At 49.5% G+C, this 115,343-nt stretch carries 84 protein-coding genes and 1 tRNA gene (2 of these 85 only partly in view); 37 read left to right on the top strand and 48 right to left on the bottom strand.

Annotated elements, in window-relative coordinates; all coding sequences use genetic code 11:
- Positions 1-2,874, top strand: the 3' portion of a protein-coding gene (locus tag ACQ4MZ_RS13905) for an Ig-like domain-containing protein (protein ID WP_430845675.1). The gene continues 1,278 nt to the left of window position 1, outside the view; 2,874 of the gene's 4,152 nt are visible here — the last part of the coding sequence; its start codon lies off the left edge, out of view; its stop codon occupies positions 2,872-2,874.
- 161 nt (positions 2,875-3,035) lie between these two features.
- Positions 3,036-6,254 (top strand): choice-of-anchor tandem repeat GloVer-containing protein, encoded by a 3,219-nt coding sequence (locus tag ACQ4MZ_RS13900; RefSeq protein WP_430845674.1) that lies wholly within the window; start codon positions 3,036-3,038, stop codon positions 6,252-6,254.
- 295 nt (positions 6,255-6,549) lie between these two features.
- Here ACQ4MZ_RS13900 and ACQ4MZ_RS13895 read toward each other — a convergent pair whose 3' ends face one another.
- The 8 genes from ACQ4MZ_RS13895 to mnmE form a co-directional block, all read right to left on the bottom strand.
- Entirely contained in the window at positions 6,550-8,265 is a 1,716-nt protein-coding gene (locus tag ACQ4MZ_RS13895) for a Calx-beta domain-containing protein (RefSeq protein WP_430845673.1), read from the bottom strand.
- Positions 8,266-8,474: 209 nt separating this feature from the next.
- On the bottom strand, positions 8,475-9,248 hold the full coding sequence (locus ACQ4MZ_RS13890) for a helix-turn-helix domain-containing protein (RefSeq protein ID WP_430845672.1): 774 nt from the start codon (positions 9,246-9,248) through the stop codon (positions 8,475-8,477).
- A 144-nt stretch (positions 9,249-9,392) separates the two neighbouring features.
- Entirely contained in the window at positions 9,393-10,280 is an 888-nt protein-coding gene (locus ACQ4MZ_RS13885; RefSeq protein WP_430845671.1) for an NAD(P)H-binding protein, read from the bottom strand.
- 531 nt (positions 10,281-10,811) lie between these two features.
- Positions 10,812-11,321: a hypothetical protein gene (locus ACQ4MZ_RS13880; protein WP_430845670.1), complete on the bottom strand. Its 510-nt coding sequence runs from the start codon at positions 11,319-11,321 to the stop codon at positions 10,812-10,814.
- A gap of 13 nt (positions 11,322-11,334) precedes the next feature.
- The gene (locus ACQ4MZ_RS13875; protein ID WP_430845669.1) at positions 11,335-14,289 is read right to left on the bottom strand and encodes a TonB-dependent receptor; all 2,955 of its coding nucleotides are present in this window, start codon (positions 14,287-14,289) and stop codon (positions 11,335-11,337) included.
- A gap of 1,271 nt (positions 14,290-15,560) precedes the next feature.
- Positions 15,561-17,201 carry a RagB/SusD family nutrient uptake outer membrane protein gene (locus tag ACQ4MZ_RS13870; RefSeq protein WP_430845668.1) on the bottom strand — a complete coding sequence of 547 codons (1,641 nt, stop codon included), beginning with the start codon at positions 17,199-17,201 and terminating at the stop codon, positions 15,561-15,563.
- 33 nt (positions 17,202-17,234) lie between these two features.
- Entirely contained in the window at positions 17,235-20,402 is a 3,168-nt protein-coding gene (locus ACQ4MZ_RS13865) for a SusC/RagA family TonB-linked outer membrane protein (RefSeq protein ID WP_430845667.1), read from the bottom strand.
- Between the two features lie 822 nt (positions 20,403-21,224).
- On the bottom strand, positions 21,225-22,589 hold the full coding sequence (mnmE, locus tag ACQ4MZ_RS13860) for a tRNA uridine-5-carboxymethylaminomethyl(34) synthesis GTPase MnmE (RefSeq protein ID WP_430845666.1): 1,365 nt from the start codon (positions 22,587-22,589) through the stop codon (positions 21,225-21,227).
- 173 nt (positions 22,590-22,762) lie between these two features.
- Between mnmE and ACQ4MZ_RS13855 the strand changes: the two genes are divergently transcribed.
- The 10 genes from ACQ4MZ_RS13855 (at position 22,763) to ACQ4MZ_RS13810 (ending at position 35,356) form a co-directional block, all read left to right on the top strand.
- On the top strand, positions 22,763-23,344 hold the full coding sequence (locus ACQ4MZ_RS13855; RefSeq protein ID WP_430846408.1) for a 7-carboxy-7-deazaguanine synthase QueE: 582 nt from the start codon (positions 22,763-22,765) through the stop codon (positions 23,342-23,344).
- Positions 23,344-25,254 carry an OmpA family protein gene (locus tag ACQ4MZ_RS13850; protein ID WP_430845665.1) on the top strand — a complete coding sequence of 637 codons (1,911 nt, stop codon included), beginning with the start codon at positions 23,344-23,346 and terminating at the stop codon, positions 25,252-25,254. Before ACQ4MZ_RS13855 ends, ACQ4MZ_RS13850 begins: the two co-directional genes overlap by 1 nt.
- 175 nt (positions 25,255-25,429) lie before the next feature.
- On the top strand, positions 25,430-26,392 hold the full coding sequence (trxB, locus tag ACQ4MZ_RS13845; protein ID WP_430845664.1) for a thioredoxin-disulfide reductase: 963 nt from the start codon (positions 25,430-25,432) through the stop codon (positions 26,390-26,392).
- 77 nt (positions 26,393-26,469) lie between these two features.
- Positions 26,470-27,543 (top strand): peptidoglycan DD-metalloendopeptidase family protein, encoded by a 1,074-nt coding sequence (locus ACQ4MZ_RS13840; protein WP_430845663.1) that lies wholly within the window; start codon positions 26,470-26,472, stop codon positions 27,541-27,543.
- A gap of 12 nt (positions 27,544-27,555) precedes the next feature.
- Entirely contained in the window at positions 27,556-28,284 is a 729-nt protein-coding gene (gene bshB1 / locus ACQ4MZ_RS13835) for a bacillithiol biosynthesis deacetylase BshB1 (protein ID WP_430845662.1), read from the top strand.
- A gap of 96 nt (positions 28,285-28,380) precedes the next feature.
- Positions 28,381-28,950 (top strand): peptide-methionine (R)-S-oxide reductase MsrB, encoded by a 570-nt coding sequence (gene msrB / locus ACQ4MZ_RS13830; RefSeq protein WP_430845661.1) that lies wholly within the window; start codon positions 28,381-28,383, stop codon positions 28,948-28,950.
- Positions 28,951-29,179: 229 nt separating this feature from the next.
- Entirely contained in the window at positions 29,180-30,388 is a 1,209-nt protein-coding gene (locus ACQ4MZ_RS13825; protein ID WP_430845660.1) for a DUF4856 domain-containing protein, read from the top strand.
- 83 nt (positions 30,389-30,471) lie between these two features.
- Positions 30,472-31,596, top strand: a complete 1,125-nt coding sequence (locus tag ACQ4MZ_RS13820; RefSeq protein WP_430845659.1) for an imelysin family protein — start codon at positions 30,472-30,474, stop codon at positions 31,594-31,596.
- Between the two features lie 9 nt (positions 31,597-31,605).
- Positions 31,606-32,955 (top strand): HTTM domain-containing protein, encoded by a 1,350-nt coding sequence (locus tag ACQ4MZ_RS13815; protein WP_430845658.1) that lies wholly within the window; start codon positions 31,606-31,608, stop codon positions 32,953-32,955.
- Complete coding sequence (locus ACQ4MZ_RS13810; RefSeq protein WP_430845657.1) at positions 32,936-35,356, top strand: TonB-dependent receptor domain-containing protein; 2,421 nt, start codon at positions 32,936-32,938, stop codon at positions 35,354-35,356. The genes ACQ4MZ_RS13815 and ACQ4MZ_RS13810 overlap by 20 nt, the downstream gene beginning before the upstream one ends.
- A gap of 2 nt (positions 35,357-35,358) precedes the next feature.
- Here ACQ4MZ_RS13810 and ACQ4MZ_RS13805 read toward each other — a convergent pair whose 3' ends face one another.
- From ACQ4MZ_RS13805 to ACQ4MZ_RS13790, 4 genes are read right to left on the bottom strand one after another with little or no spacing between them, the layout of a single operon-like run.
- Positions 35,359-35,745, bottom strand: coding sequence for a VOC family protein (locus ACQ4MZ_RS13805; RefSeq protein WP_430845656.1), 387 nt, complete (start codon positions 35,743-35,745; stop codon positions 35,359-35,361).
- A 37-nt stretch (positions 35,746-35,782) separates the two neighbouring features.
- Entirely contained in the window at positions 35,783-36,481 is a 699-nt protein-coding gene (locus ACQ4MZ_RS13800; RefSeq protein WP_430845655.1) for a hypothetical protein, read from the bottom strand.
- The gene (locus tag ACQ4MZ_RS13795) at positions 36,478-37,245 is read right to left on the bottom strand and encodes an LVIVD repeat-containing protein (protein ID WP_430845654.1); all 768 of its coding nucleotides are present in this window, start codon (positions 37,243-37,245) and stop codon (positions 36,478-36,480) included. The genes ACQ4MZ_RS13800 and ACQ4MZ_RS13795 overlap by 4 nt, the downstream gene beginning before the upstream one ends.
- Before the next feature lie 24 nt (positions 37,246-37,269).
- The gene (locus ACQ4MZ_RS13790; RefSeq protein ID WP_430845653.1) at positions 37,270-37,809 is read right to left on the bottom strand and encodes a hypothetical protein; all 540 of its coding nucleotides are present in this window, start codon (positions 37,807-37,809) and stop codon (positions 37,270-37,272) included.
- A gap of 162 nt (positions 37,810-37,971) precedes the next feature.
- Between ACQ4MZ_RS13790 and ACQ4MZ_RS13785 the strand changes: the two genes are divergently transcribed.
- Positions 37,972-38,961, top strand: coding sequence for a c-type cytochrome (locus ACQ4MZ_RS13785; protein ID WP_430845652.1), 990 nt, complete (start codon positions 37,972-37,974; stop codon positions 38,959-38,961).
- A 162-nt stretch (positions 38,962-39,123) separates the two neighbouring features.
- Here the strand turns inward: ACQ4MZ_RS13785 and ACQ4MZ_RS13780 are convergent, their stop codons facing one another.
- The 5 genes from ACQ4MZ_RS13780 to ACQ4MZ_RS13760 form a co-directional block, all read right to left on the bottom strand.
- On the bottom strand, positions 39,124-39,810 hold the full coding sequence (locus ACQ4MZ_RS13780) for a pseudouridine synthase (protein ID WP_430845651.1): 687 nt from the start codon (positions 39,808-39,810) through the stop codon (positions 39,124-39,126).
- Between the two features lie 96 nt (positions 39,811-39,906).
- Positions 39,907-40,638: a DUF1361 domain-containing protein gene (locus ACQ4MZ_RS13775; RefSeq protein WP_430845650.1), complete on the bottom strand. Its 732-nt coding sequence runs from the start codon at positions 40,636-40,638 to the stop codon at positions 39,907-39,909.
- Positions 40,639-40,708: 70 nt separating this feature from the next.
- Positions 40,709-42,127, bottom strand: a complete 1,419-nt coding sequence (locus ACQ4MZ_RS13770) for a DEAD/DEAH box helicase (RefSeq protein ID WP_430845649.1) — start codon at positions 42,125-42,127, stop codon at positions 40,709-40,711.
- 200 nt (positions 42,128-42,327) lie between these two features.
- On the bottom strand, positions 42,328-42,693 hold the full coding sequence (locus ACQ4MZ_RS13765) for a DUF779 domain-containing protein (protein ID WP_430845648.1): 366 nt from the start codon (positions 42,691-42,693) through the stop codon (positions 42,328-42,330).
- Positions 42,694-42,700: 7 nt separating this feature from the next.
- Positions 42,701-44,254, bottom strand: a complete 1,554-nt coding sequence (locus ACQ4MZ_RS13760) for an aldehyde dehydrogenase family protein (RefSeq protein ID WP_430845647.1) — start codon at positions 44,252-44,254, stop codon at positions 42,701-42,703.
- A 268-nt stretch (positions 44,255-44,522) separates the two neighbouring features.
- On the opposite strand from ACQ4MZ_RS13760, the gene ACQ4MZ_RS13755 reads away from it, so the two are divergent.
- Positions 44,523-45,449, top strand: coding sequence for an AraC family transcriptional regulator N-terminal domain-containing protein (locus ACQ4MZ_RS13755; protein WP_430845646.1), 927 nt, complete (start codon positions 44,523-44,525; stop codon positions 45,447-45,449).
- A 226-nt stretch (positions 45,450-45,675) separates the two neighbouring features.
- On the opposite strand, the gene ACQ4MZ_RS13750 is transcribed toward ACQ4MZ_RS13755, so the two are convergent.
- Both ACQ4MZ_RS13750 and ACQ4MZ_RS13745 read right to left on the bottom strand, forming a co-directional pair.
- Positions 45,676-46,152 (bottom strand): DUF1905 domain-containing protein, encoded by a 477-nt coding sequence (locus ACQ4MZ_RS13750; RefSeq protein ID WP_430845645.1) that lies wholly within the window; start codon positions 46,150-46,152, stop codon positions 45,676-45,678.
- Between the two features lie 14 nt (positions 46,153-46,166).
- Positions 46,167-46,808 carry a 3-keto-disaccharide hydrolase gene (locus ACQ4MZ_RS13745; RefSeq protein ID WP_430845644.1) on the bottom strand — a complete coding sequence of 214 codons (642 nt, stop codon included), beginning with the start codon at positions 46,806-46,808 and terminating at the stop codon, positions 46,167-46,169.
- 191 nt (positions 46,809-46,999) lie between these two features.
- On the opposite strand from ACQ4MZ_RS13745, the gene ACQ4MZ_RS13740 reads away from it, so the two are divergent.
- The 4 genes from ACQ4MZ_RS13740 to ACQ4MZ_RS13725 all read left to right on the top strand — a co-directional run bounded on the left by ACQ4MZ_RS13740 (position 47,000) and on the right by ACQ4MZ_RS13725 (position 56,040).
- A complete protein-coding gene (locus ACQ4MZ_RS13740; RefSeq protein WP_430845643.1) occupies positions 47,000-48,772 on the top strand; it encodes an ABC transporter ATP-binding protein in 1,773 nt (590 codons plus the stop codon).
- A gap of 330 nt (positions 48,773-49,102) precedes the next feature.
- Positions 49,103-50,740 (top strand): DUF1800 domain-containing protein, encoded by a 1,638-nt coding sequence (locus tag ACQ4MZ_RS13735; protein ID WP_430845642.1) that lies wholly within the window; start codon positions 49,103-49,105, stop codon positions 50,738-50,740.
- 12 nt (positions 50,741-50,752) lie between these two features.
- A complete protein-coding gene (locus ACQ4MZ_RS13730) occupies positions 50,753-52,285 on the top strand; it encodes a DUF1501 domain-containing protein (protein ID WP_430845641.1) in 1,533 nt (510 codons plus the stop codon).
- A 32-nt stretch (positions 52,286-52,317) separates the two neighbouring features.
- Complete coding sequence (locus tag ACQ4MZ_RS13725) at positions 52,318-56,040, top strand: T9SS type A sorting domain-containing protein (protein ID WP_430845640.1); 3,723 nt, start codon at positions 52,318-52,320, stop codon at positions 56,038-56,040.
- Positions 56,041-56,087: 47 nt separating this feature from the next.
- Here ACQ4MZ_RS13725 and ACQ4MZ_RS13720 read toward each other — a convergent pair whose 3' ends face one another.
- The 19 genes from ACQ4MZ_RS13720 to ACQ4MZ_RS13630 all read right to left on the bottom strand — a co-directional run bounded on the left by ACQ4MZ_RS13720 (position 56,088) and on the right by ACQ4MZ_RS13630 (position 76,993).
- Positions 56,088-57,446 (bottom strand): DUF5723 family protein, encoded by a 1,359-nt coding sequence (locus ACQ4MZ_RS13720; RefSeq protein WP_430845639.1) that lies wholly within the window; start codon positions 57,444-57,446, stop codon positions 56,088-56,090.
- A gap of 6 nt (positions 57,447-57,452) precedes the next feature.
- Positions 57,453-59,003, bottom strand: coding sequence for a capsule assembly Wzi family protein (locus tag ACQ4MZ_RS13715; protein ID WP_430845638.1), 1,551 nt, complete (start codon positions 59,001-59,003; stop codon positions 57,453-57,455).
- A gap of 72 nt (positions 59,004-59,075) precedes the next feature.
- Positions 59,076-60,248: an endo-1,4-beta-xylanase gene (locus ACQ4MZ_RS13710; RefSeq protein WP_430845637.1), complete on the bottom strand. Its 1,173-nt coding sequence runs from the start codon at positions 60,246-60,248 to the stop codon at positions 59,076-59,078.
- A 22-nt stretch (positions 60,249-60,270) separates the two neighbouring features.
- On the bottom strand, positions 60,271-61,215 hold the full coding sequence (locus ACQ4MZ_RS13705; RefSeq protein WP_430845636.1) for an acyltransferase family protein: 945 nt from the start codon (positions 61,213-61,215) through the stop codon (positions 60,271-60,273).
- A gap of 36 nt (positions 61,216-61,251) precedes the next feature.
- Entirely contained in the window at positions 61,252-61,746 is a 495-nt protein-coding gene (locus ACQ4MZ_RS13700; protein ID WP_430845635.1) for a glycosyltransferase, read from the bottom strand.
- Complete coding sequence (locus ACQ4MZ_RS13695) at positions 61,743-62,186, bottom strand: oligosaccharide biosynthesis protein Alg14 (protein ID WP_430845634.1); 444 nt, start codon at positions 62,184-62,186, stop codon at positions 61,743-61,745. Before ACQ4MZ_RS13695 ends, ACQ4MZ_RS13700 begins: the two co-directional genes overlap by 4 nt.
- A 29-nt stretch (positions 62,187-62,215) precedes the next feature.
- On the bottom strand, positions 62,216-63,328 hold the full coding sequence (locus ACQ4MZ_RS13690) for a glycosyltransferase family 4 protein (RefSeq protein WP_430845633.1): 1,113 nt from the start codon (positions 63,326-63,328) through the stop codon (positions 62,216-62,218).
- Between the two features lie 21 nt (positions 63,329-63,349).
- A complete protein-coding gene (locus ACQ4MZ_RS13685; protein ID WP_430845632.1) occupies positions 63,350-63,877 on the bottom strand; it encodes a serine O-acetyltransferase in 528 nt (175 codons plus the stop codon).
- Positions 63,878-63,932: 55 nt separating this feature from the next.
- Positions 63,933-65,018: a glycosyltransferase gene (locus ACQ4MZ_RS13680; protein ID WP_430845631.1), complete on the bottom strand. Its 1,086-nt coding sequence runs from the start codon at positions 65,016-65,018 to the stop codon at positions 63,933-63,935.
- Positions 64,996-65,553, bottom strand: coding sequence for an acyltransferase (locus ACQ4MZ_RS13675; RefSeq protein WP_430845630.1), 558 nt, complete (start codon positions 65,551-65,553; stop codon positions 64,996-64,998). Before ACQ4MZ_RS13675 ends, ACQ4MZ_RS13680 begins: the two co-directional genes overlap by 23 nt.
- A gap of 26 nt (positions 65,554-65,579) precedes the next feature.
- Complete coding sequence (locus ACQ4MZ_RS13670; RefSeq protein ID WP_430845629.1) at positions 65,580-66,740, bottom strand: glycosyltransferase; 1,161 nt, start codon at positions 66,738-66,740, stop codon at positions 65,580-65,582.
- Positions 66,737-67,972: a hypothetical protein gene (locus ACQ4MZ_RS13665; RefSeq protein WP_430845628.1), complete on the bottom strand. Its 1,236-nt coding sequence runs from the start codon at positions 67,970-67,972 to the stop codon at positions 66,737-66,739. The genes ACQ4MZ_RS13670 and ACQ4MZ_RS13665 overlap by 4 nt, the downstream gene beginning before the upstream one ends.
- A complete protein-coding gene (locus ACQ4MZ_RS13660) occupies positions 67,969-69,495 on the bottom strand; it encodes a hypothetical protein (protein ID WP_430845627.1) in 1,527 nt (508 codons plus the stop codon). The genes ACQ4MZ_RS13665 and ACQ4MZ_RS13660 overlap by 4 nt, the downstream gene beginning before the upstream one ends.
- Positions 69,496-69,519: 24 nt before the next feature.
- Positions 69,520-70,071 carry a serine O-acetyltransferase gene (locus ACQ4MZ_RS13655; protein ID WP_430845626.1) on the bottom strand — a complete coding sequence of 184 codons (552 nt, stop codon included), beginning with the start codon at positions 70,069-70,071 and terminating at the stop codon, positions 69,520-69,522.
- Between the two features lie 48 nt (positions 70,072-70,119).
- Positions 70,120-71,148: an NAD-dependent epimerase/dehydratase family protein gene (locus tag ACQ4MZ_RS13650; RefSeq protein WP_430845625.1), complete on the bottom strand. Its 1,029-nt coding sequence runs from the start codon at positions 71,146-71,148 to the stop codon at positions 70,120-70,122.
- A 106-nt stretch (positions 71,149-71,254) separates the two neighbouring features.
- The gene (locus ACQ4MZ_RS13645; RefSeq protein ID WP_430845624.1) at positions 71,255-72,583 is read right to left on the bottom strand and encodes a UDP-glucose dehydrogenase family protein; all 1,329 of its coding nucleotides are present in this window, start codon (positions 72,581-72,583) and stop codon (positions 71,255-71,257) included.
- Positions 72,584-72,792: 209 nt separating this feature from the next.
- On the bottom strand, positions 72,793-75,147 hold the full coding sequence (locus tag ACQ4MZ_RS13640) for a GumC family protein (RefSeq protein WP_430846406.1): 2,355 nt from the start codon (positions 75,145-75,147) through the stop codon (positions 72,793-72,795).
- A 63-nt stretch (positions 75,148-75,210) separates the two neighbouring features.
- The gene (locus tag ACQ4MZ_RS13635) at positions 75,211-76,038 is read right to left on the bottom strand and encodes a polysaccharide biosynthesis/export family protein (RefSeq protein ID WP_430845623.1); all 828 of its coding nucleotides are present in this window, start codon (positions 76,036-76,038) and stop codon (positions 75,211-75,213) included.
- 217 nt (positions 76,039-76,255) lie between these two features.
- Entirely contained in the window at positions 76,256-76,993 is a 738-nt protein-coding gene (locus ACQ4MZ_RS13630) for a tyrosine-protein phosphatase (RefSeq protein WP_430845622.1), read from the bottom strand.
- 902 nt (positions 76,994-77,895) lie between these two features.
- Between ACQ4MZ_RS13630 and ACQ4MZ_RS13625 the strand changes: the two genes are divergently transcribed.
- The 3 genes from ACQ4MZ_RS13625 to rfbD all read left to right on the top strand — a co-directional run bounded on the left by ACQ4MZ_RS13625 (position 77,896) and on the right by rfbD (position 81,341).
- A complete protein-coding gene (locus ACQ4MZ_RS13625; RefSeq protein WP_430845621.1) occupies positions 77,896-79,266 on the top strand; it encodes a sugar transferase in 1,371 nt (456 codons plus the stop codon).
- A 168-nt stretch (positions 79,267-79,434) separates the two neighbouring features.
- Positions 79,435-80,415, top strand: coding sequence for a T9SS type A sorting domain-containing protein (locus ACQ4MZ_RS13620; protein WP_430845620.1), 981 nt, complete (start codon positions 79,435-79,437; stop codon positions 80,413-80,415).
- Between the two features lie 59 nt (positions 80,416-80,474).
- The gene (rfbD, locus tag ACQ4MZ_RS13615) at positions 80,475-81,341 is read left to right on the top strand and encodes a dTDP-4-dehydrorhamnose reductase (RefSeq protein ID WP_430845619.1); all 867 of its coding nucleotides are present in this window, start codon (positions 80,475-80,477) and stop codon (positions 81,339-81,341) included.
- A gap of 5 nt (positions 81,342-81,346) precedes the next feature.
- Here rfbD and ACQ4MZ_RS13610 read toward each other — a convergent pair whose 3' ends face one another.
- Together ACQ4MZ_RS13610 and ACQ4MZ_RS13605 are read right to left on the bottom strand one after the other, a co-directional pair.
- Positions 81,347-84,187 (bottom strand): family 78 glycoside hydrolase catalytic domain, encoded by a 2,841-nt coding sequence (locus tag ACQ4MZ_RS13610; protein WP_430845618.1) that lies wholly within the window; start codon positions 84,185-84,187, stop codon positions 81,347-81,349.
- 18 nt (positions 84,188-84,205) lie between these two features.
- A complete protein-coding gene (locus ACQ4MZ_RS13605; RefSeq protein WP_430845617.1) occupies positions 84,206-85,993 on the bottom strand; it encodes an alpha-L-rhamnosidase C-terminal domain-containing protein in 1,788 nt (595 codons plus the stop codon).
- A gap of 221 nt (positions 85,994-86,214) precedes the next feature.
- Here ACQ4MZ_RS13605 and ACQ4MZ_RS13600 point away from each other — a divergent pair, with 221 nt between their 5' ends.
- The 6 genes from ACQ4MZ_RS13600 (at position 86,215) to ACQ4MZ_RS13575 (ending at position 95,244) form a co-directional block, all read left to right on the top strand.
- Positions 86,215-86,358 carry a hypothetical protein gene (locus ACQ4MZ_RS13600; RefSeq protein ID WP_170118858.1) on the top strand — a complete coding sequence of 48 codons (144 nt, stop codon included), beginning with the start codon at positions 86,215-86,217 and terminating at the stop codon, positions 86,356-86,358.
- Entirely contained in the window at positions 86,355-88,067 is a 1,713-nt protein-coding gene (locus ACQ4MZ_RS13595) for a sodium:solute symporter (RefSeq protein WP_430845616.1), read from the top strand. Before ACQ4MZ_RS13600 ends, ACQ4MZ_RS13595 begins: the two co-directional genes overlap by 4 nt.
- A gap of 382 nt (positions 88,068-88,449) precedes the next feature.
- Positions 88,450-89,814 carry a TolC family protein gene (locus ACQ4MZ_RS13590; protein WP_430845615.1) on the top strand — a complete coding sequence of 455 codons (1,365 nt, stop codon included), beginning with the start codon at positions 88,450-88,452 and terminating at the stop codon, positions 89,812-89,814.
- 85 nt (positions 89,815-89,899) lie between these two features.
- Positions 89,900-91,039: an efflux RND transporter periplasmic adaptor subunit gene (locus ACQ4MZ_RS13585; RefSeq protein WP_430845614.1), complete on the top strand. Its 1,140-nt coding sequence runs from the start codon at positions 89,900-89,902 to the stop codon at positions 91,037-91,039.
- Between the two features lie 39 nt (positions 91,040-91,078).
- Positions 91,079-94,249 carry an efflux RND transporter permease subunit gene (locus ACQ4MZ_RS13580; RefSeq protein WP_430845613.1) on the top strand — a complete coding sequence of 1,057 codons (3,171 nt, stop codon included), beginning with the start codon at positions 91,079-91,081 and terminating at the stop codon, positions 94,247-94,249.
- Positions 94,250-94,329: 80 nt separating this feature from the next.
- Positions 94,330-95,244: a bestrophin family protein gene (locus tag ACQ4MZ_RS13575; RefSeq protein ID WP_430845612.1), complete on the top strand. Its 915-nt coding sequence runs from the start codon at positions 94,330-94,332 to the stop codon at positions 95,242-95,244.
- A 56-nt stretch (positions 95,245-95,300) separates the two neighbouring features.
- Here the strand turns inward: ACQ4MZ_RS13575 and ACQ4MZ_RS13570 are convergent, their stop codons facing one another.
- Complete coding sequence (locus ACQ4MZ_RS13570) at positions 95,301-96,701, bottom strand: DUF4270 family protein (protein ID WP_430845611.1); 1,401 nt, start codon at positions 96,699-96,701, stop codon at positions 95,301-95,303.
- A gap of 485 nt (positions 96,702-97,186) precedes the next feature.
- Between ACQ4MZ_RS13570 and ACQ4MZ_RS13565 the strand changes: the two genes are divergently transcribed.
- Both ACQ4MZ_RS13565 and ACQ4MZ_RS13560 read left to right on the top strand, forming a co-directional pair.
- Positions 97,187-98,224 carry a Kelch repeat-containing protein gene (locus tag ACQ4MZ_RS13565; RefSeq protein WP_430845610.1) on the top strand — a complete coding sequence of 346 codons (1,038 nt, stop codon included), beginning with the start codon at positions 97,187-97,189 and terminating at the stop codon, positions 98,222-98,224.
- Entirely contained in the window at positions 98,221-98,586 is a 366-nt protein-coding gene (locus ACQ4MZ_RS13560; RefSeq protein ID WP_430845609.1) for a DUF4907 domain-containing protein, read from the top strand. Before ACQ4MZ_RS13565 ends, ACQ4MZ_RS13560 begins: the two co-directional genes overlap by 4 nt.
- 24 nt (positions 98,587-98,610) lie before the next feature.
- On the opposite strand, the gene ACQ4MZ_RS13555 is transcribed toward ACQ4MZ_RS13560, so the two are convergent.
- A complete protein-coding gene (locus tag ACQ4MZ_RS13555) occupies positions 98,611-99,627 on the bottom strand; it encodes an endonuclease/exonuclease/phosphatase family protein (protein ID WP_430845608.1) in 1,017 nt (338 codons plus the stop codon).
- Between the two features lie 236 nt (positions 99,628-99,863).
- Between ACQ4MZ_RS13555 and rimP the strand changes: the two genes are divergently transcribed.
- The 3 genes from rimP to infB all read left to right on the top strand — a co-directional run bounded on the left by rimP (position 99,864) and on the right by infB (position 104,797).
- On the top strand, positions 99,864-100,346 hold the full coding sequence (gene rimP, locus ACQ4MZ_RS13550) for a ribosome maturation factor RimP (RefSeq protein ID WP_430845607.1): 483 nt from the start codon (positions 99,864-99,866) through the stop codon (positions 100,344-100,346).
- Between the two features lie 88 nt (positions 100,347-100,434).
- Positions 100,435-101,676, top strand: a complete 1,242-nt coding sequence (gene nusA, locus ACQ4MZ_RS13545; protein ID WP_430845606.1) for a transcription termination factor NusA — start codon at positions 100,435-100,437, stop codon at positions 101,674-101,676.
- A gap of 70 nt (positions 101,677-101,746) precedes the next feature.
- The gene (gene infB / locus ACQ4MZ_RS13540) at positions 101,747-104,797 is read left to right on the top strand and encodes a translation initiation factor IF-2 (protein WP_430845605.1); all 3,051 of its coding nucleotides are present in this window, start codon (positions 101,747-101,749) and stop codon (positions 104,795-104,797) included.
- A 71-nt stretch (positions 104,798-104,868) separates the two neighbouring features.
- Here infB and ACQ4MZ_RS13535 read toward each other — a convergent pair whose 3' ends face one another.
- The 4 genes from ACQ4MZ_RS13535 to ACQ4MZ_RS13520 form a co-directional block, all read right to left on the bottom strand.
- Positions 104,869-105,444, bottom strand: coding sequence for a metal-dependent phosphohydrolase (locus ACQ4MZ_RS13535; RefSeq protein WP_430845604.1), 576 nt, complete (start codon positions 105,442-105,444; stop codon positions 104,869-104,871).
- Between the two features lie 272 nt (positions 105,445-105,716).
- A tRNA-Val gene (locus ACQ4MZ_RS13530) sits at positions 105,717-105,791 on the bottom strand.
- Between the two features lie 24 nt (positions 105,792-105,815).
- Entirely contained in the window at positions 105,816-107,129 is a 1,314-nt protein-coding gene (locus ACQ4MZ_RS13525; protein WP_430845603.1) for an MFS transporter, read from the bottom strand.
- Positions 107,130-107,210: 81 nt separating this feature from the next.
- Positions 107,211-107,666 carry a hypothetical protein gene (locus tag ACQ4MZ_RS13520; protein WP_430845602.1) on the bottom strand — a complete coding sequence of 152 codons (456 nt, stop codon included), beginning with the start codon at positions 107,664-107,666 and terminating at the stop codon, positions 107,211-107,213.
- A 154-nt stretch (positions 107,667-107,820) separates the two neighbouring features.
- Between ACQ4MZ_RS13520 and ACQ4MZ_RS13515 the strand changes: the two genes are divergently transcribed.
- Positions 107,821-109,452 (top strand): T9SS type A sorting domain-containing protein, encoded by a 1,632-nt coding sequence (locus ACQ4MZ_RS13515; protein ID WP_430845601.1) that lies wholly within the window; start codon positions 107,821-107,823, stop codon positions 109,450-109,452.
- 17 nt (positions 109,453-109,469) lie between these two features.
- Positions 109,470-111,485 (top strand): thioredoxin domain-containing protein, encoded by a 2,016-nt coding sequence (locus tag ACQ4MZ_RS13510; protein WP_430845600.1) that lies wholly within the window; start codon positions 109,470-109,472, stop codon positions 111,483-111,485.
- On the opposite strand, the gene ACQ4MZ_RS13505 is transcribed toward ACQ4MZ_RS13510, so the two are convergent.
- A complete protein-coding gene (locus tag ACQ4MZ_RS13505) occupies positions 111,482-112,000 on the bottom strand; it encodes a DinB family protein (protein ID WP_430845599.1) in 519 nt (172 codons plus the stop codon). The genes ACQ4MZ_RS13510 and ACQ4MZ_RS13505 overlap by 4 nt on opposite strands.
- A gap of 15 nt (positions 112,001-112,015) precedes the next feature.
- Entirely contained in the window at positions 112,016-112,561 is a 546-nt protein-coding gene (locus ACQ4MZ_RS13500; RefSeq protein ID WP_430845598.1) for a DUF6265 family protein, read from the bottom strand.
- Between the two features lie 198 nt (positions 112,562-112,759).
- Here ACQ4MZ_RS13500 and ACQ4MZ_RS13495 point away from each other — a divergent pair, with 198 nt between their 5' ends.
- The 3 genes from ACQ4MZ_RS13495 to ACQ4MZ_RS13485 form a co-directional block, all read left to right on the top strand.
- Positions 112,760-113,311 (top strand): hypothetical protein, encoded by a 552-nt coding sequence (locus ACQ4MZ_RS13495; protein WP_430845597.1) that lies wholly within the window; start codon positions 112,760-112,762, stop codon positions 113,309-113,311.
- A 108-nt stretch (positions 113,312-113,419) separates the two neighbouring features.
- Positions 113,420-114,346: a hypothetical protein gene (locus ACQ4MZ_RS13490; RefSeq protein ID WP_430845596.1), complete on the top strand. Its 927-nt coding sequence runs from the start codon at positions 113,420-113,422 to the stop codon at positions 114,344-114,346.
- A 17-nt stretch (positions 114,347-114,363) separates the two neighbouring features.
- Positions 114,364-115,343, top strand: partial view of a phosphatase PAP2 family protein gene (locus ACQ4MZ_RS13485; RefSeq protein WP_430845595.1) — the 5' portion only. The gene runs 583 nt beyond the window's last position; the window shows 980 of its 1,563 coding nt (coding positions 1-980); the start codon lies at positions 114,364-114,366; its stop codon lies beyond the right edge, outside the window.

Here is a 115,343-nt window from a genome sequence, read left to right as displayed (position 1 = left end):
GTGGTGCCGGCCAACATCGGCACAACGGCCGCTTACGCGGTGGCCGACGGGGCGAAAATTTACCCTGCCAATACCTTCGCCGGTTTTGACATCGACAACCCGAACCTGATCGGCGCGGGCGCGCTTTCAGGAATTACCATTTCCACCACGGATCAATACGGGGCAGTTATCGAATCGTTTTCGGGCAACACCGGATTGATATCTGCTAAAAGCTCGGTATTGAACGGCGCAGGACGGCAGACCATCGGCTTTTTGGCGACCTTGCCTTTCAGCGGGGTCAAAATCACGGTCAGCTCTGTGATCAATGCCAACATAGGTACAACCCGGATCTACAATGCGGTATTCAAATCATTCTGCGCCAACGAACTGGCCTGTAATACACTGACAGCCGTTTCAAACCCCACTCATCCGGTTTACGTCAACGGGGTAAGGACCTCGATCGACGCGGTAGGATGCGTGGCCTGTCAGCTCAATAATTCGGAGAACATCGTAAACGGATCGGTGGTAGTACCTGCTACACTGGTGATGGGAGCAAGCGTAGGTTCAAAAGCAACTGTTTCAGTAGCTAATGCCATTGAAACCTATCCGGCAGAATCTTTTGCAGGCTTTGACATCGAGTCAGGTACACTGCTGTCAGCAGGCGCATTGGGAAGTATGACGATCCATTTGTACAACGATGGCGTACTCGTGCAAAGCGGCACGGGCAATTCGCTGGCCGCAGGTGTGAGCACTTCCCTGGTGACTGGGGGAGCTAACAGGCAAATCGTCGGTATCATCAGCAAAGTGCCTTTTGATGAAGCACAGCTTGAAATCACCAACCTGGCAGGAGCGGACTTAGGCAATATTCTGATCTACCGGGCGTATATGCAACGCAGCTGCGCGATTACGGTCGGTTGTGACTTCAATGTAACGTTGAACGATCAAAACCATGGCGCGGTGATCGATGCCGAGCAGACCGGGACCAAAGGTATAGCATGTGCAGGCTGCGAAGTGCAAGCGCCCTGGAGTGCTGTTACAGCCTCCACCACAGACTTCGCCCGGATACACAACCTTGCCAGCGGCTTGGAAGTAAACTCTCTGGCCGTTGCGGTCCCTGCCACATCGTTCCCTGCCGGTACTTTTGCTGGCTTCACCATCAAGAAAAACCCATTCCTGCTTTCAGGAGGGCTATTTACCGGCATCACCATCACGACATACCTGAATGGGGTACAGCAGGAATCGAAAAACGATGCAGCTCTGTTCGACCTCTCGGTCTTGAACCAATGGTTCGGCACCCCGTCTGACTTCTACAACCCAGGATTCTATACCACGGTGCCGTTTGACGAAATCAAAATTTCGATCGGTTCGCTCGCACAGGCCGTAGACCAATACGTGGATGTATACGGCGCCATTGTCGATACCCGCATGGCAATTGGGCTCAGTTGTAACCAGACAAATCCGGATGTCAATGTAGCACTTGCCGGTGTTGCCATTACAGGAAATGTTTCCACCAATGATGTTATCCTTGCAGGAACCACGTATGGAAGCGCCTCAACTGTGCCGGGATATTCAAATCCAGGTGGCGAGCTGCCGGTTGTAGCTGCCGATGGAAGTTATACGTTTAGCTCCGCTACTCCGGGCGTGTACCGCTTCCTGGTACCGGTTTGCCCGCCTTCGGTGACAACAAACTGTCCGGTAGAGCTGCTCGTAATTACCGTAAACGGCACGGGAACGAACAACCCGCCGATTGCGAACCTGGACATTGCTTCCACTAAAATGAATACAGCGGTAACAATTAATTCGCTGTCCAATGATGCCGCCGGAAACAAAGATGTACAGTTGGTACCTGCCTCGGTTGTGCTGACAGACCTCAACGGGGGCAATCCTGGTAACACACGTCTTGGCGGCACTGCGGTTGTAAACCCGGCTACGGGAGCGGTGACCTACACCCCTCCGACCGGAATTGTGGGTAAAGACACAATACTTTACACAGTCAGCGATAACAGACCGGTTCCTTTAAGCGCCTCGGCTTATCAGATCGTTCAAATATCACTTGCCGGGACGACCAATAGCACTCAGGCTGCCGATGACTATGCCCTGCTGTCTTCGGCGAGCGGAATCAACGCAACCGCGGCAAATGGCGTAAAAGCGAATGACTCAGATCCGGAGGGGGATACCCAGACTGTGACTGCGCAGACAACTTCTGTAACCGGTAAGGGAACTTTGACGCTCCAGTCTGACGGCAGCTACACTTTTGCTCCCGAAGCTACCTTCAAAGGCAGCGTTGCCTTCGCATACACCACCACAGACTCACAGGGTGCGACAGCAAATGCGACACTGTATATCTCCGGAGACCAGGCTGCATTGCCAGTCACGCTGGTCGACTTCAAGGCGGTTCGGGAAGGCAGTCAGGCGCTGCTTTCATGGACAACTACCTGGGAAACCAACAGCGATTATTTTGAGATCCAGCACAGCAAGGATACCAAAAACTGGCGCGCTGTCGGCAAGGTCGAATCCTTCGGGGAAAGCGCCATACGCCGCGACTATACTTTCGTCCATGCTGCGATGGCCCCGGGAGAGAATTACTATCGCCTCAAAATGGTCGATAAAGATCAGACTTATGCATACAGTGGCATCAGGAACGTCGAGTCCGGTATCCGGGGTTTGGCAACCTACCCCAACCCCGTATCCGATAAGATCTTCCTCACAGACCTGGCTGGACGGAAAATCTCCCGCGTAACCATAACCAATAGCAGCGGCAATGTGGTTTATTCTGCAAGCAGCTTCCCTGTCACAGGTTTACGGGTAGCCAAGTGGGTGTCCGGACTGTATGTGATCGAGGTTACAGAGGAAAATGGACTGACCCACCATTTAAAAACTGTCATCCAAAAATAAGGACGCACCCTGCAAATGAAATGAAAGCCCCTCTCCTTCGGAAGGGGCTTTCGCAATTTAAAGAGGTCGATCCCAACAAAGTTCCTATTTCCTGACCATCTGTAACTGTCGTACTACAAATTAGCCTATATTTACACAAGCTCAACGTTATTCTACAATTCATGAAAACTTACTACAAGATTGGTCTATTCCTTGGCTTCCTCTACCTCACCGCCGTTCTTCATACAAATGCCCAAGGAATTAATCAATTATGGGGCGTAACCACATCCGCCGGGAACGACGGTCTGGGTACTATTTTTAATACGGCCACCGACGGCACTAAGCCCCTTGCGCAATTTGACTTCAGCGTGCCGCGTAAGGCCGTTTCCATGGGGCAGTTCACCGAATACAATGGTGAATTCTATGGGACGGCATTGGAAGTTAATGTAGATAATGCCGTCTTCAAAGGCATCCTTTTCAAATGGAACCCAGCGACCGATGAATACACCGTTTTGCATAATTTCAAGCGCGAGACAGGTAACAACCCGGGCTCCACAATGGTCATCATAAACAATAAACTCTATGGTACCACCACGGAGGGCGGAATCAACGAGCAAGGAGTTATTTTCGAGTACGATCTCACCAATAATGTTTATTCGAAACGGAGTGATTTCGCCAATCTTGCGAAAGACCGTTTGCTATGGGGCACCTCGCGCATTATTGGATTCAATGGAAAACTTTACGGCGTTGCCATAACGGACAACGGGAACCTTAGCGATGCGCTGTATGAATGGGACCCGGAAACTTCCCTATTTTCGAAAGTGAAGAATGTAAATGGATCTTTACAGCCCGGACCCCATGTGCCGGTCGCTCAGTTCGAGCCGTTTGAAGGTAAATTTTACGGCATAACCCAATCGGCGGGTACTAACTATGGGGACCTGGTAGAATGGGACCCGGCTGCGGGTTCCTTTACGTCCAAAGCCACTTTTACGCCGGTCACAGGCTACAATTGTCTTACTAAGATGACTTCAAAAGACGGTAAACTCTATGGCGCGACTACCTCCGGGGGCGCATCAGGCGCCGGCACATTATTCGAATGGGAGCCGGCTACGAATGCAATTACTAAAAAGGTTGATTTCCCCAACGCAGGAACTGCACCATTCAACGCGTTTGCTCCTCTTCTGGTTGGTGACAAGTTTTATGGGATTACCAAAGGGGGCGAAGCCCGTACAGGGCTCCTGTATGAATGGGACCCAGTTACGAACGGGTTCAGCATCAGATCTGCTATGCCCGGCAACGGCACGGGCATATTCCAGGGAAAGTTTACACCGTGGCAGGGGAAGTTGTATTCAAGCGTGCAGGTGGCTGATCCGTCCAATGGTTCTATATCGATCGAAGTGTTCAATTGGGATATGGCAACAAATGTTACCAGCGAATACATCAGCAATGTGGCTATGGGGCGGGCGGCTATGGGCAGTCTCACATTTGCTGACGGTAAGCTATATGGCATGACCTCCGAAGGCGGCAAAGACGCACTGGGCGTGATTTTCGAATTCGATCCACAGAAAAAAGCTTATAAAATAATGCAGGAGCTTAGCAAGGAAACAGGAAGTAAGCCATTAGGTAAAATGGTGCTGCGGAATGGAAAACTGTACGGTATGACTTCTGCCGGAGGAGTGAATGGGTTAGGTACTCTGTTTGAACTGGATTACAAGACCAACGTATTCACTAAGAAGCTGGATTTTGAGTCCATCAATGGTAGTAGGCCTTACGCGAATCTGGTCGAAAGAGATGGTAAATTTTTTGGGATGACTCCTACTGGCGGGGTATCCAACCGAGGCGTGATCTTCGAATGGGATCCGGAAACCAACATTTACACGAAGAGGTATGACTTTGACCTCCTCGCTGGCGCCAGTCCCTTCGGAAATCTTTGCTGGAAGGACGGCAAATTTTATGGAATGACCATGGGAGGCGGCGCCTTTAACACCGGTACGGTCTTCCAGTGGGATCCGGCTACGAACGTTTATACGAAATTGCGCGATCTCAGGGCGAGCACAGGACTAAAACCTTACGGCTCACTTACCGTCTATGGTGATAAACTATATGGACTCACACAATCGACACTGCTGGAGGTGGACCCGGCAACCCAAGATGTAAGTGTGTTGGTTGTCCTCGGCAACGATCTCAAGGCCGACATCACGGTCAATAACAACAAATTGTATTTTATGGGAACTTACGAAGGAGGCTCGGTCTTCGAGTGGGATCCCGCAACCAAAATTTTGAAAACAAAGGCCCGGCTTTCTACCGACAGCGGGATAAACCCTTTTTACATGACGCCCACACCAGTACCAGCACCGGTATCGGCCGGTAACCCGGGCACTTGTATGACGCTTGCGAATTCTTTGATCGGCACCGATAATTTCAACGAGTGGCTTGCGGTTACTGACGCTTCCAACGAAGCAGTGGCAGAAATCAAAGCGAATGGCAATAACCTGGGCACCATAAAAAGCTGGCTATATACGCACAGCGGCGCTGTAAGGAAAAGGGACGGACGTTATTTCCTGGGTAGGGATTTTACAATGACGCCTTCGGGCAGCATAACCTCCGGCCAGGTAGACGTCAGGATTTATATAAAACAGGAAGAATACGATGCGCTCGTGGCTGCCAACAATGCCGATATGGAGGTTGAGCCAATCCAGGATGTGACGCAAATCGGGGTATTTACAACCGGCGCCAACAGTTGCAGCGGAAGTATCTCAGGATCACCCCGCGCCATCGCTACGAGCGTTGAGCCCTGGACCGGTGGCGGTTATGTCTTTAGTTTCAAAACGGACGCCTTTTCCACCTTTTACCTGGCAAACACCAACAGACCTTTGCCCGTCAAATTAATCAATTTCAATGCACAACTACTGGAGAACGATGCTGTGCTAAACTGGCAAACGGCCGAAGAAGTCAATTTTTCACACTTTGAGTTACAGCGGAGTGAAGACGGCCGGAGCTACCAAGCGATTGCCACCATTGAACCTTCTGCCGGATCCATTCCAGGCCATTATAACTTCATTGACACACAGCTGGGTAAAATCCTGGTACCGAAAGTCTATTATCGCTTAAAAATGACCGATTGGGATGGTACATTTGCTTATTCGACCATCCGCGAGCTGGCAATACCCAACGCGGTGGCGACACTGTATCCCAACCCGGTCGCGGATATTGTTGAGGTAAAACTGCCAAAAGTGGCATGCAATTGGCAGCTCATCAACTCAGCAGGAATGCAAATGCTGAGCGGACAATCTGAAGGCGGAAACTTTAAACTCAATGTTTCCAAATTGCACACTGGTGTCTATTTCCTGAGATTCACAACTGCCCGGGGCGTTAGGACATTGACTATGGCTAAGAAATAACGGGCCTGAATTGCATAGCCCTGTCATTAAACTGGTTAGCCGATGATCCAGCCGGTATCATCGGCGCCGGTACATAACTCAACTCAATGCCCCGCCCCCGGTACTGATAATTGGATCACCGCTGTCAGATATTAGCAAATTGTTCCTTTAGAACAGCAGGAAACACGCCACAGCAATCGCTTGTTACCATTTACAAAACGATAAGATAGAATAAAGTTGCCGCCTTTTCTTCCACTGAAATTACATTCCCGCATTGCGACTCCCGAAACGCAATTGGGTATGGGAATAACTACAATCACTGAACGATAAATCTAACCGATTCACCGTTTTCAACCAACAGTAAATACACCCCTGATTTCAGGCCCGCGATTGGTATGACGGAGCGAGACCCGTTCAGGCGGACCTGTTTATAAAACCTTCCATGAATATCTACGACCGTCGCCTTGCGCGGTAGCAGGTTCGAGCTGCCCAAGTCGACTGTCAACCGGCTGTTGGCCGGATTTGGGAAAACACTGATCGATTGCCCGTGGTCGATGGCGATGCTAATAACACGGCTGTAAGTAAAGGAGCCGTCCTGATCGATCATACGCAGGCGATAAAAATTACCAGGGCCAGGGTCGGGATCGGTAAATGTGTAGTCATGATTACCGGAGCCGGAGGCAGAAATTACGCCGATTTGCCCGAATGTGTGGCCGTCGCTACTCTTTAATATTTCAAAATGCGACGTGTTCTCTTCGTCGGCAGTCGCCCATTTCAACCTAACAGCGCCGCCGTCGAGCCTGTTTCCGGCAAAACTCACAAGCCGGAGCGGCAAATTGGCATCGTCATCGACGATATCGACCGACGCAACGTTCTGTGACGGGGCTCCTGTATATTGCAGAGAATTTGCATCAGAAGCTCCGAGAAGGGTGCACAGGATCGTTTCCGTTTCTTCGACAAGGGTGTCATCGATGGCGGTCAGGGAAACATCGGCAGTATTATGATAAGCCAGCAGTATGGCAGCGGAGTTAGCGTAATCGGCGCCCGTAGCCGTACCCCCATACTGAATGTTGGCAACAAGGCTTGTCGAAGGCACATAATCCCCGGGAAGACTCATTCTGATAATCCCGGAGCTTGCCGGTTCGGCAGCATCCGCAATCTTGGTGAGTGTTATCTGCGTGTTGGCTGCGGTGTAGTCATCATCGGTAAAAAGAACATCGATCGCCGTGTTCACCGGGTCCGGTGGAAAAATAAAAGCATTGCCCCCGCCGTCTGTCGCACTTCCGGAAAGTAAAGTAACGCGGAGATTTTCCTGGCCCTCGATAATGTGATCGTCGTACATGTTGACAGATACAGTAATCGAGTTCGTATTTGGTGGAATCACCAGCGCTCCGATCGATTGACAGTCCACTCCCGGGGAGGCCGTGCCCGACAAAACATAGGCGATATGGACCGGCCACGCGGACGTTGCCACGCCGGCCAGTTTCAATGTAAAAGTGGCTTGCCCGGAGGGCTCAGCAGCATTGGTCCCGATAAGCAACTGGACCGGTGTCGATGAAGCGGCGTTGGCATCGATGATGTTAACCTGCGCCTGATTATTGGCGGGATCTATCGGCAAGGTCAATGTCGCCGACGCTGCACTGGTGATCTGAATGCCGGTACTTTCCGGTCCTTCGATGATACCGTCATTGAAAGCATCGACGTCAATCAGGACCTGGGTTGATCCGGCCGGAATGACCGCATTTCCCGTATAGGCAGGTAAATGGACAAAGTCCGGCCCCATTGTTGCTTGTCCGGATGCAAGAAAAGAATAGGCAACTATTACATCCTCAGCCAATGGAACAGGATAATGAAGGCCAATTTTATAAATACCGTTTTTTCCACCTTCGATGGCATCAGACAATTTTTGCAGATAAACATATTGTCCCGTCGGTTGCGCAATTATCCGGCTGGAAAAATTTAAAAAGAATGTAGCCACAAACAAGTATGAAATCAGGCGGCTCCTTTGCATTTTGATCGTAAACGTCTTCATAGGCAGCGGGTGATGGGTGAAATGTATCGCCGATAAACCACAAATCTACTAGCGGTTATTTGCTACCAATATACTAATTTTTACTATTTTAAATTACGAAGTTTTATTACAATGAGATTTCATTTTGTAAGGTACTGCACCTGGAATTACGGTGGCAGTGACTACGGCGCAGCCCCGCCTGAAGGCCAGGCAATTTTTCTGTATTAAAATTAAAACGACTGACGAAAGGCCATCGGCGAAATATTCGTTTGCGATTTGAAGAACTTACTGAACGATTGAGAATGGCTGAAACCGAGCTCGTAAGCAATTTCACTCACCGACAAGCTGGTAACCGACAACTTCTCCTTGGCCTTTTCCAACAGCTTTTGCTGAATATGTTGCTGTGTGCTTTTGCCCGTAACCGTCTTTAAAACGGCACCGAGATAACCTGGTGAAACATTTAGTTGCTGCGCAACGACTTGTACGCTGGGCTGGCCTTTTTCCAAAAGCTCATTGCTGTTGAAATAGTGAAACAACAACTGCTCCATTTTTTCCAGCAGCTTATGGTTGGCTACTTTTCTTGTTGCAAACTGACGGCAATAATACCTGTCTGCATAGGTTAGAAGCGATTCCAGATGGGAAACTATCAGATCTTGCGTAAAGGCGTCAAGATTCCCCTGGTATTCGTGTGCAATATGTTGAAATATCGTTATTAGCGTTAACTCTTCTTTTTCCGACAAAAACAGTGCTTCGTGAATAGCGTAACCGAAAAACTCATACTTACTGATCTTCAAAGCCAATGAAGTATTCCATAAAAAATCAGGATGGACAAGCAGCAACCATCCCGAATGATTCAGCTCCTGGTCACCATCCATTTCGATTTGCAATATCTGACCCGGTGCCATACAAGTTAGGATGCCTTCATCAAAGTCATAGTTACTCTGCCCATATTTCATTCTGGCGTTGAAATTGCGTTTAAGGCCGACACTGTAAAATGGAAGCACCAGGCTGATCGGACTGTTTGCCGGCAGCCGCCGCATCGATTCGAACGATATAATGCTGATTAATGGGTGTTCTGGCTTGGGCAAGCCCATGATCTGATGGTACTCACTGATCGACTTGATGATGTGCGGCTGCATTGCACTAAATTACACCTTGTTGTAAATGAGCGCAAATTCTCTGGCAAAATCTTCCAGCTTTATCTTGCCAAAGACATGCGGGGCTGTTTGATCAAAATGCCTGCGCAAATTGCCATTATGAATATTCTGCCCGAGCTGCAATGTATTTTCAATAACATGCCGGGGCACTTTACGGCTTTCCATCCTTTGTCGTTGCTGATCATCCGTAAGCCTTTTCCATTGTAAGTCAGGTTTGCCGATAGAGCCGCCCAAAACACTGGCCACTTCCGATGCGCGCCGATCATCACTAGCCACGTATCTGATGCCTTTGCCATCGCTACCCAACCGCAGCTCCTCCGCGGCGGCAGCGGCAATATCGGCGGGCGAAACCATCACAATCCTATCCTCTTCTCCATAATTTGCAGCAATCATACCTGTGGCCCTGATCATATCGACAAAATGAAAAAGGTTGTAATAGATAAACCCTGCACGGAGATGAGTAACCCTGCTACCGGGTACACGATCCAAGATACCTTCGGCGAAATGCGATCCTAAAATATACCCTGTACCGGAAGGCAAGTCTGCGCCCCAGCTGCTTAAATGCACGATTTTTTTCACGCCCGAGCCTGTTAGTGCTTCCGCATACGCGGAGGCAACTTTCCGGTAATGCGTCAACGGATCTTGTGCTGTAAAATCAGGTGGAACCATGGTGTATACGGCATCCGCGCCCGCAAATACCGGTTCCATGAAACCAGCATCGGTTACCGAACCTATTGCTGCCCTGGCACCCAAGGCATGTATCTGCTCCCTTTTTCCGGGGTCGCTTGATATTATGGTAACGCTATGTCCGGCGCGGATCAATATTTCCGCAAGCGGCCGGGAAACATTTCCTAACGATCCAGTAAGAACGATTTTCATTTTTGCTATTGTTTGTCCAATGCAAAGGTCTGATCGATTGCCCAAGTGGATGTAGCCCGATCCGCTTTTGTTGAAGCCGGATAACATGTTTTTGTGTTTCTTTCACTTTTTAAGTCAAAGCCAGGTGTCGATAACCTTTGGAGAGCGATCAGTTCCGGCTACCAGTCCCCTGCCCTTCACCCGGTGGGATCCTGGTTATTTGATTAGACGGACCGATTTCAAGCGCATAGCGCTCCGAAGTCTTGCGCCACCCCAGCCCGATCATTTTATCGTATTCTTCCAATGGTATTGGCCGAATGCAGTATGTAGATTCCGCCCCGCCTTCTAAAAACACTTCCAGGCTTCGCTCTGCATGAGCTGGCTAGCGGAACCTGGTATTCTGAATATTGTTGGTGTTCCGTGCAACGACAGCATAATTGACAAATGAAGGATTCCAGGCTATCATGCCGGAAAACGCATGTCAGACAAAAGTAATGGCAATGCCCGGGAAGCTTTAAATATCTTCCCGGACTCTGCTTAACCACGCCTTATTTATTTGGACTCTGCCACCGGCGCTGCGTTCGCGCCTATATTACCAGCGGCTACGGTGACCGCACCTAGTTTAACCGTCACGTTAGCATTGTAGGCGTCAAGCTTATCGAAAAACCCCTCTTCAGTAATGCTAAAATACTTACTGGTCGCGAACGCGCCCGTAGCACCCGCGACTGTGTCGAGCACCTTCAGGGCCGTGGCGGGCGCTGCTGTCACCTTTCCGGGAAAAATAGCGGCTGTGTAAGAGCTCCCCCCTGCTCCGTTATAAAGGCCCATCTGTACTAAGGTGATCGTTTTGTTGTACTTGTAAAAGACTACGCGCCCATAGATATTTTCCGTAGTCGCGGCAGCTAACGTATATGCCTTATACGTCGATACAGTACCGCCACCTGGCGCTGTACTTAAATTGGGCGGGTAGTCCTGTTGTTCACAAGAACTAAGCAACGCAAATAGCGTCATCGTGATAACCAGGGATACCATCGGGGTGATTTTGCTGATATATGTTTTCATGTCAGGATGATCATTAAAAGTTGAAAGAAATGCGGCCGTAGTAGTAAGATCCGTTGGAGCCCTGCTGATTGTTGTCATACAGGTAGAAGCCCTGGTTTTCGGGGCGCAAAATGTCAGGATATTTATTAAAAACGTTACTGCCGCCTATGGACAATTTCAGGTTCCTGGTCAAATCGTAGCCAACACTGGCATCGAAAATGGATTGCGCGGAAAACTTCTGATCATAAAAGTTACCTTCCGCATCGGAGGAAGTTGACCGGGAGGTCACCGTTCCAAAGTATGTGCCTCTCACCATAGCATGAAATTTATTGACACGATAGGTAACCGAACCGATTAGTTTTTGTCTTGGTGTTCCGGTTTCAAACTGACCAATTGTGGCCCGGTCCAGGTACTTGGCCACAATCTGGTCTTCGGTCAGATTAGCCACATTCAAATCGAGTACTTTCCTGTTCAGAATGGTGTTTTTACTGAAAATAGCCGCAAGGCTGAAAATGAAGCTTTTACCACGACTCAGGGTGAGCGTATAGTTTCCGACTGCTTCAATTCCTTTGGAACGTACGTCTGCACCATTCACAAAGAACTGGGCTTCTCCCCCACCGATGACCTCGTCGTAGTGATTGCCAACCTCGGATGCATTGAAGTAGCTGGTCCTGAAAATGCGGTTATCTACATCAATCTGATAAGCATCCAAAGTTACTTCAAATCCGTGGGCCGGCTGATAGGTGAGACCGAAACCATAGGTCCTCGATTTCTCCTGTTTAAGACCCTGAATTCCTAAAACCCTGGCAGCGGTACTGTTGGTTGGGTAAGTTGTCACATCAAGCGGTTGCGGGATACCGTTTGCATCCGGCACGAATGCCGTGGCAGTATGGGTATAATTCAACTCCTGAAGGGATGGCGCGCGAAATCCGGAAGCAATCGAAGCCCGCAATGAAAGCGTTTTGGCAATGGAATACCTCGCGGCTAATTTGCCGATGGTAACGCCGCCAAAATCCGAATAATTTTCCACACGGAAAGCGCCGGCTACCAGCAGGCTTTTAGTTACTTCAAGTTCGGCATCAAGGTAAGCGGCCATGGTGGTGCGGTACTCATCCCTTTCGTTTTTCGGGCCGAATCCGGCAAAACACTGGCAATTTGAAGACAAGGATTTAACGGTAACCTGCTGGCCTGCATTCACACTGATCGGATTTCCATTGGCATCTACGATCGGTGTGCTGCTGGCATCTTCCAAAGGTTTTCCATCAGGGCCGACAAGCAAACCGGCTTTACCCACGGTAAGCACCCCTGCATCTCCATAGGTATAGGCCTCTTCCTGACCTTTCATGATTTTGTAGTTTTCTATACGCATTTCAGCGCCAAAGGCAATGTTCAGCCCCCGCAGCACATCTTTGAAATAGCGGGAAAAATCAAGGTTAGTCGAATTTTGGGTGAACTGGTGCGTACCCAAATACATATTGACCGGTGAATTGGAACCCAGTGAAGCATTCATGGTATTGACCATCCCTATCCGCATCCGGTTCCGGCCAAATGTGTTGCTGAAATCGACATTGAATTCCCCCAGCTTACTTTTAATACCGGTTGTATTGGAAAGGTCGGAAGTATTGGAGGTCATCTGTGGACGGAAGCCATTGGGATACAGCAGGTAATTGAAACGGTCAGTTTGTGCAGGACGGCGGAAGTAGCACGAGAAACCTTTAAGATATTTGTAAGACGCTCCTCCAAAACTGTACAGCGTTGTGGTAGGATTCAGCTGATAACCTGCATTGTAAAAAGTACTGCCGAGAGTAATGGCAGGCATACCCGCATAAACGGCAAAATCAGCTTTGGTCAGGCCGCGTGCAGCCATTAATCCCGCTTCTGTGGTCAGCGACGCAAGTGCCGCTGTGTTGCCCGAGGCCTGTGCGGCAACCAGCTCGGGATTGGTGATGACCGGATTTCCGTTTTTATCGGTCCGCTGATTATTCAGGTAAGTTTTATCAAAAAATCCCCAGTCATTCACAAAAGGTCTCAGGGTCGGGCGCTTCTGTGTAATTTGCCCGGACAGGTTAAAGTACCCCTTGTCTCCCATTTTGAAGCCGTAATTTGCATCAAACTGATAATTGAATCCATCCGGCTTACCATCTTTGGTCAGTTCCCCTGCCTTACCGCCGGTATTGGCATAACCTCCACCGGTAAAGCTGCCTGTCAGCTTATCTGTCCCTTTTTTGAGGATAATATTGACTACGCCGGCCACTGCGTCCGAACCATATTGAGCGGCAGCGCCATCGCGTAAAATTTCAACCCGGTCGATGGCGGACGCTGGAATGGTCATCAAATCAACGGACGTGGAGGGGCTACCGACGGCCGTTCCGGTAATAAGCAGGGCGGAAGTGTGCCTTCGTTTTCCATTTACCAGAACCAGTATCTGGTTGGGGGCCATGTTGCGGAGCTGGACCGGATCTACGTGGGAATCAAGGTCACCACCCTGGGATCTGACCGCGTTAAAACTGGGTGCCACAAAAGCCAGCATTTGGGCCAGGTCAATCTGAGGAAGGTCTGCCATGATATCCTTGATGGAAATGACATCCACCGGGACGGGGGTTTCCAGAATGGTTCGCCCGGTATTTCTGGACCCTGTAACTATTAATTCATTTAACTCCGTGCCGCCATCTTCCAGCGGAACGCTTAACGTTGCTTCGGAACCTATCTTAACTTCCTTGGTCTTAAAACCTATAAAGCTGAATACCAGTACATCGCCCGGCACAGCATCGATCGAGAACATACCCTGATTATCCGTAATAGTACCTTTATTCGTATTTCCTTTCAAGATGATGTTCACACCAGGGAACACTTCCGCAGTGGATGCAGAAAACACTTTACCGGTAATCTTTTTGCTTTGGGCAAGCATGGTAAACGGTAACCAGCAAATGAGCAGAAAGAGCATCGCAGGCCTGGCCACGAATTCGTATTTTCGTAAGTTTCTCTTCATAGTAATGGAGTGATTTTAGTTGGATATTCATTTCAAAGGATCAAACTGGATGGACACAGTCTGATAGCAACAGACCCCCTTCCGGATCTGCATGGTGTCATTGTATCAAATATGCGGCTAACACATTGAAAATATCGAAAAAATAGCAAAATGCAATATATAATATCGGATACATAGAAAAATACAATATAATTTATATATATTCTTCAGAATATATTGCTTTTACCATGCACCCCCCAGAAGTTGAAACGGGGTGGCAGCCAGGGCCATCGGCAATATATCAAGGTCGACAAGTCGACTGGCCCTCTTCAGGATGGGCAGGCCGCCATCAAAATGGTACGTAAACGGGCAGCTGAATGGAATTGGCAAGATGCCTCCCCGCGAACTACTGGATCAGTGCAATACGGGCAAGCATGTCAGTATTGCTACACCACCGACTTTTCTAGTACATGCGGCCGACGACGATGTGATCCCCGTCAAAAACATGCTTTCCTTTTGATGCCTTGCGGCAAGCAAGCGTAAAAACCGAAATGCACATCCCGCAGCCAGGAGGACATGGATTTATCCTTGCCGATTTGAATAGTAGGGACAATTGGTTCAGAATGTTCAAAAGTCGGCTGGCAGAAAACGGGGTTTAAGGAATTGTGGATTGACTGGAAGGTCATAAGTTAGATCGACAGTGTCAAAACCAACCTGTTAGTTGAATCGGTGACGATAAGCTTCCAAGATTTGGTCGTACTGCAAGTTGGAATTATCTCCATTGGGCTCAATGAGTCGAAATTCGAACAGCCTGCCTATTTCTTCATCATACAGATAATAGCCAACGGCCTCGCCCCGCGTGTAGATTTTCACTGGTTTGGCCCCTATCCATCCTAAGTGTGGTATCAAGTCGTCAAGATTAAAATTAGTGATTTCAAGAAAAACAAAGTGACTAGACATATCCAACTCTTTTGTGTGATTTATAAGGCAAAACGGAACCCACCTCCGCAGTCTTCCGGGCCTAAGAACTTTTGAAAGATAGCCCCGAGATACATTTTTCAGTGTCTGCCTGCACATCAACCGGCCCGAAATCTGGTTAATCCGATCATATCATAAACAGACTAGCTGATTTCATTTTTTGCCGATCGGGCATTCCGCCCGGATTGACCACCCTGTCCTTCATTTCATCGCGCCTCGAAACGGCAGCGATGCACAAGTCGTAAATTTTGAGTGGTGGTCAATCCGTTGCGGAACACGGTGGCTGCGGTAACACTACGCTACATTAGAGAATCCTACAATCCCTTCGGGTTTTGAACCGCCACACTTCCTTCGCCAGCCTTATTATAGGCAAGCTCGTTGGCAGGTACGTCCCAGTAATCCAGGAAGTTGTAATTAATGGTCGCGTTCTTGCTAACCACACCCGCCTTATCAACTACAACCGCGCCGGTTCTGCCTCCGCCTGTCGCAACATCATCGATCACTCCCCAGCGCCTGGCGTCGTAGAAGGCAAGCCCCCGGAATGGCAGAACCACCCTTCTCTCGCTTCTCAATTCTTCTTTGGCAGCTGCCAGGTTAAGCCCCTTACCTGCGACGGCGGCCAGACCGGCACCCTGAAGTTTACGGATGGCATCAATGATTTTAAGACCGCCCTCTATATCTCCCGTGTTGATAAGCGCCTCCGCCAATGTCAGCTGATTTTCTTCGTAGGTGGTGGCCATATAGAATTCGTATTCGCCCACCGCTTTGTTGCCCAACACAACTACGCCCGCAAGTCCCTTTCCGCCATCGATCAGACCATACCGGGTATTGAAAATGTTTCCACGGTCATTATTGCCAATCCATGGGTTGGTTTCGATCGCGAAGTTGTTCTCTAGTCTTTTATCGCCCGGTTTAAAATCCTGTACAAGGCGTTCGCTGACTTTGAAACTACTGGTTTTGGTAGTACCCGTAGTGAGGGCCGAAGGCGTACTACCGGTAGCGGAAATGAAATCGCTGGTCTCGTTTGATCTGGCCGTAAACACGTAATCCGTTGCTGTAACTCCATCTTTGGCAAGGGCGATGATAGACGCCCACTGCTCCGCAGTCATCTTTTTTACAGTGGTGTTTACCAGTATGTTTCGTGCTTTCATCGAGTTGATGTTCCTCTTCCACATATCAGGTGTAAGTATCCCCCCCTTCCCAACCTGAAAAAATGCGGGAATAATTTTACCGATCACTGCCGAGTAATCGGCAACGCTGCTAACAGCGCTTAGAGCTGCCGCGGCTTTATCATAGTTGGCATTTGACTCGGCAATGATAGCTTCCTTGCTCACAAACGTGTTATTGGTACCCACTGCCTGATCATTGATGATACCGGCATAGTAAAGTGAACCGATACGGCCATAGGCGTAACCCTTCCACCAATATGCCCAGGCCTTAAGTGCGTTCTTTTTACTTTCGGCATCTCCCGTAAATGTGGTTTTGTCCACCAGCGCCAACACATTATTGGCCCCGCTGTTGAGACTGTACATGTAGGCCCACTCGTAATACAACGGGTTGTCGCTCGCGTTTGCATTGATATTTACCTGCCGCAGCATGTCCAGTTGAAGGGTCGGAGAATTGGGGTTCTTCACCCTGGTGCCGTTATCGAGGATCACGTAATTGGCTACCCCGATTTCGTTCAGCCGCTGGTTGGCAGCTTCCACCCCTACAACGTCCCCCATAATTTCGTGATAACTAAAAGGATCCCCGAAAAACCCGCCATAAAAACCGCCATACTTCACAGTCAGGAAGCCATTTACATAAATAGCGCCCTGCGCCAGGTTGATCAGACCGGATTCCGAGTTAGCGCTTCCAGTCGTTGGCTGGTTCGGGTTCTTAACGTCTAATTGATCCTTACAGGAGAGAACAGACGTCAGAAGCACCAACATCGATAGCAATTTTATTTTTTTCATGTTTTATCTCTTTTAAGAATGCAATGAATGTTTTTAGAAACCGAAGTTTAAACCGACCTGATAAGATCTGTAATTCGGCATACTGCTGTGGTCGGTTCCGCGGTCCCATGCCGAGTTGTTGGCACCCGACACGATTTCAGGATCCATACCGGTGTATTTGGTTAACGTAACCAGGTTGCGCCCCGAGAGTACTAATTGCAGCCTTCTGAATCCTTTAATATGAGTCAGTTTTGCAAAGTCCAAAGCAACAGAAATATTTCTCAGACGGAGGAAAGAGGCATCTTCGTAGAAATAATCTTTGGTACCATTTCTGGTAACGGCTGCATATACACCCCGGTAAAACGCGGTCCATGCTCCGGTTTGTCCGTCGATCGTGAACGGTTTTGCGTAGTCGGCATGGATTCCATCGCGGTACATCCATTCCTTGGTTTGGTTGTAAAGATGGCTTCCCTGTATCCAGTCCAACTGAACGTTGAAAGTCAGAAAGTTCTTGATCGTCAAATCATTGATGAATGAGATGTTGAACTTCGGATTAGGATCGCCGAAACTGTATTTATCAGGGGTTACATAAGGGAATTTTGTCGCTTTGTTGACCACATAGCCGTTGCTTGCCAGCGTATAGTCACCCTTTTCGGCTTCCGAAAGAAAGGGGGTACCGTCCGGCTTTGTGGCATCCAGGCTATGGAGCAATCTATGGCCGTAAAGCTGTCCGATTTTTTCATCCTTGCGAAGCACATAATTCGTACTTCCGGCATTGGAGATAACAACAATCTCCTGATCGCCAACGACAGAATTGATTTTCGAGGTCTGTTTCGTAAAGTTGGTAGTCAGATTCCAGCTGAAATTCTTGCCCTGGTATACAGATGCGTTCAATGAAGCCTGCAAACCATGGGAGCCGAGTGAAAAAGCATTGGTTTTCAAAGTTCCCGAACCGGAAGTCGGCGCCACATCAATGCTCCATATCGCATTGTCCGTAGTCCGTTTCCAATAAGTGGCCGACAGTCGCACATCGTTCAGCCAGTCGGCGTTCGGCATCACGTTCAATGTAAAATCCGTTCCGATTTCAAGCTCTTTGGATACTTCCACACCCAGGTCAGGATTATTTTGGTTTGGATCGAAATAGAAGGCATTGCTGGCACCCAAAACCTTTGTGCTTAAAGTAACATAGCGATCAAAAGGCTTGGGCTGAATACCTGCCTCTCCGTATGCGGCACGCAATTTAAATTCGGGAATACGGTCGGCGATCGCTCCTGATTCCCAAAAGCCCAGTGAGGACATTCTTAAATAAACATCACCTCTCGGAAAGGTAAACGGCTTTGAACCTCCGCCAAATGCGGACGAGTAGTCACTTCTGAACCCGCCGGCAACACCGAATATATCCCCATATTCAATTTTTTGGTTGACAAGGTACCCGTAGGTAATAAACGGTTCCTTGTAATCCTGAATAACCTTGAAGGATGTTCCTTGCGTGCTGTTAAACGGCGTGTAAGTCGGCAATCCGGCAGCCGCTGCTGCATACAGCGTCTGTTTCTGGTTGCGGTAATCAAAGGAAACCTGGGTAGATGTCGTAATTGGAATATTCCAATGAAAGTCATCCTCGAAATTGGTGTAGATAAATGCAGTACCCAAAAAATTCTGGAATGTTCTTGCATAGGTATATTTATCGATACCACCTGTATTGTCAGGGCTGATCGCGGAGCCCACCCAGGTCGAAGCGGCAACGGAATTGGCATTGTTTGACTGGTTTTGCGCCATATAGACGTAGTCTTCCCTATTGTAGTTGAGTCCGTACTTTGCATCCAACTCCAGATACTTGTTGACTTTATAGTTCAGGTTGAAATTTTGGATGATATCAACCTTTTTATCGTCGCTGTCTGAATAATACTGGGCGTAAATAGGGTTACTTCCGTTCACACCCGCTGCATCTCCCAACTTGTTGATCGGACTACCATCGGGTAATTTGAAATCGTAGTCCACAAAAGCACGGCTATTAAAAATCGAGTAGATGTTATTCCCATTAACCGTGTTTTTGGTATAAACCAGCTGCGTGGTACTGCGCAGCCTTAACCCCTTGGCAAGCTGGACGCCCAGGTTGGTAACCAGGTTACTACGGTCGTTATAACCATTGTTAAGGAAATTGGATTTCTGATGGTTATTGGACGCAGAGGCGCTGAAATCGAATTTCTCACTGCCTCCTGAAAGGGAAATGCTATTGTTGATCGTGTTGGCAGGAACAAAAAACTGTTTGAAGTGATCATGATAAGCAAGATTGGCGTTGTAGGGCTTATCGGTCTTGTTAAGCGGATCCGTACTGTTCCAGATTACGTTTTCGGTATACAAGCCGGTCTGCGGGTCAATCGAAATCGGCGCGCCCGAAGATCCGATGATGTTATTGTTTGCATCGGTATTATATCCGTGAAAACGCGACTTGGCCATTCCACCCACATTCAGATAGGTATTGTTTGTGATCGCACTGGAAATATCGATGTTCAGCTGCCCATTTTTCCCCCTTTTTGTAAAAAGCTGGATAACTCCGTTCGCGCCCTGAGCCCCATAGATCGAAGCAGAAGCGGCGCCTTGCACGACTTCCACCCGCTCGATAGAATTAAGGTCGATCGCGCTGAGATCCGTCGAAGCCATCTGAATACCGTCTATCAGGATCATTGGCGATGTCCCCCGGTTCACAGAGTTAATACCTCTTAGCAAAATGTTGACTCCCGCCCCCGGCGTACCGTTGCCGCTGGTGATCTGCGCTCCCGGAATTTTCCCAACCAGCGCCTGATCCACCGAAGCAGAGGGCGTCTGCGGCAGGCTTTTACCGGAAATCGTTTCGACCGATATCCCCAGCTTGGCTTTGCTCGTAGCCACACCGCTACCGGTCACAACCACTTCGCTTAAAATCCTGGCGTCGGATACCAGCTTCACGTCGATCACCGACAAGCCATCAAAAGTGATTTCCTGTGAGATCATTCCAACAAAACTAAAGGTCAATTTTCCCTGATCGGGTACGGCGATTTTGTATTTGCCATCCATGTCCGTGATGACACCGTTATGGGTGCCGGCGATTAACACGTTCACTCCCGGGATTGGTGATTCGTCCTCCGCAGCGGTGACTACACCTGTTACAAACTTTTCCTGTGCCCATAGCAATGATGAGCAACAGCACACCAGCAGGGTGCTGAGCAGTAAAACCTTCTTCATAAGTAAACAATAGTTAGGTTGGTATCGGAGACTTGTCTCTTAACAAAAATACCCTTTTGCACTATCAATACAAACCAACCTACATTTCAGGAAACAAATATATGATAGTTGCATATTCAACAATACAACAAAATTATATTTCGCAATTATAAAATTTTATGAAATATAATTTCAAAACAAGTTAACATACGACGTTCACTCAAAATCATCATTCTGAGTAGCGTCCGAATGTGGTTATTAATTTTTAAAAAATATTATAAAGTCAGCGAGCTAAAATTCTTGATAATATTCTACAATTACATTTTAAAATGATTTCTTCACAATGCACTTTTCCGGGACTCTAAGGCCCGACCCGACCGATGTATCCGTTAATAAACTTATTATTAAACAATTAATCTGATTCAGCTGGGGTGTCCCCCCAGAAAATAAACTTCACTCATCCAGATAAAAACATAATTATTTCAACAAAACAAAGCACCCAGTTCAGTATGCAAAATAGCTAACCGGCCAAAAAACTACATACGATATGACTATACGTTCATAGTAATATCTGTGGATCCACACGAGAGATAACTTATGATATTATACGTCAATAATTCCTCTGATAGCTCGCTCGTTGAAATTTGGCACCCTGATTTTAGCTCACCTTTTAGCCCAATGAACCTGACAATTCCAAGAACCACGACACCGACAGACCGGTCTCGCAGTTGAATTAGACCGGGAGCAATGCAAAAATCGGAAAACAAAAAAACCGCATCAGATCGCTCTAATTACGGTTTTCATTCATTTTACTTACGAGGTCTAATCAAGATTCACAGCCTATTACTTTCCGATACAAAACTTAGAAAATATATTATCCAGCAAATCATCCGTCACAATAGTCCCGGTAATTTCCCCCAAATGATGCAGCGCCAACCGGATATCCTGTGCTAAAAAGTCCCCGGTAACGCCCAGTGAAAGCCCATTCAATACATCCGTCAAAGAATCCGAAGTCTTCATCAAATGCTCATAATGTCGCAAATTCGTAACGACCGTATCTCCTGCTGCCTGCCCATGAACAAGTGAAACAAGCTTCCTGGTCAAGGCAGGTAAATTCTGTTGCGTATGTGCGGAAATGGGGATAATGTCCAACGAACCGGCCAGTTCGGATGCCAGTGAAGGATTAATATCCGTCTTATTCAAAACAAACAACACCTCCTTACTAGCGGGCAGCGATGCAGCCAATGCGCGGTTCTCGGCCAGCGTCACCTCGCTATCGAAGAGAAAAATCACAATGTCCGCCTTATCCATCGCCGCTTTTGAGCGCCCGATGCCGATGGATTCCACTACGTCATTCGTTTCGCGGATGCCCGCAGTGTCGATAAAGCGGAATTTCAAGCCATCCAGCACGATGGTATCCTCTATCACATCGCGCGTAGTGCCGGCAATGCTGGTTACGATAGCTTTCTCTTCATTCAATAATGCGTTCAGCAAAGTAGATTTACCCACGTTGGGTGAGCCGATGATAGCCACCGGAACCCCTTCCTTAATTGCATTGCCAAAGTCAAATGAGCTGATCAGCGGTTCAATGGTTGAAAGTAATGCATTGATTAAACGTCGCAAATCATCCCGCTGGGCGAACTCTACGTCTTCTTCGCCGAAATCCAATTCTAGCTCGATTAATGAAGCAAAATGAATGAGCTCGGAGCGCAGCGATGCCAGTTTTTTGGAAAAACCGCCCCGCAGTTGGTTCAATGCGGTTTTGTGGCTCGCTTGGGAGTCGGCGGCAATAAGGTCGGCGACGGCCTCGGCTTGCACCAGGTCGAACTGGCCGTTTAGAAAGGCTCGCTGCGTGAACTCGCCGGGTTTGGCGACGCGGGCACCTTTGGTGATGAGCAGCTTTAATATCTGGCGGATAATGTAGTCGGAGCCGTGGCAGGAAATTTCGACAGAATCTTCTTTGGTAAATGAGCGCGGCGTTTTGAAAACGGACACGAGCACTTCGTCGATGATTTCGTCGCCGGCGTTGATAGTACCGAAATGCACGGTGTGGGATTCGGCATTTTCGAGGTTTTTACCCTTAAATACGCTATTCACCATCGCGATCGAGCCCAGGCCCGACACGCGTATAACGCCTATCGCGCCCACACCCGAGGGCGTAGCGAGCGCGCAAATCACTTCCTGCTGTTGTATTACTTCTGTATTCATAATTGCAAATATGCTACTTTTAAAGAGAACCATTAACCGCCGCAGGAAGTTTGAATTTTGTACCTTTACGGGATTTTTACGGCGCTCCTGCGTGTTACACTTTTTTCAACATTAAGATTTTCAAGACCTTGCTTACCGAAACTTTGCCTATCGTTACCTCAGAGCTTCCGGTGATGGAAGCCTTTTACACCTTGCAGGGTGAAGGCCAGCACAGCGGTCGTGCCGCGTATTTCATCCGCCTCGGCGGCTGTGATGTAGGTTGCCACTGGTGCGACGTGAAGGAATCGTGGGACGCGAGTATTCATCCCAAATTCGATATCAATGCGATCGTGGACGGCGCATTGCAGTTTCCCGGTCGATTAGCAGTAATTACTGGAGGGGAACCATTAATGTACAATCTCAACGAGCTGACGGGCGCATTACAAGCGGCAGGCTTCAAAACCAATATCGAAACGTCGGGCGTTTATCCATTTACGGGACATTGGGACTGGGTTTGCTTTTCCCCAAAAAAATTCAAAACGCCTCACCCCGACATTTACCAGAGCGCCGATGAGCTGAAAGCGATTATTTACAATAAAAGCGATTTCGAGTTCGCCGAAGAACATGCAGCCAAAGTTTCTCCTGATTGTACGCTGCTACTCCAACCCGAATGGAGTAAGCAGGACGTGATGCTGCCTTTGATAATTGACTATATCAAAGACAATCCCAAATGGAAAATGTCGTTACAAACTCACAAGTTTATGAACATTCCATAATGCACCGGGTATTTCTTTTCTGCTTCGCACTAGTCACCATAACGCTACAAAACGCTTCCAGTCAGGACGTTACATTACCCAGAAAAGCGAGAGAAGTATACGATAAGGCACAAAAAGCATGGCAGGAAAGGAAGCTCCCCGAGGCCACAGAGTTGTTTGAAAAAGTGCTCGAAATTGAGCCGAACAGCTACGATACCCATTTGCGCCTGGCACAGGTGTATGAACTGCAACGGAAGCCCGACTTGGTCCGCAAGCATTACTACAAGGCTGTCAATCTTAAACCGGATGCCCCGCAATCAGCAGCGGCTTTTCAATGGATAGGCCGTGACCATTTCAATGTGCAGCGGTACGACTCGGCCCAGTTTTATTTCGAAAAGGCATTCGCGTTGTTTCCTGCCAGGTCGAGTCTGGGAAGGTTGGCTGAGAGATCGGTTGCCTCAGCCCGTTTCGCCCAGCAGGCTGTAAAGAACCCGCTTTCGATTGAGAAAAAGTCATTGGGGGATACGGTAAACTTCCTCGACACTCAGTACTTCCCGGTCCTGACGGCTGACGACGAGACATTAATTTTCACAGGCCTGACTGCAAACCGCGACGAAAACATCTACTTTACACGCCGCATCAAGGGCCCGGCTGCGCGGTGGGATGTACCGGAGGAAATCTCGAAAACCATTAATACGGCCAATAATGAAGGTACCTGCACGGTTTCGGCCGATGGCCGGACGCTTGTTTTCACTGCCTGCAACCGGCCCGACGGCCTGGGCAGCTGCGATTTGTACATTTCCCATAAAGTAGGCAAAGAATGGAGCCCACCGGTGAATCTCGGCCCGGAGGTCAATTCGCGCGAATGGGAATCACAACCTTCGCTGTCCGCCGATGGGCATACCCTCTATTTCGCGTCCGACCGAAAAGGCGGCGTAGGGAAGCGCGACATCTGGATGACGCACCTGGACGACAAGAAACAATGGACCGCCCCCCAAAACCTCGGCCCGGTCATTAACACACCCGACGACGAGAACGCCCCATTCATTCATGCGAACGGCCGCACATTGTTCTACTCTTCCAACGGCCTGCCGGGGATGGGTGGCTTTGACATTTTCATTACTCAAAAAACAGACACAATATGGGCGGCGCCCGCGAACATAGGCTACCCGATCAATACCGTTTCGGATCAGGTGGGGCTTTTTATAACCTCCAATGGAGAAAATGCCTACTATACCGATGATAATACCGAAAAAGGAGGAGGCCGCTCCCTGCTGTACACCTTCCGGGTGCCCGACGCGCTGCAAAAGCTCATCACGCCTACGCGTTACGCGAAAGGTAAGGTGTTTGACAAAAAGACAGGCACGGTATTGGCTTCCGACATCGATCTTTTTGACCTTAAAACCCAGACCAAAGTCGGCTCTTTTACTTCCGATAGCCAGAATGGCTCCTTTCTGGCGGTTTTGAATAGTGGTGGGGAATATGCATTCTATGTATCCAAACCGGGATATCTGTTTAAAAGCCTTTCATTTTCGGTCAATAACGATCAGTCGTTTGTAGATCTTGAAATTCCGTTGGAAGCGATCGAGAAGGACCGCGCAGAGATTTTGAACAACATTTTCTTTAAAACGGGGGAATATATCCTGGATGATAAATCGAAAGTGGAGCTAGACAAGTTGAGCGACTTTTTGCACAAAAATAAAACCATCAAAATCGAGATATCAGGCCATACTGATGACGTAGGTTCGGATACCGAGAATATGGCACTCTCCCAACGCCGGGCACAGTCCGTACAATATTATCTGCAACAATCGGGAATTGCGACCGACCGGATTTTGGCCAAAGGTTATGGTGAAACAAAACCTATGGCGCCCAATGATTCCGATGAAAACCGGCAAAAAAACCGAAGGATCGAATGGCGCATCCTCTAAATGCATTTGCATAACGGGCTGAAATTTTGCACTTTTGTCAGTCTGCCTGTGTTGTACCAACAGGTACAATAAGGCGAAATCAAGTCTCACACACAAAGAAAAGCCTTGCTGGGCACCGCTGGAATTTCCAGCCTAAACTTAGAACATTCGTCATTAACAGTAGTTTTATATTAACATGTCATCCGAGAAAGTCTCTTGCTTAATTATCGGCTCCGGCCCTGCCGGTTACACAGCCGCCATATATGCATCCCGCGCGGGGTTGAATCCTGTACTTTACCAAGGTGCCCAGCCGGGTGGCCAGCTGACGATCACCACAGAAGTCGATAACTATCCGGGCTACCCCGATGGCATTACCGGCCCCGAAATGATGATCAATTTCGAAAAACAGGCCAGACGTTTCGGTACTGACATCCGTTACGGCATGGCTACTTCGGTTGATTTTACCGGATACCCTCATAAAGTGATCATCGACAACAAGCATGAGATCATCGCCGACGCGGTCATTATTTCAACAGGCGCTTCTGCCAAATGGCTTGGATTGGAAGGTGAAGAACGTTTGAACGGACGCGGCGTATCGGCCTGCGCGGTTTGTGACGGATTCTTCTTCCGCGGCCAGGACGTGGTGGTGGTAGGTGCCGGCGACACAGCTGCCGAAGAAGCCAGTTATCTGGCCAAACTTTGCCGCAAAGTATACCTGCTCGTTCGCCGCGACGAAATGCGCGCATCGAAGATCATGCAGAAACGATTGGAAACTTTGCCTAATATTGAAATCCTCTGGAACACCGAAACCGTGAAACTGAACGGCGAGGAAGGCCTCGAATCGGTATTGGTTAAAAATAATAAAACGGGCGAGGAGCAACTTTTAGAAGCAACCGGTTTCTTTGTTGCGATTGGCCACAAACCCAACACGGATATTTTCAAAGGTTATGTCAATATGGACGAAACCGGATATATCCAGACCATCAAAGGAAGCTCCTGCACCAACATCAAAGGCGTATTTGCCTGTGGTGATGCCCAGGACAATGTTTACCGCCAGGCGATCACCGCTGCGGGAACAGGCTGTATGGCTGCGCTGGATGCTGAGCGATTCCTGGTAGAGCGGGAAGTGGACGTTATTATCGAAGAAGAAACAGCTTAATCAATCGCACAACCCCTAAAAGGATCAGACTACGCTGAATAATAAGCACCAGCGTGGTCTGACTTGGTATTATACTTATGAAAGTAAAGCTTATTGTCTGTTTGCTAATGGCCGTGTGTCTGATCTCCTGGAACACGCAAGCGCAAGAGCGAGGAAAATTCCGAAGAAACCCCAAGATTAACCAGTCGGGCAACAATGCCAACGAGGGCCCGACCACCAAAGCTACGCCTCAGCCCGAGGACGAATACGAGGTAGAAACCTCCAACCTGAAATTCCAAAGCCAGTTCGAGCCGGTCAAGCCGCTGAACCCCGTCGTGAATGAAGATACCACCACCATTGACGAAGGGGAAACCGAAGTAGTGATCGCCGAAGATTCTGTGCTTGTTGCGGATGAATGGGTAAAGGCCGCTGAATATTACGTGATCTGGGACGCCCGCACCATTAACCCCTACGGACTCAAAGCAGAAGATTTCGACGAGCCGGTAGATCTCAAATTATACGATCAGGCGGCCAACCGCATGTGGTCCGCTCCCATGGAACGTACTCCGGTAACATCCCACTTCGCCTACCGCTGGGGCCGCTGGCACAATGGGACCGACCTCGATCTGGAAACGGGCGACTCGGTAAGGAGCACGTATGACGGTATGGTTCGGATCGTTGCCTGGGACGGCAGCGGATACGGCCGTTTTGTGGTGGTAAGACATTATAACGGGTTGGAAACATTGTACGGCCACCTTTCCAAACAAATGGTAGAGTCGGGTCAGCTGGTAAAAGCCGGCGAAGTAATCGGTTTGGGAGGAAACACCGGTCGGAGCTCAGGGTCACATTTGCATTACGAAAACCGCTACGAAGGTAACCCGTTCGATCCCGAGCATATCTTCGACTGGCCAAATGCAGCTATTAAATCTGACCACTTTCTGCTTACGGCAGCCGCCTGGAGCCACATCCGTGGCAAATCGGCCAAGAGCGAATTTGAAGCAGGTGACGCGCCAAAGGCCTATTCCCGCTCCATTTTGCACAAAGTACGCTCGGGGGATACGCTGGGCTCAATCGCTTCACGTTACGGCGTAAGTATATCATCCATTGCCCGTAAAAACCGTATGTCGACTCGCAGCACATTGCGGATCGGACAGAAATTGCGCATTAAATAATCCGAATCTATCATGAAATTAGATATCCTTGCCATCACAGCCCACCCCGACGATGTAGAGCTGTGCTGCGCCGGCACATTACTCGCGCAAATCGCACTGGGTAAAAAAGTAGGTATTGTTGACCTGACAAGAGGCGAACTAGGCACCCGCGGCACACCCGAGGGCCGCATTCAGGAAGGCATCGAAGCCGCCCGCATTCTCGGTGTGGAAGTCCGCGAAAACGTGGGCCTGGCCGACGGCTTCTTCAAAAACGACGAAGCACACCAGAAAGCGATCATCCCGTTCATCCGCAAATACCGCCCCGAGATCGTGATCACCAACGCGGTTCACGACCGCCATCCCGATCATGGCCGCGGCGGGGCGCTGGTGGCCGAAGCCAGCTTCTATTCCGGCTTGCGCATGATCAAAACTTATGATGAGCAGGGAAACGAGCAGGAAGCATGGCGTCCTAAACAGGTATTCCATTCTATCCAGGACCGGTACATCACGCCCGATTTCATCGTCGACATCACCGATTTTCACGACAAAAAGATCGAGGCTGTGAAGGCATTTAAAAGCCAATTCCATGTGCCCGAATACAAAAGTGAAGGTGAGCCGCAGAGCTACATTTCATCTCCCGAGTTCCTGGAATTCATCATCGCACGCGCACAAGAGATGGGCCATGCGATCGGTGTGAAATACGGCGAAGGCTTCACCACCGCCCGCAAGCTCGGCGTACGCGACTTGTCGGTGTTCATCTGACCGGCGTTGTGATACTTTTGTTATAAAATTCGGGGAATTTGTTTGACCTACGCGAGCGTTTTAATCGTATATCTTGAAAAAACAGATCATAAACGCATGAAAAACTTCATTATGGCTGCGATCGCCGGAGTTTTTGCCCTTACGCTGCAAAATTGCTATGGACAATCCTCTGCCGACCAGAGCAAACCGGCCGCAAAAGCACCCGAATATTCGCATACCGAAACGGCCCCCGTCAGAAAAAGTAATGACGACTGGCAGAAGATCCTTTCGCCGGAAGTGTACCGCGTAGCCCGCCTGAAAGGCACCGAGCGGCCATTCACAAGTGAGTACGAGCATTCAAAAGAGATTGGCACCTTCTACTGCGCCGTTTGCGGTAATCCTCTTTTCAAAAGCGACGCCAAATATGAGAGCGGCTGCGGCTGGCCGAGCTTTTTTGAACCGATCAGCAAGAAATCCATTGTGGAAGCTGCGGACAACAGCCTCGGCATGCACCGCATCGAAGTGATGTGCGGCCGCTGTAAGTCGCACCTGGGGCACGTTTTCGACGATGGCCCGCCTCCTACCGGCCTGCGGTACTGCATCAACGGTGTGGTACTGGATTTTGAAAAAGCGAAAACCGCCGAAAAGAAATTCAATAGTAAAAAGAAAGCGGAAAGCGGCAGCTAGTACCACCGCTTAGGATCAATGAGTAAAAGGGACATCCCTCGGATGCCGGGCCAAATGGCTCGCATTCAGGAGGAATGTCCCTTTTACTTTTTAGCCCGAAAATCTTTTTTCACACTCTTTGTTTTATAATTTGTTCCAATTCTAAATAATCTATATGTTTGCCAAAGATTTATAATTAATCTAAATAAACCATCTGGTTACATCCCTAACAAAAACGCCTACTGGATAAATGCTACACTACAATTTCAAGTTGCGGGCCATATTGTTCGCCTCTGTCGCTGTATTCGGACTTGTTTCGTGCTCAGATGACGATGAGCCTACGCCTCCCGCGCAGCAAGACCTTCGCGCCAAGATCGACTACGCGAAGGTGACGCCCACTACACCTTATAAAAGCCTTTTTATTGACGCCAAAGGTGACACCACTGCCGATTTGAAATCGGGCACCGACCGTTACCGGATGTTTCAGGCATTGAATTATTACCTGGGCAGCGCAGTTCGCGACTCGGCTACACTGGATGCTGCGGTAATGAAAAATATGTTTGCGAATACAGGTAACCCGTTCAAGGATATTAAATCCGGAGCTGTCTTGGTAAACGGTGCAGACCTGAATGCATCTGGCGTTCAGCTTCGCAATGTGACCGCTTCATCAAGGGCGTCGGCAGAAGCGGAAGCAAACCGTGCAGCACTTGATGGCTATTTCGGCGAAATGGCAGAAGCCAGCAAGTCGGTGAAAGTGAAAGCAGCAAAAGGCGTGGCAGGGAAGCTGGGTAATTACCTGGTAACCGCAAGAGGTATTGAAATGGCCCAGATTATTCAAAAAGGCCTCATCGGCGCGTTGCAGCTTGACTATATCGGTAATGTATTGTTAGACAAAGGGTTGGAAGCCGACAACAAAACACTGGTTTCAGGTAAAAAATACACCGCGCTGGAACACAATTGGGACGAGGCTTTTGGTTTGCTTACGCCAAACCCAATTCTCCTCGAAGGCGCTAATATGTCAGAAAAAGGAGCCAAAGCAACTGAGCAGTTTCTGGGGTCTTACCTTTGGGAATACAATAGAGAGGTTTCTTCAAAAATCCATACTGCCTTTCTCAAAGGCAGAGTTGCGATTGTCAACAATGACAAGACTGAGCTGAAAACGCAGGCTACTTTAATCCGCACCGAATTAGAGAAAGCTGTCGCGAAAGCTGCCGTAGGTTACCTGGATAAATGGAAAAAAGGTACGGACGACCCTGCGCGTGCACATGCGATCGGTGAAGGCCTTGGCTTCATTTACTCATTGCGATTCTGTACCATCAACGGTGCCGACGCCACCTTCTCTGACGCCATTCTTAAAGGCCTGATCGATCCGGTGGCTTCACCAAACGGCTTCTGGGATCTGACCAATGACAAAATTAACGCGGCGTCCGACGCCATTAATGCGAAATTCAAGCTGTAAGAGCACATATTACCTCTATTCAAGTGGGTGGATCGGCATTTAGCCTGTCCACCATTTGTCGTTTTAAATCTAACCTCTGATAAATGAAAAAGTACTTCGCGCTCCTGCTGACAACGCTTTTCCTGGGCTGCTCGGGTGGAAGCGATAAGCCTGATCCGCAGCCTACGGACGATGGGAAAGACCGATCGGTAATACTCAAAGCCCTGGCCGAAAACATTGTTATTCCCTCATATGATCAGTTCAAAACAAAATTCGATCTGATGACAGCAAAGTCCAAAGCATTTACGGCCAAACCTGATGCTCAGACTTTGGCAGAATTCCGCAGTGCATGGGCCGATGCATACGTAGCGTGGGAGCGCGTAGAGTTGTTCGACTTCGGTCCGGGAGAAAAACAAACGATCCGGAATTTCTTCAACATCTATCCTGCCAGCGAGGCGGGGATTGCTGCCAACATAGCTGATCCAACATCGAGCCTGGAAGTGCCCGCTTCCTATGCTACCCAGGGCTTCCCTGCGCTCGATTACCTCATCAATGGCCTGGGCACCGGCGATACCGCGATTCTTGCACAGTACACCACCGACAAAGACGCTGCGAAAAGACTCGCGTACATTACCCGCGTGATCACACGCATGGAATCGCTGCTGGGCAAGGTGATCGGCGACTGGAAGGGCGAGTACCTCAATACGTTTATCAGCAAAACCGGCCTCGACATCGGCTCTTCGACCTCGCTGATGGTCAATGGTACGGTGCTGCATTATGAGCGGTACATCCGCTCAGGTAAGTTCGGGATTCCCTCGGGTGCAATGGCCACAGGCATTCCTGCGCCCGAAAAAGTGGAGGCATTTTATAAAAAAGATATTTCCAAAACGTTGGCTCAAACAGCACACAAAGCCTACGTCGATTTCTTCAATGGGAGACACGCCGTGACAGGTGAAGCCGGCCCAGGCCTTAAAACCTACCTGGATGCATTGGGCGCAAAAGACAGCAGTACGGGCAAACTGCTCAGCGAGAGTATCAACGCCCAATTTCAGGCCGCAACCATCAAGCTCGACGCATTGAAACCGAACTTGTACGAAGAGGTTAAAAACAATAACCAGGCCATGAAGGACACCTACACCGAAATGCAAAAGGCTGTACGGATGCTGAAAGTGGACATGACCTCGGCCATGAGCATTACCATTACCTATACCGACAACGACGGGGACTAGTTGAACACTATGCGGGCATATCTGCAAAAATATACCTCGGCGGCTCCCCTGGCAGTATTCAGGGCCATTTTCGGGTTGATGCTGCTGATCAGCACAGGCCGCTTTGTCGCTTTGGGATGGGTCAGGGAGTTGTATATCACCCCGCGGTTCTTTTTCCCCTTTTATGGCTTCGGGTTTGTCAAGCCGCTCGGCGAATGGACTTACCTCCTATTCGCGATCTGCGGCATTTCGGCGTTACTTGTTGCCGTCGGTTGGTACTACCGGCTGGCGTCCATGGCGCTTTTCATAAGTTTCACCTACATCGAGCTCATAGACAAAAGCACCTATCTGAATCACTACTATTTTGTGAGCCTGATTTGTTTTATGCTCATTTTTCTGCCGGCAAATACGGTTTTTTCAGTAGATGCAGGCCGGAATGCGGCATTACGCGCAGGCCAAATCCCAGCCTGGTGCGTCGACAGCATTCGTGTGATCGTTTGCATGCTGTACTTCTACGCAGGCATCGCCAAACTCAACAGCGACTGGCTCTTGGAAGCGTTACCCATGAAAATATGGTTACCGGCCAAAAATGATACGCCCATCATCGGCTCATTGTTCAACCATTTGGAAACGGCTTACATTTTCAGCTGGATCGGTTGCGTGTATGATTTGGGCGTTGGCTTCCTGCTCTGGAACCGCCGGACCAGACGATTTGCTTACGCGTCGGTTGTAGTGTTTCATTTGCTCACGTCGCTGCTCTTCCCGATCGGTATGTTCCCCTACATCATGATTGTTACTGCCCTCGTATTTTTCCCGGCTGCATTTCACCAAAAGCTGATCAGCTATGCGGGGCGCCTGCTCAGGTTACCAGCGGTCGTTACCAAACCGGCGGGGCATTACCGGTTCCCAACACTAATTCAACCGGCGGTACACGTAGTTTTTGCAGTATTTTTTGTATTCCAAATCGTTTTCCCGTTCCGGTACCTGCTCTACCCGGGCGAGCTCTTCTGGACTGAGGAAGGTTACCGTTTTTCGTGGAGGGTTATGCTGATGGAGAAAGCGGGATATACCCAATTTACAATTACGGATGCCAATGGAAAGCGACAAACCGTCAATAACAATGATTTTCTCACGCGTTTGCAGGAAAAAATGATGTCGACACAGCCCGATATGATCCTTCAATACGCACACATGCTGCGCGACTATTACGCGGCGCACGGCTTCACTCACCCGCAGGTGTACGTGGATTCGTACGTAGCCCTGAACGGCCGCACAGGTAAACCATTGATCGCACCCGACGTGGATTTGGCACAACAAAACGATTCGTTCCGACACAAGTCCTGGATTACCCCATTTGAAAATGAAATTAAAGGTCTTTAAACTCTTACCCCTCCTGCTGCTGATCGGCAGTCTTTCCGTAGCTCAAACAAAGCTGTCGGGCCGCATTTTTTCCAAATCCGACTCCTCGGCCATCAGAGGCTGCACTATTTTTCTGAACGAAAACCTGACCGCCATCACCGATCAGGAAGGCAACTTCATTTTCACATCGGTACCCAATGGTAATTATACACTCCAAACGACGCTGTCAGGCTACCGCATCGAGAAGAAGCATTTCAATGCCCGAGGCAAAGACCTGCATTTCGACCTTTACCTGACCTCTTCCGAGCAAAACCTGGAAGAATTGACTGTCAAGGAGAAAACGGCCGATTTCGGTTTCTCGCGGTTACGCGGCGTGGAGAGCATGGGAATTTATGAAGGCAAAAAGTCGGAAGTGATCTCCCCCGAGCAGCTGGTTGCCAATTTATCGACCAACAATGCACGGCAGGTTTACTCGCGTGTAGCAGGGCTGAATATCTGGGAAAACGAAGGCGGGGGCTTACAGCTCAATATCGGCGGCCGCGGCCTGGACCCGAACCGGACGGCCAATTTCAATGTGCGGCAGAACGGTCACGACATCAGCGCTGATGCCCTGGGTTATCCCGAAAGCTACTATACCCCTCCTATCGAGGCGGTCGGTAAGATCCAGATCGTGCGCGGCGCAGCCTCGCTGCAATATGGTACGCAGTTCGGCGGATTGATCAATTTTGTCATGAAAAAACCAGTTCAGGATCGCAAGATCGAGGTGGTAGCGCGGCAGAGCGTGGGTTCATTTGGGTTCTACAATACGTTTACCAGTGCCAGCGGGACTGTCGGCAAGTTGAGCTACTACACCTTTTTCCAGTACAAAAGAGCCGACGGCTGGCGTGCGAACTCGCGGTTCAACAACTATACTTTTTATACCGACCTGGACTACAAGCTTTCGGATAAAACCACAATCGGCCTTGATATCACACACATGCATTACCTCGCCAAGCAGCCCGGCGGACTTTCAGACGCTATGTTTGCGGACAAACCTCGCCAGACCAACCGCGAACGCAACTGGTTCAACGTCAACTGGAATATGGCAGCGGTGCATTTCGACCACCGTTTTAATGCGGGCAACGAGTTCAACCTCCGCATTTTCGGACTGGCCGCCAACCGCTATTCGCTTGGTTTCCGCCCCAACCGGGTGGCGACCATCGACGACAATGGCGAGCGCGATCTGATCAAAGGTGATTTCACCAACTGGGGAGCCGAAGCCCGCTATCTTAAAAGGTATTCTTTTGCCAAGAAAATGTCGGTATTGCTGCTCGGCGGGCGCTATTATTATGGCTATAACCACAACTTGCAGGGATTGGGCAGCAAGGGGAAGGACGCAGATTTTACATTCGTAGAGCCCGACAGGTTCATCACCTACGACTACCGCTTCCCGAACCAAAATGTAGCCCTTTTTGCAGAAAATATCTTTTATCTCACTGACAAGCTCTCGATCACGCCGGGCTTGCGTTTTGAATACATTAAAACCACCGCGGACGGCTATTACGGCAACATCGCCCGCGACCTTGCGGGTAATGTGATCAACATCTCGCGGACCGACGAGTACCGCACCAACGGCCGCCATTTCCTGCTTGCAGGCATTGGTATCGGCTACAAGCCTGTCGAAAAAGTGGAGCTTTACGGCAACATATCTCAAAATTACCGCTCGATTACGTTCAGCGATATGCGCATAGCCAACCCATCCTCGGTCATCGACCCGAACTTGAAGGATGAGAAAGGCTATTCGATTGACCTGGGCGTGCGCAGCCATCAAACCTCGCTGTTTAATTACGACGTGAGCCTTTTTTACCTCAATTATGACAATCGTATCGGCGAAGTGCAGTTTTATGATGAAAGCAACCGCGTGCTGCGGCTGAGAAGTAACGTCGGCCAGGCGATTATCATGGGTATTGAATCTTACGCGGAAGCTGATTTCCTCAGGCTCGCAAGGCCTGAACAGGCAGATTGGAGTGGCGTGCTCTTCGGGAATGTCGCATTTATTAAATCCGAGTACAAACACAGCGAGATCCCGGGTGTTCAGGGAAATCAGGTAGAATTTGTCCCTAAAATCAACCTGAAAACCGGCCTACGGCTGGGTTACAAAAAGTTGAAAGGCTCGTTCCAACTTACACACCTTACCGACCAGTATTCCGAAGCAACCAATGCGGTAGACGGCGGAGTATCATCGGTGGTGGGGCTTATTCCTGCTTACAAAATCATGGACGTGAGCTTGTCCTACGAATGGAAACGGTTCCGCGTGGAAGGCAGCATCAACAACCTGGCCAACGAAATGTATTTTACCCGCCGGGCGACAGGCTATCCCGGTCCGGGTATCCTGCCATCCGATGGGCGGGGCTTTTACCTGACATTGCAGGTTAAAATTTAAACTTAGGCAACCGGCGCTGAGTGCAGCGCAATGCGGTTTCCCTCTGAATCGATAAACGCGGCCATGTAGCCGTATTCGGGGCTGATCTGTGTTTTGGGAACCATTACCCTGCCACCAGCATCGGCTACGCGGTCCAGCACGATTTGGACATCCGGATTTGCGTTCAGGTAAATTAATGGTCCTTCTGTGGCGGAAGGCTTATGGAACCCACCACTGTATACGAGCGCCCCGCCTACCCCGGCTGCCGGGTTGTCGATCGGGAACATACGCATTTTAAGGTTGGGCGTGTCGAGCGGAAAGAGCTTAATCTGAAAAATCGACTCGTAGAAAGCGGTAGCGCGATCCAGGTCGGTGGTTGGTATTTCAAACCAGCTGATAGCATTGTCCATAGATGTCCGATGTTTAGGGATTAGAATGGCAATGTAGTTAATCCCGGCGGTATTTTCCTAACAGAATACCCAGATGAAAACCCATTACCGCGCTAGGATGAAATTCGCTTTCATTCGGGTGAATGCGTTGCCAACTGTCGTAAATGCCTTTGATATCCGAGTCGGGTATGCCTGATGAATGCGAAGTGGTGGCAATATTACGGAACCCGATACCGGTAAAAACATCGAAAACAAACCGGCCCGGGGTTATAAACTGCCAGCCAAAACGGGCATGCCCGGCCACAACGTCTTTGTCGACCCTCACGTCCTGGTTCTGAAAAAAACTGCACGGGCCCCAGGGCGAATCGTACTCCCTGCCCGCCCACTGGCTTTCGCGGTAGACCACTTTTTTATATAGGACCTCAGGCCCGGCGTAGGCGCGCATCCTTCGTTTCTCGACAAAATACCACCTCAAATGCGTCCGGCTTTTGAAGGTTTCCTTATCCGGCCGCCGGGTATTATCGTGATACCAGCCATTGAAAGAAGAATTTCCATAGCCCAGATCCTGCTGTATCGCAAAATCGCCTTTCCCCAGGGGCACTTCCACCCCGAATTGAATGGTATTATCCAGATCAAACATGGGCAGGGGCGAGTACTTGACGATTACATGCCGTTTGGCAGTTTCTACATCAAACTGAGCCAGGCAGGCGCAAAACGAACATAAGAATATCGAAATGGTAAACAGGCTGGTTCTCATAGCACAGGAATCTTGCTAAGAAATTCCAGACTGTCCGAATCGTCGTATTTGTATTGATAAAGACCTTCTTTACCGGTGACGATCAGCTGGTTGTTCCTCACGATCACATCGTAGGCCGGAACCTGTTGGAAGAAGTGCTTTTGAATAGGCACCTTAGGATCGCTGATATCCATCATCCGAAAGCCCCTGTCGCCTTCACATACAAACAGTTTATTGCCTGACACACCCAATCCGTATGGCGAATCCATCCGGTGGCTACCTGCTAATTGCGGCTTGGCCGGGTCGCTGATATCGACCACATCCAACGAACTGAAAGCGGTGCCCGTCCGGCAGGTTACACCCGCGCGCAACGTCACATAAGCGTAACGCCCCTGCACGACCACCGGATCGCAGGAAAATACGTGCGTGTATTTAGACAACAATACAGGAGCATTCGGCTTGGTATTGTCATAAATGTACATGCCGTCCATTGCACCGATGAACAGGTTTTTCTGGTAAGGAAAAATCGTTTCGATGCCAAAGCCCATATTTTGGGTTTCTGTCTTGGTAGGATTTGCTGCATCATTAATATCGTATACTTCGAGCGATTGTTTTGAGACGATATACAACGTGTTGCCGGTAATAGCGAAGCGCGCCATCGAGCCGCCCGCTCCCGTTTGAGGGCTGGGTCCGGAATCGGCCTTCTCGCCATCGCAGGCATTCAACAGCAGCATCAGGCCGATCGCCGCAAGCCCGAGGAATAAAAGAGGTATCAACTTTTTCATAGCTAAATCAATATCGTTCAGTGACTACCGGTAACATTTGGGTTGCCTGGCCATATCCACTTTTTCCCAATCCACTACGATGCCCTTTTTCTCGTCGGCGCATTCGAAATAGACGCCCTGCAATGGCGGATAGTTATGAACGGGGATGGCACCAGGAATGCTTTTTACAACTTTGGGGACCTTCGGATCGGCGATGTTTATCACCAGCAGGTTCGAGAAGTTGTCCGCATACAGCCAATTGTCCTTCACGGCGATGTCGTAGTTGCCCAGGATCGAGACAAATGAAAGGTTTTCAGGCTTTTTGGGATCGGTATTGTCAATGATATGAATGCCCTTGCCTAGCTCGTTGATGAACAGATACCGGTCGAATGTATATATTTTCCCCGGCGTTTTGAGCGCCTGGGCCGCCTGAACCTCCACTTTGGATACCTCATCGGGACTTTTGTAAACGGGCCGGTAGCCTGTTCCGTCGAATTTCACATTGCCGACAAAGGGCTCCGAGTCCCTGGGATAACATGAGAGCATCAGTAATGCGAGGCAACTTGCAAGTAAAGTTCTTTTCATGGCAATGACCGGATTGAATTCTGGATTTTAGACACCATGTTGCATTTAAACGTTGCAACCAGCTTCCCGTACTTTCGCTAAATAACTAAGTATTTGAGCTTTACCGGAATTGTTGTACCTTATATTCAATCCTCATATTCACCATCTCTGTCACCCATCTTTATGAAAAAGCTCCTTAAAATCGTGGGCATTCTCCTTGTGGTGCTCATTCTGGCCGCCGCGGCCGCTGCTACCTATGTAAAAACTGGACTTCCTGATGTCGGCGAAGCCCCTATCATTTCCGTTGAAAGAACGCCCGAGCGGATCGAGCGAGGAAAGTATCTTGCCAACCACGTCGCGGTCTGCGTGGATTGCCATAGTACCCGCGACTGGACACTATTTTCGGCCCCATTGGCTGCCGGCAATTTCGGTGGCGGTGGCGAGGTCTTCAATCGGGATATGGGCTTTCCCGGCGTGTTTTATGCAAGAAACATCACACCTTATGGAATCGGCAAATGGACCGACGGCGAGGTTTTCCGCGCCATTACCACCGGTACCAGCAGGGACGGCACGGCGCTGTTTCCCATTATGCCCTACCGGAATTACGGCCAGCTCGACCAGGAGGATATTTACAGCCTCATCGCGTACGTACGCACCCTCGCGCCGGTCAAGCATGACATAGCTGCTCCCGAGTATGACTTCCCGGTCAATATCCTGATCAATACAATGCCGACGAAAGCAAACCTGACTCAGCGCCCGTCGGAAACCGACCAGGTCGCCTACGGCCGCTATGTAGCCACCGCGGCAAGCTGTGTAGAATGCCACAGCAAGCGTGAGAAAGGTGAAAAAGTGCCTGGGACGGAATTTGGCGGCGGTATGGAATTTATCATGCCAAACGGCATTACCACCTCCGCGAACATTTCGCCCGACAAAACCAACGGCATCGGTACCTGGACGGCCGATGCATTTGTGCAGCGCTTTAAGCCCTACGCCGATTCGAGCTATAAGCCACACAAGATCGCTCCTAATGAAATGAACACCCCAATGCCGTGGACGATGTATGCAGGTATGAAGGAAAGTGATCTGAGGGCGATTTTCGCTTACCTGCAAACGGTGAAGCCGCAGAGCAACAAGGTGGTTAAATTCAGACCGAAACTGGCTAGCGCCGACTAGGAACAAAAAACGGGGATCTGCATTCCGCAAGATCCCCTCCTACCACGCAATTACCGTGGTTTCTCAAACTGGAACTACCAGCAGAAACCAGGATTTCGCGTACATGGAGGGAAACTCTTTGTCAGACTCGAGCAGAAGGAGGTCGCGATGCGCGTTTAATGGTCATTCCAGCAATAGCGCCCTTCGCATTCGCGAAAACTCTGCCGGATAGGGTGCCCGGATAGTTACCATTTCTTTTGTAAAAGGATGCACAAATTCCAACCCCACCGCATGCAGCATCATCTGCATCATATTCAGATGCTCTTTGAAATACCGGTTCTGTTTGTTACATCCATGCGGGCGGTCGCCGATGATCGGATGTAGAATGTGCGCCATGTGCTTGCGGAGCTGGTGCATTCTTCCCGTGACGGGATTTAGCTTCACCAACGAGTAGCGGGATGTAGGGTGTTTTCCGACGGCAAACGGTACTTCACTGCGCATTAATGTCTCGAAATGGGTTACAGCATTCTGCGTGACGCCATCGTCACGTTTTAGAGGGTAGTCAATCGTTCCTGTGTCAGGAGTATAGCCTCTCACGATGGCATGATAGGTCTTGGTAATCTCGCCGTCCATAAATTTGCGCTGCATTTCACCGTTGGTCGGTTCATCCAAGGCAAATAGCAGCACGCCGGAGGTTTTGCGATCCAGGCGGTGGACGGGGTACACTTTCCGGCCCAATTGATCGCGCAGCAGCTGCACGGCGAAAACATCTGCGTCGTTGGCGATAGGCGATCGGTGTACGAGCAGGCCGTTGGGCTTATTGATGGCTACCAGGTGCTCGCACTGAAATAAAATTTCTAACGGGTCCATTCTGAAATGTAAAAGCGGGGAATTTTATCCCAAACGAGGCGGTCAATGTGTCGAAACTAGCCCACGAATAAACACAGCCGATAGAGGCGCCGCTGGTCAATGGGGCTCGTGGTTCTTTCTGGAATGCCGTATCCTGAACCGGATCACGCCCCATAGTACGAGATACAATATCCCCAGCAACATCCCGATCTCCATCGCGAACACCCAGGCGGTACGATCCAGCAGACTTTCGAAGAGGTTATTGATGATGGCCCCCGGCTCATGAATAATGTCCCAGCTGTTCATCCGGCGCACGCGGCCTAGATATACGCCAAAGCCAGCCAGCGGAAGGCTTAAAAGCAGCAGCGTATTGGCTGGCTTCCGTTCGAATACCCTACGCCAGGAGCGGTGGATCCAATAAAGCGATACCAGACCATTGAAAAGGCTTACTTCCGCATAGGAAAACAGCATAATGATGTCGTGCCACGTCAAATCGCGTTGGTAATCCACAGTCAGATGCGCCAGGTCGGTGATCATATAAGGCGCATTCGGGAAGAATGAGAGCCAGGCAATGCTGAGAATCCCTAAAACAAATGGAATGTGTCCGAAACGCTTCGTGAGGTTATCCGCCATAAAGGCAATAATGAGCGGTATCCAGCTCAGAAACAGGTTCCAATCGAGCGAAAAGTCAACCGGGGAGTTGAAAAGGATGCGGACAAGGTGAAAAAATACCGCAAGCAAGCTCAGAAGCAAAAGCAGTAACAGCGAAAACAAGCCCTCCATCGTAATGATGGGAGGATCGGATACGCTGAATTTATAATTCCTTATCCAATCTATCAAACGGTCCAAGTGCACGTAATTTAAGTTCTTTCATGACGATTAAGCAAGACAAACAATGCCCACGTCTGACCAACTCTGATTAAGAGGCCTGTGCCTCAGTAGGGTTTACGGTTTTCGGCTGATCCTTTTTAGGTCTCCTCCGCTTGTTCCTGCGCTTGGGTTTACCACTCGCAGCCGGCGCTACGGCCATTGCTGCATCATTAGCCGCCAAAGTTGCAGTTTCTGCGCTTGTGGTCCCTTGGGGCTTCGTTTCGCGATGCGGTTTCCTCGAAGATGGCGCACCCGAGCCGGCTTTTTTCCTGTTCTTCCTGTTGTTGTTATTACGTCCCCCGGAGCGAAAACGTGGCGGCTCAAATACAGGAGCCTCGCCCAGCCCCAGTTCGGCAGTCACGGATTTTTTCTCCAACTCCTTTTCAAAAAGCCTTTCGATCTTCAATACATATTTCTGATCGTGCTCGTTGATGAACGTTATCGCCGTGCCTTTTGATTCGGCACGTGCCGTACGCCCTATACGGTGCACGTAATCTTCGGGGTCGCGGGGAACGTCGTAGTTCACCACATGGCTGAGGTTATCAATATCTATGCCGCGGGATAATACATCGGTCGCTACAAGGATCGGAAACTGCCGGTTTTTGAAATCACGCAATACGATTTCTCTTTCCCCTTGCTCCGAATCTGATGAAATCCCATGCGCGCCTAGTCTCAATTTGCGCAGCGCCCGCACGATCGGCTCTACGTTGGATTTACGGGAAGTGAACAGTACCATGCTGATATTTTCGACGCCCTTCAGCAAATGCATGAGCAATGGCAGTTTCTGCTCGTCTTTGGCCATATAAAATTGCTGGTCAATCCGGTCGGCGGGGCGGGAAACCGCCAGTCTGATCTCTTCTGGGTCTTTCAGAATGCGTTTGGCCAGATCACCGATCTTGGACGGCATAGTGGCCGAAAACATCAATGTCTGCCGCTCATTGGGCAGATAGCTCATGATTTTCAGGATATCGCCCAAAAAGCCCATATCCAGCATACGATCGGCCTCATCAAGGACCAAATGCCGCAGGTCACGGAAATGGACGTAGCCTAGCTGCAAATGCGCGATGAGCCTGCCTGGTGTGGCGATGATAATATCCGCACCCTGGGTCAACGCTTTCTTCTGCTGGTCCCATTCCGGGCCTTTGTTACCTCCATACACGGCAATGCTGGTAGCGCCCACAAAATAACCCAAACCCTGGATCTGCTGGTCGATCTGCACCGCAAGCTCACGGGTAGGTACCAAAATCAGTGCGCCGGTATGCGCATTGGCCTCATGGGCAACTTTGTCCAGAATGGGGATCAGGTACGCGGCGGTTTTGCCGGTTCCCGTTTGAGCGCAGGCAAGCAGGTCCTTGCCGCTGAGAATGTGTGGTATAGCCTGCTCCTGGATAGGCGTTGCCTGTTGGTAGTTCATGGAATCCACGGCGTTCAGAACGTCTTCGTGGAGTTCAAATTCGTTGAAATTCAAAATTCAGCTTTTAAAATCCGCAAATCCGTTGATTTACAGATGTGTTATACATATAGCTGACCTTGATTTTCCCAGTCAGCAAACCGCTCGATTTGAACAAATATAACGAATATGTGCCAGAACGACAAGAAAGGTGCGAAACGACCGTGTAAAAGATTCACTACACGGCGGCCTCACACCTTCCAAAAATAATACGGTTTTCAGACGTTGACGGCCCTCAGATCACTGGCTTCTTCGGGCGTGTAAAGTCTGGAACGGGTGATAAAACGCACACCCAACGGTATCTCCAGGGAGAAACTCGCGCCCCGGCCGGGCACGACATCGATCGTCAACTGCGTATGCTGCCAGTACTCGAACTGGTCACGGCTCATAAAAAACGCACAGCCCGCTATTTCCCCTAACAATACATCACTTTCCGAGACGCGGAATTCTCCTTTCGGAAAACACATGGGCTGCGAGCCATCACAACACCCTCCACTCTGATGAAACATCAGCTCTCCGTGCAACTCCCGAAGCTGGTCGACAACCTTTTCGGCTTCGGGAGTAATCAGAACGCGCTCCGTCATAACATCCTTAGAAAAATCCCAGCTTGTTCTTGTCGTATGAAATCAGCATGTTCTTGGTCTGGCGGTAGTAACCGAGCATCATTTTGTGGTTTTCCCGGCCAAAACCCGACTTTTTGTAACCACCGAACGGAGCGTGGGCGGGATAGGCGTGATAGTTGTTCACCCACACCCTACCCGCCAGGATCGCCCGTGGTACCTGATAAATCTCGTGCGCGTCGCGCGTCCACACACCTGCGCCCAACCCGTATAAAGTGTCGTTGGCAATAGCGATAGCCTCCTCGGTAGTTTTGAAAGTGGTCACACACACCACCGGGCCAAAGATCTCCTCCTGGAAAATCCGCATTTTATTATGGCCCTTGAAAATCGTAGGCTGAATGTAGTAGCCGCCCGAAATACCGTTTTCGAAGGTCTGCGCATCGCCACCGGTGAGAACTTCTGCGCCTTCCTCCTTGCCTATTTTCAGATATGACAAAATCTTTTCGTACTGATCGTTCGATGCCTGCGCACCCATCATGGTCGTGCCGTCGAGCGGATGCCCCATTTTGATTGCCTTCGTGCGCTGGATAACCCTTTCGATGAATTTGTCGTAAATGCTCTCATGCACCAGCAACCGCGACGGACAGGTACAAACTTCGCCCTGGTTCAATGCAAACAGCACCGCACCTTCGATAGCTTTGTCCAGAAATGCGTCATCCTCGTCCATCACCGACGGGAAGAAAATATTCGGCGATTTACCGCCCAGTTCCATCGTCACCGGCACAAGGTTGTCGGAAGCGTACTGCATAATAAGCCGTCCGGTAGTGGTTTCACCCGTGAATGCAACCTTAGCCACCCGCGGCGACGATGCGAGCGGTTTACCGGCTTCTACGCCGAAGCCGGTAACGATATTGAGCACGCCAGGAGGCAGAATGTCCCCGATCAGCTCCATGAGGACCATAATAGAAGTAGGCGTCTGCTCGGCAGGTTTCACCACCACGCAGTTACCCGCTGCCAGTGCAGGCGCGATTTTCCAGGTTGCCATCAAGAGCGGGAAATTCCAGGGGATAATCTGCGCTACCACGCCCAGCGGCTCGTGCAGGTTAATGCAAACCGTATTTTCGTCATGCTCGGAAATGCTGCCTTCTTCCGCACGGATCACACCCGCGAAGTAGCGGAAATGGTCAACGCAAAGCGGGAGATCGGCTGCACGGGTTTCGCGGATGGCCTTTCCGTTATCGATGGTTTCGACGATGGCCAGGTATTCCAGATTGTCTTCTATCACCTGCGCAATTTTCAGCAGCAGGTTGCTGCGGTTGGTAGCCGAAGTTTTGCTCCAAGCCGGAAATGCGGCATGCGCCGCATCCAGCGCCGCCTCAACGTCCTCTTTCGTCGAACGTGCTGCTTTGGTAAACACCCGCCCGTCAATGGGGGAAATGTTCTCGAAGTACTCGCCTTTGGCCGGCGCTACAAACCGGCCGTTGATATAGTTGTCATATTTATCTTTAAAATCAGGCCTTTTAGCCAGATTTTCGCTGCTGTACGTTTTACCCTCAACTGCCTTGTTTTCGATGATCGTATCCATGATTAAAGGTTATTTTTAGAAATGATTGATAATACAAACCTAGTCCCGCCAGGCGTTAATCATTGGTACGATCGTGTCAAGCATTAGGATAATTATCTCATTTTTTCAAAAAAGAGTTATATTCAATCATTGGATGGATGAGTGGACGGTGGAACAGAGGATTGTCATTTGTGGTCAGGTGTGGCTATTGATAGTCAGGTATTGTTAATGGTTGTGGTAGAGAATGTAGGCTGTAAAAGAATGTCGAGGTTTAAAACAAAAGAAAACAATGGCGGGAGGTTTCAGATTGGATCAGGTGGCGGTTTCGGGGGAGAAATCGCTGAAAACATTGGTGGAGAACCGGAGGGCATTTACGCTGGAAAACTGTGAGTTGAACTTGTTCGAAACTTTGCAGCCTTCGGCACTCGTGCCGCTTACATTCCCTGATTTCGTGGTGACGAGCATGCTGCGGGGGAAAAAAGTCATGCATTTGTTCGACCAGCCAGGATTTGACTACCTGCCGGGCGAAACAGTGCTAGTGCCCGCAAATGTGACGATGAAAATCGATTTCCCCGAAGCCCAGCGTGACAACCCCACCCAGTGCATTGCCCTGGCAATCGACCAGATGAAAATTCAGCAGATCGTTGACCGCCTCAGCGAGATGTACCCCCGCGAAGGCCGGCAGCAGTTCTGGTCGTTACAGCACAGCCAGTACCATTTCCTGAATAATATCGAACTCGCGCAGACGCTTAATAAGCTCATTAAAATCTGTTCGGGTTCCGCATTAGGCAAAGACATTCTAGCAGATCTCACCTTGCAGGAGCTCATTGTACATATTATCCAGACCCAACACCTGGCCGCAGCCGACGATGCCTCCTATCTGCACGAAGACAGCCCGTTGGCATTTGTCGTGAATTATATCAAAGCCAATATCAGTGAGAAGATTCAGGTGGAAGATCTGAGCGAGAAGGCGTGCATGAGCCGCGCCTCTTTCTACCGCGCATTCAAACGCGAATTCAGCATCAGTCCTCTGGATTTTATCTTGAGGGAAAAGATCAAAAAAGCCAAGCAGCTTTTGTCTCACACCAAAGACAGCATTTCGGATATCTGCTATCAGCTCGGCTTCTCGGATTTAAACTACTTCGGCCGGCAATTCCGTAAATCGGAAGGCATCTCGCCGAGCCAGTACCGGAACGTCGCTAGCCGCGATGAATGACGCTGTGCTCGGGTGTAGTCAGGTATTGTCAAGTGTTGTCATTTATTGTCATGTGATGTCATTTGTTGGCAATATTGGTCAAGCATTATATCTTGTGAAGCACGTCATTGAGGGGAAAACAATCCCTGACCATAAATGACCATTCATGACAATCCCTAACCACACTTGACCATTCATGACAATCCCTGACTACACGTGACAATATTTGACTACACCTGACACTTCCTTATGCAATACGTCCAGCTTTAAGGCGGTCTGTCATCATAATAGAACGGTCGATCCTGACCTGGATTGATTTGGCACTGGCAATGTAATGGATAATGGCCCGTTGGTTTACAGGTTTGGCATTTTCAAAGAGCCGCTTCGCTTCTTCGTCCTGCGCCAATAATTCCTGCAATTCCTCGGGCATATCGCGGCCATATTCGCTATCGTCCTTGCGGACAGTCGCGTGCAGCTTTTGACCCAATACCAGCTTACCCTGCTGACGGAGCGGGGTGGCTACATTAATATAAAAGCCTCCCCCTCCCTTGGGGCGGATCGCGCATTGAAAATGCACCTGCCCGTTGATCACGCAACGCACACGTGCGGGCTTGCGGCCTTCGACGAATTGCGCGGCCACCTCGTCGGGTACCATCATATAAAATTCGCCTCCCTTTTTGGGGAGGCGTTCTAGTATCGATTCAAAATGAACTTCTTCTTCCATCGGAAGCAATGCGGTTACTCGGTTAATGGTCTTACCTGAATGTCTTTGTAGTACACCACGCTCTTCGGATCGTGTGCCTGCAATGCAAATGTACCTTGTTTCAGGAATTTATTCTTCATCTCTCCCTCGCGCTTATCAACGTCGGTTTCCTCGTAATCCACTACTACTTTATCATTAATCTTGATGGTAATGTGCTTGCCTTCCACTTTAATGTATTCGGTATACCATTCATTGTCTTTCACATAAGTATCCTTCACGTCGATCACATTGTAAAGGCTGCCGGTGCGTTTGTAATCGGTATGCGACTGGTTGACTTGCACTTCGTAACCCTGCGCCGGCCAGCCATCCTCCTGGTAAGTAGTATGAATGAAAATACCGGAGTTTGAACCCGGTGTTGTTTTCACCTGGGCTTTAAATTCGAAGTTTTTGAACATATGGTTCTTAACCGGACCATCATAGAACAGATGCGCCCGCGGCCCGGCCACTTTAATGGTGCCGTCCTCGATAGTGAAGGAGCTCGCATTCGCCCCGATTTTCCACCCGGTAAAATCCCTTCCATTGAACAGGCTGATCCAGCCGTCCTGTGCGTGTGCAGAAATTCCAAGGGCAATGCTCAGCAAAACGGCGCTGCAAAAAACATGCATTAATCTTTTCATAAAATTCCGGTTTGGTAGTTCAAAAAGGTTGGTTTGTGAAAATCGGTCACCGTGTAACTAAACCGCAAACTTCTAAAAACTACTGATTCTTCACATAAAGTTTACCGACCGGCAGGCAACCTTCGACTGCATTTTGTGGTTGTATTGAGCCGGGGGGACGTCCCATCGTTTCCGCAACCACTGATTTTAGCATGAAGAATCCCTATTTGTCCCTGCTCGCAACAGCCTGGCGCTATGCCCGGCAGCAACGCGGCCGCTATCTGCTCGTGTATGGAATGTTTGTGATGGCCAACCTTGTACTGGCGGCGCACCCGTTGCTTTACGGCTGGTTTATCCAATCCATCCAGCAGGATGCAGAAGGCACTTTGCGTAATGTGTGGGTATACGGGGGCGCATACCTGGGCTTGATCCTGCTTGAATGGGCGTTTCACGGGCCTGCGCGAGTGATGGAGCGCAAACTGGCGTTCGATCTGAGCCGCAATTTTCTCGACGAATTGTATCATCAGGCGCTGCACCTGCCCATTCGCTGGCATCAGGACCACCACAGCGGCGCGACGATCAACCGCATCCGCAAGGCCTATGAAGCATTGAAAGACTTTTTTCAGAACGGCTTCATGTTTCTGCATGCCTTTGCCAAATTCATATTCTCATTTGTCGCCATTATCTGGTTTTCGCCCCTGTTTGGCGCAGTAGGCGTACTGATCGGGGTCATTAATGTGTATGTGATTTTTAAATTTGATAAGCCCTTCATAAAAGCACTCGACGAATCCAACGAAAAAGAGCACATCGTCTCCTCAACGCTGTTTGACAGTCTTTCCAACATCATCACCGTTATCACGTTAAGGCTCGAAAAACGGATGAAAATCAGTTTGATGAGCAAGGTGGCCGACGTATTTCCTCCTTTCCGGCGGTCGGTGTCTATTAACGAATGGAAGTGGTTTGTGGCAAGCGTGTTCATTGCTATCATTTACATTGTAGTCACGATCGGCTATGTATACCAGCATTACGTGCCGGGCGAAGTGTTCCTGGTCGGTGGGTTGGTTACCCTGCTGAGCTATGTGAATCAATTTACCTCCGTGTTCCAGGACATTGCCTGGCAGTATACCGAGATCATCCGGTACAACACCGAAGTACAAACTGCCCGCGCCATCGGCGAGGCGTACCACGAACATCACCGCGTCGACGAAGCCGGCGACCTCCCGGAAAACTGGCAGGAAATCCATATCAGTAACCTCAATTTCTCTCACGGCGAAATGTACGATGCCGAGACGCAGGCCCACAGCCTCCACCGGCTCGATATCCGCATTCGCCGCGGCGAACGCATTGCATTCATCGGCGAAAGCGGAAGCGGGAAAAGTACGCTCCTTGCCTTGCTAAGAGGTTTGTACCAACCTGAAAAAGATGTTAAAGTAACCATCGACGGCCGATACGAAGCCGCTATCGAAATGCTTGCCGACCAGGTAACGCTCTTCCCCCAGGACCCTGAAATCTTTGAAAACACCATTGCCTACAACATTACCCTCGGCCTGCCATTCGAAGAAGAAGACATTATGCAGGTTTGCGAAACAGCCCATTTCGCAGAAGTAGTGAACAAACTACCCAAAGGCCTCGAATCCAGCATTCAGGAAAAGGGCGTGAACCTGTCGGGCGGGCAGAAGCAGCGCCTTGCGCTCGCGCGGGGCATCCTCGCAGCGCGCACGAGCGACATTGTGCTGCTCGATGAGCCGACCAGCAGCATCGATCCGAAGACGGAGGCGGCCATTTATGATAAGATGTTTGCTGAATTCAGGGGCAAAGCCGTGGTATCTACCCTGCACCGTTTGCATTTGCTGACCAAATTCGATTACGTCTACATACTGCGCGACGGTTACCTGATCGACGAAGGTACGTTCGATGACCTTTACAGGAACAGCCCGGTGTTTCAGGATTTGTGGCGTCATCAGGATGCGGTAGCGGGCAGGTAACCGGCATGGTCACTACTCTGATTACGGCGCATGACACTTCTTCTCGTCAAAAATTTGTTGCTAAATTTTGTAGAAATACTTTGAATATAGTAGCGAAATATATTAATTTTGATACGCTAACGAACAGTGACATTTAGACAGAAGATGAGGATGATATGTGATGAGTATACGTTCCAGACAGCAGTTCCTGCACTAATTTAAATTCCAACCGAACCTTATTGAAGACTTATCCCTGCGGAAATCCCGCGCGGGAGCGGTATGCCCAATCTGCCAGCGCCCACTGCGTTTTACCCAAAAAAGTTTGAACAATAGCTAAAAACTACGCCAGATATGGCATATCTAGACACCTACACGCCCCCTTTGACACCCGCGTTGGCGGCCCATTTGCTCCGGAGGGCGACATTTGGCCCCACTCAGCAGGAAATAGCCAATTTTACAGGAAAAACCGCCACCCAGGCCGTCGATCTTCTGATTAGCAATGCTTCCTATCGCCCTTCTCCCCCGCCGCCCGTCGAAATGGACGGCACAAGGAGCGACGTTGGCCAGCCGTTTATTGAAAAGCCATTTGTCAACGCATTGAGCTACACCTATTTCAGCTATGTTAAAAACTGGTGGGTGGGACTGATGGCCGAGCAGAATGGATATCCGTCAGTACTCGAAAAGCTGACTGCATTCTGGCAGAACCATTTTGTCGTGATCCACTCGGCGGTAGAGGATTATCGCTATATGTATCGCTATCTCCGCCTCTTACGCGCAAATGCGCTCGGGAACTTCCGCGATATGGCCATTGCGATCACCAAAGACCCCGCCATGCTCACGTTCCAGAATGGCAACGAGAATACCAAGGAACACCCGAATGAAAACTATGCACGCGAACTGCAGGAAATTTTCGTAGTGGGTCAAAAAGACTTTCATGGCAACTACAATTACACCGAACAGGACGTAAAAACCGCTGCGCAGGTACTTACAGGCTGGCAAACAAAAAACCGTCGCCTTGAAGGCAGCACTACCATCGATTCGCTATTCAACCCGGACCGGCATGATACTTCCGACAAGACTTTTTCTGCCAAATACAATGGCACGACTATCATCGGCCGCTCCGGTTCCACCGCGGGCGACGCTGAGGTTGCAGATCTCATCAACATGCTGGTGCGCCACCCTGAGTCCCCGAAATACATTTGCAGAAGACTCTACCGCTATTATGTGAATCCCAATGTAACGCAGGAAATCGAAGACAACGTGATTGTACCGTTGGCTGCATTTTTTGCCGGCTCCTCCAACAATTTCGCTATCGCACCAGTCATCAAAAAACTGTTGACCAGCCAGATTTTTTTCGACCCAAAGAACATCGCAGCGATTATCAAATCACCGGCGGAGTTTCTGGTGGGCACGGTAAGGTTGTTCGACATGCCCATTGCGGATATGACCACCGAACCGGCGGCATTCGGGCGGATGACAAGCCATTTGGCCGATAACATGAAGCTTTTGCAGCTCAACCTCCTCGATCAGCCGACAGTATTCGGCTCCCCGGCTTATTACCAGACCGGCTTTTCAAAAAACTGGATCAACGAGACGCTGATCGGACTGCGTGGCAGGCGCTCGGATACGCTGGTGTCGTCGGTTATCGAAATCAAACCCGGCCAGTACATTTCAATCGATATCCTGGGCCGCCTCAGAGCGATCCAGCCTAATTTTTCCAATATAGCCGCTTCCCCCGCTATTACCGCTGAGCAGGTACTGGCCGAATTTACCAAGCATCTTTTTGCATTGGAGCTTTCGCAGGAACAGAAGGATTTCCTGATCGACAAGATCATGATGATGAACAGCGCCGTACGTGCCACCTGGACCAGGGAATGGGACGCGTACCGCGCCGCTCCGGACGACGCGACCAAGCAAAGCACGATCCTCTGGCGATGCCGCGCACTGTTAAGATACATGATGAGAATGGCCGAATATCAACTATTTTAATTCCCGCTGTCGATGAAAAGAAGAGATTTTATGTCAGCGGCATCCTCGCTGATGGTCCCTGTGGTGCTGAATGGCTTTGGCGTTAAAGCATTTGCCAAAAGTTCGGCGCTGGTGCAGGCACTGAAACAAACCTCAGCAGCCTACAACGACCGCACCTTGGTGATCATTTACCTCGCCGGCGGCAACGACGGCCTTAATACCGTTATCCCACTCGAATATTACTCCCAGTATTACGGCCTCCGAAGCAACATCGCGATCCCGGAATCCAGCGTACTGAAACTCGCCGGCGCTCCCGAAACGGGCTTTCATCCGGTAATGACAGGTATGCGGGACCTTTATAATGAAGGGAAACTGGCCATTGTCAACTCGGTATCATACCCCAATCCGGACCAGTCGCATTACCGCTCCACGGATATCTGGATGACAGCAGTAGATTCCAGCCAATATGCTACTTCCGGTTGGGCGGGGCGTTACCTAAGCGACCGGTTTTCGGGCTATCCCGAAGGTTACCCCAATGCCCAAATGGAAGACCCGCTTGCCGTTCAGATCGGGCAGATCGCTACTACCACGCTTTTTGGTGACAGGGCCGTTTCCACTGGTGTGAACATCCAGGATCCGAATGCATTTTACCAATTAATCGGAGAGAACAACCAGACGGTGGGTGCGCCATTGCCTTGCTGCGACGCGGGCGACTTACTTTCTTATGTAAGACAAAAACAGGTGCTCGCCGTCGGCTACGCTTCCGAGATAAAGGCGGCGGCGGATGCCGGCAAAAACCTTGGCGCGTATCCCGACGCTTCGCTGAAAAACGAACTGGCGGAGCAGCTCAAAATTGTGGCCCGGCTGATCCATGGCGGTTTGAAATCCAAAATATATTATGTCGAACTCGGCGGCTTCGATACACATTCCGGGCAAGTAGGCACGAATACCACGGAAGGTGTTCATGCCATCTTACTGAAAAAGCTTTCTGATGCGATTGCAGCGTTTCAGAATGACCTAAAGTTACAGGGAATTGAGGATAAAGTACTGGGAATGACCTTTTCCGATTTTGGCCGCCGGGCCTCTTCCAATGCCTCCAAAGGCACCGACCACGGCATTGGTGCGCCGATGTTCGTATTCGGAACCGGCATCAAGAGGCAGGTCATTGGTACCAATCCCGATCTCGTGAACGGCCTTCTGCCCCCCACGCCAGGCCCGGGCGTGAGCAACCGCGACATTAAAATGCAAATCGATTTCCGCCGCGTATATGCCGATGTGCTGAACGACTGGTTCGGTACCGCCGACGCCAAAACCGACCAAATCCTGTACCGCGATTTTAAAACCACGTCTCTCTTCTCCGATGTGGTGCAAACGATCTCCTCCGGCTCCTGGCCGAACCCGGAAATCTGGTCCAACGGCCGTGTCCCCGATGCGAAGGCCATTGTTCGGATCAATTCCGGACATACCATAGATGTGGGGCAAAATATCACGGCGAAAGACGTCAAAGTCGAGTCGGGTGGGAAGCTCAAATTCCTGGGCGATTACAGCGTCAATATTACCGGTTAAATAATAACGATGCTTACAGCGAACAATTCGATATGAAAAATCTATATAAATGCTGCATAACGGCCTGGCTTCTCGCAATGGCAGTAGCCGGTTTTTGTCAGACAGGTATTGTCGAAACCGACCGTTCGGCGACGCGCGGCCTGGTGAGTTTCCCGGCCACGGCTAAATTGACGGGTATCGGTAATGCCAAACACGTGAACGGGTATGTTGAAAAAACAGGAACGGGGTCCTTTCTATATCCTGTCGGGCACAAGGGTGTTTACCGCCCATTCGGAGCGGACGGCGACGGAATTACCGGGGCCTATTTTCTAGAGAACCCGGAAACGGCCACTTTACCCGCCGGTGGCCCTTTTGCCACATCCAGCCGTGAGGGAACCGTCAAAACGGTAAGTACAGCGGAATATTGGGATATCGATGGTGCCAATGCCTCGCGCATTACGCTCACGTGGAATGCGGCCAGTAACGTTGGTGCGCTCACAGGCAACTCGCTCACAATGCTGGGCATAGTAGGCTGGAACACCTCTACTTCTCGCTGGGAACCCGTCAAAGCCGTAGTCGACGAAGTGGCGCATCAGGGTGGCATAAGCAATCTCACGGCCGGTTCAATCACCACCGTGCAGACCGTCGTGCCGAGTACATACAGCATTTATACCCTTGCAGCATTAAATTCAGCTGCCTTGCCAACCAATTACATTGGAAGCCTCGAAAATGTTGCCTGCACGACCATCAATGGATGGGTTTGGGACAAAAATTATCCCGATGTGGCGTTGACCGTCGAACTGGTGGAAGGCTCCACGGTACTCGCCACCGCACGCGCCGACCAGTACCGTGCCGATCTGAAAAATAATGGTACCGGCACGGGCAACTACGGTTTCACCATTCCCACTCCCGGCATATTGCTGGACGGGACCACTCACCAGCTGAGCATCCGCGTGAAAGGTAGTTCTACACTCATTACCGGCTCGCCAAAGGCATTAAACTGCACATTGGGTGGTAGTTTCGAAGGTACTGATTGCTACACGCTGAACGGCTGGGCATGGGACAAAAACAATCCCGGCGACGCACTGACCGTGGTGGTGAAGGAAGGGAGCACTACACATACTACCGCAGTGGCCAATATTTTCAGGCAGGACTTGAAGAACAATGGCACCGGCACAGGCAACTATGGCTTCAAAATACCGCTGCCTGCCGTACTCCGGGATGGTAACACGCACCAGATCAGCATAAGTCTGCAAAATTTAAACTACACATTACCCAACTCGCCGAAGCCGGTCAACTGCCCGGTAAATCAATATATAGGGCGATTCGAAAATGCAGATTGCAACTACATACAGGGTTGGGTCTGGGACAAAAACTACCCTAACTCCGCATTAACCGTCGAGATTTATGAAGGCAGCACCGTGTACGCTACGGGTACCGCCAATATTTACCGGGAGGCGCTGAAAACGGCAGGTTATGGCACGGGCAATTATGTTTTTAAAATACCTACACCAGCCGCGCTCTGGGACGGCAAGAGTCACCAGCTGAGCGTGCGCGTGAAAGGCACCACCGCCCCGCTCTCCGATTCACCACGAACATTAAGCTGCTCGGTGAACCAATATGCGGGTAGTTTCGAATGGTTCGACTGCGAATCCATTAAAGGTTGGGCATGGAACAAAAATGCTCCTAACAACGCGGTGGAAGTGGAATTGTACGAAGGTACCACCGTGTACGCGTCCACCGTGGCAAACATTTACCGCGATGACCTCAAAGCCAACGGCACCGGAACCGGCAACTACGGTTTCAGGATGCCGATGCCGGCCGCGCTCAAAGACGGCCAGAACCACAGCGTCAATATTCGTGTGAAAGGTTCTACGACCGTACTTAGCAACTCACCGCGCGTAGTGAACTGCGCTGTAAATAATTACGAAGGCCGCATGGAGACGCCTGATTGCAGCTACATCCAGGGTTGGGTCTGGGATAAAAATTTCCCCGGCAATGCGTTAACAGTCGAGATTTACGAAGGCTCCACCGTATACGCCACAGGCACAGCCAATATCTATCGTGATGCATTAAAGACAGCCGGAAAGGGGACCGGTAACTACGGCTTTAAAATACCCACGCCGGCCGCCCTTATGGACGGCAAAACCCATCAGGTGGGAATACGGGTGAAAGGCAGCGCATTTACATTAACCGACTCTCCTCGGGCACTCACCTGCGCCGTAAACCAATACGCCGGCAGTTTCGAATGGTTCGACTGCGACGCGATCAAAGGCTGGGTGTGGGACAAGAATGCCCCTAATAGCGCCGTAACAGTGGAAGTTTATGAAGGAACGACTGTTTACGCAACGGCGATAGCCGATCAATACCGCGAAGACTTAAAAAATGCGGGCATCGGGACCGGCAATTATGGTTTCAGGATCGCAATGCCTGCTGCGCTCAAAGATGGCCAGAATCACAACATCAGCATTCGCGTGAAGGCTTCGACGGTTGTGCTGAACAATTCACCACGCGCGATGAATTGCCCGGTGAATGCCTACGAAGGCCGTTTCGAAACCGCCGACTGCGGCTTTATCGCGGGTTGGGTTTGGGATAAAAATTTCCCGGCGAATGCATTGACTGTCGAAATTATCGAAGGCACTATCGTCCACGCAACCGGCGTGGCGAATATATACCGCGAAAGCCTCAAAACAGGGGGTATTGGCACAGGTAACTATGCGTTCAAGATCGCGACGCCGATGAGCCTGATGGACGGGAAAGCACACCAACTGAGTGTACGCGTGAAGGGCACCACATTTGCGTTGGCAGACTCCCCGAGGGCGCTCACCTGCGCCGTAAACCAATACGCTGGCAGTTTCGAATGGTTCGATTGCGAATCGCTCAAAGGCTGGGCCTGGGACAAAAACTTCCCGAACAACGCCGTCACCGTTGAACTCTATGAAGGGACCACTGTTTACGCTACGGCCGTAGCAGATCAGTATAGAGAGGATTTAAAGAACGCAGGCACAGGAACGGGTAACTATGGTTTCAAAATCACGATGCCAACAGCACTGAAAGACGGCCAAAATCACGCTTTGAGCATTCGCGTAAAGGGTTCGACTACCATCCTGAATAATTCCCCACGCACGACCAACTGTCCTGTGAATGCCTATGCCGGCCGCGTTGAAACGCCGAGTTGCAGCTACATCAACGGCTGGGTCTGGGACAAAAATTTCCCTGCGAATGCATTGACCGTGGAAGTTTTCGAAGGGACGACGGTGCTGGCGACCGGCATTGCCAACATTTACCGAGAAGCGCTGAAAACCTCAGGCATTGGCACCGGTAATTATGTGTTTAAAATTGCGACGCCCGCTGCTATCAAGGACGGAAAGGCCCACACGTTCGGCGTACGTGTAAAAGGGACCACTTTCACCCTCACCGATTCCCCGAGAACATTAACATGCACCGCCACCGGAAGGATTGCTGCTCCGGAAGAAATGGTGGAAATCGTTCCGGAGACAACCGGACCGGAATGGAAGGACGACGCCCGGCTCGTGATGGCCCCCAACCCAACCCGCGGGCAGATGACGGCCATTTTTCAGCTCAACAACAAGCAACGCGCGACTATGGAGGTATTCAACCTCGCAGGCCAGCGGATATGGACAGGTGAAGTAGCCGGCAAAGGCGGTACCATACGACAGGCCATCGACCTCGGCACCCAGCCCGACGGCACGTATCTTTTCCAGCTTCGAAGGGGTGCGATGATCCTTACCCGGCGAATAATTTTGGTTAAATAGCATTGTAGAAAGTAAACGGAGAGTCCGCCTCGGCCTGGGCGGACTTTTCATTTGCTCGAAGAAATCACATAGCCGAGGTAGAGGTCAATTTGTTTACCTCCCAAAATGGCCGAAAGAATGCTGTTACTGCCTATGGTGAAACCCTTGTACCGCCATGCGGCACCAGCTGTGAGGCCAGTATGTTCCTGGTAGGCCAATGGCACGGAAAGCACCACGTCGTTTCGCATCCAGCTCGGCACCAGCGTCACATAGGGCACCTGATACAATTTGTACAAATTATTTTTTCCATGCAAGCTTACACCCGCTCCGCCATTTACGAGCCAGTTCGGGGACATACGGTAATCCGCCTGTAAGTGGAGCATTGTCGGCAATGTAATGGTGTAGGCTTCGGTTTTGCGACCGGTACGTGTGAAAAATTTCGGAAATTTGTCAAAAACGCGGGAGGCACGGCTGAACAGCGAATTGTTGAAACTACCATTGAAATAAAGTCGCTCGTCGTTGGTGATGTGGACGTCATACGACTTGCTGTACGTGCTGTCGGGTTTGTATTTGACGTTCCCGATGTCGGTAACTGAGACACCTAACCTGAATTTCCACGGCTCTCCCGGCGCAGTGTGGTAGGCATAGCTCAAACCTATATCCCCTCCTATACTTCCTTCGCCCATTTTGAAAAGATTACCGGTTGAAAATCGATCGAAAAGTTTCCCTGCCGTGAGCGTAGAGACTGTACCTGTGGCACCGGTAATGAAACTCACACCATCGGAATTGATGCGAATAAGCCCCGTAAGTGCGGATACGTCGATGGATGTGTGGGCAACGCCGTTGATGTATTTGAGCGCCCCGCCAATACGCAAGCGGTGCTGGCCGCTGTGCAGCAGCTCATAAGCGAACGAAGCGCCGACGTCCGAGAACGCAGCAATGCTGGTTTGCATGTTCGCAATCTGCGGCAGGCGATACGGGTAACTTTGTTCCACTTTGGTAATTTCCCCTATTTCGGAAAGCAAGCGACCGTCCACATGTCCGTAATTGGCGTGAATGCGCATCCGTGTCGTAAGCGCCAGCGTGAGCCGGTCACCCGCACGAATCGCGACCGACGGCCCTTTAAAATCCAGGGTACCTACCCCAGTCGACACGGAAGAAGTGCCTAAAACATCGGAGCGGAGAAAATCCGCTCCCGATTTTCCAAAATCGCTTATATGAATGGACGCAGTATTAGAAGTCGCCCGGGCGCTTATGGTCACGATATTGGCGGACCATGTTTTACCGTCTGTATCGAGGAACGCAGGGTTTTGAAAACCGGCGGTGATTCCCGGCACTGCCGGCCCGGTCACAGACATTTGCGCGAATGCCGGAAGCGACAACAAGCCCGCGAACGCATTTATCCAGAACTTCGCGATCCCCGTCATTCAGTGTCAGAATTGAAATGATTTTCTCACATTCAACATTAATCCAAACGAGTTATAAAGCAGCCTGCCGGAATCTATTGCCGCAGCCAGACCCACTTCCCAATTATTTTTCACCTTTTTACTACCTTCGAGATATCCGGAAAACTGGTTAACTTCCTGGAAATACGGCGGCGGCAATACTTCTCTTCTTTTGCCCAGCGAAGTACCGATCGGGCTTGTACCGTATGTGCCGAAATTCCTGGAATACGACAAACGGGTGGTAATATTCACACTACCGATGTTGCCGATAAAGCCGGCATTGAAAGCAATCACGCGGTTATTGACGAAGTATTCGCCGGTTTTGTGCCGTAACTCCGCGCGCGCTTCGTGACGGGGTGTGAGAAACGGGTTGCCAATGCCCTGGTCACGGTATGACCAGCCCCCGCCATACATATAGTTGTTATAATAGTTCTCGTCACCAGATTTCGTAACCTTCGACCACAGTTCGCCCGCCTGGTTTTTGGTATATAAAAATTCAACCAGAACCTTGCTCCAACCGGAGTTGCCTTTCCGCTTGTTTTTCAAAGAAATACCCGTTAAACCATCCTGCACGTTCGCCAGTTTGGACAATGCGCCTACGTCGTAGATCTGTTGGCGGTACAAGAAAACCTGCGTTGTACCCAAATCATAGGTTGCACCGAAGTCGATGGAGCCCAGTTGGTTGCCCAGCTTAGTTGCGAATCCGCTATTGGCCCGCCAGGTCTGGCCAGTCACCACGTAAAAAAACGATTGCATCTTGGACAAGTTGAAGCCTTCATAGATATCATCCTCGTTGCCATACATCGTCTGGTGGTTAAACCCAGCGAAGATATTCAGCCGCCAGCCCGGCTTGCCGAAACGTCCGTAAAGTGACTTCTGGTGGTAATAGGAGCTAATAGGCGGGATATTGTCCTTTTTGGCCCCTCCCCCGCCCACCGGATTGATGGGCGTGGTTCCAAACCATCCGTAGCTGAAATTGCCCTTGAACGACAGAATACCGCCCAGTATGGGCAACCGCCAGTATTCGGGTACAGAAAGTTCTATTTTGGGAATACCCAGCGCATTACCGGACACGGCCAAGGCGCCCGACGACAAGGTACTATCTACCAATCCGGTTATATCACGGGAACGGCCCGCTTTCAATTCAAAAATACCCGCTTTGATGGCCGCGAAACCTTCAATCAGCGTGCCCTCTGTTTTGCTGCCTATATTGAGTCGATAGACCATGCCGGCCCGCCAGTCGAACACTCCCTTTCGGCCTGTCTCGTAGCTTTTAGAAATACTCCCGATCAACCCACCGGAAGTTCCAGCGACCGGGACGTTACCGAAACGGTTGGCGCGCATCCAAAATGGCACGACTTCATTGGTAGTAGTTACAATAGGAAGCTCGATACTTGCGTGGAAAAGGCCCTGCTGAGGCTCCTGAAAAAAAATACTGTCCTGTGCGGCAGGCATTGACATATCCTGTGCATGAACCCACACCGGGACGAGCAGGCCCATGCAAACCATGAGCACAAAGGAATTTGAGATTTTCTTCATTAACGTTGAGTTAGTTCTTCGAGAGGGGTATTACGATACCTTTCGGTAAAGTGCATTTGTTCAGGCTGTTACCTAGAAATTCACGATCCGGTAATAGCAGGCTTTCGGGGTCATATTCTCATTAAATAAATAAGGATAGTTCTTTTTGTTCAGCATTTCGGTCAGGTAATTGTCCTTGTCGTAGGGGCTCCAGAGCGTAATGCCGGTCACTTTTCCTTTCATTTTCCGGCATGTGCGGAACAGGATATCGAACACGTCCGCCTGTTCGCGCTGGATTTCCTTGGTATACTGGTCGCTCAGACCTTGTATCTCCGCCGCCTCCAGCACACGCCCGTTCCCCACCTTGTTTTCCCGTTTGGGATAGATCGACACATCGAGTTCGGTAATCTGCACGTCAAGGCCGATGGACGAGAACATATCGATCGTTTCCTGCAAATAGCCCTCATTGATGCCTTCTACGCCATAATGACTCTGCATTCCGATGCCATCAATGGGCATACCCATTTCCTTTTTGGCTTTCAGATATTTAAAAATCCGGTTGCGTCGTTCGGGGTCTTCGAAACCGTTGTCGTTATAAAACAACTTGGCAGTCGGGTCGGCCTTGCGCGCGGCGGCGAATGCGCGCTCGATGTATTCACTGCCAATCATATCGTAAATCTTCGCGCGTTTGGGCGTCACAGGTGCATTACCGAAAAACTGATAGCCCTCATTCACCACATCCCAGCAATACACCTTGCCTTTGTAGCGGTTCATCACGGTAGTCACGTGCTCGTCGATCCGTTGCATGATCTTCTCTTTGGAAGCATAGTCGTTGCCGTCCATAAAGAACCAGTCGGGCATCTTCTGAAACCAGATCAGTGTGTGCCCCCGCACTTTCATATCATTGCTCTGAGCAAATTCAACGGCCTGGTCCGCCTCCGCCCACGCATAGGTTTTTTCTTCGGGATGAATGTATTTGGCTTTCATACCATTCATTGGCGTGATGCTCGAATACTGCGTTGCGATGAATTTAGCACGCCTGGCATCCGTAATCATGCTGGGAGAAACAGCGGTACCGATCGGGAAGTAATCTTTATAAGCCTCGCGCAGCGACTTCTCGTCTGTACCGACAGAAGTTCCCTCAGTGGATGCCACTTGGGAATATTCGTGGGCTACGGACGCCTTATTGGGAACGTCCGTCCAGGAGGTAAGGCTGATCACACCACAGAACACGGTCATTACCAGGCATAAAACAACGAGTTTCATATCAGGGTATCTGATTAATGAGTCATAATAAAAATTTCAATCTTCGATTAAGTGTGTATACCACGTAGGACACTATGATGGACAGGCACACGGCCATCGGGAAAAGGTAAACGTTAGGCATTCCCCCGAAGTAGTCTTGCAAGAAAAGAATCACGCCAGTGTGTGTGAAGAAAACCGCATTCGCAATATCCGCCACCAAGCTATCCGACTTCCGCCATTTCGATTTAAACAACAAAATCATGATCGGCGGACAGAGGAACAGCAGCGAAATATACAGGTTTACCCCGAGCTTGTATTTCAGGCTCAGGTATGATTCGATCAGCAATGTAACAGTGCCTATCAGTATTGCAATATAACAATTCCGCCGCGCACGTGCATCTAGTTCGAAGTGGGTATTGCGGATGATGTGCCCGAAGGCAAAAAACGGCAAACCGAAAAAGAGGAAGTTGCGGTACATTACCACATAATGTTGCGGTTGCTTAAAACGCGGTGCAACCACGTCCTGAATCACATATCCGACAATGAACAGCCCGATTACCAGTACCATGAGCATCCGTTGCGAAACAGGCAGGTACCGTTTGATCAAATACAAAAAGATGGTCGCAAAAATGAGACTGATCACATACCACAGATGGTGAAAGCCGAATACGATCAGTTTCACCAGGTATTTAGGGTTCCCAACGACCGACTGGTAATAAGCCGGCAAATACAGCAGCATCCACACGGCATACAAAATAAGCAAATGCGTCATGTACTTTTTTACCTTCGTTTTATCCGTCAGATTCACGAAATACCCATTGATCATAAAGAAGCATGGCACGGCAATCCGCGAAATGCCGTTCGAGAACAGCCAACCTATCATATAGGCTGAATCTTCGCTTGCACCGCTGTACAATGGCAAATGTACGGCAATGACCAGAAAGCTGAGCGATAGTTTTGCGATGTCCAGATTGGCGTTTCTTTCCAAACCTTGTGCGTTTTAGCCGCGCATGAGCGCTGTTTCTTATTTACCTGAGAAAATATAACCGCGTACCGAGCTGATGAGCGAATCGGACGCCACTTTGCGGATTTGCGGGGATGACGCAGAACCGTTCGTGGCAGCGCTCATTCTGAGCAACTTCTGGACCAGTTCCTTTTCGTCAAATGCTACTTGCACATAACCGAGGTCCTGCATTTTCTTCGCCGTCGCGATCTGATGATCGTTGCGGTGCTCACCCATGCTGGCCAGGCGCGGCAGGATGAGTAGCGGCTTCGCCTGTGTGAGCGCGGAAATGATCGTGCCCATACCCGCGTGCGCGACTACGAGACGTGCCTCTTCGAAATACGTGTTAAACTGGTCGGGCGATAAGAAACCGACCGTTTCCAGATTTTTCACCTGATACGAGGATTCAAATACCTGCGCGACGATCCGTTCACCGCTTAATTGCGGCGCGATTTCATCGATCGCCTTAATAAGCCGATCGAACGGAGCCTGAGTACCTATTGTGACAAAAATCATGACAATATATTTCCTGCGAATAAAATTTTGTCCGTTGCAAGTTGCGGCCATTGAGTGTACACCCGGCTGGCGAATTTAGAAGCGATTTTGCCGCTCATCGACAGCTCTTCCACATTGGCGATACTATCCACCCAAATGGTGCGCTTGCCAAGGATTTTGGCGGAAATCAGCCCCATCAGGCCCGGTGCCGCGCCGGTCGTGATTACTACGTCGGGCTTTTCCCTGCGAATAATGCCGAAAACGTCGAAAAACGACTTAATCAGCTTCATTTTGTCCCAGCGGCTGGCATCAGCCACGGCGTAGAACTTGCTGCCTTCCACCATTTTGGCAAAATCGGGTTTGGTCGAAACGAATATCAGCTCCGCTCCTTCAAATGCCGGCCGCAAACGCAGCAGTTGCACCCAGTGGCCGCCTACCGAAGCTATGGCTATTACTTTCATTTTCTTAATGTTATAAAAAACAATGGATATCAACCAACATATTCCTTTTCCGAAACACCCAGCAGTTTTAAAAACCGGAAAGCCATTTTCCGCGGGCTCAGATCGGCCACTTTACCGAGCGACAACCGGTGGTAACGGTCGAGCAAGTCGTCGCTGTGGATCATCCGCTGAATGCCCTTCGCCCATTCACGGTCGTCGTTGTTTTGAATCACCATGCCGGCGTGACCCGGTTCGTGGTCTAGTTTCAAAAAATCGGTGAAGGAAGGGATGTTACTGCAAATGACGGGCAGGCCGTACGACATCGCTTCGAGCAGCGAGTTACTCAACCCCTCATATTTGGAAGGAATCAGGAACACATCTGATGCACGCAATAGCAGGCGTACCTGGTCGCGGTCGAGGTCACCGAGCATCACTACTTTCTGTTCAACGCCTTCTAATTTGATCAGATTCGTGATTTCATCCCTCAGCGGGCCGTCGCCGCCGAGGTAGAGCACAGCGTCATTTAAGTGTTTCATCGCTTTCACGATTACCTCGTGGTTCTTCTGGTCGTGCAGGCGGCCCACGCAGGTAAGGACTGTCTTGTCAAACGGGATGCCGATCCGGTTCCTTGCATCGGCTTTCGAAATCGTGAAATCCGGCTCCTCCACGCAGTTGTTGATCACCGACAAGTGCTTTTTATAGGCTTCCGGATATGCGCCGAATGCGTCCATTCCCGCTTTGGAATTACACACATTGGCCGTGTAATAACCGCGTGAGCCCAGGTAACGGTCGAGTGTGCGCACCACGGTGCCGTAAATCTGCGGCGGGTTGCGCTGCGAGGCTACGCGATGTTTGATTCCCAGCGACCGGCCGATCACGGACGTGAAAATATTTGCCAGTGGCAAGAAGCTGATCAGCGCATCGGGGCGCTCGTCGATCATCACTGCCTTCAGGCGTTTGTAAACTGTATAGTAATCGGAAAGCGAGCTCAGTTCATCGCTGAGATAATAGGCTCCTTCGATATTCGAATACTGCGATTCGATCTTTTTCAGGAACACAATTTTGCTTGCGGGAAAATGTAGTTTCACTTCCTTATACAATGCGACGATCATCTTGATTGCGCCACCATTATTGGATGAGTTGATCACAAAGAGGATTTTCATAGGACGAGCGTGTGGATGAGTTTATACTACAATTTCCGCTTTAGGGGCCAGAATCACATTATTGGATACCACCGTTGCACCGGCGGGGACATCTTTGGTGACCACGGAATTGGCTCCCACCCTACTTCCCGCGCCTAGTACTACCGGCCCGGCGACCACCGCGTTAATGCCTACCACTACATCCGATTGCAACCACGGCTGACTGAAAGTACGGCCATTCAAGGTGCGCTTTTTACCAATGTTCCCGCCAATAGTAGCGCCTTGGTAAACTTTGAAATTCCCTTCTGCAAGCACATTATGGCCGATCGTAACCCCTGTCCCGTGAAGGATTACAAAGCCGCCCCTGAGTTTGGCACGCGGGTCGATCTCGACGGAGAAAAGAATGCGGTTGATCAGCCAGAAGACCCTGGCCAGTGGAATGAGCTTGATTTTGTAAAGCACGTGGCTCACGCGGAAGAAAATGTTGCAATAGAACATCGTCTTCACGAACGGCTTCAATTTACTGCCCGAATGCTCGGCATAGGCGGCGTAATCCTTTAAAATTGACATACTAACGTTGAGTTTGATAGATTCAGCAACCCGCCGACAGGCATACGCGCGCCGGTTATTTTGTGAACAACTTCTGAAAATCTTCCTTCGTCGCCGACTTGTAAGCCGACTGTACACGTCCCAGCCTGGAAGCCGATTTCATGGCTTGCGCTAAACCTTCCACGTCGTCGACCTCCACTACGAAACCATCCACGCCTTCCCGCACAATGCGACGGATGACGGGAATGGACGCGGTTACCGCTACCGGTGTGTTCAAATACAATGATTCGATCACTACGTTGGGCAAGCCTTCGTTCCGCGATGGGAGCACGAGGCAGTCCGCGAACTTCATGTATTGGTAAGGATTTTCTTTAAATCCGGTAAAAATGATTTGGTCTCCGATATTCAAATCAGCCTGAATAGCCCTCAGCTCTTCATAATAGGGGGCAAAACCACCTTCCACTTTCCCCACGATGTACAGTTTCGAGTCCGGTTCATCGGCCAGGAGCTTTCCAAAGGATCTTATGAGCACATCCAGCCCCTTGATACGATCAATGCGGCCCACATACACGTAGTTGGTCGACGTACCTTCGAATGGAGATGGCGCGCCTTCCAGCTTTTTGTTGATCTGTTCTACATTGATCGGGTTGGCGAGCGTCGTGACCTTATTCCTGGGCAGGCGCAGGACTTTCACGGCTTCGTCACGCATCTCATCGGTTTGTGCGATCAGATGGTCCATGAAACGATAGGCTACAAAGAGCCGTGCTTTCTGGATGATGGATTGTGTATATAAATAATTGTTGCTACGCAGGATCACTTTCACCTTCGGGAACATGATGGACGCGAATGCGAGCCGGATATTGATTGGCATCAGCGAGGAAAAGACGTAATCCGGCTTTTCCTCGCGCATTACCCTGGCGAGCTTACCCATAAGGCCGTCCTTATAGTTTTTGACGTGAATGTAATGGCAGGTCCGCTCTTCAGGAATGAAGTTGCGGATCAGCCCGATTTCCTTCCCGACAATATAAAAAATGACATCGTAACGGCTGCTATCCAGACAGCTGGCTATAAACAGCGTCATTTTCTCGGCACCGCCCGCATAGCAGTTCACGAAGAAAATCGCCTTTTGTCTGGTTGTATCAGAGGTTGCTAATCCGCTCATTATATTTCAGGTAACCCTTTTGGATCAGGCGGTCGGGGGGAAGCGAGAGCAGCAATGCCTTCTTCTCCTCACGACTCATGCCCTTGGAGTGCACATTATATTGTAAGTTGTTCTTCTTATACTCTTCGACCGAGCAAATGATTTTCGCCGGGTTACCGCCAATACATACATTGTCAGGCACCGACTTAGTGACCACCGATCCGGCCGCTACGAGTACATTGTTACCGATCGTCACGCCGGGAAGGATAAGGCTGTTATTGCCTACGTACACGCCGTCGCCGATCACAACCTTGCCGAAACAATCAAAATCGGGAATTTCCCGTCGGAACATGAATGCTCCCCCATGCGTGAAGATTTTGACACCGTTGGTAATCTGGCAATTATTGCCAATGGTAATGAGGTAAGGCTCGGACGACCAAGTGACGCTGATCAACTGACAGCCGCTGCCGACCTTCACACCAATTGAACGCGCATAATCCACCGGTGATAGCCACCACCGTTTCAACATATTCTTTAAAATTCCTAGTCTTCCCATTCTCGTAAAGGGCTGGTGAGTGCTGGTTATGCGTTTACGGACTGCCTGACGTGTGAGAGAATGTATTGCGTCAGCTTTTCCAGATCCTGATCCTGCCGCTCCTTTACTTCCCTTATGCGCTTTTCCTGCTTGCGAATAAATTCCGCACGGATTTCTTTGTTCTCCATTTGCAGGATACGCATCTTGATCTCACTCACCATCAATGGGTTGAAGTACAATGCACTATCCCCGCAGATTTCGGTAATGGATGAGATCGCAGACGCGATGATGGGTGTTCCTAGTGTCATCGCCTCTACCGGCGGGTAACCGAATCCCTCGTTCAGGGACGGATAAACAAACAGGTAAGCCCCCTTATACATCGAAAGGAGCGTTTTCGCATCCACATAATCGACGAACACGAACCGCGATGGGTTCTTAATGTATTTGTCGAAAATGTGCTTGTTCTTCGAGCCCGTCAGGATCACTTTTCCTTTAAAATCCGGGCGTTCGGTAAATATTTCATCGAAGGCCATAGCTGCGCGCAATGCATTTTTTACCCAGCGGTCGGCGCTCACCATCATATAATATTTCTCGCCGGCGTCATATGGCTCCACTTTCTTCAATTCACCCACCGTCGACGGCGAATAGAACACCTCGATATCCTCCTGTTTCAGATAAGGTACGAACGATAAAATCGAAGCCTTCGAATGCTCCGAAACCGTAACGACATGGATATTTTTTTTCTGAAAAACCTCACGGTACTTCTTCAAAGTGAGGTCGAAAGTTTTCTTCGATTTGTATTTGTAATATAAATCGTAACCTAACTTGAAGCTCTTGCTACGATAATCGCCAATGTATTTATCATAAGGCAATTCCAGAACGCGAAGCCCGTGAACCGTAGTAATGTAGGTAATATTATCACCGATATTATTGAGGTCCGTTTCGATAATAGGGCTGTAAACCACTCCCGGGTGCTCGGCCACGGTTTCCTGCAAAGAACGCTGGTTCGAATCGACCATCGTCAAATGGTTATCCCGACAAATCTGCGCGATTTCCGGGTTCAGCCATTTCTCCGAATTGTAATAGGCAATGATGTCTTTTGAACTATTGGCGAGGGATTTAAACACGATTTCACCGTACTTTCCCCCTCCGTGAAATTTCGTATTCCCGACAGGTTGTGTTTTGGTTAAATCAAATATCAGTTTCATCGTCTTGATCTGGTTAACGCGTATCTGTTAAGGTATTTGGCAGGAAGGATAATCTTAAACGTGTCTGGCCTGAACAGGTTCAGGCAAACCACAAAAAGCAACAACGGGAGATATTGCGTAAAGAGCGAGTTGTTAGTCGAAGCCAGCAGAATAAATGACAAGCAGATCACCATTCTGTTATAAAATGAATACTCGCGTACGTAGGGTGCCAGCAGCTTAATGTACAAAATCACCATGCCCGCCACAAACAGAATGCCAAACAATACAATTTCACAAACCCAGAAATTCTCGATGATCAATAGCCCGGCCAGCTCTTTCATCAAGTCAAAGTCCCGCATCGAACGGCCAAACAGAAAGTCCGAAATCGTGTGGCCGTCAAATATGGCAAACAGGTCAAAGCGTTTCTGCGCACTCGCCTGGTCGAGAAGCTCGGTTTTAAAAAGGCGATCGCCTAATCCCTGGTAAAAAACCAGGTAAGCAGCTATCGCGAAGAATGCAGCAGAGGCCGCATATACAAACAATTTAGTCGTAAACTGTGCTTTCTTGTCGCCCAGCAATTTTAGGATGTAGAAAGCAAAGAAACCCAGGTTTACAATAATCGCCATCCGCGCGTTGAATGCGAGCACCGCCACAAAGCCCAAGCCCCATAATGCGAACTTATATTTGTCCTTAAGGGAGGATGTGATAAAAAATGCGCTGAGTACTGTCACCATCAATGCATTGCTCAAAGGTGCGCCATGCAATGCCACACTCCTGAACGATTCCCGCAACCGGAAATTCATCAAGTGTGACTGGAATGTAGTATCGATCCAAAGGAAAAAATGGGTCCGGAAGAGGTATTCGGCAATGGCTACGAGGCATTCGAAAATATAGAATGCGATGATAATCTTCACAACCTTCCTCTTTACGAGATAATCGTCCTTTGTTCTTATTTCTTTGGGAATCAACAGATAAATGAGCGGCGTCGCGAAGAGGATGGCTGCGCTTCTCAGCGAATCGGTAAGAATACCCGCGTAGATCCTGTAAACGATCACAAAAGCGATCAGCAGCAATACGCCAATCTCATATTTACGATCTTTGAATGTCCTGGTGCGGAAGCTCATTACCAGTACTCCCACAGCGGTCGCCACGATCAGATAAAAAAAAGTATAGTTATCTATTTTCAACGTGTTCAACACGTTGGTACCAATAAAAAATATGAGAAAGAAAACTAACGCTATTATCCTAGTCATCTTTTTATTTTCTTAATTACAACACCTTTCAGATACGCCATTTCATCACGCGGCATACCGAACAAAAAAGTAAATAGAAATCCCAGCGAAAGGCTGATTACCCCTTCAATAATAAACCGGAACACCGGCTCCAGACCCGCGATCATATAATGGGCGAGCGTAAGCGAAATCACCATCGCAGCAGCCATGTACAGCACAGGAAGGATCACATTTCTTACATACCGGTCAAATTTAATATTGAGCTGTTTATCAACATCATAAATCGTATATAGCCAGAAAAAAGCGTCCATTGTGATAATCACGAATATGGGGTAGTAAGGATTTTTCACCAACAACAGTATCCCATACGAAATAGGCAGTGCGAGTAGGGTAAAAATGCGTCCGTATAGCTGAATGTTCTTGATCCGGCCAGTAGCGGTGGCGATCTGGCTGTAAGGGATCGGAAGCATCCAGAAATAGGATTGAATCAACGTCAGCTCGGTGTACAGTTTGGTATACTCCGGCACTTCCTTCAGCCAAAATGTAAGAATGAAATTCGTTTCAAAAAGGATTGGAAGTGATACGAACAGCACCATGTAAAACACATAAACAGTCGATTTCTCTGCCAGCGTTACCATGCTTTCTGTCTCACCTTTTGCATAGGACTGGATAATCTGCGGCTTAATGGCAAGGTAAATGTTATTGACAAACTGGTTGATAAACCGCCCCGCTGTAGAAGCCAACCCGCGCGCCGCATTGACAGTCGGCCCGAAGAACAGGTTGAGAACCACATTGATTCCCTGCACACCGATGGCCCATGAAATATAGCCGAAAGCGTTCACGCTTACGAAGCCTGCCATTTCCCGGAACAACGCATTGTCCCAAAACAACTTGTAGTGCGATTCGGGGTATTTCATATAGCAGTAAACCATATGCGCCAGAAACACCACTCCTTGAATAACCACGATCAAAAAACCATAATAAGCAAGTTTATCGAACGGCGTGTTTTCGCCAATCAGATAAACGACCGCCAATTTAGCCACTCCCTCAAAAATACTCAGATACGCATACACGGACATGCTCTCACGCGCGACGATCACGCTTTGAAAACATATCTGATTAATTTTAATAAATGCGGCTAGTGTGGATAGCTGGTAAACCCAGAAAGCGGCTTCACGCCGGCCATCCGGAATGACCAATTTGTTATTGAACATCCATAGTCCCAGGGTTTCGAGTAACAATACAATAAATATGGAGAGCAGGAAATGCAGGCCTACACTTTGGGAAAAATAACGATTGGTAAGTCCCATATCATTTTTTCCTAAACCAATATTCAGGTAGCGCTGGGAAGAGTTGGTAAGGCTCGACGATACGAACTCCAGCATCATTACTACCGACCCCACTACATTGTAAATACCCAGGTCTTCAACGCCCAGCACTTCCAATACCACACGGGACGTATAAAGCCCAATGAACATCAGGAGGAACATCCTGACGTACAGGAAAAGGGTATTTTTAGCGATTTTGTTTACCTGAGAAGACATTCAAACTGTGAATAAATATTCGTTTTAAAGAACGGGATTGGTAATATAACCTTCTGTGGCTGTCTCCTTGGCAAATATTCTGGCCGGGTTTCCCACTACCACGCTATTCGACGGCACGTCGAGATTCACATAGGAATTGGGCGCAATAAGCACATTGTCGCCAACTTCTATACCTCCTACAATGACAGCACCAGGGCCAATATAAACGCTGTTTCCGATGCTTGGTGCGCCTTTCTTCTCCCCTCTTTTAGTATTTCCTATTGTAACGTTGTGCAGTAACGTACAATTATCGCCGATACGGCTTTGGGAATTGACCACGATCCCGCCGAAATGCGGTAACAACAGACCTTTACCAATTTTTACCGAAAGTGGGATCTGTATACCGTATTTCACGCCATAGCGCCGGTACAAAAGTCTGCACAGGAACCCCAGCGGACTACTTTTCGGATATTTCTGGGACAACCTGTAAAAAGCGATGAACCGGAATGGGTAATTGAAAAACAACCGGGAAAGAAAGGCCTTAGAGCCCGTCTTTCCCGCGCTGCGAAAAAGATCATATTTTAATGCGCTTTCCATAGGGTGTGTTACGAAGAATGCACTCAACCAGGATAATACCAGGCATTATTACACGTAATGCGCCGCCAACTGGCCGCTGTATTCAAGGTACCAATCGGCAAATTCCTTTATACCAGAGCTGAGTTCGACCTGCGGTTTGTAATTGGTAATGCGTTCGAGATTTTCCTGGCTTGCCCATGTTCGGGGAACGTCGCCGGCTTGCATCGGCAAAAAGTTTTTAAGTGCCTTGGTCCCGATACCTTGTTCGAGTTCTTCAATAAACTTCATCAGATTCACCGGTGAACCGTTACCAATGTTGAGCACGCGGTATTGCGGATTTTCTTCGAACCCTGCCACCATCGTTTTGGTGACTCCGTCGACGATATCACCCACGAACGTAAAGTCGCGTTCCATATCGCCGTTATTGAAAACCTGGATAGGCTTGCCTTCGGCGATCGCACGGGCAAAAAGCATCGGCGCCATATCCGGACGTCCCCATGGGCCATAAACGGTAAAGAAGCGCAGGCAGGTAATAGGGATGTTATAAAGATGGCTATATGAATGAGCCATCAGCTCGTTGCTCTTCTTGGTAGCCGCATAGAGACTTACGGGCGAGTCTACCTTGTCCTCTTCCGAGAAAGGGATTTTAGCATTGGCACCATACACCGACGACGACGAGGCATGAACAAGATGCCTTGGTGGAAAGTAACGACACGCCTCGAGGACATAATGGAAGCCGATAATGTTTGATTGCACGTACACATCCGGGTTCTCGATCGAGTAACGTACACCTGCCTGTGCCGCAAGGTTGATCACATAGTCAAACTGCTCAGCCTGGAACAAACTGAAAAGCTGCTGCTTGTCTTCGAGATTCATGCGCACGAAGCGGTAGTTGCTGTTAACCGTGCTGGTTACCAGTTGATACCATTTGATCTTTTCCTGTTGGATACCAGCCTCTTTCAGGCGCGCATACTTGAGTTGTGGTGAATAGTAGTCATTGATATTGTCAAGGCCTACCACTTCGAAACCTTCTTGCAGTAGCTGCTTTACCGTATGAAACCCGATAAATCCGGCGCTGCCTGTTACTAATACTTTCATATCTGTTGAGTAATCCGTTTAATGTCTTCACTGAAATGAACGTGGAAGGGGAAGGACCTTCCGCAGGCACGGCTCATAGCCGCACCTGCGGGGCCATACGGACGCATTAAGCTACCGGTTCTTCAACCGCGTTAACCGCCTCGCGTCCAATGCTATAATAAGTAAAGCCGTGCTCTCTCATGGTGTTTAGCTCATAAAGGTTGCGGCCGTCGAAAACGACTTTTTCTTTCAGGAGCTTACCCATTTTGGCGAAGTCCGGGGTACGGAACTGCGGCCACTCTGTGAAGATCATCAGCGCATCGGCGTCATCGAGCGCTGCGTATGCCGTATGGCAATAGGTGATGTCGGGGATTTGTCTTTTTACATTCTCCATCGCCTCAGGATCGTAGGCTGTCACCTTCGCGCCTGCTGCGAGCAGCGCCTCGATGTTTTCGAGCGCCGGAGCTTCGCGGATATCGTCCGTGTAAGGCTTAAACGCAAGGCCCCAAACGGCGATTGTTTTGCCCGCCAGGCTACCCTGGAAGTAATCTTCCACGATCGGTAATAATTTCTTCTTCTGGTCGGCATTCACCGCCATCACCGATTTCAAAGTGCGGAAATCGTAGCCATAATCTCTGGATGTCTTAGCAAGCGCCTGCACGTCCTTAGGGAAGCAACTGCCGCCATAACCGATACCAGCAAAGAGGAAGCGTTTTCCAATGCGACTGTCAGTTCCGATACCGCGACGGATGTCGTCCACGTTCGCGCCAACTCGTTCGCAAAGGTTTGCTATTTCGTTCATGAAAGTGATTTTCAATGCAAGGAACGAGTTCGCTGCATATTTGGTCATCTCGGCTGAGCGCTCATCCATGAAAATCACCGGGTTGCCCTGGCGCACCAATGGCGCGTACAATTGTTCCATCACTTTCTTCGCACGGTCCGAAGTCGTTCCTACCACTACGCGGTCGGGCTTCATGAAGTCTTCCACCGCGACTCCTTCACGAAGGAATTCCGGATTGGAAACTACGTCAAAATCCACAGTAGCATTTTGGGCAATCGCCGCACGGACTTTTTCGGCAGTCCCTACGGGAACAGTGCTTTTGTCGACGATCACCGCGTAGTCTTTCAGGATCGGACCGAGGTCGTTGGCCACACCGAGAATGTATTTAAGATCGGCAGAACCGTCCTCATCCGGCGGCGTAGGAAGCGCCAGAAAAATCACTTCCGCGCCTTCAATACCTTCCACGATACTGGTAGTGAATTTCAAACGGTCCTCAGCAATGTTACGATCGAACAATACATCCAGACCTGGTTCGTAGATGGGAATCTCTCCCTTTTGCATTCTGGCTACTTTGTTGACATCAATATCAACACAGGTAACCTGGTTTCCTGTTTCAGCAAAACAAGTTCCAGTAACTAGTCCAACATAGCCGGTTCCGATAACAGCGATTTTCATAACGCAAAAAAATAACGTTGAGTAAATTGATTAGATTATAATTATTCCCTGATGTTGTTGATAAAACTTAACTGAATATCTACCAACAACGCTCTACTAAAATAATACTCTTTAAAGATATTCCAAATTACTTCTACCAAGTACTACGAAATGTCTAATGGATTCCCCGAGAAGGGATATTACCTATCATTTCCCGGGGGTTTTGTGGGTTAGTTCATACCAACAAGCTTTTTCAGCCTGCTGCCTTTTTCGGATTTCTCTTCTTTGTAGTAACCATAGCCATAGCCACCGTAGCCGTAGCCATAGCCGTAGCCGATTCCATAGTTCACACCGTTGAAGATGATAGACAGGTTCTGGAAGCGGCGTGCTTTGTGCAGCTCACCAATGCGTTTCAGATGGTCGAGCAACGTGTAGTTGAAGCGAACGATATACAATGTAGCATCCACGTGCTCGGCGATCAGCGCAGAGTCGGTCACAAGACCGAACGGTGGTGAGTCGATCAGAATGTAGTCGTACTCCTTGCGAAGCTCGGCGAGCATAACCGGCAACCGTCCGTTACTCAAAAGCTCCGACGGGTTTGGCGGGATCGGGCCGCTGGTCAGAACGTGGAATTTAGGATGGACGTCGGTCTGCTGGATGTAATCCTCGTAGTTGCCTTGCCCGATGAGGCAGTTCGAAGCCCCTGTTTTGTTGGGCAGGGACAGACGTTCGTGCAAGGTAGGCTTGCGTAAATCAAGACCAATCAGCAACACTTTTTTATCCGAATATGCCAAACTCGCAGCCAGGTTCACACTCACGAAGCTTTTTCCTTCTCCACCGATCGACGAAGTAAACATCAGAATGCGGCAATTGCCATCTCCGAGGTATTGTAAATTGGTACGCAGCGCACGGAATTGCTCCGCAACGGCGGTGCGGCTGGTCATTTTAATGATATTATCATCTGCAGGCGCTCCCGCAGGAGTATTCATCTGCCCTACTTCACCGAGGATCGACGAATGCGTTACCTTTTCAATTTCCTCCCGGCGCTGAACTGTGTTATTCAGCATGAAAAGCAGATTGATTAGCAACACGGGAACCGCGATCCCTCCTACCAGTGAACCTAGCCAGATAAATGCACGCTTTGGTTTAATCGGCTGGAAGCTGGTTACCGGTGCGTCGATCAGGCGGCTATCCGAAACGGTAGCAGCATAACCCAGCGCGGTTTCCTCCCTTTTTTGTAACAGATAAAGATACAGTTCTTCTTTGATCGACTGCTGACGCTTAATGCCAACAAACTCACGCTCCTTTTTGGGGATCGCACGCAGACCTGCGGAGAAACGGTTGTTGATACCTTCGAGGTTACGCTTTGTTACAGCCATTCCCCGCTTCAAGTTTTGCACGTTCTCGCGGATCGACTGACGAGTACCCTCCAATTGCGTGTTGATCGTTTCCAGCAACGGGTTTTTCGTCGTTGTCGTACGTGCGTAACGCTCCCGCTGCAGTTCCAATTCGTTGAAACGGGTCAGCAAGGATACCAACACAGGGTCGTCAATCATATATGTGGCAGGCGCAACGGCACCTTCACCTGCATTCTGGATGTAGTTATCGACACTTTCGAGGATACTGAGTTTGGTGTTCACCTCGTTCAACTGCGCGTCGTTCTCTTTAATGTTTTCCAAAAAAAGTTTGGATTCCGAGCTAATGTCGGTAATACCTGCATTGGTTTTGTAAGATTCTACATTCTTCTCTACGTCCCCCAATTCCTCGGTAATGAGGCCCAGGCGATTCTCGATGAATTTCAGCGTGTTACTCGCTTCGGTATTTTTATCGTTCAGTGACGCTTGTACATATACATCCAGCAATTTGTTCAATACGTCTTTCGAGCGCTGAACGTCGGTATCCTCGTAAGTGAGTTCGAGAACCGTACTTTTGATATTCGGCTGCGTGATAGACAATCGGCCCAGGATCGCCTCAGCAAGAGCCTTCACGTCACTGAAATGCACTTTAATGTCGGTGTATTCCGAATCTTTACCTCTGTTGATTACAAAAGCGCCCCAGGCGTTGTTGAAGCGCTGGCCTACCTGGAACACTTCATCCTCGTCATTGAACCGAAAATGCGTACTGTCCACCATATGGATCGTCAGCGGCTCTTCCAATCCCAACGGAGTTATCACCTCGGCCGTGAGCGTAATCGGGCTTCTTTTATACAAATTCACCGTCCGCAAGCCATCTTTCGAGGTATAGGAAACGTCCAGACCGAGCTCCTTGATCACCTGCTCCATAAGCGTCTGGGATTTCAGGATTTCCAACTCATTCTCCACCACCTTATTACCACCGAATTCCGAGCTCATTTCAGTCAGAATGTCGCCTTGCGAACCTCCGATGCTTTTCTCTTCCTTGATGAGAATGCTTGATTTGGTGCTATAAACCGGCTGTGTAATTTGCAGGTAGAAGAATGCGCCAGTAAGGGCCAGGACAATAAATATCGGGAAAAGATACCAATATCTGAAATACCGATTTATGTATTCCATAAGGTTAAACTCTTCCTCCTCTTCCTCCAAAAAGGACGGTTGCACTCCATTCATTTTATCGATCATAACAGTTGAGTATAATAAGTGTCTACTGAAACTAATTCAGGCACTGAAATTCTATTTGGTGATATTAATGATCAGGATACCCAGCGTACCGATGGCGGCTACGATAGAGGTAATGATCGGCACGAGCTGTACATTCCGGTCCGTTGCATTGATCTTTGTTTTGATCGGCTCGACGTAAATAATGTCGTTTTTGTGAAGGTAATAATAGGGAGAGCTAAGAACATCCCGGCTGGTAAGGTCTATTCTTGCATATTCGCGTTTGCCGTTTTCTTCACGGATAATCATCACGTTCTCACGCTTTCCATAGATGGTGAGATCACCAGCAAGACTGAGCACCTCGGGCAACGTAATTTTCTCGTCCGGAATCACGTATATAGACGGGCGGGCCACCTCGCCCAGCACCGATACCTTAAAATTCAGGTTACGGACTATCACGCTCGGCTCTTTCAGGTAACTGGACAGGCGGGTGCGAATGGTGTCCGCAGCGTCGATCGTGCGCAGGCCGCCAATTTTCACCTTTCCCACCATTGGCATTTCGATGCTACCGTCCGCGTCAACCAGATACCCGAGAGGTTGTACACGCGCACCGCCACCCGTTGTTGAATAGTTGGTAGTCGCAGTTGTAAATGAGTTCGGAGTGTTAAATATCTCGTTAGCTTCGGCGTTCAAACTGCCCACCACGATCGAAAGAATGTCGTTGGGCTGGATAACCGGCGTATACTTCTGAGTAATTTCCTGTGCCGTGTAGCGAAGCGAGTCACCTTGAAAATATACAATTGACTTATTCGAGATACAAGAAGAAAAAGCGCTGATAAAAACGATTCCCAGCACTAGGGAGTGCAAAAAATAACGAACGGGTAATTTTTGTAATGTGTTCATGTATTGACGTTGAGTAAGAATGATTACGTAAATCAGAGCACGAATATAATTCATTGTTTTGTTATAAAAAACACCTTTTTAACGGGTTTATTTTAACTTACACCTAAAAACATTCGAACAACCTGCTTAAAAATACGGATAAACGCAGTAAAAAGACTCTCTATTTGGCTCAATAATATATTTGATGTCGTTGTAGAATTTCATTCCAGGTTTAATCCTACTCTTCCATCAGTTTCAGATTTTGGAATCTGTATTTTTTCAGCCAGCCCTTTTTGTCTGTCCTATTAATTAAATCCAAATGTGCTGGCTTGTGTGCATCGGTCCCTACATATGTAATCAGGCCGTTATTCAGCAGCCAATCCGCCATCTTGTGTACGTTCTCACCGTAGTAGTTTCCGAGCGACAGAATATTCACCTGCAACTCGCAACCCTGATCGCACAGCTTCTTGAATATCGACGTATCCTGATAGAAATACGTATAGCGCTCGGGATGAGCCAGAACCGGGCGATAACCTTTTGCAACTATTTGGAACAACGTTTCGGAGGTGTTCATCAGCTTGGTCGAATAAGGAAGCTCGACCAGCAACCTGTTGCCTGGTAATGTAAGTAATTCACCGCCTGTGTTAAGCAATTCCACAAAGTGTTCGTCGATAAAATATTCAGCCGCGGCATTAATATCCATATCGATTCCCGCATTCAAGGCTGCCACTCGAACGTCATTGATGCCATCACGGATAATTTGTGGCGTATTGCGGTAACAATCCCACATAACATGAGGCGTCGCAAAAATCCGGCGATAACCGAGACTATACATTTTACGCAGCATTACCAGCGAGTCTTCTATGGTTTCAACACCATCGTCGATCCCCGGAATCAGGTGAGAGTGCAAATCCATTCCTATCAGGGAAAGGTCCGTTTCCTCTTTTTTCTTCTTATCGAATAACCAGTTGAGCATATGAAAATACGACCGCAGACGATCCGACAGAGGAATAAAACCAGTCGGTTTTGCGGACCGCAGTTTGTTACTTAGTACAAAGTTGGATAAAATTAAGACAAAACAATTGAAAGTTGTACATTTCTGTGCTCAAAACGGCAAATAATTTTGTCAAAGTTCAAAATTGGATTTTTTCCCTACATCCCTGTAATCAATTCTTAACAGAATGTTCACAAACGCTTTTCTTCGTATTGTAGATCTCCCACCCCGGTTTCGGCAAACTCCGGCCGTAAAAAAAGCCTGCCCGCCGGGCAGCACTTCTGGAACCGGTACAGCGTGACTGTCGGGACGAATACCAGGTAAATTCCAGCCAATCGCTTCAAAAACCCATTCCATTCTCAAAATTCCTACTTAACTCGCTGAATTACCCTTCATAATATTCCTGCTTTGGCTGGGCATTATGACCTTATACAGTCTACTGTACAAGGAAATCGACTGTCACAAATTATGTTACCTTTGGTGAAAATATGCTACAAAGTATCATTGTGAATGTAGTAGCAATACACCGCAGGTTGTGGTATTAAACCGCAATTGGCTTTTCCGTTTCACCTGCGACACGTTGGTACAATTTTTGGATAACCGGCAATCCCGGCCCGAATCTAAACCGGATTCACACCGAACATCAACCGTTCAGAATCCGCCCCAACCAAATAGAACAAAAAAAAGTAGTAATAGTTATATAATAAAAATTTTACTGCCCAGTAGCGTCTATTCGACTATTTTCAAAATTTATACGAGCTACGTATTGAAATATTTAAAGATTAGTCGTAGACTTGTGCAACGGGACAAAGGAAGTTGCCGCGGAACCGCCCACAATGCGTCGAAGCCAACTTTTACCGAACATCATACTCAACGTTATAATTATGAAAAATCACTATCCTGGGCTTCTGCCTAAGGTGCACCTTTGGGTGGATGTAGCCTTATTGAACGTATCGTTCTTCTTTGCGTATGTCTTCCGGTTTGACAACAGCGTAACCACGGTATTCGAAAATCAGTACATAAACCTGCTACTGATGGCGAACTTGATGTGGATATTCACTATTTACCTGTTCAAGACCTACCGCTTCACCAGGCTATCCTATCATTTCAACACGCAGATCGGTAACTTCCTGAAAGCGGTGATTGTGCACGCAGCGGTAATGATGGCGTTCCTTTATCTTACCAAACAGGGAGAGGAATATTCCCGAACGCAATTCCTGCTTACTTACGGGCTGTTCGTTGTGCTTTCGGTTACTTCTCGCGCCGCGTCCGTATTGTTTTTAAAAGTATACCGCCAGGCCGGGTACAACTACAATCGATACGGCATCGTAGGTAAAGGCGACCTGGCTGCGCTGATCCGGGAATTTTACGCCGAACGCAAAGAACTAGGCTACCGTTTTTCCGGATCAATCGACCCAGCTTCTGAGAAAAGTCCGATAGAATCGCTTGAAACAATGGTCAGAGAAAAGCGTCTCGACTATCTGTATTGCTGCCTTTCGGAAATGAATGATGAGCAGGTGAAGGAGGTCATCCGTCTGGGCGAACGCCATCGGACGCATATCCGCCTGGTACCTGACTTCCGTGGCTTTATGACCAATATGGCTACGATCGAGTACCACGACATGTACCCCATTATCCAGATCAACACCAAGCCGTTTTCAAGTCTGAACGAGCAGACTGTAAAACGTGCATTCGACTTGATATTCTCCATCATTGTGATGATTCTTGGCGCACCGGTATTCTTCCTGGTATGGGCGGCGATCAAGATTACTTCGCCGGGACCCGTGTTCTTCAAACAGCAGCGGTCGGGCCGCTGGGGCGAGCCGTTCTATATCTACAAGTTCCGCAGTATGCGCGTGGACGCCGATAAAATGGGCTTACAGCACTCCAAAGGCGACGACGATCCGCGTATTACGCCGATAGGCCGTATACTGAGGAAGTCACGCCTCGACGAGTTGCCGCAGTTCATCAATGTATTGAAAGGTGAAATGTCGGTTGTGGGCCCGCGCCCATTGTACAAATATGACGTGGACATGCTTATGGAAGCTGCTCCCCACGATTTTCAGCGCCTTTTGACGGTTAAACCCGGCATTACTTCCATCGGCCAGATCAACGTAGGTTATGCCGATACAGTTGCCAAGAATGTTGAGCGTCTCAAATATGATCTTCAATATCTGAAATCTTACAGTGTTTTCGACGACGTCCAACTGATTTTCAGAACCGTTCAGGTAATGGTTCTAGGGCGCGGTCAGTAGCATTTCTATGACAGTATCCATATTTTAATGTAACACAAAAGGCGCCAATGGCGCTTTTTGTGTTTGTACACCGTCGATTTTCCCGGGGCACGCTTTTTTATATGTAGAATAAATTCTATTTTTGAGTAACAAAAAGTGTTATACGCATTTAGAATTTATAAAGGAGAGATGAGAAGGGTTTTACGTATTTTAGCATTCGTATGCGTGCTCCTGACCGGGATGGACAGCCTGCATGCGCAAAGACGGAGGATATTTACCGACCGCACGGCTTTCGGGAAGGTTACTTATCCCAGTACTGCCGTTGTCACCGCCAATATGGTCGACGGCTATGTGAAAGTTACCGGCAGCAATCGATTTATTTTTCCAACCAGCGACAATTCGGTGTATCGCCCATTTGCGGCGAGCGCAGACGGAACAACAGGGGCCTATTTCTCGGCTAATCCGGCCGTAGCCATTACATCAAGTCACAAGGGAGGCAACTATCCTCCGCTTCCCACAGGTGCCCCGTTTTCACCCACGAGTAAAGACGCTAACATCGGCAAAGTCTCGCCCCAGGAATATTGGGATATTAACGGCACAACTGCTACGAAAATCACGCTATCATGGCACCTGGAAAGCGGTATGTCTTCACTTGCACCGGGTGGGAATCTTAGCAAGGTTTACATCATTGGCTGGAATGGATCCAGATGGGTAAAAATCCCATCCACAGTCGACCCGATATCGTTATTTGGCGGCGCCAGCTACATTAGCGTAGGATCGATGACGACCAACGCTGCGATCGTGCCGAACACTTATCTGGCTTATACATTCGGGGTCGATCTTTCCTCGACCCGCGAAATGGCGCCAGGCGCCGACAGCCTGTTGGTCGCAGCAAACGGAACCGAAATACTGAAACCAGGGAGCAGTTCGGCGGATGAAGCAAACGCTGCGGTGTATCCCAACCCGGCGCGTGACAGGATTTTTGTTCGCAATGGCCGGCGCATAAAACAGGTGTCGGTTGTCGACATGCGCGGCCGGAGCGTTATATCAGTTAACCGGAACTACGAGAAAGGCATCAATGTAAACGACCTGCCAGCAGGTGTTTACCTGGTGAGTATCGAAGACGATAAAGGCAAAATCACTTCCCGCAAAATAATAATTAATAAATAATACCTGCTTCCCTGAGGCATTCTTTAAATTTGCAAACAACGTATTTCAATAAATACTCAATGAGAATACTCGTATTAGGTGCCTCAGGCCAGTTGGGAAGCTGCCTTAAAAAAAACTCAGCGGAACGTAACATTACCGACATCTCCTTCCCCTCGGAAGAGAACGCCAACATCCTCGACAAAGAACAGCTCGATAAACTTTTTACGGCTGAGAAACCGCAGTTCATTATCAACTGTGCTGCCTATACGGCTGTCGATAAAGCCGAGGACGACGTGGATACCTGTCGGAAAGTCAATCGCGACGGCGCTGCGTATATTGCCGAGGTATGTAAAAAACATCAGGCAACACTAATCCACATTTCAACCGACTTCGTTTTCAAAGGTGACACTCCCAAATTACTCTCCGAAACCGACCCTGCCGAGCCTGAAAATATCTACGGACTGACCAAGCTGGAGGGCGAGGCAGCGATCACCGAGATTTTGCCCGAGCATTTTACCATCCGTACGAGCTGGCTCTATTCTGAATTCGGCAACAACTTTGTTAAAACCATGCTGCGCCTTGGTCGCGAGCGCGAGCAATTGGGCGTGATCGTCGACCAGGTGGGCTCTCCTACTTACGCGATCGATCTGGCCAATGTGATTTTGGATATTACCGAATCCGGTAGCACATCCTATGGTATTTACCATTATAGCAACGAAGGCGTTACTTCGTGGTATGATTTCGCCAAAGCGGTATTCGACCTGAGCGAAACGACTGTGAAGCTCAATCCGGTTAAAACCTCGGAATATGTCACGCGCGCAGTCCGCCCCGCTTATTCGGTGATGGATAAGTCCAAGATCAAAAACACTTTCGGCATCGGAATTCCTTACTGGCGCGACAGTCTGGGCGTCTGTATAGATCGCCTGGTAAATGAAACGGTAAGCTAGTTGCCTTACCTGCTCACCGTAAATTCATAACTGCCCGAGCCCGCCTCGACAACCACGCAGCTATCTTCTTTTCGAAGGCCTTTTACCGTCGTGGAGGCAGATAGCTGCTGTCCATTTACAAGCACCTTCGCATCCGCGCCCGCGGGTATATATATACGCGCGAACGTGTTCACGGGCACGGTCACTTTCACTGTCAGTATACCGCCTTTCTTGCTCCATTCAGAAATAATGGTACCGCTAATCGTGCGCAGTGAGGCTTTTAGGTGATTGATCCCATCGCTACCCATACCGTCTGGGGCAATTTCTGGCCGGATGTCAAACGTCTCGAAACCAGGTTTGGTCATCACGATGCCCGCCGCATTACCAAACATCCATTCGCACACAGCCCCAAACGCGTAGTGGCTGAACGAGTTCATGGCTGCATTGTACTTAAAGCCATCCTCTTTGGTGAAGCTGTCCCACCGCTCCCAGATCGTGGTAGAGCCGTTTTCAACCTCAAATCCCCAGGATGGGAATTCTTTGCTCAAAAATAGTTTGTAAGCAAGGTCCGAGCGGCCCGTGGCCGAAAGCGCCGGAAGCAGCGGCTTTGCACCCAGAAAACCGGTAGCTAGCTTATCGCCGTTCTCTTTCAGCAATTCGGCCAGGTACGCCCCTGCTTTGACGCGGTCCGAGGGATCGATAATATCCATGTAAATGGCATTGGCATAGGCTGTCTGGGTGTGTCCGGTAAAACCCAGGGAACCGTCCACATAACCGGCTCCATTGCCATAAGCTTTATCATTACATTTGAAACGCCCCTGCTGATCGACATAATGCTCGCGGATCGCCTCCCGTACTTTCCTACCCGTTTCGCTAAACCGCTGTTGATCCTTTGCATTGCCGATCGCCGCTGCCATTTCAGCCATCAGATCGGCGCAGTAGGCATAGTAAAAAGAGGCGAGCATGTCCGGCGGGGTTTTCTTGCCAAATGAAAGCCAGTCCCCGAAGCCTCCTTTCGGATCGATGTCGGTAAATGCATTCTCTTTGAAGAGGTAGGACCCTTTGCTTCTGGTATCAAGAAAATCCATGAACCGCACCATATCAGCCCAGCCGTTATGGATCATGCGGGTATCGTCGTAAGTCTTGTAAATCTGGTACGGACAGATAATGCCGGCCTCCATCCATCCCGGCGAAAAAGTATCAGTTTTGCGAAGGTTCGGTCGCGGTGCGTAAAGCGGATAAGCACCGTTTTCGTATTGACCGTCGTTCAGATCGACCACCCATTTGGTGAAAAACGAAGCCACGTCCCGGTTGAATGTCGCCGATTTCACATACACCTGCGCATCGCCCGTCCAGCCTATCCGCTCATCGCGCTGTGGGCAGTCGGTGGGAATATCTATATAATTGGCACGCTGCGTCCAGTCGATATTGCTGTAAAGCTGGTTAACCATCGCATTGTCGGTTTCAAATGCGCCGACCTTTGGTGTATCCGAGCCGATGACAAGCCCCGTTAGCGTTTCATCCGTCGGCGCATTTCTCAACCCGGCTACCTCCACATACTGAAACCCGTGAAATGTGAACTTGGGCTCCCAGGTCTCGCCAGCCGGGTCGCCTTTTAATATATAAGTATCAGTAGCGCGGGCCATTCGCAGGTTTTCGGTCATTAGCCGGCCATCAGGATAAAGCTTTTCACCAAAACGCAGACGGATCGTGTCGCCAGCATGACCCTTTACATGCAGCCTGACAATGCCCGCGTAGTTCTGCCCCATATCAAAAATGTAGGTCCCATTGCCGCGGTCATTCCGGCTTACCGCCTTTAACGTCTGGGTAACTCTCACCGGCGGACCGGGATATACCTGTATTTTCCGCTCCGATTTGTCGGGAAAAGCCTGGGGATTTTTCCAGCTAGCGTCATCAAAACCAGCTATATTCCAGCCCTTTTGCTCCAAACGTGCATCATAAGTTTCCCCATTGAGCAAATCCGATTCCAGCAGCGCTCCCTGGCTTGCTTTCCAGGTCTGGTCAGTGACGAAGGTTTCTGTCTTCCCATCCTGGTACTCTACTTCCAATTGCGCCTTCAGCAATGGCACTTTCCCGTAAAATGCGCGCACCACCGGGTTTTGAACTAATAATGAATAGCCCAGATAACCCGCATACCAGCCATAAGACAGCTGCGAGGCCAATGCATTTTTACCGGCTTTCAAATCGGCCGTCACATCGTAGGTCTGGTAATAAACCCGCTTGTCATAATCCGTCCAGCCGGGCGTCAGAAATGCGTCGCCGGTCTTTTTACCATTAATACTAAACTCATACAGGCCCAATGCGGTAACATATAGCCGTGCTTTCCTAACCCCGCCGCGGATCGTTACTTCCTTGCGCAGATAGGGAGCAGGAGGCAGATGGTACACTTTACCCTTACCCAAATGGTCCAGGTCCAGGCCAATCCATGCGGCTTTCCATTCCGATTTATCCAGCAGCCCCATCTCCCATTGCGAGGGCTTGCTCCATTCACCTACTGTACCATTTTTATCCCAGCTCCGCACCTTCCAATAGCAAACCGTGCGCGATTCGAGCGGCTTTCCCGCATATTCGATCTGAGAAGTTTGGCGACCGGCTATTTTCCCGGAATTCCACAAATCGGCGTTTTTCTCTGTGAGCTTTTCAACAGAAGAGGCAACCAGAATCTGGTAGGCAGTTTGTACCTGATTGTTTTCATCTGCCGACAGCTCCCAGCTCAAGCGCGGGCGAAGGACATCCGTTACTGGTGATTCTTTGTATTCGCAGCGAAGGTAAGCTGGCACTACCCCCTTTGCGCTTGCCGTAAGGATAGTTAATACCAGCATAACCGAGAGCATATTTCTTTTCATAAAAAAGCGAATTAGATCTTAACGCAACACTTTCACCCCCTTGGGCGCATCGATTTTAGATTTCACCGTTCCGTCAGCCTGCTTCTCGTGCCGGATCTTGACCACACCCATCGGTGTCGGATAGGTACCTTCCACCCATTGCAAATCGCCCAGGTTTGGCTGAATGCGGATCGCCTTGCAGCCGGGCTCGACAATGCTCACTCCCAGCACATGCTCGGAAAGCCAGGAAGTAGGCCCCGAAGCCCAGCCATGGCAAAGGCTGTGGCGGAGCTTTTTATAGCAATAAGCGCCAAAATCCCCATGAATGTCATCTTTTCTGTCCGGGACCAGCTCGTCGATCGGCGCGGCATTTTTGGTCCAGGCCAGATCGAAATCCTCCCAGAATGTGGTGGCTCCCATATCCAGCATGCCGCCCCAGTAACTGCGGATACAGTTCAAGGCGCCGGTGTAGTCCTTCGCTTTGGCTTTGGCCTGCAACATGTAATAGCCATAGAACGTCGAAAAACGCTCGCAATCGCCTACGGCAATTACGTCGGCATTGGCTTTTTCGGCAGGTATGAGCCCTGCCAGGGCCATCAATGCCGCTGCCTGTTTGGAGCCGTTGGCATCAGGGACATACATTTTCATCTGGGTGGCCATTGTTTTGCAGCGGATCGCTTGCGCGGGCTCGTCCAGGATCTGGCAAAGCTCTGCGCCGGCTTCCAGCGTCATGATCATCATCGCGTGCAGTCCGGCGTGAATGCCTTTCGGATTTTCGCTAGATGGCCAGTCCAGAAAACGCGTACCGTCCAGATCTTCCCTATTGTCTTTGGTTTTCTCCATGAGCTGGTCCAGCAGCGCGACAAGATATTTTTGCTGCTTGCGCAGATACTGTAAATCTCCCTGATTTTTATATAAGTCCCGGTGAATCAGCACCCACCACATCGAATAGGCGCTAATCCCGTTCATCCAGCCTGGCAGCGGCGTGATGTCGCGGGCCTGATCCAGACTTTTGGCCACTACCTCATTTTTACCAAAAACTGTGTTGATCGTCATCACCTCCGGGTGCATATCCCCTACCCACACCAAACGATCGCGCTTGATACCGTCCCAAAGGTATTCCTGCATATTCAAATGCACCGTGTAAGCGCCTGTATTCCAGATCGTGTTCAAGCGCTCGTCGTTACTTTTGAAAGAGCCCAGGTAGGGAATATCGCGGTATTCGAAAATAGCGCGTACTTCTTTCAGTTGCAGCTCGCGATCCGGGTCCACCAGGTCGATGCGGGCGAAGCGGAAACCGGAATTTCCTACCTGCATGACGCCCAGCCAGGGCACCTGAATGACGAAATCGCGCATAGCATGGTCGTTGGTTGCCCCTTGAATGGTGTCGATATCGGACATCGCCTCGCTAACCGATTCGCCCAGGCGAATGCGGATTCGGATCGGATTATGGTCCGCCGGCTGGTCGGTCACGATCTGGATGCCACCCTGTATCTCTTTTCCGAAATCAAACAATATCCCCGGCGTCTGGCCTTCCTTGCTGATTAGCTTGGCGAAACTGGTGTGAACCAGATCCGCCTGGCCGGTGCCTTTCCTGAGCAGATTGGAAGCGTCCACCACACTGGCGCCACTGCGGTCAGACATCCACACAATGCGTTTGGGGGATAGATACTGCCTGATTCTCGAATCCTTCTCTGCATCATAACTGTTGTCGAAAATGGGAGGCAATCCCCCACTGGATGGTCCGGAACCGGAAAGCTCCTGGGCAAATGCTTTGCCGGCAAAGACGCATAGAAAAAATGAAAGGAAGGCCAGGTAATTTTTCACAAGTAGGTAGTTTTGGCGTTTAGGATTGTAATATTGCGGGAAAATAAATAATTATAAACTAGTCAACTAGCCTGTTCTGTCCTGTCCGGCCCAGTGACGGATATAGCTACCGTTAACGCTTCGTTAACATTTTTACATGCTAAAAGTATGTCAAAACCGTTCTACTTTTGCTTGTGGTACAATCCCCGGCCGTTTCCAGTACTAAACCTTCGACCCGAACGATGATCATAAAAGAAAATAGCTCGCAGGACCGCGACGGGCTGCCCCCATTTGTCAATAGCTGGAAACAGCTGTACATTCTGCTGATCGGCATGCTCGCATTGCAAATTGTCCTCTTCTATTTATTTATGACCCATTTTCAATGAGCACACTCGACTGGATTGTTCTTTCGCTTACCCTCTTATTTGTTGTACTTTACGGGATCTACCGCAGCCGTGAGAAGCACACGATGGATTCGTTCCTGCTCGCCGGCCAGTCCATGCCCTGGTACCATGTGACATTGTCGCTGATGGCCACCCAGGCCAGCGCTATCACCTTCCTTTCCGCTCCCGGCCAGGCCTATACCGACGGTATGCGCTTTGTGCAGTTCTACTTCGGGCTGCCTTTGGCAATGGTGGTACTTTGCGTGACATTCGTGCCCAAATTTGGCAAGCTTAAAATATTCACCGCCTACGAATTCCTCGAAGGCCGTTTTGACCTGCGTACGCGTGCGCTCACCGCATTTTTGTTCCTGCTGCAGCGCGGTTTATCCACGGGCCTTTCCATTTATGCCCCCTCGCTGATCCTTTCGGCCATTCTGGGTTGGGATATTACCTGGACCAACATTATTTCAGGCGGCGTAGTGATCCTGTATACCACGCTGGGAGGTTCGCGGGCCGTTTCACATACGCATTTGCAGCAAATGGGCATTATCACCATCGGCATGGTCGTGGCAGGTGTGATGGTGGTAAAGTTCTTACCCGAGCAGGTTTCCTTTACCGACGCGCTGCATGTCGCTGGCAAGATGGGAAAGGTCAATCTGATTGATTTCACATTCGATTTGAATAACCGGTACAATGTGTGGTCGGGGCTGATCGGCGGCTTTTTCTTGCAGCTCTCCTATTTTGGCACCGACCAGTCGCAGGTCGGCCGCTTTCTGACCGGCAGCTCACAAGGCCAAAGCAAGCTCGGGTTGGCGATGAACGGCCTTCTTAAAATCCCAATGCAGTTTCTGATCCTTTTGGTAGGTGTGCTCGTGTTTGCGTTTTACCAGTTCACCACGCCACCGCTTTTTTTCAACCAGACGGCTGTCGATCATGTCAAATCCAGCCCCTATGCCACCGAATATGCAGCCCTTGAAAAGCAGCATGAACAAATCCAGGCCATAAAACGTCCGCAGGTCATGGCGCTTACCGAAGCTATCCGCAAGGACGATCAGCAAGCGATTGCAGCCTCCCGCAGTGTCCTGGCGGATCTGGAAGGCAAGGTCAAGGATGTGCGCAAAGAGGCGGCGGCAGTGCTCTCCAAAGCCAACGGCGGTGATACCAACGATGTGAACTACATTTTCCTCCGCTTTGTGATCGACTACCTTCCTGCGGGTATGGTTGGCTTGCTCATTGCGGTGATACTGCTGGCCTCGATGGGCTCGGTGGCTGCGGCCTATAACTCGCTGGCTTCCTGCACAATCGTTGACATTTACAAAAGGATCGTGCGGAAAGACGAGAATGGCCGTAATTACGTGGCCGCCTCCCGCTGGGCGACTTTTTTCTGGGGCGTATTCTGTATTGCGGTTGCGCAGTACGCTTCGCGGCTGGGAAGTATGATCGAGGCCGTGAATATCCTGGGGTCGTTGTTTTACGGGACGATTCTGGGCATATTCCTGGTTGCATTCTATTTTAAGAACATCGGCAGCCGGGCGGTTTTCTTTGGCAGCATTATAGGGGAAATATTCGTGATCGTCAGTTATATGATCGACCTGACGGCCTTTCTCTGGCTGAATTTAATTGGCTGCGTACTGGTGATCATCTTCGCAGGGTTGATCGAGAAGATCTGGCCGCAGCATGAAACACGCATCGAAGAAAAGCCTAATGCGTAATTTTTACGCACAGTGAAAGCCTTTGAAATGTCCTAATACGGCACAATTCTCTTTTAAAATTACACATTTTAAAGAATTCATGGTGCCCTACCTATTTTTTTCAAAGAGATAGGAAACTATTCCCTCATTTTAATCCTTAATAAGTACAATCAGACAACGGGGAAGCTTATACGCAGCCCACTAATGTCACCGATTGTTTACAAAAACGTTCTCTAAACCTGCTGGCCATGCTATTGCCAATCCATCCTTTCTTTTCGGGGGTCAAAATCCTGTTCCTAGCCACGGATAGCTGATCCTTTCACGATTTTTTCCAATTATCAAACCTGTTCATCACCAGACAGAAACACTTAATTTCTATCCAAAATTCTAATTGATCACCTACATGAAGCATTGGTCTAAGCCACAAAAAACGACGCGTTTGGCGCTTAGCTCGGCATTCCTCTTATTGAATTTGCTCAGTACCGCCCTGGCTCAGGGCATCCAGGAAAGTAACCGGGAAGCGCCGGTCCTGGAACAGGCAACTTTACAGGAAGTGGTTGCGTACGCTATCAAAAACCAGCCAGCGATCCAGCAATCGCTAATCGACGAGCAGATTACCGCCAATCAGGTCCGTGCCAAACTGGCCGACTGGTACCCGCAGATCGGCTTTAATTACAATTTGCAGCACAACTTTATTGTTCAAACGAGCATTATCGCAGGTAACCCGGTGAAACTGGGGGTTAACAACGTTTCGGCTACACAGTTCACGCTTTCCCAACAGATCTTCAACCGCGATGTGCTATTGGCCAAGCGTACCCGCGGCGATGTACTCTTCGCAGCTAGCCAGAATACGGTCAACAACAAAACCGACCTGGCCGTGAGTGTTTCCAAGGCATTCTATGATGTGCTGGCCACGACCCAGCAGATCCGCGTGGCTGAAGAAGACATCGTGCGCCTCGAACGCAGCCTGAAAGATGCCCAGAATCAGTACAAGTCCGGCGTTGCCGACAAGATTGACTATAAACGGGCTACCATTTCGCTCAACAACACCCGTGCCAATAAGAAAAGCAACGAGGAAGTGTTGAAAGCAAAACTGGAATATCTGAAAACGCTGATGGGTTATCCGCTTAACAAGGCATTGCAAATCAGTTATGACACTTTGCAAATGGAGCGTGAAATTGCCCTGGATACTTTGCAGAATGTGGATCTGAACAGCCGGATCGAGTACCAGATCCTGGCAACGCAGAAAAAGTTGGCCGAAGCGAATTTGCAGTACAACAAATGGAGCTATTTGCCCAACCTCTCGCTGAACGGAGCTTATAACCTCAACTTTCAGAACAATCATTTTTCGGACCTTTATAATAAGAACTATCCCAACTCGTTCGGCTTGCTGACTCTTTCGCTCCCTATTTACCAGGGCGGTAAAAGAAAGGCGAATACCAAACAGGCCGAATGGCAGCTCAAACGCCTGGACTGGGACCTGAAAGGCCTGCAAAACAATGTGAACTCTGAATACGCCAGCGCATTGGCCAATTACAAAGGCAATCTGACTAACCTGCTGGCTCAGAAAGAAAATGTTGAGCTCGCACGTGAGGTGTATGACGTGATCCAGCTGCAATACAAGTCGGGTATCAAAACGTACCTGGAAGTGGTCACCTCCGAAACCGACCTTCGTCTGGCACGCATCAATTACTACAATGCATTGTATTTGGTACTGGCCAGCAAGATCGACGTTCAGAAAGCACTCGGACAGATCAACATTCAATAACAGGTGCGGCCCGGCCCGACCTACGCGGCCCGACCCGTCATCAATCCATTTAACACCAGCTTCCATTAGAAAATACTTTAATGATATGTATTTAAATACAACAAAATATTACCCCGCTGCCCTGCTTGCATTGACGATCTTCTCATGCGGCAAAAAAGACCAGCAACAGGCGCCTACCGCTCCTCCGGCCGTACAGGTAACCCTGGCAGAAGTAGCTTCCTCGGAGGCTTCCTACTATGACGAGTACCCCGGAACGGTTGTGCCACTGAACGAAGTCGAGCTGCGCCCGCAGGTTACCGGCTTTGTAACCGGCATTCATTTCACGGACGGAGCGCGCGTGCGCAAAGGCCAGCTGCTTTATACGATCGACGCTCAGCTTTATGACGCCAACTACGATCAGGCGGTAGCTAACCTGAATGTACAGGAAGCTAATCTGGCCCGCGCTCAGAAAGATGCCGACCGCTATCATGAGCTCGAAAAGAACGACGCGGTAGCCAAACAGCTCGTCGATAACGCGGATGCAGCGCTCGAAGTAGCAAAACGACAGGTAGATGCTGCCAAGGCAAGCATTAAAGCCAGCCAGACCAGCGTGCGTTACACGAAAGTGGTCGCGCCATTCGACGGCGTCATCGGTATTTCGCAAGTGAAAGTCGGCGCGCCGGTTTCAGCGGGCCAAACCATTCTGAACACGGTTTCGACCGACAATCAGCTGGCCGTCGATTTCAACGTGGACCAGAAAGAGATTTACCGCTTCACTTCCTTGATGAAGTCTCAAAAGGCGAACGATTCGACATTCTCGATCAAATTCGGAACCGACATCTATCCCGCACACGGTAAGATCGCGCTGCTCGACCGCGCCGTGGATCCGCAGACCGGTAGCATCAAGACCCGTCTTGTTTTCCCCAACAAGGACAATCAGCTCCGGGCAGGCATGAGCGGCACTGTGATGGTGCTCAACAATGCAGGATCCAAATCCGTCGTGATTCCTTACAAAGCCGTTACAGAGCAATTGGGAGAGTTCTTTGTATACGTCGCTGGCGACAGCAGCAAAGTTACCCAGCGCAAAGTGGTGCTTGGTACTGCTATCGGCAAGAATATCATCGTCAAAGACGGGCTTAAAGAAGGCGAGAAAATCGCGGTGGAAGGTGTGCAGAACCTTCGCGAAGGAGCAGTTATACAGGAAGGTGCGCCAGCGCAGGCTCAGGGTACCGCTCCCAAAAAATAAGTAGCCGGTCCGTTTTACTATTTCATAAACCAGTACGAAATGATTGCAGATGTTTTTATAAAAAGGCCGGTCACCGCGATAGTATCCTCGGTGGTGATAGTCCTGGTCGGGCTCATTGCCCTGACCACCCTGCCGGTAGCCCAATATCCCGACGTTACCCCTCCTACCGTGACAGTTAGCGGTAACTTTACAGGGGCCGACGCCCAGACCGTCGAGCAGACAACGACTACCCCTATTGAAACGCAGATCAACGGTGTGCCCGGCATGACTTACATGTCGAGTAACAGTACCAGCAGCGGCCAAAGCAGCATTAACGTCACATTTGACGTGGGCACTGACGTCAATATCGCCGCCCTTGACGTGCAAAACCGCGTAAGCGTGGCCGAACCAACCCTTCCCGATGCGGTGAAACGCCTTGGCTTGACGGTGCGTAAACGCCAGCCTAGTATCATGATCGCCCTCGCATTGTACTCGCCCAACGGCACGCACGATGCGCAGTTCATTGGTAACTACGCTAACATCTACCTCAAGGACGCGCTGCAACGCGTGAAAGGTGTGGGTGATATCGTGTCCCGTGCGGACGACTTCGGGATGCGTATCTGGCTCAATCCGGAGAAACTAGCCAACCTGAGAATGACCCCGTCGGATATTTCAGCGGCATTGGCAGAACAAAACTTGCAGATCGCGGCAGGTACGGTGGGTGGCACCCCGCAACCCGGCGCGCAGGCATTCGAATACAGCGTGCTGACCAACAGCCGCCTGAATACCAAGGAGCAGTTTGAGAACATCATCGTGCGCTCGGCGCCCGAACAGGGTAGTGTCGTATACCTGCGCGATGTGGCGCGCGTAGAGCTGGGCAAGTTCGATTACGGGGTGAATGCATTCGTAAGCGGCAAGCCTGCGGCGTTCGTACTCATCTACCAGGCGCCGGGTGCCAACGCGCTCGATACCTACGAGGGTGTGATGAAGGCTTTGACCGAAATGAAAAAAACCTTTCCCAAAGACATCGACTATGTGATCCCTGTCGAAACAGCGTCAGTCGTGAAGGTCTCTATCGAGGAAGTGCTTCACACCTTTGGCGAGGCGATGATCCTGGTGGTACTTGTCGTGTTTTTGTTCCTCCAAAACTGGCGGGCGACTTTGATCCCGATCCTAGCGATCCCGGTTTCATTGATCGGTACATTTATATTCTTCATTCCTTTCGGATTTACGATCAACACGCTCACGCTCTTCGCGTTTGTACTCGCGATCGGTATTGTGGTAGATGACGCGATTGTGGTGGTGGAAGCTGTGCAGCATTATATCGATGAAAAGAAAATGTCGCCCCGCGCCGCTACCGAACAGGCTATGAAGGATATTTCCGGCCCGGTAATCGCGATTGCCTTGATCCTTGCGGCTGTATTCGTGCCGGTAGGCTTCGTTCCGGGTATCGTAGGACGGCTTTATCAGCAATTTGCGATCACGATCGCAGTATCTGTACTGCTTTCGGCTTTTGTAGCGCTTTCGCTTACGCCGGCACTCTGCTCGATCATGCTGCGGCCTTCCAAAGGCGCCGATGAGAGCAAGAACGCGCTCGAAAAATTCTTCGACCGTTTCAACCGCTGGTTTGACAAAGTATCGCACTCTTACACAAGAGGCGTTTCCAAATGGATCAAAGCCACCCCACTGGTGCTGGTGATGATGGTCTGTTTGTTTGTAGGCTTGTTCTTTCTTTTCAAAAACAAACCTTCGGGCTTTATTCCGGTAGAAGATGAAGGCCGCCTTTTTGTAACCTATGAAATGCAGGAAGCGACTTCGACAACCCGCAACGTGGCGATGATCAAAGACATTATGTCGCGCGTCTCCTCGATTCCGGAAGTAAAAGTAGTGGGTGGTCTTGCCGGATTGAACGTGATCAGCTTCTCGAACAAATCCAACGTGGGTACCATGTTCGTGAGCTTGCACCCGTGGGCCGACCGTAAAGGCGCAGAGCACCACGTACAGGCGGTGATCAAGGAAATCCAGAAGCGCACGGCCGATATCAAGGAAGCGCGCGTACTTGCCATCGCCCCGCCTGCGATCCCGGGTCTGGGTGCGACTTCCGGTTTCACTTTCCAGCTGCAACAGTCTACCAGTACCGACAATATCCAGCAATTTGAAGCAGTAGCCCGCGAGTTTTTGGGAAGAGTTAATAAACGTCCTGAAATAGCGATGGCTTATACCTTCTTCAATGCAAGGACGCCAAGCTATCAGATCGATGTTGACCGGGATAAAACCAAGAAACTAGGTGTGCAGGTGAATGATGTGTTCAACTCGTTGTCGACACTTTTGGGTAGTTCCTACGTCAACGACTTCAACCTCTACGGCCGTAACTTCCGTGTAATGGTACAGGCCGACAGCAGTTTCCGTTCCTCGCTGGACAAAATCCAGAAGTTCTACGTGCGCAACAGGGCCGGCAATATGGTACCGCTCAGCGCGCTGGTCACTTCCCGCGTCGTAGAAAACCCTGCATTGATTTCGCATTACAATATCTACCGTTCTGTGGAGATCAATGGTACGCCTAAACCTGGTTTCAGTAGCGGTCAGGCGATCACCGCGTTGCGTGAAGAGGCCGCCAAACTTCCTGCCGGTTACAGTTACGAATTTTCAGGTATGAGTAGTGAAGAGATTAAAGCCGGAGACAGCACAGTGACCATCTTCGCGATCTCGATTGTCTTTGTGTTTCTGTTCCTTGCTGCGCTTTACGAAAGCTGGTCGATTCCGTTCTCGGTACTTTTCGCCGTACCGATCGGCGCATTCGGCTCGATTTTGACGCTGACGTTTCTGCCGAATTTGTCCAACAACATTTACGCGCAGATCGGTCTGATCACCTTGATTGGTTTGGCGGCCAAGAACGCGATCCTGATCGTTGAATTCGCCAAAGAGCGGGTTGATAACGGAATGGAGCTCGTAAAAGCAACACTCGAAGCGGTGCAGCTGCGTTTGCGGCCGATCATTATGACCTCGCTCGCGTTTATTCTAGGGGTACTTCCGCTCGCGTTTGCAAGCGGGGCCGCTGCCGAATCACGGAAAACCATCGGCTGGACGGTATTCGGTGGTATGCTTGCCGCCACCTCCCTGGCGATTTTCGTGGTCCCTGTATTGTTTGTAGCCATCGAAAAGCTCGCAACTGGCAAAAAAGGCAATCAGCCAGTTAAGCCGGGCAATATCGCCGACGCTCCAGCACATTAACAGTATATTGTTTTTATTTCGAAAAGCGGATCATAGGTCTTACTATGGTCCGCTTTTTATATTTTGGCAAAGAACTTATTATGATCATATATGTACGTCAAAGAGGTCTTTTCGATCTGGCGCCTGCTCAAAGGCATTTGGGTGGGCGTCGTTGCGGTTACAGCTTACGCAACGCTGGTATTTTATCTTTTCAGTTATCAAAACTGGCATTTTCTCTCCTTCCCCATTTCGATCACCACAATTCTCGGTACGGCGCTCTCTCTCTGCTACTTGGTTTCAGGACTAACTCTGCCTACGACCGTTGGTGGGAAGCGCGCAAATCCTGGGGAGAGATCGTCAACGATAGTCGGACGCTCGTGCGACAGGCCGTAACATTCACCGAAGCGCCAGCGAACGAAAAGCGCGAACTGGTCGCCAATATCGCCCACTTGCAGATTGCCTGGTGCTATGCGCTGGCCAACTCGCTGCGCCGCACGCAGGTCCTCGTGTATGCCGACCTTCACCTGACCGCCGAAGAGCGCGAGTATGTAAGCACACAAGACAATATTCCCAACGCCATTCTGAATCTTATCCAGTTCAAAATTGCTGCATTACATGATTCCGGGCAGATCAAGACATTGCTCTACCAGAATATCGATGATACCCTTCGCAGACTTTGCGACGCGATGGGCAAATGCGAACGGATCAAGAATACGGTCTTCCCTACGCAATATGCCTTTTTTGTACATCTGGTGATATTTATTTTCACGCTGGTGTTGCCCATGGGCCTTGTCGAAAGCATCGGCCGAATTGCCATCCCGATCACTTTCACGATTTCTTTCCTGTTCTTTTATGTGGAATGGATTGCTTATATTATGCAAAACCCGTTCGAAAACGGGCCTAACGATATTCCAATGACTTCGATGTCGCGCAATATCGAGATTAACCTGCTGCAATTGATCGGCGCTGAGAAGGTGCCTGAGAAGATCCTGCCCAAGAATGGGGTAGTGATGTAAAAGCAAAAGGGGTAAGCCTTTTGCTTACCCCTTTTGCCTATGCGTATTGAAAGTTACTATTTCGGCTTAACCTTCGTGTAATACAATTCGAGCTCAACGCCCTTCTCGGTCGTATTGCGCTGATCTCCTACCACCAGCCGGTCGACGCTCTGCGAGTACTCGCTGCCGGTTTCCCGGAAAAGCCCGCTTGCCTTGAATGGGCTGCTGCGGATGATAATCCCACCTACATCGCCGGTTTCGGAAACCATAAGTTCGGTTGCATATGAGCTGATATCAAAACGGTAATATTGTTCATTTTTGATCAGGTCATTCACCAGCGGGCTATATGCACCTCCCTGGCCACCCAGGATCGATACTGCCAATGGCGCGCCGTTCGCATCCGTATAGAACTGGTTATTTTTGTCAACGCGGTACAAATACAGCACAGGGGGAAGCGTGTATGCATTCGTAACTGTACCTCTCAACGGTTTGATCTTCAAAAATGCCTTGTTAATGGCAGTGTATTGCGCAAATCTGAAATTCCGGAGGTAGGGCAAATCTACGCGAAGCATAATCCCAGTTCCGGCCTGCATGAATGCCATATTGCCTGATTCCGTCGAAGGCAGCGCAATTCTTTTATTCGCGGGCAGTTTGGCAAGCTGCGTTCCCGCAGGATCAGCTGTGACGTGATTGTAGCTCGCAGTAACCTGAAATACGGCTGAATCTTTTTTGTACTCGCTCACCGACGGCGTATGGTAATGCAGCTGCACAGAGGTGCTGAGGCTATCCCTGCGAAAAGCTATGATTGCGCTGTTATCCGTTGAACCAGGCACCAACACAAGTCCTTTCACTAGGTCGATCCAGTCGGCAGAGCCCAATTGATTGGCGCGGGCTTTTTCAAAAACCTGCTTTCCAAGAACGTCTGAAAGCCTGATCCGCAATACAGAAGAAGTTCTCGGACGTGGTGTGATCGTCACCTTTCCGATCGCCACCGGATCATAAGGAGTGAGATTGTGGTTCCAGTAAGCGGCATCAGCAGGAATATCGGTAATGTCTTTCAGCAACTTATGAACCGTCAGATTCATTGGCTTGGTGCTGTCGCCGTAGCTGTATTTGTTATCGTATCTGAGCGAAAGGATCAGCGAATCGTATTGCGCTTCCTGTGCAACGCTTTCCGAACCATTAATAGTGGGCTGAAAAAAGCCCATGGTCTTTACGCGGCCGAAGTAAGGGTCTTTATATGTGCCGTAAAGCAGGCGCAGCGTAGCTCCGGTTTGAAGTGAATCAGTACCAATCGTGGACAGATTAACAGTCACTGTATCGGCATTTAACACAGCGAAATCGTCCGGATCGGGTTGCGCCAGGGATTCGATCTCATCCCCCCACTCGCACGCAGCAAGCGAAAACGCAAATCCAATTATGATCAGAAGCTTAGAGACTATGGACGACTTCCCGAAGGAATAAGACTGAAATTTCATTTAGAGTAAGAACAGTAAAAAGTGCAAAAATATCAGTTGCATTCTTAATTACAACATGATTCAAAGATTTCGGATAAATAAGAAAGTAAAATCCGGTTTGCAACAAAAAACAGGATGCATACGTAAGAGTTAAGCAAAGGCTTTTCAACCGTTACGCCGTAAGCACCCCAATAGTGGCAAACCCGGTAAGAAACGTAAAAGTGCAAGGACTATTTTAAACCTTTTGCGGTTGGAATGCATCCCAAGACTTGCCGGCAGTCGTGCCACGGCGCAACATTGTAACCCGATACACGTTGAAAGTAACTGACAGATTAAAGTTTTGGACAAAAAATTTCTGATTATTTTACTTAGCAGTATCAAGATGTTATGTTTGCAAAAATTTAGATTACGGCTGAGCTGGTTGTATCGCGTATAGGCCGCCAGTCCATAAAAATTATCATTAAGTCTCATTACTCATTTGTAACAATTCGTCAAACAATAATTTCATGTTTAATACCTTAAAAAAGACTTCGTTAGCCCTTCTAGTCGCTTCAACCTCGTTGGTGCAGATAAGCTGCGGCGACAAGGATGAAGAAGAAAAACGCGGAAACTGGTTCAGAAAGGATCTGCCAAACTTCGGAGGATCGATCCGGACCAACGCAGTGAGTTTTGTAATTGGCAGCGTAGGTTACATTGGTACTGGTTATACAAATGAAACAGTTGCCCGGGTAAAGGACTTTTGGGCTTACAATGCCGAAAGACAGACCTGGACCCAAATAACTCCATTCCCCGGCACAGGCCGTAACAACGCCACTGCGTTCGTGCTGAAAGGCAAGGCTTATGTGGGTGGCGGATTCGACGACGTACGCACCGTCGACAACGGCTACAAAAAAGATTTCTACGAATACGATCCTGCTACTAACAAATGGGATGCTATTGCCGACTTCGGCGGCGGCCCTCGCCAGTTTGCAACTTCATTCGTTGTAAACGACAGAGCATATGTAGGTCTGGGCTTCAACGCCACCAACTACTATCAGGATTTTTACGAATACAACCCTGCTACCGACAAATGGACCGAAATGGCTACATTTAAAGGTGGTAAAAGAACCGGTGCTATTTCATTCACCATTGGTTCAAAGGCTTATGTTGGGTTCGGCAAAAGCAACTCTAACACGTCTTTCAAAGATATTTACAGCTTCGACCCTGCGGGTAACGGCGGCGCAGGTAACTGGACCCGCATCGACTTCGCTACCGGATTCGACCAGGATAAATTTCCTGCACGCGCATACGGCTCATCTTTTGTGATCGACGGCAAAGCTTATATTGTTGGCGGTGAAGGCAGATCTGATGTATGGGAATATGATCCGGGTGCAAACAGCTGGCTCGAAAGAGCTCCTTTCCCAACTCAAAGAGGATTTGCTGGCGCATTCACAATCGGTAAAATCGGTTACCTGGGAACAGGCAGTGCAGCCGGCTCAGGGGGAACAGACGACTTCTGGGGCTTCGATCCCAGCCAGCCAATTAACGACGACGACGATCTGTGATTCGCAAAAACCGCAGAGTCCTGATCATTGGAATACTGGCCACAGTGGCAACGGCCTTCGCAGCAGCGATTTACTTTCTGTTCTTTAAGGAACGGGGTGTAAATCAGGGCAGCGAAGGCCTTTCCCGTTTCAAGGTTGAAACTATAAAGGGCGAGCATGGCTGGGGTTACAATATCCGTCAGGATACCACACTGGTAATCGAGCAGAAGGTTATTCCGGGAGTGCCTGGCATGAATGGTTTTGCAACGGAGCAGGAGGCCGCTAAAACGGGGAAGCTGGTCAAGCATAAGCTCGACCAGGGTGTCTTCCCGCCGACTATCTCCACACACGAGCTAGACAGTCTCGACATTAAATATCAGTAAAACAGGCTCTTCGGAGCCTGTTTTTTATTTGAAACGGTAAGTACCCATGATCGGATAATGGTCCGAGTATGTTATTTTAGAATAAGTAGTGAAGTCAAGCAACGATAGTTTACGCTCATCAAAAAACTGATGATCAATCCTGATAAAATAAGGCAGGTGATTGTAAGAAAAGCCAAATCCTTGCCCCTTTTCTTCAAAGCTGTTTTTAAGTGATTTTCGCAGCTTTCCATAAATATAGCTGTAAGGCACTTCATTAAAATCCCCGCACACGAGCACCGGATAAGGCGATGCTTCGATCCAGTCCTGCAAAACGGTAAACTCTTCGGCTCTTTGCGTGAAGCCGTTTTTCATTTTCCGGAGTGTAATGCGCCCCTCAGCCTTCACACCATCCATTTCCTTTTGATGCACCAGCTTACTCAGGCCCAGCGTCATCGAATACAAATGCAGACCAATCACCCGCACGGTATCGCGACCAACCTTGATGTCGGCCTGGATCATACCGTTTTGTGCTGCAAAAACCGTGTCACGGGATGCTATGATAGGATATTTCGAAAGTATTACCAGCCCCCAATACGTTTTTCCGTATTTTCGCCGATAGAAATGGGCCGCATGTTTGTATCCCTTTTTTCGCAGGTAGTTTCCCGAATCGAAAATGCTGTCATCCTCATCGTAATACTCCGGCATACACAACACGTCTGCACCGCTGTCCCCTATCCAGGCTTTCATTTCGCTGATTTCCTTGCGCGCGCTTTCGGTTCGCCACTCTGAAAACTTTTGAAATACGTGGACATTGTAACTCATTACAGAGAATTTGCGTTTGTCGTTCTTTTCCGCAGGCGTATCCCGGGAACCACCGAACTGATACGTCCTGGAAAGAAATAAACCTGCGGCGACAAACATAATCAGTGGCAAAATGGCCTTTTTCTTCTCAACGATGAACCAAACGGGCACTGAAATCAAGTGAACAAGCACTACTACCGGAAAGGACATCATCATAAAACCGGCCACCCAGCCATCCAGCGGCACCCACAGTATCAGCATGTAAATCAGCAAGGTATAGCAAGCAAAGCATTGATATAAAAACCACAGTAACCTCTTGATCCCCTTCATTGATTCAGAATAGCATTTTTTGCAAAAATAGGCGACGGAAATGGATTTGGAAGACATCCCCGAATGTTTGTAGAAATGATAAAATAATTTTATATTTGCATCCAATTCTATTTTGATCGATTGATTGAGGGGGTCTAAATCCCCTTTTTTATTTGTATAGCTTATACATGACCGTAAAGGAACATTTAGAAGTTTTGCTGGCCCCACTTCTGGTAGATGGCGATTGTTTTCTGGTAGACATCGTTATGAAACCTTCGAAGGCGAGCCAGAAAGTTACCATCCTTGTCGACAGCGACGAGGGCATTACAATTCAGCAATGCACCTCCATCAGCCGCAGGCTCGCCAAGCAGCTTGAAGAGCTGGAAATATTCACAGACGCGTACACGCTGGAAGTTTCTTCCCCCGGCCTGGACCAGCCGTTGGTACTGCCGCGCCAGTACAAGAAAAATGTGGGCAGGAACCTCAAGATTACCTTGAAAACCGGTGAAGCCCTCCTTGGAAACCTGACCGACGCAGGTGATGAGAGCATTACCATCCAACTGCCCGCTCCGAAGAAAAAGCCGAAGACACCGGTCGACGAGGCGTCGCTGGTGCGGACGATCCGCCTGGATGAAATATCCAAGGCGTTGATCGAAATCTCGTTTAAATAGACTCACAAGGCCGGAATAGCATTTCCCGGTTGTGATCAATTATATAATATGTATAACTTAGTATCAGCAAATATTCATTAACATACCCATGGATAGCGGAATATTAATTGAGTCATTCGCGGAGTTCGCAAGCTCTAAGAACATCGATCGTCCTACGATGATCAGTGTTTTGGAAGAGGTATTTCGTACTATGATTCGTAAGAAATATGGCACCGACGATAACTTTGATGTGATCATCAACCCGGAAAGCGGTGACCTCGAAATGTGGCGTACCCGCGAAATCGTGGACGACAACTCCGAGGATATCTGGGAATATAACAAGATACCTCTTTCAGAAGCCCGCAAGATCCAGAGTGACTTTGAAGTGGGTGAAGAAGTAGCCGAAGAAGTGAAGCTGGTGGAATTCGGCCGTCGCCTTGTGCAAACCGCCCGTCAAACCCTGATCCAGAAGATCAAGGACATGGAGAAGGAGATCATGTATGAAAAATACAAGGATCAGGTGGGTGAAATGATCACCGGCGAGGTATACCAGACTTTGAGACACGAGGTAATCATCGTGGATTCGGAAGGTAATGAACTTTCGCTGCCGCGCACCGAGCAGATTTCGAAAGACCGTTTCCGCAAGGGGGAATCCGTAAAATCGGTGATCCATAAAGTGGAAATGAACAACGGATCGCCCAAGATCACATTATCAAGAACGTCACCGGTATTTCTGGAAAGATTGTTCGAAGTGGAAATTCCCGAGATCTACGATGGAATCATTTCGGTACGGAAAGTTGTTCGTGAACCAGGGGAACGTGCCAAAGTTGCCGTCGAATCATACGATGACCGGATCGATCCGGTGGGCGCATGCGTAGGTATGAAAGGCTCACGTATCCATTCCATTGTCCGTGAATTGGGTAACGAAAACATCGACGTTATCAACTACACTGACAACCTCGAACTACTCATCAGCCGCGCATTGAGCCCCGCGAAAGTAAGCTCGATGCAAATTGACCGCGACGCCAAACGCGTATCGGTTTTCCTCAAACCAGACCAGGTATCACTGGCAATCGGTAAAGGCGGACAGAATATCAAGCTGGCCGGCAAACTGGTGGGAATGGAAATCGACGTATTCCGCGATATCGAAGAACAAAATGATGAAGACGTTGATTTGACCGAATTCTCGGATGAAATCGACGAATGGATCATCGATGAATTGCACAAGATCGGTCTGGATACAGCCAAAAGCGTGCTGGCCCTGAGCAAGGAAGAGCTTGTAAGAAGAACCGACCTGGAAGAAGCGACCGTCGAAGACGTGCTCGATATTCTGCGGAAAGAATTTGAATAATATTAACCCGTGGGGCTGTGCAAAGCAGCCCTGCAATCAATGCAAAACCTTATTCTACTAAATTGCTAATATGGCAGAAGATAAAATGATGCGCCTTAGCCAAGTGGCACGGATCCTGAACGTGGGTATTACTACGATCGTGGATCATCTGTCTGCCAAGGGGTATAAGGTGGAAACTAATCCGAATACCAAAATTAATGCCGATCAAATTGAGTTTCTTGCGAAGGATTTCAAATCGAATGAACTGAGAACTTCTCTGAGCCAGAAACCGGCTGCTCCTGCTGTGGAAGCGCCGATTGAGGTGAAGGAAGACAAAGTAAAAAGCGATGTTGAGGGAATTCTTTATTTCCGAAATACACCGAAAGCAGAGGAAAAGCCAGTTGTCGAGGAAAAACCTGCTGCAACAGAGCCACAGCCTGCTTTTGAAAATAAACTTCCTGGTATAAAGGTAGTTGGCAAGATCGACCTGGATGCGAAACGACCGGTTGTACAACAACCTGTACCTGAGGAACAACCGAAGCCGGAAGCACCGAAAGAGGTAATTGCGGAAACGTCGAAACCTGCGCCGGTTGAGAAAGAAGAAACCAAGCCTGTAGCCTCCCAGCCCGAGCCTGTGAAGGAAGCTCCGGCAGAAGCTCCTGTGAAAGAAACTCCCGCTGCACCAACAGCGCCGGCCGCGGAAACGCCAGTGAAGGAGGAGCCGCGCCCAACCCCACCTGCCGAAGCAAAGCCGGCACCTGCGCCAGTTGAGCCGAAAGAGTCAGCGCCAGTTGCTGAAAAACCAGCACCGGCTGCTCCGGAACCAGCCAATACAAGCGAAGAACAACCAGCGGGTGAATCTGAGCTGATCGAGGCGCGTGGCGAACAACTCAGAGGATTAAGGGTAGTTGGAAAAATCGAGCTCCCTACGAATAAAAAGAAAGATCCGGTTGCTTCCAGCGATAATGCCGCTGACAAGAAACGCCGTAGAAAAAGAAAAAGAATCCGCGACGGCGCAGCAGCGCCCGGCGAAAACCGGCCAGCCGATGCCAATCCAACCGCAGGCGCCAATACCAACACTGGTGGCACCGATGCTAACCGCAACCGTCCCAATACACCCGGCAACAATGCGCAGGGTGGTAACCAGCAAGGCGGCGGACAACGTCCGGCGCAAGGTGGCCAGGGCAACCGCGGAGGTAATAACGGCAACAACCGCAGAGGTGGTCGTCGCGAGGAGGTTTCCGACAAGGAAGTGGCTGACAATATTAAGGCTACAATGGCCCGTATGGGTGGTAGCACCACCAAAGGTACGGCCAGAGGAGGAAAAGGCCGTCGCCGCGACCGTGGAGATCAGAACGATCCGAACGGCTTCGGAGATGAAGAAACAAAGGTATTGCGCGTAACCGAGTTTGTTTCCGCAAACGATTTGGCGTCGCTGATGGACGTGACGGTGCAGGAAGTAATCTCAGTATGTATGAGCATGGGTATGTTCGTTTCGATCAACCAGCGCCTCGACGCAGAAGCCATTACTTTCATTGCCGATGAATTCGGGTTTGAAGTAGCCTTCATTTCAGCCGAAGAAGAAGTGCAAAATGATGTGCAGGAAGAAGTCGACGACGAGGACAGCCTGAAAGAAAGAGCACCGATTGTAACGATCATGGGTCACGTTGACCACGGTAAAACATCGCTCCTTGACTACATCCGTCAGGAAAACGTAGCAAGCGGCGAGGCCGGAGGTATTACCCAGCACATTGGTGCATACAGCGTAAAAACCAAAACCGGAAAACAGGTAACATTCCTCGACACACCTGGTCACGAGGCATTTACCGCGATGCGTGCCCGTGGAGCCAAGGTAACCGATGTGGTTATCATCGTTATCGCAGCGGACGACAGCGTCATGCCGCAAACCCGCGAGGCGATCAACCATGCCCAGGTAGCCGGCGTACCGATTGTATTTGCATTCAGTAAAGTGGATAAGCCAGGTGCCAACACCGAGAAGATCCGGGAGGAGCTGGCTAATATGAACCTTTTGGTCGAAGAATGGGGTGGTAAATACCAAACCCAGGAAATCTCTTCCAAATCAGGGTTGGGTATCGACGAACTGCTTGAAAAAGTATTGCTCGAAGCGGAATTGCTCGAACTGAAAGCCAATCCGGACCGCCGCGCGGCAGGAACCGTTGTAGAAGCATCGCTCGATAAGGGTCGCGGCTACGTGACGACGATCCTGGTGCAAACCGGTACTTTGAAAGTGGGAGACGTGGTATTGGCTGGTGCGCACTTCGGTAAAGTGAAAGCAATGACGGATTACCTTGGAAAAAGGCTCAAAACAGCGGGCCCATCCATGCCGGTACAGCTGCTCGGTCTGAACGGCGCACCGCAGGCAGGTGACCGTTTCAACGTCTTCGAAAACGAGCGTGATGCGCGTGACATTGCGACCAAACGTGAGCAAATCCAGCGCGAGCAGTCGATTCGGACGCGTAAGCATATTACACTGGAAGAAATCGGCCGCCGGAAAGCGATCGGAACATTCCGCGAGCTGAACCTGATTGTAAAAGGTGACGTGGACGGTTCCGTAGAGGCGCTTTCCGACTCATTGCTGCAACTTTCGACTTCCGAAGTTCAGGTAAATATCATTCACAAGGCGGTAGGTCAGATTTCCGAATCCGATGTCAACCTTGCGATTGCTTCCGATGCGATCATCGTCGGATTCCAGGTTCGTCCTTCTTCGAATGCGAAGAAAATGGCCGAGCAGGATCAGATCGAAATCCGCCACTACTCGGTAATTTACCAGGCGATCGAAGAGATCAAGGATGCGATGACTGGTATGTTGGCTCCAACGATCGAAGAAATCATCACCGGAAACATCGAAATCCGCGAAGTATTCAAGATCAGCCGTATCGGTACGATTGCAGGTTGCTACGTAACCGATGGCTATGTGAAACGCAACAACAAGATCCGCGTAATCCGCGACGGTATCGTACTTTATACAGGTGAGATCGACTCACTGAAACGCTACAAAGACGATGTTCAGGAGGTAAGAAACGGTTACGAATGTGGTTTGAGCATCAAAAACTACAACGACATCGAAATCGGCGATATCATTGAAAGCTTTGAGCTACGCGAAGTAAAACGGACGCTTTAATCAGCTACCGATCTAATGAAAGCCTGCTTCACGCAAAGAAGCAGGCTTTTTTAATGCCCGGTTGCAGCACATTAACTTGGGTTGATTCCCAGTTTTCTCTTAACCTCAGTCAGAAGCTGACAGCACGCCGCATAGAGACCGGGGTTTCCCATGTTGATCTTCCATAGATAACTATCCACCTCCCGCGCATAGACCCTCGCAAAACCCGGATCGTGCTCGGCCAATGAAAGCATATTATCGATAATATCGGCATACTTGACCGTCTGGGCGATGGGCCGCGATGTTACTATCCTCGCACTTTCCAGTTCCTTTCGTTGCGCCCTATTGAGGAAAGGGTACTTTTCGCTCGTGTATCTATCCGTAAGATCATCCACGCCGGCCAGGATCACTTCATCTTCTTCAATATTATAGCCAATACTCATCAGTTTATATGACAAATCGGCCAATGAGCACTCAGTATCTTCAATCAGATCATGGCAAAGCGCTATTTCGGTTTCATAACCATTCTGCACATATTCTTCGACACGATTGGCAACGCTGAGCAAATGCGTGTAATAAGGCGCACCCGTATATTTACGTTTCTGCCCGCCGTGCATTTCCTTCACATAGTCAAACAGCGCCCATTGGCGCTCAGTCAATTCCAGCATATTTTAATACATTCGAGAATTACAGGCACTTTCCAGCTTTGTCTTTTTAAAGTAATAATAAAACTCTGGTTATTGAAATTATTACTTGCACGGCGCAACTCATTTGTTCTGGATTTTTGTTTATGTACCCCTAAGCAATTCCTCTCTTCAAAATATCTGCCGACTTCCTCGATATGTTCGTGATCGGGCAACAATTATAGACAGCCAACAAGTATCCGGGATAATGCAACAAAGGCCTGGACATCAAAATGATATCCAGGCCTTTAAACTCGTAGGACGTAGCGGGTTCGAACCGCTGACCTCCGCCCTGTCAAGGCGGCGCTCTGAACCAGCTGAGCTAACATCCTGCTTTTTGGTGCCGCGATATTAAATCAATTTTTGTTACGATCCAATTCGAAGCCGTAAACTTTCCTGGAAGGAATGCGGTAGAGCAGCATCAGTCCGATCACGAAAATAATCAGCAGCGCCAGTATGCTGTTGCGCATGCTGCCGGTAATGTGCTCGACTGTGCCGTATATAAATGTGCCGATTACGATGGCCAGCTTTTCGGTCACATCGTAAAAGCTGAAATAAGAAGCCGTGTCGGTAATGTTCTCCGGGATCAGTTTGGAATATGTAGAACGGGAAAGTGACTGAATGCCTCCCATTACCATACCTACCGTGCAGGCGATCATGTAAAACTCCATGGCTTCGGTGGTGTAGTAGGCCCCGGTGCAGATACCGATCCAGATGGCCACGCCAATCATCAAAGCATAAATGTTGCCGATCTTGCCCGATAGCCAGGCAAATGTATAAGAGCCGGCAATCCCGACAAGCTGAATCAGCAGCACGGTAATGATCAGACTTTGTGAAGGCAGTTTCAATTCGTTTGCTCCAAAGATTGTCGCCACATACATGACCGTGCGCAAGCCCATCGTATAGATGAAAAACGCGCTCAGGAACTTGGCCAGGTAAGGCTGCTCGCGCAGGCGGCCGTACACCTTTCTTAATTCCCTAAACCCGTGAAATATCCAGTTGCCACTCTTTTCCTTATCCGCATTGCCCGACGGCAAGTAGTAAAAAGGAATCTGGGCAAACAATATCCACCACAACCCTACGGTAAAAAAAGATATGCGTGCAGGAAGCGACTTCTGGGTAATGCCATAGAACTGCGGCGCAAGGATCATGCTCAAATTGAATAGCAACAACAACACACTACCCAGGTAACCCAGCGAAAAACCTCGTGCACTGTATTGGTCGAAACGGTCTTCGGTCGCGATTTCGGGCAGGTAGGAATCGTAAAAAACGATGCTTCCGCTCCATCCGATCAGGCTTAGACCAAAAAGAAACACGCCGGAAAGCATTGTTTCTTTGGTAAAAAAATACAGCAGCATACAGCTTACCGCTCCAGTGTAGCAGAAGAACTGCATAAAACGCTTTTTCTTGCCGGTAAAATCAGCGATGGCCGTGCAAATCGGGATCAGTAGTGCCGTGATCAGGAATGAAACAGAGACGGTGTAGGAAAAAAGTACAGAGCTTTTGATCTGCGCACCAAAAAAATTAACCTCGGGCGTTCCCGACGCACTTAATGCGGTAGCACTGAAATAGACGGGAAAAATGCTGGAAACGATCACCAATGCGTGTACCGAATTGGCCCAATCGTACATGCACCAGGCGTTGATGATGGAGGGTACGTTCTTTTTCATTCAAAAAAATTTGTACAAAATAAGAAAAGCGGCAGATTTTATCCGCCGCTTTCCACTATAAATTGTATATCGCATCACCAGTTATTTGATCACAGGCTGGAAGACCATGATCGCTTCCTGCTCTACCCCATTGATCGGCATTTTGCTTTTTAATCTCATTTTGCTGTTGGTCAGTTCTTCTAGTCCGAATTCACCGGAGAACCCTATAATTTTGATATCCAGGGCCTTCTCGTCGTTGATCAGATACCAGGTCCCACCATTGAGTACCTGACTAGAATTCTGATCCAATGCTTTCACAGTCGCATTTGATTGAAACTGAATATCCATTTTCAAAATGTATTTTGTATCCGTGCCCCATTGGTTGTCCGGAATGGCCTTTCCCGACAAATCGGTCACAGAAGACATACGCCATGGATAATTAACCAGTATTTTATTCTTCTCGGTCGGCTCAGGCGTTTCGTTCTTATCTTTGTCACCGCAGCTGATCACCAAAAGCGAAAAAAACAGGACTGGAACAAAAAGGAGTAATCGTTTCATGTTGATTGTATTTTACGTTTCAAGGCAATTTCTATTCTGATGAACTATCCCGCGTCTGGAATACGTGTCCCGGACTGCGTGTCCCGGACTGCGCGTCCCGGAAAAATGAAATTGGCGACATTGCAAAAGTAACGAATTTGTCTGGTCAAATCTTATGACATACTATACAAACATCTATTCAAAGGCATTTTTCAGTGCATTTCTCAGTGTATTGCTCATTGTATCGAAAACGCATGCTCAAAATTGCCAGCCCGGTTATGTGCTAAACCCCGTCGCAACCAAGAATAACATCGAATGGAGCAAATTCCCCGAGTTTTCGCTTCCATTTAAAATCATTTACAGCGGGCCGCGCTTCGGAGACACGCAATCACAGCCATTGAAACACGGTTTCAGCCACATTTCCGCATTCAGCGGCCCGGAACCCGGGTCGCTGGCGCCGGACCAGCGCGCCATGCTGTGGTATGGCGTGGCCACATCAACTGGTAACCAGCCCTGGGCCGATAATGCGTTGAAAAGCCCGTGGGGTAATGATACCGCCGCGTACCGGAGTTATTGGGATAATTATGCCAGCACCGTCACCAGTACCGACGTTGTGTGCCTGGACATCGAGCGCATGCAGCGTGAAGACCGCGATATCCTCGCATTGAAAACCAACGCCCAGATTCCCCAAAATTACCGTAACCTGTCCGACACCGATTTCCTGGCTACCTACAAGCGCGATATGCGCTGGTGGTACACCGAGGCCACCAACCGCCTGCGCGCGAAAGGTGTTAAGGCTTCACTGACCAGTTACAGTGATGTACCCATCCGCAATACCTGGCTGAATATCACCGCAAACAGCTGGCAGGACTGGACGACCAACCTCGCGCGCACGCATTACCTCATGCAAGACAACGCCGGCAAGGTCGGCGGCAGCTTTTACAATGCCATCGATTTCCTCGCGCCCTCACCTTATTACTATTACGGCTACGATCATCCCATTGGGAAGGATTACCTCTCCTATCTGCTATTCAGCATTGAAGCGAATGCAGCATGGAGCACCAAGCCGATTATCCCGTTCGTTTGGCTGCGCGTGCACGACAGCTACGACCCGAACATCCCGCTGATCACCGATTTCATGGCGGAAGCCACTGCGATTTTCCCATTCTTTTCCGGCGCAAAAGGCATCTGGCTTTGGGAAAACCCATTTTTATCTGCTGACAGGCAGGAAAATTATGCACCCTATGAGCATTTCATTTACGGACTGTACCGGCTCTCACAATTCAAGGATATGCTCGAAGGAAATTATCAACTGGTGATCCCGATGTCCGCACGGGACAATATGGAACAGCAAAACCCGGTTTGGCGGGGCATTGTAAAAGGACAAAATATTTTGATCGCCGCTCAAAATCCCTATGCAGCAGACAATGCCACAACTTCGATCACAGTTTCCTATCAGAACTGGGCGCGCAACATTACATTAAAAGGAAAGGAAGTTTTCCTCTGCAAATTCGATTTGAACGATTCTGTCAATGGTATTGAACCGTCGCTCGACCTGGTAAATGTTTATCCAAATCCCGCGGCGCAGGAGCTCAATGTTTCACTGGCGGGGATCAACGGTGTTACCGATGTCGAATTCGCGTTAACCAATACCAAAGGACAGATATTCCTGCAACAAAAACTGAAAGCATTCGCCGGCGAGACCAAGACGAAGATCACCTTGCCCAAACTATCGTCTGGCATGTATTTTGCCCGTTTCACTGCCAATAACCGAACAGTCATCAAAAAGATAGTGATCCTGCAATAACCGCTGCCTGCACTCATATGAACCGACTCAGCCAAGAAACCAGCCCATATTTGCTTCAACACGCCCACAACCCGGTGGATTGGTATCCCTGGGGCGAGGAAGCATTGTCCAAAGCGAAAAATGAAAACAAGCCTATCCTGGTCAGTATCGGCTATTCGGCTTGTCACTGGTGCCATGTGATGGAGCGCGAATGCTTTGAGAAAGAATCCATTGCCCAGGTAATGAACGAGTATTTCATATGCATTAAAGTCGACCGGGAAGAGCGCCCGGATGTGGACGCAGTATACATGGACGCTGTACAGGCGATGGGCGTGCGCGGGGGCTGGCCACTGAATGTATTCCTGCTGCCGGATACCAAACCATTTTATGGGGTTACCTATTTGCCTCCCCAAAACTGGGTGCAACTTTTAAAGAGCATTAACCAGGCATTCACTAATCATTACGACGAGCTGGCCAGTTCTGCAGAAGGGTTTGTCGAGAACATGGTAGCTTCCGAGAGCCAGAAATATGGCCTGGTGAATGGCCCCGTTCAGTTCAACACCAGCGATGCAGACCTGATGTTCGAGCAGATCCAGCGGCATTTCGACACGCAAAAAGGCGGCATGGACCGCGCGCCGAAGTTCATGATGCCCTCGATTTATAAATTTTTGCTGCGCTATTTCGATATTAGCCAGAATCCCGAAGCGCTCGCGCAGGTAGAGCTTTCATTGAACCGCATCGCTCTGGGTGGAATTTATGACCACGTCGGTGGCGGCTGGGCGCGTTATTCGGTAGATGAGGATTGGTTTATCCCGCATTTCGAGAAAATGCTTTATGATAACGCGCAATTACTGAGCATCTATGCAGAAGCCTATTCACTGACCCAAAATCCACTTTACGCAAACCGTATCCAACAAACCATCCATTGGCTTTCCAGTGAAATGCGCAGCCCGGACGGCGGTTTTTTCTCTGCATTGGATGCAGATAGCGAAGGCATCGAGGGCAAATTCTACATCTGGACCGAAGACGAGCTTAAAGCGGCACTGGGTGAGGATTTTAATTGGTTTTCAAAACTTTATAAAATATCCCGGCAGGGAAACTGGGAACACGGTTACAATCACCTGCATTTGACCGAACCTATTGAATTCGCGGCAAAAACCGCTGGCATTCAAGTAGATGACTTCCCTGCATTGTATGAAAATGCATTAGTCAAACTGGCCGAAAAACGCCGGTTGAAAGTCAGGCCGGGGCTCGACGACAAAATACTGGCTTCCTGGAACGGTTTGCTGATCAAAGGCTTAACAGATTCCTACCGCGCATTGGGGGATGAACAAATCCGCGATTTGGCTATCGCCACCGGGCATTTCATTGCCTCGAAAATGATGGCGGAAAACCGTCTGAAACACAGCTACAAGAACGGGATAGCCACTGTGACGGGCTTTCTGGAAGACTATGCCGCGGTGATTGAAGGGTATCTGGGGCTTTACCAGATCACATTTGAAGAAAACTGGCTGCAAAAAGCCCAAGCGCTGGCCGATTACGCAATAAGTAATTTCTTCGACCAGGCCGAGGGTTTCTTCCATTTCACAGACGCGTACGGTGAAACGCTCATTGCGCGCAAAAAAGAGCTCTTCGATAATGTAATACCAGCCTCCAACTCGATGATGGCCCATAACCTTTACACATTGGGTAAAATGCTGGATCGTGACGATTACCTGGAAATAGCCGATAACATGCTTTCCAAAATGACCAAGTTGCTGTTGGCGGATGTGCAATGGGTTACCAACTGGGCCGCATTATATTGCCAGCGTGCCGTGCCTACCGCCGAAATCGCGATCGTAGGCGGGGACGCGGACGCGATGCGCAAGGATTTTGACCGCTTTTTTATTCCCAACAAAATCGTGATGGGAACAAGCACCTCTTCCACGCTGCCGCTGCTGCAAAACCGGACCGAGATAAATGCCAAAACGGCCATTTACGTCTGTTACGATAAAGCCTGCCAATTACCGGTAAACAAAGTGGAAGAAGCGCTCGAACAGCTCGCAGGCGTTTAAAGCAATGGGAAATAGCGGTCACGGATCACATTCATGTGATGCACCGGATGCCCCAGGATCACAAAGCCCAAAGCAAGGGCAGTAATCTCAGTCTGATTGGCATTGCCTACGCGCGTCAGCATGGTCCTATCCATGTTTTTGAACAAGGTGATCGTGCTTCGGCGCAGCTCGTTCCATTCCTCCATCAGATCGGCGACGGTCCGGTGCCCGGCGATCGTGTTCGCTGCAAGAACCGCTTCGTCATAGCCCGGAAGCTGCGTCTTGTCATTTCTTGAAAAGCGTAGCGCCCGGTAGGACATGATCCTTTCGTTATCGATCACGTGCTGCAAAATGTCTTTGACGGTCCATTTGCCTTCCGCGTAAACGCGGTCCCCAAGCGCGGCCAGCTTTTCGGTTTGGCCAAAAACATGCTCCGGTGTCAGCTTTGAGAAACCATCGAAAAGGTCGATATCCTCTACTAGGTTAATGTATCTGTCAAAAAACTGGGGCATTGGCTGGATCTCTGAGCTTTTCATGGTGTTATGGATAGTTTAATGAATTCTGCGGTAAGGATAATCGACTCTGCGCTGTTTGGACTGGACTTCGCCTTCGATATGCGCATAAAGCGAATCGTTTGACCTGAAATCGTACACAATCCGCCTGGGAAAATCGTGTTGCAGGTTCTCAAATACGAAACGGCTGCCTTCGATGCTTTTTAGTTTAAATAAAACCTCTTTATCATCATTTTGTCCAGCGGCCACCGGCGCGTACACAATCTGGTTTCCGTCAATATAGAGACGTACCTTTTCAAGAGGCGTGGTATCGCCAGCTGCGGCATCAGCGCCCTGGAGCGTATAACTCATCCCGGCAAACTCGGTTTCGCTCTTTCTTGTCCAGGTTTCGTAAATATCGCCCCGCGGACGTTTATTCAACCAGGTTCCCACGATCGGTTTCAGCTTTTCGAAATCCTTCCGGGTGAATATAGTTTCCGCGGTAAATGCGCATAACGCCAGAAACAGCATGAATATCGCGCTATCACAAAGCTCGGACAAAGACGGATAAGTTCTCATGGCGTTCAGGAAATATGATGGTCGCATCAAGATAGCAAATTTTGGCAGTCGTTGATCCAGGCCTTTCACGCATAGCTTTGAAATCCAAATAAATAACCTATTCATCCTACAATAAATAACCAGTAGTTACTACATTTAGCACTAAATGAGCCTGTTAATGATTTTGAGGGTCCTTTTTATATGTAGCTAAAATGATTACATTTGGGTATAAATCCTCTTTAAGAATTGAGAAGACTGGCGTCGATAGGGTTACTGGTATTGCTGCTCTACAATATGTTTGGGCTCAGTTTTGCTATTCTTTTCTTTGAAAAGGATTACCAAATCGCTGCTTCCGCTGAAACGGGACAGTCGCTGGTACGGAAAATGTACCTTCCCTCGCTACCCTATTCCAGTGATCTCGAAATCCCCGAAAATATCAACGGTCTGGTTCGTCAGGAGGGGCAGTTTTACAATCCAACCCAGGTGCTTCACCAAAATGACACGCTGTATGTGACGCTGCAATCCAATGAAGCGGCTCGCGACCATTTCTTTGAACTGGCCAACGCGATCCAGGTCCTCAATGACCCGCAGGCCGACATTCCGCAGAATCCATACGGCAAAGCCATTAAGCTGTTAGGCAACCTTCTGAAGATCTACATTCCCAATACACAGCAGTTTCCGGCCCATTCCGAAGCCATTGCCCGGGAAGCCCGCTTATCTGCCAATACGCATTATTTAGCGGCACGCTACCCGTCACGTCCAGCGTCGCTGGTATCCCCCCCGCCCGAACATTTCTAACATTTCTTCCTGATTCATAACACATTACCGCCACAAACCCTGGCTGGTAGTGTTATGTCATATTATTTGCACCCTTTCGGCGTGTACCATCATATCAATTCCTGATCTATGATAAGTTCTTTACATCAAAAGGGGCTGCGTCTGCTCGGCATATTGCTGACGATCGCCGGCCCGATATCCTCCGCCTATGCGCAGATGCCCAACGATGCAATTTACATGGGCAAAAAAACGGCCTGTCTGGCAGTATCCTATACGCACAGCTCGTGGGACCAATATTGGGAAAACACCTTGAAACGTGAAAACCTCAATATCGGCACTCATACTACACAAAGCGTCATGCCCATGCTCGCTGTCGGGATTACCAAAGATCTCAATGCCATCGTGGCATTGCCTTACGTGTGGACGCAGACCAGCGCTGGCAACCTCAAATGGCAGAAGGGCTTTCAGGATGCTTCCCTCTGGTTAAAATACCGTTTCCTGAATAAATCGGGATTTTCGCTGCATGCCATCGGGGGCGCATCGATTCCGACCTCCAACTATATTCCCGATTTTTTACCAATGTCCATCGGTTTGCAATGCAAAACAGCCACTGCGCGGTTGTTAGCCAGTTACCGGCATCAAAGCGGCATCTATCTGACCGCTTCCGGCTCCTATATTTTCAGAAGCAAGATCACCATCGACCGCGATTCTTACCAGGCCGACGACAGATTGTATAATACCAACAAGGTGTCCGTCCCCAATGCGTACGACGCTTCGGCAAGGCTGGGTTACCTCAAAAAAGCCATCCAGGCAGAAGGTTTTATCGAGTACGGAGCCTGTGATGGCGGCGACAACATCCGTCGTAACGACATGCCCTTCCCAAGCAATAATATGAAATCGACCGTGGTAGGAGTGTATGCCAAATTCCAGCCTAAAAATATCGGTGTGAATGCACGTGCATCGCACGTGATCTCAGGGCAGAACATGGGCCAAAGCACCGCCTTTTCCGTAGGCGTACTTTACCAGTTCCGCTACCTCAAAGAAGCTAAAAACTAATATTCAGACAGAAAACGATGAAAAACAAATATATCTCTTTTCGGCAGTCTATCACGCGCCTCGCCATACCTGCGATGGCAGCCGTGATGCTATGGTCATGTTCCAAGACCGTCGATGAACCCACAGCCGGCATCAACACCCCTTCCAGTCTGGACGAAAAAGCCGGCACCTGGAAGCCCTACGTACTGGCCTCATCGGGCGAAATCGCCGTTACCGAACCCAAAGAAGCAACTTCGGCTGACTACAAAGCTGAACTTCAAAAGCTGAAAACGGCAACTGAGGCTGTTACTCCGCAGCAACGTGAGCAAATCAACTACTGGGGAGCAGGTGCCGTCTACCGCTGGAACGAAATAGCACGGGAACTGGCCGCACGCTACAACAGCCCGCCGGCCTCGAACGCCGAAGGCAAATACCCCGTACCCGACGCGAGCAAACCCTTGCAAGACCCGAAATTTCCCTTCGCCAACCCGCCTTACACAGCACGCGCGCTTGCATACCTGAGCGTAGCGCAGTACGATGCGCTGGTCGCGGCCTGGAACTACAAATTCAAATACAACCGCAAAGCCCCTTCGAAAAACGACACTTCCATCAAGACTCTGCTACCAGTGAGCGACCTTCCCTCTTACCCTTCGGAAGATGCGGTGGTTGCCGAGGTTTCATGTGTTATTCTCAAAGCGATGTTCCCCGGGGAAGTACCATTCCTGGATGCTAAACTGGCCGAGCACAAACAAAGCAGAATATTAGCGGGAATGAACGTTGAAAGCGATATCCTGGCTGGCTCCGAATTGGGCAAAGCGGTGGGTGCCAAAATTATGGCACGCGCTAAAACCGACAAGATGAGCGGTGCTAATAACCAGGCCCAAACCGCCGCTATGATCGCGAATGCACGTAAAATTGGCGTTACCGAACCTTGGGTGAGCCAGGAATTTCCTCCCCGCCCGCCCATGCTTCCGACTTATGGCTTCGTGAAACCATGGAATTTCGATTCTGCGACGGT

Source organism: Dyadobacter sp. BHUBP1 (genome assembly GCF_050587785.1).
Lineage (GTDB): Bacteria > Bacteroidota > Bacteroidia > Cytophagales > Spirosomataceae > Dyadobacter.
The sequence above is the reverse complement of the archived record's forward strand: the minus strand, read 5'-3'. Positions and strand labels throughout refer to the sequence as shown.

Bases quoted from the DNA above. Each gene is read 5' to 3' on its own strand.
- ACQ4MZ_RS13900 (WP_430845674.1), top strand. From the start codon at position 3,036: ATGAAAACTTACTACAAGATTGGTCTATTCCTTGGCTTCCTCTACCTC.
- ACQ4MZ_RS13895 (WP_430845673.1), bottom strand. From the start codon at position 8,265: ATGAAGACGTTTACGATCAAAATGCAAAGGAGCCGCCTGATTTCATAC.
- ACQ4MZ_RS13885 (WP_430845671.1), bottom strand. From the start codon at position 10,280: ATGAAAATCGTTCTTACTGGATCGTTAGGAAATGTTTCCCGGCCGCTT.
- ACQ4MZ_RS13880 (WP_430845670.1), bottom strand. From the start codon at position 11,321: ATGAAAACATATATCAGCAAAATCACCCCGATGGTATCCCTGGTTATC.
- ACQ4MZ_RS13875 (WP_430845669.1), bottom strand. From the start codon at position 14,289: ATGAAGAGAAACTTACGAAAATACGAATTCGTGGCCAGGCCTGCGATG.
- ACQ4MZ_RS13870 (WP_430845668.1), bottom strand. From the start codon at position 17,201: ATGAAAAAAATAAAATTGCTATCGATGTTGGTGCTTCTGACGTCTGTT.
- ACQ4MZ_RS13865 (WP_430845667.1), bottom strand. From the start codon at position 20,402: ATGAAGAAGGTTTTACTGCTCAGCACCCTGCTGGTGTGCTGTTGCTCA.
- mnmE (WP_430845666.1), bottom strand. From the start codon at position 22,589: ATGAATACAGAAGTAATACAACAGCAGGAAGTGATTTGCGCGCTCGCT.
- ACQ4MZ_RS13855 (WP_430846408.1), top strand. From the start codon at position 22,763: ATGGAAGCCTTTTACACCTTGCAGGGTGAAGGCCAGCACAGCGGTCGT.
- ACQ4MZ_RS13850 (WP_430845665.1), top strand. From the start codon at position 23,344: ATGCACCGGGTATTTCTTTTCTGCTTCGCACTAGTCACCATAACGCTA.
- trxB (WP_430845664.1), top strand. From the start codon at position 25,430: ATGTCATCCGAGAAAGTCTCTTGCTTAATTATCGGCTCCGGCCCTGCC.
- ACQ4MZ_RS13840 (WP_430845663.1), top strand. From the start codon at position 26,470: ATGAAAGTAAAGCTTATTGTCTGTTTGCTAATGGCCGTGTGTCTGATC.
- bshB1 (WP_430845662.1), top strand. From the start codon at position 27,556: ATGAAATTAGATATCCTTGCCATCACAGCCCACCCCGACGATGTAGAG.
- msrB (WP_430845661.1), top strand. From the start codon at position 28,381: ATGAAAAACTTCATTATGGCTGCGATCGCCGGAGTTTTTGCCCTTACG.
- ACQ4MZ_RS13825 (WP_430845660.1), top strand. From the start codon at position 29,180: ATGCTACACTACAATTTCAAGTTGCGGGCCATATTGTTCGCCTCTGTC.
- ACQ4MZ_RS13820 (WP_430845659.1), top strand. From the start codon at position 30,472: ATGAAAAAGTACTTCGCGCTCCTGCTGACAACGCTTTTCCTGGGCTGC.
- ACQ4MZ_RS13815 (WP_430845658.1), top strand. From the start codon at position 31,606: ATGCGGGCATATCTGCAAAAATATACCTCGGCGGCTCCCCTGGCAGTA.
- ACQ4MZ_RS13810 (WP_430845657.1), top strand. From the start codon at position 32,936: ATGAAATTAAAGGTCTTTAAACTCTTACCCCTCCTGCTGCTGATCGGC.
- ACQ4MZ_RS13805 (WP_430845656.1), bottom strand. From the start codon at position 35,745: ATGGACAATGCTATCAGCTGGTTTGAAATACCAACCACCGACCTGGAT.
- ACQ4MZ_RS13800 (WP_430845655.1), bottom strand. From the start codon at position 36,481: ATGAGAACCAGCCTGTTTACCATTTCGATATTCTTATGTTCGTTTTGC.
- ACQ4MZ_RS13795 (WP_430845654.1), bottom strand. From the start codon at position 37,245: ATGAAAAAGTTGATACCTCTTTTATTCCTCGGGCTTGCGGCGATCGGC.
- ACQ4MZ_RS13790 (WP_430845653.1), bottom strand. From the start codon at position 37,809: ATGAAAAGAACTTTACTTGCAAGTTGCCTCGCATTACTGATGCTCTCA.
- ACQ4MZ_RS13785 (WP_430845652.1), top strand. From the start codon at position 37,972: ATGAAAAAGCTCCTTAAAATCGTGGGCATTCTCCTTGTGGTGCTCATT.
- ACQ4MZ_RS13780 (WP_430845651.1), bottom strand. From the start codon at position 39,810: ATGGACCCGTTAGAAATTTTATTTCAGTGCGAGCACCTGGTAGCCATC.
- ACQ4MZ_RS13765 (WP_430845648.1), bottom strand. From the start codon at position 42,693: ATGACGGAGCGCGTTCTGATTACTCCCGAAGCCGAAAAGGTTGTCGAC.
- ACQ4MZ_RS13760 (WP_430845647.1), bottom strand. From the start codon at position 44,254: ATGGATACGATCATCGAAAACAAGGCAGTTGAGGGTAAAACGTACAGC.
- ACQ4MZ_RS13755 (WP_430845646.1), top strand. From the start codon at position 44,523: ATGGCGGGAGGTTTCAGATTGGATCAGGTGGCGGTTTCGGGGGAGAAA.
- ACQ4MZ_RS13750 (WP_430845645.1), bottom strand. From the start codon at position 46,152: ATGGAAGAAGAAGTTCATTTTGAATCGATACTAGAACGCCTCCCCAAA.
- ACQ4MZ_RS13745 (WP_430845644.1), bottom strand. From the start codon at position 46,808: ATGAAAAGATTAATGCATGTTTTTTGCAGCGCCGTTTTGCTGAGCATT.
- ACQ4MZ_RS13740 (WP_430845643.1), top strand. From the start codon at position 47,000: ATGAAGAATCCCTATTTGTCCCTGCTCGCAACAGCCTGGCGCTATGCC.
- ACQ4MZ_RS13735 (WP_430845642.1), top strand. From the start codon at position 49,103: ATGGCATATCTAGACACCTACACGCCCCCTTTGACACCCGCGTTGGCG.
- ACQ4MZ_RS13730 (WP_430845641.1), top strand. From the start codon at position 50,753: ATGAAAAGAAGAGATTTTATGTCAGCGGCATCCTCGCTGATGGTCCCT.
- ACQ4MZ_RS13725 (WP_430845640.1), top strand. From the start codon at position 52,318: ATGAAAAATCTATATAAATGCTGCATAACGGCCTGGCTTCTCGCAATG.
- ACQ4MZ_RS13720 (WP_430845639.1), bottom strand. From the start codon at position 57,446: ATGACGGGGATCGCGAAGTTCTGGATAAATGCGTTCGCGGGCTTGTTG.
- ACQ4MZ_RS13715 (WP_430845638.1), bottom strand. From the start codon at position 59,003: ATGAAGAAAATCTCAAATTCCTTTGTGCTCATGGTTTGCATGGGCCTG.
- ACQ4MZ_RS13710 (WP_430845637.1), bottom strand. From the start codon at position 60,248: ATGAAACTCGTTGTTTTATGCCTGGTAATGACCGTGTTCTGTGGTGTG.
- ACQ4MZ_RS13700 (WP_430845635.1), bottom strand. From the start codon at position 61,746: ATGATTTTTGTCACAATAGGTACTCAGGCTCCGTTCGATCGGCTTATT.
- ACQ4MZ_RS13695 (WP_430845634.1), bottom strand. From the start codon at position 62,186: ATGAAAGTAATAGCCATAGCTTCGGTAGGCGGCCACTGGGTGCAACTG.
- ACQ4MZ_RS13690 (WP_430845633.1), bottom strand. From the start codon at position 63,328: ATGAAAATCCTCTTTGTGATCAACTCATCCAATAATGGTGGCGCAATC.
- ACQ4MZ_RS13685 (WP_430845632.1), bottom strand. From the start codon at position 63,877: ATGTCAATTTTAAAGGATTACGCCGCCTATGCCGAGCATTCGGGCAGT.
- ACQ4MZ_RS13680 (WP_430845631.1), bottom strand. From the start codon at position 65,018: ATGAGCGGATTAGCAACCTCTGATACAACCAGACAAAAGGCGATTTTC.
- ACQ4MZ_RS13675 (WP_430845630.1), bottom strand. From the start codon at position 65,553: ATGGGAAGACTAGGAATTTTAAAGAATATGTTGAAACGGTGGTGGCTA.
- ACQ4MZ_RS13670 (WP_430845629.1), bottom strand. From the start codon at position 66,740: ATGAAACTGATATTTGATTTAACCAAAACACAACCTGTCGGGAATACG.
- ACQ4MZ_RS13665 (WP_430845628.1), bottom strand. From the start codon at position 67,972: ATGACTAGGATAATAGCGTTAGTTTTCTTTCTCATATTTTTTATTGGT.
- ACQ4MZ_RS13660 (WP_430845627.1), bottom strand. From the start codon at position 69,495: ATGTCTTCTCAGGTAAACAAAATCGCTAAAAATACCCTTTTCCTGTAC.
- ACQ4MZ_RS13655 (WP_430845626.1), bottom strand. From the start codon at position 70,071: ATGGAAAGCGCATTAAAATATGATCTTTTTCGCAGCGCGGGAAAGACG.
- ACQ4MZ_RS13650 (WP_430845625.1), bottom strand. From the start codon at position 71,148: ATGAAAGTATTAGTAACAGGCAGCGCCGGATTTATCGGGTTTCATACG.
- ACQ4MZ_RS13645 (WP_430845624.1), bottom strand. From the start codon at position 72,583: ATGAAAATCGCTGTTATCGGAACCGGCTATGTTGGACTAGTTACTGGA.
- ACQ4MZ_RS13640 (WP_430846406.1), bottom strand. From the start codon at position 75,147: ATGAATGGAGTGCAACCGTCCTTTTTGGAGGAAGAGGAGGAAGAGTTT.
- ACQ4MZ_RS13635 (WP_430845623.1), bottom strand. From the start codon at position 76,038: ATGAACACATTACAAAAATTACCCGTTCGTTATTTTTTGCACTCCCTA.
- ACQ4MZ_RS13630 (WP_430845622.1), bottom strand. From the start codon at position 76,993: ATGCTCAACTGGTTATTCGATAAGAAGAAAAAAGAGGAAACGGACCTT.
- ACQ4MZ_RS13625 (WP_430845621.1), top strand. From the start codon at position 77,896: ATGAAAAATCACTATCCTGGGCTTCTGCCTAAGGTGCACCTTTGGGTG.
- ACQ4MZ_RS13620 (WP_430845620.1), top strand. From the start codon at position 79,435: ATGAGAAGGGTTTTACGTATTTTAGCATTCGTATGCGTGCTCCTGACC.
- rfbD (WP_430845619.1), top strand. From the start codon at position 80,475: ATGAGAATACTCGTATTAGGTGCCTCAGGCCAGTTGGGAAGCTGCCTT.
- ACQ4MZ_RS13610 (WP_430845618.1), bottom strand. From the start codon at position 84,187: ATGAAAAGAAATATGCTCTCGGTTATGCTGGTATTAACTATCCTTACG.
- ACQ4MZ_RS13600 (WP_170118858.1), top strand. From the start codon at position 86,215: ATGATCATAAAAGAAAATAGCTCGCAGGACCGCGACGGGCTGCCCCCA.
- ACQ4MZ_RS13595 (WP_430845616.1), top strand. From the start codon at position 86,355: ATGAGCACACTCGACTGGATTGTTCTTTCGCTTACCCTCTTATTTGTT.
- ACQ4MZ_RS13590 (WP_430845615.1), top strand. From the start codon at position 88,450: ATGAAGCATTGGTCTAAGCCACAAAAAACGACGCGTTTGGCGCTTAGC.
- ACQ4MZ_RS13585 (WP_430845614.1), top strand. From the start codon at position 89,900: ATGTATTTAAATACAACAAAATATTACCCCGCTGCCCTGCTTGCATTG.
- ACQ4MZ_RS13580 (WP_430845613.1), top strand. From the start codon at position 91,079: ATGATTGCAGATGTTTTTATAAAAAGGCCGGTCACCGCGATAGTATCC.
- ACQ4MZ_RS13575 (WP_430845612.1), top strand. From the start codon at position 94,330: ATGATCATATATGTACGTCAAAGAGGTCTTTTCGATCTGGCGCCTGCT.
- ACQ4MZ_RS13570 (WP_430845611.1), bottom strand. From the start codon at position 96,701: ATGAAATTTCAGTCTTATTCCTTCGGGAAGTCGTCCATAGTCTCTAAG.
- ACQ4MZ_RS13565 (WP_430845610.1), top strand. From the start codon at position 97,187: ATGTTTAATACCTTAAAAAAGACTTCGTTAGCCCTTCTAGTCGCTTCA.
- ACQ4MZ_RS13555 (WP_430845608.1), bottom strand. From the start codon at position 99,627: ATGCTGATACTGTGGGTGCCGCTGGATGGCTGGGTGGCCGGTTTTATG.
- rimP (WP_430845607.1), top strand. From the start codon at position 99,864: ATGACCGTAAAGGAACATTTAGAAGTTTTGCTGGCCCCACTTCTGGTA.
- nusA (WP_430845606.1), top strand. From the start codon at position 100,435: ATGGATAGCGGAATATTAATTGAGTCATTCGCGGAGTTCGCAAGCTCT.
- infB (WP_430845605.1), top strand. From the start codon at position 101,747: ATGGCAGAAGATAAAATGATGCGCCTTAGCCAAGTGGCACGGATCCTG.
- ACQ4MZ_RS13535 (WP_430845604.1), bottom strand. From the start codon at position 105,444: ATGCTGGAATTGACTGAGCGCCAATGGGCGCTGTTTGACTATGTGAAG.
- ACQ4MZ_RS13525 (WP_430845603.1), bottom strand. From the start codon at position 107,129: ATGAAAAAGAACGTACCCTCCATCATCAACGCCTGGTGCATGTACGAT.
- ACQ4MZ_RS13520 (WP_430845602.1), bottom strand. From the start codon at position 107,666: ATGAAACGATTACTCCTTTTTGTTCCAGTCCTGTTTTTTTCGCTTTTG.
- ACQ4MZ_RS13515 (WP_430845601.1), top strand. From the start codon at position 107,821: ATGACATACTATACAAACATCTATTCAAAGGCATTTTTCAGTGCATTT.
- ACQ4MZ_RS13510 (WP_430845600.1), top strand. From the start codon at position 109,470: ATGAACCGACTCAGCCAAGAAACCAGCCCATATTTGCTTCAACACGCC.
- ACQ4MZ_RS13505 (WP_430845599.1), bottom strand. From the start codon at position 112,000: ATGAAAAGCTCAGAGATCCAGCCAATGCCCCAGTTTTTTGACAGATAC.
- ACQ4MZ_RS13500 (WP_430845598.1), bottom strand. From the start codon at position 112,561: ATGCGACCATCATATTTCCTGAACGCCATGAGAACTTATCCGTCTTTG.
- ACQ4MZ_RS13490 (WP_430845596.1), top strand. From the start codon at position 113,420: ATGATAAGTTCTTTACATCAAAAGGGGCTGCGTCTGCTCGGCATATTG.